General features: G+C 62.8%; 82 protein-coding genes, 5 tRNA genes and 1 pseudogene. 45 read left to right on the forward strand and 43 right to left on the reverse strand.

Features of this window, described 5'->3' with window-relative positions; genetic code table 11:
- The coding region (locus GTA51_RS09110; protein WP_211922512.1) for a hypothetical protein at window positions 1-293 on the forward strand (293 nt) is incomplete at its 5' end.
- A gap of 78 nt (window positions 294-371) precedes the next feature.
- Here GTA51_RS09110 and gpmA read toward each other — a convergent pair.
- Complete coding sequence (gpmA, locus tag GTA51_RS09115) at window positions 372-1,118, reverse strand: 2,3-diphosphoglycerate-dependent phosphoglycerate mutase (RefSeq protein ID WP_160960459.1); 747 nt, start codon at window positions 1,116-1,118, stop codon at window positions 372-374.
- Window positions 1,119-1,138: 20 nt separating this feature from the next.
- Window positions 1,139-2,461: a phosphomethylpyrimidine synthase ThiC gene (gene thiC / locus GTA51_RS09120; protein ID WP_160960461.1), complete on the reverse strand. Its 1,323-nt coding sequence runs from the start codon at window positions 2,459-2,461 to the stop codon at window positions 1,139-1,141.
- A gap of 241 nt (window positions 2,462-2,702) precedes the next feature.
- On the opposite strand from thiC, the gene rpmE reads away from it, so the two are divergent.
- From rpmE to prmC, 4 genes are all read left to right on the forward strand, one after another.
- Window positions 2,703-2,921, forward strand: a complete 219-nt coding sequence (gene rpmE / locus GTA51_RS09125; protein ID WP_160960462.1) for a 50S ribosomal protein L31 — start codon at window positions 2,703-2,705, stop codon at window positions 2,919-2,921.
- Window positions 2,922-2,985: 64 nt separating this feature from the next.
- The gene (locus tag GTA51_RS09130) at window positions 2,986-3,939 is read left to right on the forward strand and encodes a DUF1385 domain-containing protein (RefSeq protein WP_160960464.1); all 954 of its coding nucleotides are present in this window, start codon (window positions 2,986-2,988) and stop codon (window positions 3,937-3,939) included.
- A gap of 78 nt (window positions 3,940-4,017) precedes the next feature.
- Window positions 4,018-5,091, forward strand: a complete 1,074-nt coding sequence (gene prfA / locus GTA51_RS09135) for a peptide chain release factor 1 (protein WP_160960465.1) — start codon at window positions 4,018-4,020, stop codon at window positions 5,089-5,091.
- Between the two features lie 274 nt (window positions 5,092-5,365).
- Entirely contained in the window at window positions 5,366-6,232 is an 867-nt protein-coding gene (gene prmC, locus GTA51_RS09140; protein WP_160960467.1) for a peptide chain release factor N(5)-glutamine methyltransferase, read from the forward strand.
- 76 nt (window positions 6,233-6,308) lie between these two features.
- On the opposite strand, the gene GTA51_RS09145 is transcribed toward prmC, so the two are convergent.
- Together GTA51_RS09145 and ftsH are read right to left on the reverse strand one after the other, a co-directional pair.
- Complete coding sequence (locus GTA51_RS09145; protein WP_160960469.1) at window positions 6,309-7,496, reverse strand: TolB family protein; 1,188 nt, start codon at window positions 7,494-7,496, stop codon at window positions 6,309-6,311.
- The gene (ftsH, locus tag GTA51_RS09150) at window positions 7,493-9,388 is read right to left on the reverse strand and encodes an ATP-dependent zinc metalloprotease FtsH (protein WP_160960470.1); all 1,896 of its coding nucleotides are present in this window, start codon (window positions 9,386-9,388) and stop codon (window positions 7,493-7,495) included. The genes GTA51_RS09145 and ftsH overlap by 4 nt, the downstream gene beginning before the upstream one ends.
- Window positions 9,389-9,651: 263 nt before the next feature.
- On the opposite strand from ftsH, the gene GTA51_RS09155 reads away from it, so the two are divergent.
- From GTA51_RS09155 to GTA51_RS09230, 16 genes are all read left to right on the forward strand, one after another.
- Window positions 9,652-9,727, forward strand: a tRNA-Thr gene (locus GTA51_RS09155).
- A gap of 5 nt (window positions 9,728-9,732) precedes the next feature.
- Window positions 9,733-9,818: transfer RNA gene (locus tag GTA51_RS09160), tRNA-Tyr, on the forward strand.
- A 59-nt stretch (window positions 9,819-9,877) separates the two neighbouring features.
- Window positions 9,878-9,954, forward strand: a tRNA-Gly gene (locus GTA51_RS09165).
- A 32-nt stretch (window positions 9,955-9,986) separates the two neighbouring features.
- A tRNA-Thr gene (locus GTA51_RS09170) sits at window positions 9,987-10,062 on the forward strand.
- Window positions 10,063-10,111: 49 nt separating this feature from the next.
- Complete coding sequence (gene tuf, locus GTA51_RS09175) at window positions 10,112-11,305, forward strand: elongation factor Tu (RefSeq protein ID WP_160957857.1); 1,194 nt, start codon at window positions 10,112-10,114, stop codon at window positions 11,303-11,305.
- Window positions 11,306-11,308: 3 nt separating this feature from the next.
- Entirely contained in the window at window positions 11,309-11,458 is a 150-nt protein-coding gene (rpmG, locus tag GTA51_RS09180; RefSeq protein ID WP_160960472.1) for a 50S ribosomal protein L33, read from the forward strand.
- A 19-nt stretch (window positions 11,459-11,477) separates the two neighbouring features.
- Window positions 11,478-11,553: transfer RNA gene (locus tag GTA51_RS09185), tRNA-Trp, on the forward strand.
- 21 nt (window positions 11,554-11,574) lie between these two features.
- On the forward strand, window positions 11,575-11,874 hold the full coding sequence (gene secE / locus GTA51_RS09190) for a preprotein translocase subunit SecE (RefSeq protein WP_160960473.1): 300 nt from the start codon (window positions 11,575-11,577) through the stop codon (window positions 11,872-11,874).
- Between the two features lie 11 nt (window positions 11,875-11,885).
- Window positions 11,886-12,449: a transcription termination/antitermination protein NusG gene (gene nusG / locus GTA51_RS09195; protein WP_160960475.1), complete on the forward strand. Its 564-nt coding sequence runs from the start codon at window positions 11,886-11,888 to the stop codon at window positions 12,447-12,449.
- Between the two features lie 30 nt (window positions 12,450-12,479).
- Complete coding sequence (gene rplK, locus GTA51_RS09200; RefSeq protein WP_160960476.1) at window positions 12,480-12,902, forward strand: 50S ribosomal protein L11; 423 nt, start codon at window positions 12,480-12,482, stop codon at window positions 12,900-12,902.
- Window positions 12,903-12,931: 29 nt separating this feature from the next.
- Complete coding sequence (rplA, locus tag GTA51_RS09205) at window positions 12,932-13,639, forward strand: 50S ribosomal protein L1 (protein WP_160960478.1); 708 nt, start codon at window positions 12,932-12,934, stop codon at window positions 13,637-13,639.
- A gap of 195 nt (window positions 13,640-13,834) precedes the next feature.
- Window positions 13,835-14,356, forward strand: a complete 522-nt coding sequence (gene rplJ, locus GTA51_RS09210; RefSeq protein WP_160960479.1) for a 50S ribosomal protein L10 — start codon at window positions 13,835-13,837, stop codon at window positions 14,354-14,356.
- A 42-nt stretch (window positions 14,357-14,398) separates the two neighbouring features.
- Window positions 14,399-14,785 carry a 50S ribosomal protein L7/L12 gene (gene rplL / locus GTA51_RS09215; protein WP_075354888.1) on the forward strand — a complete coding sequence of 129 codons (387 nt, stop codon included), beginning with the start codon at window positions 14,399-14,401 and terminating at the stop codon, window positions 14,783-14,785.
- Between the two features lie 225 nt (window positions 14,786-15,010).
- Window positions 15,011-19,117, forward strand: a complete 4,107-nt coding sequence (gene rpoB, locus GTA51_RS09220) for a DNA-directed RNA polymerase subunit beta (protein WP_160960481.1) — start codon at window positions 15,011-15,013, stop codon at window positions 19,115-19,117.
- A 104-nt stretch (window positions 19,118-19,221) separates the two neighbouring features.
- Window positions 19,222-23,385 carry a DNA-directed RNA polymerase subunit beta' gene (gene rpoC / locus GTA51_RS09225; protein WP_160960482.1) on the forward strand — a complete coding sequence of 1,388 codons (4,164 nt, stop codon included), beginning with the start codon at window positions 19,222-19,224 and terminating at the stop codon, window positions 23,383-23,385.
- Between the two features lie 403 nt (window positions 23,386-23,788).
- Window positions 23,789-24,055, forward strand: a complete 267-nt coding sequence (locus GTA51_RS09230; protein WP_160960484.1) for a DksA/TraR family C4-type zinc finger protein — start codon at window positions 23,789-23,791, stop codon at window positions 24,053-24,055.
- Between the two features lie 16 nt (window positions 24,056-24,071).
- Here GTA51_RS09230 and GTA51_RS09235 read toward each other — a convergent pair whose 3' ends face one another.
- Window positions 24,072-27,236: a tetratricopeptide repeat protein gene (locus GTA51_RS09235; protein ID WP_160960485.1), complete on the reverse strand. Its 3,165-nt coding sequence runs from the start codon at window positions 27,234-27,236 to the stop codon at window positions 24,072-24,074.
- 159 nt (window positions 27,237-27,395) lie between these two features.
- Between GTA51_RS09235 and GTA51_RS09240 the strand changes: the two genes are divergently transcribed.
- Window positions 27,396-27,692, forward strand: a complete 297-nt coding sequence (locus GTA51_RS09240) for a hypothetical protein (RefSeq protein WP_160960487.1) — start codon at window positions 27,396-27,398, stop codon at window positions 27,690-27,692.
- 257 nt (window positions 27,693-27,949) lie between these two features.
- Here GTA51_RS09240 and GTA51_RS09245 read toward each other — a convergent pair whose 3' ends face one another.
- The gene (locus tag GTA51_RS09245; RefSeq protein WP_160960488.1) at window positions 27,950-29,653 is read right to left on the reverse strand and encodes a putative bifunctional diguanylate cyclase/phosphodiesterase; all 1,704 of its coding nucleotides are present in this window, start codon (window positions 29,651-29,653) and stop codon (window positions 27,950-27,952) included.
- A 492-nt stretch (window positions 29,654-30,145) separates the two neighbouring features.
- Here GTA51_RS09245 and GTA51_RS09250 point away from each other — a divergent pair, with 492 nt between their 5' ends.
- A complete protein-coding gene (locus GTA51_RS09250) occupies window positions 30,146-30,328 on the forward strand; it encodes a ferredoxin (protein ID WP_160960490.1) in 183 nt (60 codons plus the stop codon).
- A gap of 208 nt (window positions 30,329-30,536) precedes the next feature.
- Window positions 30,537-30,686 carry a hypothetical protein gene (locus GTA51_RS20590; RefSeq protein ID WP_170300329.1) on the forward strand — a complete coding sequence of 50 codons (150 nt, stop codon included), beginning with the start codon at window positions 30,537-30,539 and terminating at the stop codon, window positions 30,684-30,686.
- Between the two features lie 245 nt (window positions 30,687-30,931).
- Here the strand turns inward: GTA51_RS20590 and GTA51_RS09255 are convergent, their stop codons facing one another.
- The gene (locus GTA51_RS09255; protein WP_160960491.1) at window positions 30,932-31,399 is read right to left on the reverse strand and encodes a phosphatidylglycerophosphatase A family protein; all 468 of its coding nucleotides are present in this window, start codon (window positions 31,397-31,399) and stop codon (window positions 30,932-30,934) included.
- A 175-nt stretch (window positions 31,400-31,574) separates the two neighbouring features.
- On the opposite strand from GTA51_RS09255, the gene GTA51_RS09260 reads away from it, so the two are divergent.
- The 3 genes from GTA51_RS09260 to GTA51_RS09270 all read left to right on the forward strand — a co-directional run bounded on the left by GTA51_RS09260 (window position 31,575) and on the right by GTA51_RS09270 (window position 33,265).
- Window positions 31,575-31,916 carry a hypothetical protein gene (locus GTA51_RS09260; RefSeq protein WP_160960493.1) on the forward strand — a complete coding sequence of 114 codons (342 nt, stop codon included), beginning with the start codon at window positions 31,575-31,577 and terminating at the stop codon, window positions 31,914-31,916.
- Between the two features lie 54 nt (window positions 31,917-31,970).
- Complete coding sequence (locus GTA51_RS09265) at window positions 31,971-32,558, forward strand: DJ-1/PfpI family protein (protein WP_160960494.1); 588 nt, start codon at window positions 31,971-31,973, stop codon at window positions 32,556-32,558.
- A gap of 287 nt (window positions 32,559-32,845) precedes the next feature.
- Window positions 32,846-33,265: a hypothetical protein gene (locus GTA51_RS09270; RefSeq protein WP_160960496.1), complete on the forward strand. Its 420-nt coding sequence runs from the start codon at window positions 32,846-32,848 to the stop codon at window positions 33,263-33,265.
- Window positions 33,266-34,097: 832 nt separating this feature from the next.
- Here the strand turns inward: GTA51_RS09270 and hydG are convergent.
- On the reverse strand, window positions 34,098-35,534 hold the full coding sequence (gene hydG / locus GTA51_RS09275; protein WP_160960497.1) for a [FeFe] hydrogenase H-cluster radical SAM maturase HydG: 1,437 nt from the start codon (window positions 35,532-35,534) through the stop codon (window positions 34,098-34,100).
- Window positions 35,527-35,802 carry a TM1266 family iron-only hydrogenase system putative regulator gene (locus GTA51_RS09280; protein WP_160960499.1) on the reverse strand — a complete coding sequence of 92 codons (276 nt, stop codon included), beginning with the start codon at window positions 35,800-35,802 and terminating at the stop codon, window positions 35,527-35,529. The genes hydG and GTA51_RS09280 overlap by 8 nt, the downstream gene beginning before the upstream one ends.
- Before the next feature lie 566 nt (window positions 35,803-36,368).
- Here GTA51_RS09280 and GTA51_RS09285 point away from each other — a divergent pair.
- Entirely contained in the window at window positions 36,369-38,735 is a 2,367-nt protein-coding gene (locus tag GTA51_RS09285) for a hybrid sensor histidine kinase/response regulator (RefSeq protein ID WP_160960500.1), read from the forward strand.
- 74 nt (window positions 38,736-38,809) lie between these two features.
- On the opposite strand, the gene GTA51_RS09290 is transcribed toward GTA51_RS09285, so the two are convergent.
- The 4 genes from GTA51_RS09290 to GTA51_RS09305 form a co-directional block, all read right to left on the reverse strand.
- Window positions 38,810-40,621: a carbon starvation CstA family protein gene (locus GTA51_RS09290; RefSeq protein WP_160960502.1), complete on the reverse strand. Its 1,812-nt coding sequence runs from the start codon at window positions 40,619-40,621 to the stop codon at window positions 38,810-38,812.
- A 133-nt stretch (window positions 40,622-40,754) separates the two neighbouring features.
- On the reverse strand, window positions 40,755-42,629 hold the full coding sequence (locus GTA51_RS09295; protein WP_160960503.1) for a LytS/YhcK type 5TM receptor domain-containing protein: 1,875 nt from the start codon (window positions 42,627-42,629) through the stop codon (window positions 40,755-40,757).
- A gap of 55 nt (window positions 42,630-42,684) precedes the next feature.
- Window positions 42,685-43,452 (reverse strand): LytR/AlgR family response regulator transcription factor, encoded by a 768-nt coding sequence (locus GTA51_RS09300; protein ID WP_160960505.1) that lies wholly within the window; start codon window positions 43,450-43,452, stop codon window positions 42,685-42,687.
- A gap of 278 nt (window positions 43,453-43,730) precedes the next feature.
- Complete coding sequence (locus GTA51_RS09305; protein WP_246198065.1) at window positions 43,731-44,732, reverse strand: cation diffusion facilitator family transporter; 1,002 nt, start codon at window positions 44,730-44,732, stop codon at window positions 43,731-43,733.
- 133 nt (window positions 44,733-44,865) lie between these two features.
- Here GTA51_RS09305 and GTA51_RS09310 point away from each other — a divergent pair, with 133 nt between their 5' ends.
- The 6 genes from GTA51_RS09310 (at window position 44,866) to GTA51_RS09335 (ending at window position 49,787) form a co-directional block, all read left to right on the forward strand.
- A complete protein-coding gene (locus tag GTA51_RS09310; RefSeq protein ID WP_160960506.1) occupies window positions 44,866-45,657 on the forward strand; it encodes a prepilin peptidase in 792 nt (263 codons plus the stop codon).
- A 103-nt stretch (window positions 45,658-45,760) separates the two neighbouring features.
- Complete coding sequence (locus GTA51_RS09315) at window positions 45,761-46,096, forward strand: hypothetical protein (RefSeq protein ID WP_160960508.1); 336 nt, start codon at window positions 45,761-45,763, stop codon at window positions 46,094-46,096.
- A 106-nt stretch (window positions 46,097-46,202) separates the two neighbouring features.
- Window positions 46,203-47,360 (forward strand): ABC transporter permease, encoded by a 1,158-nt coding sequence (locus tag GTA51_RS09320; RefSeq protein ID WP_160960510.1) that lies wholly within the window; start codon window positions 46,203-46,205, stop codon window positions 47,358-47,360.
- 85 nt (window positions 47,361-47,445) lie between these two features.
- A complete protein-coding gene (locus GTA51_RS09325) occupies window positions 47,446-48,159 on the forward strand; it encodes an ABC transporter ATP-binding protein (RefSeq protein WP_246198068.1) in 714 nt (237 codons plus the stop codon).
- 18 nt (window positions 48,160-48,177) lie between these two features.
- Window positions 48,178-49,188, forward strand: a complete 1,011-nt coding sequence (locus tag GTA51_RS09330) for an MlaD family protein (protein ID WP_160960513.1) — start codon at window positions 48,178-48,180, stop codon at window positions 49,186-49,188.
- Entirely contained in the window at window positions 49,185-49,787 is a 603-nt protein-coding gene (locus GTA51_RS09335) for a PqiC family protein (RefSeq protein WP_246198066.1), read from the forward strand. The genes GTA51_RS09330 and GTA51_RS09335 overlap by 4 nt, the downstream gene beginning before the upstream one ends.
- Before the next feature lie 227 nt (window positions 49,788-50,014).
- On the opposite strand, the gene rsgA is transcribed toward GTA51_RS09335, so the two are convergent.
- From rsgA to GTA51_RS20595, 12 genes and pseudogenes are all read right to left on the reverse strand, one after another.
- Entirely contained in the window at window positions 50,015-51,070 is a 1,056-nt protein-coding gene (rsgA, locus tag GTA51_RS09340; RefSeq protein ID WP_160960515.1) for a ribosome small subunit-dependent GTPase A, read from the reverse strand.
- A 604-nt stretch (window positions 51,071-51,674) separates the two neighbouring features.
- A complete protein-coding gene (locus GTA51_RS09345; RefSeq protein WP_160960516.1) occupies window positions 51,675-52,169 on the reverse strand; it encodes a HyaD/HybD family hydrogenase maturation endopeptidase in 495 nt (164 codons plus the stop codon).
- A gap of 69 nt (window positions 52,170-52,238) precedes the next feature.
- Entirely contained in the window at window positions 52,239-53,936 is a 1,698-nt protein-coding gene (locus GTA51_RS09350) for a nickel-dependent hydrogenase large subunit (RefSeq protein WP_160960518.1), read from the reverse strand.
- 74 nt (window positions 53,937-54,010) lie between these two features.
- Window positions 54,011-54,955 (reverse strand): hydrogenase small subunit, encoded by a 945-nt coding sequence (locus GTA51_RS09355; RefSeq protein WP_160960519.1) that lies wholly within the window; start codon window positions 54,953-54,955, stop codon window positions 54,011-54,013.
- Window positions 54,956-55,261: 306 nt separating this feature from the next.
- On the reverse strand, window positions 55,262-56,164 hold the full coding sequence (locus tag GTA51_RS09360; protein ID WP_160960521.1) for a M15 family metallopeptidase: 903 nt from the start codon (window positions 56,162-56,164) through the stop codon (window positions 55,262-55,264).
- Window positions 56,165-56,333: 169 nt separating this feature from the next.
- A complete protein-coding gene (locus GTA51_RS09365; protein ID WP_160960522.1) occupies window positions 56,334-56,891 on the reverse strand; it encodes a C-GCAxxG-C-C family protein in 558 nt (185 codons plus the stop codon).
- Between the two features lie 162 nt (window positions 56,892-57,053).
- Entirely contained in the window at window positions 57,054-57,569 is a 516-nt protein-coding gene (locus tag GTA51_RS21395) for a rhodanese-like domain-containing protein (protein WP_246198069.1), read from the reverse strand.
- 78 nt (window positions 57,570-57,647) lie between these two features.
- Window positions 57,648-58,055 (reverse strand): annotated as a pseudogene (locus GTA51_RS21400) (MauE/DoxX family redox-associated membrane protein); the annotation flags it as partial.
- 112 nt (window positions 58,056-58,167) lie between these two features.
- Window positions 58,168-59,208, reverse strand: coding sequence for a LysM peptidoglycan-binding domain-containing protein (locus GTA51_RS09375; protein WP_160960525.1), 1,041 nt, complete (start codon window positions 59,206-59,208; stop codon window positions 58,168-58,170).
- Between the two features lie 52 nt (window positions 59,209-59,260).
- Window positions 59,261-60,013 carry an OmpA/MotB family protein gene (locus GTA51_RS09380; RefSeq protein ID WP_160960527.1) on the reverse strand — a complete coding sequence of 251 codons (753 nt, stop codon included), beginning with the start codon at window positions 60,011-60,013 and terminating at the stop codon, window positions 59,261-59,263.
- Window positions 60,014-60,119: 106 nt separating this feature from the next.
- Entirely contained in the window at window positions 60,120-60,965 is an 846-nt protein-coding gene (gene motA, locus GTA51_RS09385; protein ID WP_160960528.1) for a flagellar motor stator protein MotA, read from the reverse strand.
- Window positions 60,962-61,708, reverse strand: a complete 747-nt coding sequence (locus tag GTA51_RS20595) for a hypothetical protein (RefSeq protein ID WP_170300328.1) — start codon at window positions 61,706-61,708, stop codon at window positions 60,962-60,964. Before GTA51_RS20595 ends, motA begins: the two co-directional genes overlap by 4 nt.
- A 105-nt stretch (window positions 61,709-61,813) precedes the next feature.
- On the opposite strand from GTA51_RS20595, the gene metX reads away from it, so the two are divergent.
- Both metX and metW read left to right on the forward strand, forming a co-directional pair.
- Window positions 61,814-63,004, forward strand: coding sequence for a homoserine O-acetyltransferase MetX (metX, locus tag GTA51_RS09395; protein WP_160960530.1), 1,191 nt, complete (start codon window positions 61,814-61,816; stop codon window positions 63,002-63,004).
- Window positions 62,994-63,605 (forward strand): methionine biosynthesis protein MetW, encoded by a 612-nt coding sequence (gene metW, locus GTA51_RS09400; protein WP_160960532.1) that lies wholly within the window; start codon window positions 62,994-62,996, stop codon window positions 63,603-63,605. The genes metX and metW overlap by 11 nt, the downstream gene beginning before the upstream one ends.
- 9 nt (window positions 63,606-63,614) lie before the next feature.
- On the opposite strand, the gene GTA51_RS09405 is transcribed toward metW, so the two are convergent.
- Window positions 63,615-65,381: a calcium-binding protein gene (locus GTA51_RS09405; protein WP_160960533.1), complete on the reverse strand. Its 1,767-nt coding sequence runs from the start codon at window positions 65,379-65,381 to the stop codon at window positions 63,615-63,617.
- A gap of 494 nt (window positions 65,382-65,875) precedes the next feature.
- Between GTA51_RS09405 and GTA51_RS09410 the strand changes: the two genes are divergently transcribed.
- Complete coding sequence (locus GTA51_RS09410) at window positions 65,876-66,553, forward strand: nucleotidyl transferase AbiEii/AbiGii toxin family protein (protein ID WP_160960535.1); 678 nt, start codon at window positions 65,876-65,878, stop codon at window positions 66,551-66,553.
- Complete coding sequence (locus GTA51_RS09415; protein WP_160960536.1) at window positions 66,550-66,837, forward strand: hypothetical protein; 288 nt, start codon at window positions 66,550-66,552, stop codon at window positions 66,835-66,837. Before GTA51_RS09410 ends, GTA51_RS09415 begins: the two co-directional genes overlap by 4 nt.
- Here the strand turns inward: GTA51_RS09415 and GTA51_RS09420 are convergent.
- From GTA51_RS09420 to fdnG, 3 genes are all read right to left on the reverse strand, one after another.
- Window positions 66,832-67,749 (reverse strand): formate dehydrogenase accessory protein FdhE, encoded by a 918-nt coding sequence (locus tag GTA51_RS09420; RefSeq protein ID WP_160960538.1) that lies wholly within the window; start codon window positions 67,747-67,749, stop codon window positions 66,832-66,834. The two genes, GTA51_RS09415 and GTA51_RS09420, sit on opposite strands and share 6 nt — an antisense overlap.
- Window positions 67,750-67,868: 119 nt before the next feature.
- Entirely contained in the window at window positions 67,869-68,603 is a 735-nt protein-coding gene (locus GTA51_RS09425; RefSeq protein WP_160960539.1) for a 4Fe-4S dicluster domain-containing protein, read from the reverse strand.
- A 58-nt stretch (window positions 68,604-68,661) separates the two neighbouring features.
- Window positions 68,662-71,700 carry a formate dehydrogenase-N subunit alpha gene (gene fdnG / locus GTA51_RS09430; RefSeq protein WP_160960541.1) on the reverse strand — a complete coding sequence of 1,013 codons (3,039 nt, stop codon included), beginning with the start codon at window positions 71,698-71,700 and terminating at the stop codon, window positions 68,662-68,664.
- Window positions 71,701-72,099: 399 nt separating this feature from the next.
- On the opposite strand from fdnG, the gene GTA51_RS09435 reads away from it, so the two are divergent.
- From GTA51_RS09435 to GTA51_RS09445, 3 genes are all read left to right on the forward strand, one after another.
- Window positions 72,100-72,981 (forward strand): formate dehydrogenase accessory protein FdhE, encoded by an 882-nt coding sequence (locus GTA51_RS09435; RefSeq protein ID WP_211922506.1) that lies wholly within the window; start codon window positions 72,100-72,102, stop codon window positions 72,979-72,981.
- 294 nt (window positions 72,982-73,275) lie between these two features.
- Window positions 73,276-74,562: a citrate synthase gene (locus GTA51_RS09440; protein WP_160960543.1), complete on the forward strand. Its 1,287-nt coding sequence runs from the start codon at window positions 73,276-73,278 to the stop codon at window positions 74,560-74,562.
- Between the two features lie 1,061 nt (window positions 74,563-75,623).
- Window positions 75,624-75,869: a hypothetical protein gene (locus GTA51_RS09445; RefSeq protein ID WP_246198067.1), complete on the forward strand. Its 246-nt coding sequence runs from the start codon at window positions 75,624-75,626 to the stop codon at window positions 75,867-75,869.
- Between the two features lie 153 nt (window positions 75,870-76,022).
- Here GTA51_RS09445 and GTA51_RS09450 read toward each other — a convergent pair whose 3' ends face one another.
- The 5 genes from GTA51_RS09450 to GTA51_RS09470 form a co-directional block, all read right to left on the reverse strand.
- Window positions 76,023-76,532, reverse strand: a complete 510-nt coding sequence (locus GTA51_RS09450) for an RlpA-like double-psi beta-barrel domain-containing protein (protein ID WP_160960545.1) — start codon at window positions 76,530-76,532, stop codon at window positions 76,023-76,025.
- 428 nt (window positions 76,533-76,960) lie between these two features.
- A complete protein-coding gene (gene tatC / locus GTA51_RS09455; RefSeq protein ID WP_160960547.1) occupies window positions 76,961-78,010 on the reverse strand; it encodes a twin-arginine translocase subunit TatC in 1,050 nt (349 codons plus the stop codon).
- Window positions 78,011-78,129: 119 nt separating this feature from the next.
- A complete protein-coding gene (locus GTA51_RS09460) occupies window positions 78,130-80,022 on the reverse strand; it encodes a potassium transporter Kup (RefSeq protein WP_160960548.1) in 1,893 nt (630 codons plus the stop codon).
- 238 nt (window positions 80,023-80,260) lie between these two features.
- Entirely contained in the window at window positions 80,261-80,974 is a 714-nt protein-coding gene (locus GTA51_RS09465; protein ID WP_160960550.1) for an EI24 domain-containing protein, read from the reverse strand.
- A gap of 119 nt (window positions 80,975-81,093) precedes the next feature.
- Window positions 81,094-81,378, reverse strand: a complete 285-nt coding sequence (locus tag GTA51_RS09470) for a hypothetical protein (RefSeq protein WP_160960552.1) — start codon at window positions 81,376-81,378, stop codon at window positions 81,094-81,096.
- A 361-nt stretch (window positions 81,379-81,739) separates the two neighbouring features.
- Between GTA51_RS09470 and GTA51_RS09475 the strand changes: the two genes are divergently transcribed.
- Window positions 81,740-82,243 carry a hypothetical protein gene (locus GTA51_RS09475; RefSeq protein WP_160960554.1) on the forward strand — a complete coding sequence of 168 codons (504 nt, stop codon included), beginning with the start codon at window positions 81,740-81,742 and terminating at the stop codon, window positions 82,241-82,243.
- Window positions 82,244-82,245: 2 nt separating this feature from the next.
- On the forward strand, window positions 82,246-83,628 hold the full coding sequence (locus tag GTA51_RS09480; RefSeq protein ID WP_160960583.1) for a trypsin-like peptidase domain-containing protein: 1,383 nt from the start codon (window positions 82,246-82,248) through the stop codon (window positions 83,626-83,628).
- Between the two features lie 196 nt (window positions 83,629-83,824).
- On the opposite strand, the gene GTA51_RS09485 is transcribed toward GTA51_RS09480, so the two are convergent.
- The 9 genes from GTA51_RS09485 to GTA51_RS09525 form a co-directional block, all read right to left on the reverse strand.
- On the reverse strand, window positions 83,825-85,285 hold the full coding sequence (locus GTA51_RS09485; RefSeq protein ID WP_160960556.1) for an outer membrane homotrimeric porin: 1,461 nt from the start codon (window positions 85,283-85,285) through the stop codon (window positions 83,825-83,827).
- Window positions 85,286-85,850: 565 nt separating this feature from the next.
- Window positions 85,851-87,302 carry an outer membrane homotrimeric porin gene (locus tag GTA51_RS09490; RefSeq protein ID WP_160960558.1) on the reverse strand — a complete coding sequence of 484 codons (1,452 nt, stop codon included), beginning with the start codon at window positions 87,300-87,302 and terminating at the stop codon, window positions 85,851-85,853.
- A 157-nt stretch (window positions 87,303-87,459) separates the two neighbouring features.
- Entirely contained in the window at window positions 87,460-89,172 is a 1,713-nt protein-coding gene (gene recJ, locus GTA51_RS09495) for a single-stranded-DNA-specific exonuclease RecJ (protein ID WP_160960560.1), read from the reverse strand.
- A gap of 96 nt (window positions 89,173-89,268) precedes the next feature.
- A complete protein-coding gene (locus tag GTA51_RS09500; RefSeq protein WP_160960562.1) occupies window positions 89,269-90,168 on the reverse strand; it encodes a tetratricopeptide repeat protein in 900 nt (299 codons plus the stop codon).
- A 90-nt stretch (window positions 90,169-90,258) separates the two neighbouring features.
- A complete protein-coding gene (gmk, locus tag GTA51_RS09505; RefSeq protein ID WP_160960564.1) occupies window positions 90,259-90,891 on the reverse strand; it encodes a guanylate kinase in 633 nt (210 codons plus the stop codon).
- The gene (locus GTA51_RS09510) at window positions 90,881-91,141 is read right to left on the reverse strand and encodes a DUF370 domain-containing protein (protein WP_160960565.1); all 261 of its coding nucleotides are present in this window, start codon (window positions 91,139-91,141) and stop codon (window positions 90,881-90,883) included. The genes gmk and GTA51_RS09510 overlap by 11 nt, the downstream gene beginning before the upstream one ends.
- 102 nt (window positions 91,142-91,243) lie before the next feature.
- Window positions 91,244-92,125 carry a YicC/YloC family endoribonuclease gene (locus GTA51_RS09515; protein ID WP_160960567.1) on the reverse strand — a complete coding sequence of 294 codons (882 nt, stop codon included), beginning with the start codon at window positions 92,123-92,125 and terminating at the stop codon, window positions 91,244-91,246.
- Window positions 92,110-92,691 carry a DUF4416 family protein gene (locus tag GTA51_RS09520; RefSeq protein ID WP_160960569.1) on the reverse strand — a complete coding sequence of 194 codons (582 nt, stop codon included), beginning with the start codon at window positions 92,689-92,691 and terminating at the stop codon, window positions 92,110-92,112. Before GTA51_RS09520 ends, GTA51_RS09515 begins: the two co-directional genes overlap by 16 nt.
- Window positions 92,688-94,031, reverse strand: a complete 1,344-nt coding sequence (locus GTA51_RS09525; RefSeq protein WP_160960571.1) for a MiaB/RimO family radical SAM methylthiotransferase — start codon at window positions 94,029-94,031, stop codon at window positions 92,688-92,690. The genes GTA51_RS09520 and GTA51_RS09525 overlap by 4 nt, the downstream gene beginning before the upstream one ends.
- Window positions 94,032-94,169: 138 nt before the next feature.
- On the opposite strand from GTA51_RS09525, the gene GTA51_RS20600 reads away from it, so the two are divergent.
- Complete coding sequence (locus GTA51_RS20600) at window positions 94,170-94,328, forward strand: hypothetical protein (RefSeq protein WP_170300330.1); 159 nt, start codon at window positions 94,170-94,172, stop codon at window positions 94,326-94,328.
- 148 nt (window positions 94,329-94,476) lie between these two features.
- The gene (locus GTA51_RS09530; RefSeq protein ID WP_160960573.1) at window positions 94,477-95,205 is read left to right on the forward strand and encodes an EAL domain-containing protein; all 729 of its coding nucleotides are present in this window, start codon (window positions 94,477-94,479) and stop codon (window positions 95,203-95,205) included.
- Window positions 95,206-95,743: the final 538 nt, after the last annotated feature.

The raw sequence follows: 95,743 nt of genomic DNA on the forward strand, positions 1-95,743 counted from the left end.
CCGGGCGCATCGGCGTGCCCGGCCCGGCCTACGGCCCGGGAACGGGCTATGGCCCCCGGCCGCCCATCCCGGTGGCCCCCGTGCCCGTGCCCGTGCCGGTTGGCGTGCGCCCCTGGGGTCCGCCGCCGCCCGTGGGTGTCGGTCCCTGGCTTTGGGCCTTGCCCGCCGCCGCCGCTGCCGTGACCGTGGCCGGCATGACCTATTATAACGTCAACAATACCTGCTATATCGAGCAGTACCAGGGCGACAGGGTGGCCTACGTCCCGGTCAAGGGGCCGTGCCCGCCGCGTTAGAACCATCCCTGCGCGCACAAAAAAAGGGCGGTCCGGCTACGGACCGCCCTTTGGCATTTGAAAGAAGGCTGCGGCGTATCAGCCAGCCTTGCCCTGGGCGGCCACAGCGGCCATGCTTTTTGCCACTGCTTCCGGGTCGCCGAGATAATAGTGGCGCACGGGGCGCAAATCGTCGGCCAGTTCATAGACCAGCGGCACGCCGGTGGGAATGTTGACTTCGCTGATGGCCGTGTCGCTGACGGCATCAAAATATTTGACCAGGGCGCGGATCGAATTGCCGTGGGCGGCCACAAGGAGCCGGCTGCCGCCCGAAAGGGCCGGGGCCATGACGTCGTGCCAAAAGGGCAGCACCCGGGCCACGGTGTCTTTGAGCGACTCGCACCGGGGCAGTTCGGCGTCGGCAAGGGCTGCATAGCGCCGGTCGCGGCCGGGAAAGCGCGCGTCGTCAACGGTCAGGGCCGGGGGTGGGGTGTCGTAGCTCCTGCGCCAGACAAACACCTGCTCCTCGCCGTATTGGGCGGCCATCTCGGCTTTGTTTAAGCCCTGCAACGCCCCGTAATGGCGTTCATTCAAGCGCCAGTTCTTGGTCACCGGCAGCCACAGCCGGTCCATTCCCTCCAAGACGAGATCAAGGGTTTTCACGGCCCGGGAGAGCACCGAGGTCAGGCAGGCGTCGAAGTCGTAGCCGCCGTCGGCCAGCAGTTTGGCCGCCGCGCGGGCTTCGGCTTCGCCTTGCGGGGTCAGGCCCACGTCGGTCCAGCCGGTGAAGCGGTTTTCCAGATTCCAAACGCTTTGGCCGTGGCGCACAAGGACCAGGGTGGGCATGGCGTTCTCCCGGGACAGGGTTATTTTTTCGCCTGGCAGCCGTTGCCAGCGGCCGGTTCGGCTTCGAAGTGGTCGCCGGTCATCATGCGCATGGCGCACATGGCCCCGCACATGGCGCATTCCTTTTCCTTGCTGTGGGCTCCCCGGCGGGCGACCACCATCTCCGGGTCCAGGGCCAGATTGGTCATGGCTTCCCAGTCGAGGGCGGCCCGGGCCTTGGACATGTCGAGATCCCGGGCCACGGCCTGGGGGCGGCCAAGGGCTGTCTCGGCGCTCTGGGCGGCAATCAGGCTGGCCTTGATGCCGGCCCGCACATCGGCCACGTCGGGCAGGGTGAGGTGCTCGGCCGGGGTCAGGTAGCACAGGAAATCCGCGCCGAAATAGGCGGCCAGGGCACCGCCGATGGCCCCGGCGATGTGGTCGTAGCCCGGGGCGCAGTCCGTGGTCAGCGGCCCCAGCACATAGAGCGGCGCGCCCTGGGTCAGGCGTTTGATGCCCTGGATCTGGCCCTGGACCAGATGCAGCGGCACATGCCCCGGTCCTTCGATCATGGTCTGCACGCCGTGGGCTTTGGCCCGGGCGGCCAGCCGGCCAAGGTTGATGACTTCATCCCACTGTGCCCCGTCGCCGGCGTCGGCCCCACAGCCGGGCCGCAGGCCGTCGCCCAGGCTGATGGTGACATTGTGGGCCAGACAGAGGTCGAGAATGTCGTCGTAGTGTGTCAAAAAGGGATTTTCCGCATCATGCCGGCGCATCCAGCGCCCCAGGATCGAGCCGCCGCGCGAGACGATGCCGGTGACGCGGCCGCTCTCGGCGGCCAGTTCCACGCCCCGGCGGGTGAGGCCGCAATGCAGGGTCATGAAATCCACCCCGGCCTCGGCCTGGTGGGCGATTTCGGCCAGGATGTCGGACACGGTAAAATCGCTGGGGTCGCCGCCCTTGGCCAGCAGCCGCTGGGCCACGCCGTAAAGCGGCACCGTGCCAAGGGGCAGATCGGTGGCGGCGAGGATGGCGGCCCGGATGGCGGCCAGATCGCCGGCCGTGGACAGGTCCATGAGCGTATGGGCACCGGCCGACTTGCACAGGTGCACCTTTTCCATTTCCATAGCCACGTCGGTGACCAGCATGGAGGTGCCGATGTTGGCGTTGACCTTGACCTTGGCCGGCTGGCCGATAACGGTGGGGGTGACACCGGGGTGGGCCGGGTTGGCCAAAACGACCATGGTGCCGGCGGCAACAGCCGCTTCGATGGTCGCCGGGGTGAGGCCTTCGGCGGCGGCCATTTCGCCGGATTTGGTGCGCAGGATATTGGCAAGGATGGCGTTTTTACTGAGGATGGACATGCTGCTTCCTTTCAATGGTTGCCGGATGGCCGATCCTAGCACGAAGGCAGGCAAAGCTCAAAGGCGGGCGCATCCGGCGGCGACAACTTGCCTGAGGGCATTGCCAGCCCGTCCCCGAGCCTGTATGAGAGGCGTCCGGCTGGGCGGTCAGGAAAAAAACGTCAGCAAAGCCCTTGCCAAGCCCAAAAAAAGGCGTTACTTGATCTCGCTTTCCCGGAAGGGATATCCAAGGAGTCAGGCTATGAAAAAAGATATTCATCCCAAGACGTTTAAAGCCACCATCCGCTGCCACTGCGGCTTCGAGGCCCAGGCCATTTCCACCAAGGGCGAACAGCTCCAGGTCGAAGTGTGCTCCAACTGCCATCCGTTTTACACCGGCAAGCAGCGTTTCCTCGACACCGCCGGACGCATCGACCGCTTCCGGAAAAAGTACGCCAAATTCGACGCGCCCAAGGCCTAGTGCGGCCTCTGTCGATATCCGCCGGGCGGCCAGCCCGCCCGGCGTCAAACTCCGGGATACGACCATGAAACGCTTTCTGCGCTTGCTCCCCCTGCTGGTGGCCTCGCCAACCGTGGGCGGCCAAGCCGTCATGGAAGGCGTTATGATGCGTGATCGGGATCGCTTGGCTATTGCCGTGCGAAAACCCGGTGGCGATATCCTCATTGACGTGCGCCCGTGGTTCTCCTTAACCGCCGCCAAGTGGCTGCAAAAGCCCTTGCTGCGCGGGTTTCCCGTGCTGCTCGAAACCCTGGTCAACGGCGTCAAGGCGCTCAACTTCTCGGCCCAGGTGGCCGTGGAGGAAGAGGACGGGGCCGAGATCGGACCTCTGGCCATGGGCCTGACCCTGGCGGCCTCCCTGGGCTTTGCGCTGCTCCTGTTCGTCGTCACGCCCCACCTGTTTTCCCTGGGCATGCGCGGCATGGGCCTTTCCGGCGGCGTCGAGGACTTGAGCTTTCACGTCTGGGACGGGCTGTTTAAAATGGTCATGTTCCTGGGCTACGTGGTGGCCATCTCCTTTTTGCCGGATATCCGCCGCGTCTTTGAGTACCACGGGGCCGAGCACAAGGTCATCTGGGCCTACGAGCAGGGCGCGCCCATGACCCCGGCCGGGGCACGCGGGTTTTCCCGGTTGCATCCCCGCTGCGGCACAGCCTTTCTGCTCTTTGTCCTGGCCATTTCCATCGTGCTCTACGCTTTTCTCGTGCCCTGGCTGCTGACCTTTTACGCCCCGGAAACGGCCTGGATCAAACAGGCCTATATCGTTGTCATGAAGCTGTTCCTCATGATTCCGGTCAGCGCCCTGGCCTATGAAGTCATCAAACTGGCCGGCAAGTATCATACCAGTCCGGTCTGCCGCCTGATCTCGGCCCCTGGGCTTTTCATGCAGATGCTCACCACCAAGGAACCTGACGACGCCCAGATCGAAGTGGCCCTGGCCGCCCTTGACGGTGCCGTTGCCCGGCAGCCTGCCGCCTGACCAGACCCTGTCCGGTCGATCCGTGCCAACCCTCAAGCCGGGGGACGCTTTTGCCGTGTCCCGCCCCGGAGACTCCCCATGTTCGCCAAGCTCGAAAGCCTCGAACGCAAGTACGAGGAACTGGTGCGCCAACTGTCCGATCCCGACGTCCTTTCCGACCAGGAACGGTACCGCAAACTGGCCAAAACACATTCCGACCTCGGCGACGTGGTGGCTGGCTTTCGCCTGTACAAGCAGGTCGTTCGCGACCTGGAAGACAACCAGGAAATGACCCAGGACTCCGACCCGGACATCCGCGAACTGGCCCAGGCCGAGACCAAGGCGCTCAAGGAAACCCAGGTCGATCTCGAAGCCAAGCTCAAGCTGCTGCTGCTGCCCAAAGATCCCATGGATGAGAAAAACATCCTGCTCGAAATCCGGGCCGGCACCGGCGGCGAAGAAGCCGCCCTTTTTGTCGGCGACCTCTTTCGGATGTACACCCGCTACGCCGAAACCAAGCGCTGGAAAGTCGAGATCATGAGCCAGTCCGAAACCGGCACCGGCGGCTTTAAGGAAGTCATTGCTTCCATCTCCGGCGACAAGGTCTACAGCCGGCTCAAATACGAATCCGGTGCCCACCGCGTCCAACGCGTGCCGGCCACCGAATCCCAGGGGCGCATCCACACCTCTGCCGTCACCGTCGCCATCATGCCCGAGGCCGAGGAAGTGGACGTGGCCCTTGACCCCAATGATCTGCGCATCGACGTGTACCGCTCCAGCGGCCCCGGCGGCCAGAGTGTCAACACCACCGACTCGGCCGTGCGCGTCACCCACATCCCTTCGGGGCTGGTGGTCATCTGCCAGGACGAAAAATCCCAGCACAAAAACAAGGCCAAGGCCATGAAGGTGCTGCGCTCCCGCCTGCTGCAGGCCGAGCAGGAGAAACAGCGCATGGAACAGGAAGCCGTCCGCCGGTCCCAGGTCGGCAGCGGCGACCGCTCCGAACGCATTCGCACCTACAACTTTCCCCAGGGCCGCATCACCGACCACCGCATCAACCTGACGCTGTATCGCCTCGAAGCGGTGCTGGAAGGCGATCTCGACGAAATGTGCGACGCGCTCATCGGCCACTACCAGGCCGAGGCCCTTAAAGCCCAGGCCGACGCGGCGTAACGCCAGAAGAGGCGAAGAGACGAAGAGGCGAAGAAGTGAAGAGGCCTCCGGCGGCCGGGGGGATGATCCCCCCGGACCCCCCAGCCAAAGAAGTTTTTTAAGGGGTTAGGGGCGTTGGCTGGCGCTGGGCGGCTGTGGAACGTGCTGTGCTTGACGCTTGACGGGAGCCAGCGCTGCTTCCGTTGGGCCCTCCTTTGCTGGAGGCGCGATGTTCCCAGTCGTCAAGATCCGGCCGAAAACAACGCGCCATCAAAATAGCAGAGTGGAAACCGAGATGGGAAAAGCGCCGACGGTGCGGGAGATTCTGGCCAAGAGCGACCGCTATCTGGCCGAGCGGGGCATCGACAGCCCGCGTCTGTCCGCGCAGGTGCTGCTGGCCAAGGCCCTGGACCTGGACCGGCTGGGCCTGATCCTGGCCATGGACCGGCCGTTGACCCCGGACGAACTGGATGCCGTGCGCCCGCTCATTGCCCGGCGCGGACGCGGCGAGCCCACCGCCTATATCCTGGGCGAACGCGAATTCTACGGCCTTGATTGCTGCGTCACCCCGGCCACCCTTATTCCCCGCCCCGAGACCGAGCTTATAATCGACCGCGCCCGCAAGCTTTTCCCGGACGGGGGGCTGACCGCTTTTGGCGATCTCGGGACCGGCTCGGGCTGTCTGGCCGTGACCCTGGCCACGTTTTTCCCCCAGGCCCGGGGGCTGGCCCTGGACTTGAGCGCAGCGGCTTTGGAAGTCGCCCGGCAAAACGCCGTCCGCCACGCCGTGGCCGACCGCCTGACCTTTCTGGAAGCCGATTTCGCCGCGCTGCCCCAGTGCCCCGGCGGCTACGGCCTGATCGTCTCCAATCCGCCCTATGTCAGCGCCGCCGAATACCGGGAATGCTCCCGGGAAGTGCGCGATTTCGAGCCGGCCAGCGCCCTGACGCCGGGCGAGACCGGCCTGGAGGCCGTGCCCACGGTGGCCCGGACCGCCGCTGCCGCCCTGGCCCCGGGCGGCTGGCTGCTGGTGGAAATCGGCTGGAAGCAGGGGCCGGCCGCTGCCGCGATCCTGACCGAGGCCGGCTTTGCCGAGGTGGCCGTGCGCCGCGATCTGGCCGGCTGCGACCGGATGGTCGAAGGCCGCCTGCCCCTGCTCTGATCCCGCCCGTCAGCGGCCCTCGGGCCGCGTTGTCTGGATACTATTATCCACTCCTGGATCGACTTGATCCCGCCCGTTAGCGGCCCTCGGGCCGCATCCCGGCGCTTGGCATCCAACCTTTGCCGAGTAGCGTCAGTTCTGTCCCATCCGCGTTCATACGGTAGATCCCCTGCGGCCCATTGGCCGGTGTATCCGGCAAACCCGCAAAATAGATGCGCTTGCCGTCCGGCGTCCAGGCAGGAAAGGCTGCAGTCAGGCTGCGCGGGGTGAGGCGGTAATTTGTGCCGCTTTTGGCGTCATACAAATAAAGCGCCGCTCCGGGGCCGTTGCCCCAGCGCGCGAAGGCTGCAGAGCCGACCACGTCGCGGGCAACCAGCATCAAAGCTTCGTCGGCCGGGCTTGGCAGATACGTATCAGCGCTCGAACCCCAGGGATCGTCGGTAAACGTCCCGATGGGTTCCTGGCGCAGACGCTTCCCGTCAAGGCCGATCCAGGTCACGGTTGTCATATCCTGGACGACCAGCGCCGTCCCGTCCCGGGTGGAGCCTTGCAGCGAGCAGTCAGAGGGCAGGCCGGTGTGGATGACCACGGGCGACGGGTTGGTCGCAGTCAGATCCACGGTTTCGATGCGGCCATCCACCAGCCAGAAGAGCCGTCGGCCGTCTGGGCTAAAGTGCATACTGCGCACGAAGGCGTTTTGGGTGGCAAACTTCCTGGGTTTGGTCTGCCCGGTCCTGTCCACCACAGTCACGCCGCTGCCGGACTCGGGGCTGTAAGCCAGAAACGCCGCATCCCGCGACAGGGCCGGAGCCGAACCTTTGGCCACCCGGGTGGGCTTGGCCCCGGGAGTCAGCAGCATGATCCATGGCCCGTCGGCATAGGCCACCACGTCGCGACTTTCTGTTGCGGCCTCGGCCGGGGCCGGAAGCCAGTCCGGTTTATCGAGATGGGTCTTGCCCGGTGCGGTGGCCAGGGCGGTCTGTGGCAGGCGAAAACGGCGCTCAGTCTGTGCGCTCGCTTCTGGTTCCTCGACAACCACCTCGGCCATGCCGTCACGCTGCGCTTCCAGCCGGACCTTGTCGCCAACAGCCAGAGGCGGCGTCTTTCCCTTTTTGCCGCCAACCGGCACGGCCTGCCCGATAGCAAGGACAGTCAACAGCGGATCACCGCCCTTGGTGAGGATTTGGGCCGGCAGGCGGCCGGGCCAAAGACACAGGCCGACAAGGACCGCACTTGTTGCGAGCGCGAGGGATTGTGCCTTCATGCCGGCTCCGTGGCCACGGTGGCGTCCGGGGCCGCACTGTCATGAAGGACAGCCTGGAAGGCAGCCTCGTCCAAAACTTCCTTTTCCAGAAGCACCCCGGCCACCCGTTCCAAGGCCGCGCGCCGGTCCGTCAGTAGCGCAGCCACCCGTTCATAGGCCGCTTCCAGGATGCCCTTGACCTCGACGTCGATGCGGGCGGCCGTGGCCTCGGAATATTCCCGCCGGGCCAGACCGCTCTGGTCGGGCGACAGGAACACCGGCCGGTTCTGGCGCGGGTAGGTGGCCTGCCCGAGCGTCGCCCCCATGCCGTATTCGGTGACCATGGCCATGGCGATGTCGGTGGCCCGTTGCAGATCGTTGTGCGCCCCGGTGGAGACGTCGCCGAAAATGAGGCGTTCGGCCGCCCGGCCGCCCAGCAGCACATCGATTTTGCCGAGCAGTTCCGTCTGGGACATGAGATAGCGGTCTTCGGTGGGGAGTTGCTGGGTCCAGCCAAGTGCCCCGATGCCGCGCGGCACAATGGAGATTTTATGCACGGCGTCGGCCCCGTCCGTAAAGGTGGCCACGATGGCGTGGCCGGCCTCATGGTAGGCTACCACCCGTTTTTCCTTGGGATTGATCACCCGGTTTTTCTTTTCCAGCCCGCCCATGATCCGGTCAACGGCCTCTTCGAGGTCGTCCATGTCCACGGCGTCCTTGTTTTTGCGGGCCGCGAGCAGGGCGGATTCATTGATGGCGTTGGCCAGATCGGCCCCGGAAAAGCCCGGGGTCTTGCGGGCGATGACGGTGAGGTCCACGCCCGGGGCCAGGACGATCTTTTTGGCGTGCACCGTAAGAATCTGCTCCCGCCCGATGACGTCCGGGCGGTCCACCAGCACCTGGCGGTCGAAGCGCCCGGCCCGCAGCAGGGCCGGGTCAAGGGTTTCCGGGCGGTTGGTGGCGGCCATGATGATGACCCCGACCCGGGGGTCGAAGCCGTCCATTTCGACCAGCAATTGGTTGAGCGTCTGTTCCCGCTCGTCGTGCCCGCCGACAATGGCCCCGGAGCGGGATTTGCCGATGGCGTCAAGTTCATCGATAAAGATGATGCACGGGGCTTTTTCCTTGGCCTGGACAAAGAGTTCGCGCACCCTGGCCGCACCCACGCCCACAAACATTTCCACAAATTCCGAGCCGGAAATGGAGAAGAAGGGGACCTGGGCCTCGCCGGCAACCGCCCGGGCGAGCAGGGTCTTGCCCGTGCCCGGCGGGCCGACCAGCAGCACGCCCTTGGGCATCTGCCCGCCCAGGCGCTGAAAGCGTTCCGGGGTTTTTAAAAATTCGACAACCTCTTCGAGCTCGGCCTTGGCCTCGTCGCAGCCGGCCACATCGGTAAACCGCGTGTCCAGTTCCTTTTCGGCATAGACCCGGGCCTTGTTTTTGCCAAAAGCCATAACCCCCTGGCCCGGATTCATGCGCTGCATGAGCACGTACCAGATGCCGAAGAAAATAAGGATGGGAACGATCCAGGACAGCATGTCGCGCAGGAAGGTGGATTGGGGCTGGGCCTTAAAGATGACGTTGTACTTGGTCAGTTCGTCGGACAGGTTGGGGTCCACCCGCCGTGTGGTAAAGGGCAGGGTGGGTTCGGCTTCTTCCGGTTTATCCTTTGAAAATCCGGGGATACTTGGTTTGGTGGCCGGTGCATCGCCTTCCGTGCTCTTCATCAGCCCGGTAATGACGTCGCCGGTGACAGACACTTCGGTGATATCGCCGGCCCGCAGACGGGTGAGGAATTCGGAGTAGGCGAGGTTTTTGGGGCCGTAGTTGGAAACGATGAGGTTATTGAGCAGCAAAACGCCCCATATGGCGATAAGGACATACCAGAGCGAGAAACGTTGATGCTTTTCCATGTTCTTCACGGTGTACTCGAAGGTGGAGGTTGCGGGCTAAACCGGTCTATTTTGTGACTATAGGCGTGTTTAAGGGTGTTGACAACGCGCCCGTGGGGCGGGGGAGACAAGAAATTTGGGCGGATAGCGAAATAATGGTTGCCAGGGGTGTGGGATGGGGGTAAAGACTCCACTTCGCGTCTGGGTGAAACCGACGCGACGTGCTGGTGAAAAAAAGACTTGACCCGCTCTGTATGTTTCGCTAACTTGCTGCCTCTTGGCTTGCTGGCGTAGCTCAACTGGCAGAGCAGCTGATTTGTAATCAGCAGGTTGCGGGTTCGAGTCCCATCGCCAGCTCCAGGTTCGGAGGGGTTCCCGAGTGGCCAAAGGGAACAGACTGTAAATCTGTCGGCGTACGCCTTCGGAGGTTCAAATCCTCCCCCCTCCACCATAGTGCGCGAATGCTGTAGGAGACAGGAAGTCCTGTCGCATGAACTACATGTGACATACGCGGGAATAGCTCAATTGGCTAGAGCATCAGCCTTCCAAGCTGAGGGTTGCGAGTTCGAGTCTCGTTTCCCGCTCCAAAAGGCCGCCCCGTGTCCTACCGCTAGAAAGGGCCCACGTAGCTCAGTCGGCAGAGCACTTCCTTGGTAAGGAAGAGGTCGCCGGTTCGAATCCGGCCGTGGGCTCCATATCTTCACCTTAAAAAATCCTGAGAAGCAGCAGCTGCAGGGGGATGACATGGGCAAGGCGAAATTTGAACGCACCAAGCCGCACGTCAATATCGGCACCATCGGTCACATTGACCACGGCAAGACCACGCTGACCGCCGCCATCACGCGTCTGGCCAGCATGAAGGGTTTTGGCGACTACATTCCCTTCGACCAGATCGACAAGGCGCCGGAAGAGAAGGAACGCGGCATCACCATCGCCACGGCCCACGTCGAATACCAGACCGACAAGCGTCACTACGCCCACGTCGACTGCCCTGGTCACGCCGACTACATCAAGAACATGATAACCGGCGCGGCCCAGATGGACGGCGGTATCATCGTCGTCGCCGCCACCGACGGCCCCATGCCCCAGACCCGTGAGCACATCCTGCTCGCCCGTCAGGTCGGCGTGCCCCAGCTGGTGGTCTTTATGAACAAGGTTGACCTTGTCGACGACCCGGAACTGCTGGAACTGGTCGAACTGGAAGTGCGCGAGCTGCTCTCCAAGTACGGCTTTGCCGGCGACGATATCCCGGTCATCCAGGGTTCGGCTCTTAAGGCTTTGGAAGCTGCTGACATCAACAGCCCCGACGCCGCCCCGATTTTCGCGCTGCTCGATGCCTGCGACAGCTTCATCCCTGAGCCCAAGCGCGACATCGACAAGCCGTTTTTGATGCCCATTGAAGACGTGTTCTCCATCTCCGGTCGCGGCACAGTCGTGACCGGTCGTATCGAGCGCGGCATCGTCACCATCGGTGACGAAGTGGCCATCATCGGCATCAAGGACACGGTCAAGACGACCTGCACCGGTGTTGAGATGTTCCGCAAAATTCTCGATCAGGGTCAGGCTGGCGACAACGTCGGCGTGCTCCTGCGCGGCGTCAAGCGCGACGACGTCGAGCGCGGCCAGGTTCTGGCCAAGCCCGGCTCCATCACGCCGCACCGCAAGTTCAAGGGCGAAGTTTACGTCCTGAACAAGGAAGAAGGCGGACGGCATACCCCGTTCTTCACTGGTTATCGTCCCCAGTTCTACTTCCGCACCACGGACATCACCGGTGTGGTTACCCTCAATGAGGGCGTGGAAATGGTTATGCCGGGCGACAACGCCACCTTTAACGTGGAATTGATTCACCCCATCGCCATGGAAAAGGGTCTGCGCTTCGCTATTCGCGAAGGCGGCCGTACCGTTGGCGCGGGTGTCGTTTCCGAAATCGTGGAGTAAGTGATGCGGATTAACGTCCAGCTGCAGTGCACCAAGTGCAAGCGCAAGAACTACGCCACGGAAAAGAACAAGAAGAACACGACCGGCCGTCTGGAACTCAAAAAGTTCTGCCCCTTCGACCGTGAGCACACGGTTCATCGGGAAACGAAGTAAGTTCCGGTAGTCATAACGCAGGGCAGTAGCTCTAACGGTAGAGCATCGGACTCCAAATCCGAGGGCTGGGGGTTCGAATCCCTCCTGCCCTGCCATTTTCAAGCAAGGCGTAGGTCATGGCCAAAGACAAGACCCAGGCGGCTTCGGTCGCGGAAACACCCTCCAAGCCCAAGGCTTCCCGTGGCAAGTCCAAGGAAGAGGCCGGCAAGGACGGAATTTCCCTGACAGGCCGCATCGATCAGGCCAAGGAATTCTTCGACCAGGCGAAAGGTGAGCTCAAAAAGGTCACCTGGCCGACGCGCGAAGAAACGGTGAAGACCGGGATCGCCGTCCTGGTCTTTAGCGTCGTAATGGCCATCTACCTGGGCGTCGTCGACATGGCCCTTTCCAGGCTCGTCGCGCTCATCCTCTCGTAATGGAACCCACCATGGTTGAACAAGACGAAGTCGGCGAAGATCAAAACCCGGCACGCTGGTACATCGTCCATACGTATTCTGGTTTTGAGAACCGGGTGGAACTGACTCTGCGCGAAATGATGCGCACCGGTCAGGATGGCGGAAGCATCAAAGAAGTGGTGGTTCCGACGGAAAAGATCATCGAATTGGTCAAGGGCGAGAAAAAGACCTCCACGCGGAAGTTTTATCCCGGCTACGTCATGGTCAAGATGGCCATGAACGACAATTCCTGGCATCTGGTGCAGTCCATTCCCCGCGTTACGGGCTTTATCGGCGGCAAAAACCAGCCGACGCCCATGCGCGACAGCGAGGCGCAAAAGATCCTCAGCCTGATGGTCAGCCGGCAGGAACAGCCCCGTCCCAAGTATCACTTCGAGCGTGGCGATGAAGTCCGCGTCATCGACGGCCCCTTCGGCGGCTTCAACGGCGTGGTCGAGGATGTCAACTACGACAAGGGCAAGCTTCGCGTTTCAGTCTCCATCTTTGGCCGTCAGACGCCGGTGGAACTCGACTTCGTGCAGGTAAGCAAAAATTAGGGCTTAGCCCTTTTTGTAAGGATAATCGCAATGGCCAAGAAGATCACCGCCAAGGTCAAGCTGCAGCTCCCCGCCGGTTCGGCCAACCCGTCTCCCCCGGTCGGTCCGGCCCTGGGTCAGCACGGTGTGAACATTATGGAGTTCTGCAAGGCGTTCAACGCCCGGACCATGGAGCAGAAAGGCACCATCATCCCGGCGCTCATTACCATCTACGCCGACCGCTCCTTCACGTTTATCACCAAGACCCCTCCGGCGTCCGTGCTTCTGGTCAAGGCCGCCAGCATCGCCAAGGGTTCGGGCGAACCGAACAAGAACAAGGTCGGCAAGGTCACTGCCGCGCAGATCGAGGAAATCGCCAAACTCAAGATGGTGGACATGTCGGCCAAAGATCTGGAAGCCGCCTGCCGCACCATCTCCGGCACCGCCCGCAGCATGGGCATTGAGATCGTCTAACCGGCACGACCGCAAGAGGAATTTCCGCCATGGCCAAGCACGGGAAAAATTATCGCGAGGCGATCAAGGACATCGACCTCACGGTCAAATATGATGTCAATCAAGCCATGACCCTGACCGTTGAGACGGGCAAGGCCAAGTTTGACGAGACCGTTGACGTCGCCCTGAACCTGGGCGTCAACCCCAAATATTCCGACCAGATGGTGCGCGGCGCAGTGTCGCTGCCCCATGGTCTGGGCAAGACCGTGCGCGTGCTCGCGTTTTGCAAAGGCGACAAGGAAGCCGAGGCCCGTGAGGCCGGAGCGGACTTCGTCGGCGGCGATGAGCTGATCGAACAGGTCAAAAACGGCTTTCTCGCCTTTGACAACGCCGTGGCCACCCCGGACATGATGGCTTCTGTCGGCAAGATCGGCAAGATCCTCGGCCCCCGGGGACTCATGCCCAACGCCAAGACCGGCACGGTTTCCTTTGACATCGGCAAGGCCGTGGCCGAACTCAAGGCCGGTAAGGTCGAGTTCAAGGTTGACAAGGCCGGCGTGCTCCATGTGCCGCTGGGCAAGCGCTCCTTTGGCGCTGAAAAGCTCCTCGACAACTTCCGGGCCGTCATTGATGCTGTCATGCGCCTGAAGCCCTCGGCCGCCAAGGGCACCTATTTGCAGGGCATGGCTCTGGCCACCACCATGGGGCCTGGCATCAAGGTGGATACCCAGTCTGTGCGTAAGCTCATTGAAGGCTAAGACCCTTCGTTCCTAAAGCACAATCCGTCCCAGGCCAGAGGTGCGTCCTTTGGCCGGGGACGATTTTTCGATATACAATCTGGGCATGGAAGGCGAGTCAAAGACAGCGGGTGGGGATGTACCCCTTAATTTCCCGCCGAGACCCCGCTTTGGCTCTCTGAAAGGCCCGCCAACCCGCATGTGGAGGTAGGTACCGTGCAACGTGCGCAAAAAAACGAGATTATCGAAAAACTGCGCGCAAGGGCGGACCGGGCCGGCATCGTGGTGGTCACCGACTTTCGTGGCATGACGGTGGAGGAACTGACTGATCTTCGCGGCAAGCTTCGCGCCGTTGGAGTTGAGTATCAGGTCGTCAAAAACACCCTGGCCCGATTGGCAGTGAAAGACGGCGTCCATGACGCCCTCAAGGATCATCTCATTGAGAACAACGGCATCGCGTTCGGGTATGAAGACCCGGTCGTGGTGGCCAAGGTCCTTGTGGATTATGCCAAGACCAGCAAAAAGTTTTCGGTCAAGCTCGCTTGCCTGTCCGGAAAGATCATCGACGCCGCCGGCGTGGCCGATCTCTCCAAGCTCCCGAGTAAGCCCGAACTTCTTGCCATGACCCTTGGCACCATGAATGCTGTGCCCACGAGCTTCGTCAGCCTGTTCGCGAACGTGATTCGCGGCGCGCTGTACGCCCTTAAGGCCATCCAGGAAAAAAAGGAAGCGGCCTAAGGCCGGCTTCCGCCAAAGCGAACGTTTCAGGAGGAACAATCCATGTCCGAGATCACCAAAGAGCAAGTCGTCGATTTCATCGCCAATATGACCGTCCTTGAGCTTTCCCAGTTCATCAAAGAGCTGGAAGAGAAGTTCGGCGTTTCCGCCGCCGCCCCGGCCATGGGTATGATGATGGCCGCCCCGGCTGCCGATGCCGCCCCGGCCGAGGAAGAGAAGACCGAGTTCGACGTCATCCTGACCAGCTCCGGTGGCAACAAGATCGCCGTCATCAAGGTCGTTCGCGCCCTGACCGGTCTGGGCCTCAAGGAAGCCAAGGCCAAGGTTGACGAGCTGCCCTCTTCCATCAAGGAAGCCGTGTCCAAGGCCGAAGCCGAGGATGCCAAGAAGCAGCTGGAAGAATCCGGAGCCGCTTGCGAAATCAAGTAGTTTGCCGCACGCCTTCGTCTTTGACACCAAAGAGCGCCCCCTCCGCGAGGGGCGGGGCGCTCTTTTTCCCTTTTTGTTGATTTTTGCTTTCCGCATCCCTGTCGGTAGTATACAACCGACGGTCAGGGACAAACCAGGCGCGACGCGCGCTCCGCAAGGCCGATAGAGGGCGTACGGTACGCCCGACACCCTTCCCAACGTCGTAGCCCTGCAACAGAGGACACAATGGCCCAGCTGACCAAAAATTTCGGCAAGATCGTCAAAACGCTGACCATTCCCCATTTGCTCAACCTGCAGATCGACTCCTACGAGTTGTTTCTGCAAAAGGACATCCCTCCCACCAGCCGGGAGGACGCGGGACTCGAAGGCGTATTCCGTTCGGTCTTTCCCATCGAGGATTTTAACAAAACAGCCTCGTTGGAATACGTCAGCTACGAAATCGGCGAGCCGAAATACGACGTGCCCGAGTGCATCGCCAAAGGCCTCACTTTCGAGGCCCCGCTTCGCATCAAGGTCCGCTTGGTCGTCTACGACGTGGATGAGGAGACGGAAAACCGCACCATTCGCGACATCAAGGAACAGATCATCTACTTCGGCACCGTGCCGCTGATGACCGAGAAAGGCACGTTTATCATAAACGGCACCGAGCGCGTCATCGTCAACCAGCTTCAGCGCTCGCCGGGTATCATCTTCGAGCACGACTCCGGCAAAAGCCACACCAGCCGCAAGGTGCTCTATTCCTGCCGCATCATCCCCATGCGCGGTTCCTGGCTCGATTTCGACTACGACCACAAGGACATCCTCTACGTGCGCATCGATAGGCGCCGCAAGATGCCCGCTACCATACTTTTCAAGGCCATGGGCATGTCGCGCGGCGACATCCTGCGTTACTTCTACGAAGTCGAGCATTTCACCCTGGACGGCCTGCGTGTCATGCGCCAGGTGCATGCCGATTTCTACCGCAAGGACAAGGCCTATTCCGAAATCCGCGACGCCGAGGGCAAGACCATCGTCGCCGTGGACAAGCCCATCACCAAACGGGCCTGGCGGCTCATGCTTGAAGCCGGCATTGAGACCGTCGAGGTTGACCCGGCCGCGCTTTTGGGCGCGTTTTTGTCCGAGGATCTCAACGACGCGACCACCGGTGAAGTGCTGGCCGAGGCCGGCGACGAACTGACCGCCGACCTTATCGAGAAGCTCAAAGACGCCGGCGTCATTGACTTCCCGCTGCTGCACACCCGGGGCGTGGACACCTCCTCGTCGATCCGCGACACCTTGGCGCTGGATAAGACCATCGACACGATTACGGCCCAGGTGGAGATTTACCGCCGCCTGCGTCCGTCGTCGCCGCCGACCCCCGAGATTGCCGCCAACTTCTTCGAAAACCTTTTCCGCAACGCCGATTACTACGATCTTTCGCCCGTTGGCCGTTACAAGCTCAACGCGCGCCTCAAGATCGATCAGCCGTTGGATTTCCGCACCCTGGCCAACGACGATATCCTGAAAGCCGTCAAGCATTTGACCTTTTTAAAGGATTCCCACGGCCCGGCCGACGACATCGATCATCTGGGCAACCGCCGGGTGCGCCCGGTCGGCGAGCTGGTGGAAAACCAGTATCGCATCGGTCTGGTGCGCATGGAGCGGGCCATCAAAGAGCGCATGAGCCTGCAGGAAGTGGCCACGCTCATGCCCCATGATCTGATCAATCCCAAGCCGGTGGCGGCGGTGCTCAAGGAATTCTTCGGCACCTCCCAGCTGTCGCAGTTTATGGATCAGACCAATCCGCTCTCCGAAGTCACCCACAAGCGCCGCCTGTCGGCCCTTGGACCTGGAGGACTTACCCGCGAGCGGGCCGGTTTTGAGGTGCGCGACGTGCACACCTCCCACTACGGCCGCATCTGCCCCATTGAGACGCCGGAAGGTCCGAACATCGGTCTGATCGTGTCGCTGACCACCCACTCCAAGGTCAACGACTTCGGCTTTATCGAGACGCCGTACAAAGTCGTTAAGGACTGCCAGCTGACCGGCGACACCATCTATCTTGATGCCACCCGGGAGATCGACGAAGTCATCGCCGGTGCCAATGCCCCGCTGACGGCGGATAAGTCTTTTGCCAATTCCGTGGTCGGGGCGCGTATGCGCGGCGATCAGGTCATGGTGCCGCGCGAGCAGGTCACCTTGATGGACATCTCGCCGAGCCAGATCGTGTCCGTCTCGGCCGCCCTTATTCCCTTCCTGGAACACGACGACGCCAACCGCGCGCTCATGGGTTCCAACATGCAGCGTCAGGCTGTGCCGCTTTTGCGGTGCGAGCAGCCGCTGGTCGGCACGGGCATGGAAGGGGCCGTGGCCAAGGATTCCGGTTCCTGCATTCTGGCCGAGGCACCGGGTGTGGTCCACTACGCCGATGCCGAACGCATTATCGTCTGTTATGACGATTCAGGAGTTGGGGGCGAAACCGGCGGCGCCAAGACCTATGAGTTACTCAAGCACCACAAATCCAACCAGAACACCTGCTTCGGTCAGGTGCCGCGCGTGCGGGTCGGGCAGCGGGTGGACAAGCGCGACGTCCTGGCCGACGGCCCGGGCATCCGCGACGGCGAACTGGCCCTGGGCAAAAACCTGCTCGTCGCCTTCATGCCGTGGTGCGGTTACAACTACGAAGACTCCATCCTCATTTCCGAGAATGCGGTCAAAGACGACACCTTCACCTCGGTGCACATCGAGGAATTCGAGGTCGTTGCCCGCGACACCAAGCTCGGACCCGAGGAGATTACCCGGGATATCCCCAACGTCGGCGAAGAGATGCTCAAAGATCTCGACGATTGCGGCATCATCCGCATCGGCGCGCGGGTGGCCCCGGACGATATCCTGGTCGGCAAGATCACGCCCAAGGGCGAGACCCAGCTGACCCCGGAAGAAAAGCTTCTGCGGGCGATCTTTGGCGACAAGGCCCGGGATGTCAAAAACACCTCGCTCAAGGTGCCGCCGGGAATCGAAGGCACGGTCATCGACGTGCGCGTCTTTAACCGCCGCTCAGGCGAAAAAGACGACCGTACCCGGCAGATCGAAGACTTCGAACTGGCCCGCCTGGACACCAAGGAAGGCCAGCACGTCGATGCCATCGCCGCCAACATGCGCCGTCGTCTCTGGCCGCTGGTGATGGGCAAGTCCGTGTCCCAGACCATCAAGGGTGCCAAGAAAAACGACGTCCTGCTGGAAGCCAACCATCCCATGACCCTTGAGGTTTTGGAAGCGTTGCCGCTGAAAAAGCTCTCCGGGATATTTGCGGCCAAGGATGCCAACGAGGCTGTGGCCGAAATTATCGACGAATACGACCGCCATCTGCACTTCGTCAAAGGCCTTTACGACCAGAAGCGCGAGAAGGTGACCGAGGGCGACGATCTGCCCCCGGGCGTGATCAAGATGGTCAAGGTCTATGTGGCCGTCAAACGCAAGCTCAACGTGGGCGATAAAATGGCCGGCCGCCACGGGAACAAGGGCGTTGTGTCCTGCATCCTGCCTATTGAGGACATGCCCTTTTTCGCCGACGGCGGACAGGTCGACATCGTGCTCAATCCGCTGGGCGTGCCGTCGCGTATGAACATCGGCCAGATCCTGGAAACCCACCTGGGCTGGGCCGGCATGGAACTGGGCAAGCAGCTTGCTGCGTTGGCCGATTCCGGCAAGGCCATGGAAGGCATCCGCGACCGGGCCAAGGCCGTCTTTGACACCGAAGAGACCGGGGAACTCATCGACGGCATGTCCGACGACGACTTGCGTGATGCGCTGCGCGCCCTGAAAAAGGGCATCGTGGCCAAGACGCCGGTCTTTGACGGGGCCACGGAAGACGAGTTGTGGAGCTGGCTCAAGCTCGCCGGACTGCCCGAAGACGGCAAGGTCACGCTCTATGACGGCCGCACCGGCGAGGCTTTCCACCGGCCGGTCACCGTGGGCTGCATGTACATCTTAAAGCTGCACCACTTGGTCGATGAAAAGATCCACGCCCGTTCCACCGGCCCCTACTCCCTGGTCACCCAGCAGCCGCTGGGCGGTAAGGCCCAGTTCGGCGGCCAGCGTTTGGGAGAAATGGAAGTGTGGGCCCTTGAAGCCTACGGCGCATCGTATCTGTTGCAGGAATTCCTGACGGTCAAGTCCGACGATGTCGGCGGCCGCGTCAAGATGTACGAGAAGATCGTCAAGGGCGACAACTTCTTGGAAGCCGGCCTGCCCGAGTCGTTCAACGTTTTGGTCAAGGAACTCATGTCCCTGGGCCTCGACGTGGACCTCATCCAGGACGAGAAAAAGATCGCCAAGGCCCCCCGGCGGTAATCGCACCCCAGGCGGCCATAGCATAGATTCGAGACGATAACGCCCCGTCGGCACGGCCGGCGGGGCACGAAGCGGGACGGGTCATCCCGCCTACGAGGTATCGTATGTCTCTGGACGAATTGTTCAGCATGCGCGGCATCGGCCAGACCGGAGTCTCCAGCCGGTCGCTCAAATCCATCCGCATTTCCATCGCCTCGCCGGAAAAGATCCGGGAGTGGTCTTTCGGGGAAGTGAAAAAACCCGAAACCATCAACTACCGGACGTTCAAGCCCGAGCGTGACGGCCTTTTCTGCGCCAAGATCTTCGGCCCGGTCAAGGACTATGAGTGCAACTGCGGCAAGTACAAGCGCATGAAGCACCGTGGCATCGTGTGTGAAAAGTGCGGCGTCGAGGTCATTGCCTCCAAGGTCCGCCGTGAGCGCATGGGCCATATCGAACTGGCCGCCCCGGTGGCCCATATCTGGTTTTTAAAGACCCTGCCGTCCAAGATCGGCACCTTGCTCGACATGACCATGGTCGATTTGGAAAAAGTCCTGTATTTCGACTCCTATCTGGTGCTCGATCCCAAGGACACCAATCTGACCAAGTTTCAGGTCATCTCGGAAGAGCAGTTTATCCAGGTCATCGACCACTACGGCGGCGAAGACGCCCTGGTTGTCGGCATGGGCGCGGAAGCCGTGCGCAGTCTGCTGGAGGAGATTGATCTGCTGACCCTTCGCGCCGAACTGCGCGACGAGTCCATGACCACCAAGTCCCAGACCAAGAAGAAAAAAATCATCAAGCGCCTCAAGATCGTTGAGGCCTTTATCGAGTCGGGCAACAAACCCGAGTGGATGATCATGGAAGTCATTCCGGTCATCCCGCCCGAGCTGCGCCCGCTGGTTCCCCTGGACGGCGGCCGGTTTGCCACCTCGGATTTAAACGACCTTTACCGTCGGGTTATCAACCGTAACAACCGCCTCAAACGCCTGATCGAATTGGGCGCGCCCGACATCATCATCCGCAACGAAAAGCGCATGCTCCAGGAAGCTGTGGATGCCCTTTTCGACAACGGCCGTCGCGGCCGGGCCATCACCGGCACCAACGGTCGGCCGCTCAAATCCCTGTCGGATATGATCAAGGGCAAGCAGGGCCGGTTCCGCCAGAACCTGCTCGGCAAGCGCGTTGACTATTCCGGCCGTTCGGTCATCGTCGTCGGCCCGCGCCTCAAGCTCCACCAGTGCGGCCTGCCCAAGAAAATGGCCCTGGAACTCTTTAAGCCCTTTATCTATTCCAAGCTGGAAGAGAAGGGGCTGGCCACGACCATCAAGACGGCCAAGAAGATGGTCGAGCGCGAAGAGCTGGTGGTCTGGGACATCTTAGAAGACGTGGTGCGCGAGTATCCGATCCTGTTAAACCGTGCGCCGACACTCCACCGCCTGGGTATCCAGGCCTTTGAGCCGACGCTGGTGGAAGGCAAGGCCATTCAGCTGCACCCGCTGGTCTGCTCGGCCTATAACGCCGACTTTGACGGCGACCAGATGGCTGTCCACGTCCCCCTGTCCGTTGAAGCGCAGATCGAATGCCGCGTGCTCATGATGTCCACCAACAACATCCTGTCGCCGGCCAACGGAACGCCCATCATCGTGCCGTCCCAGGATATCGTCCTTGGCCTGTACTATCTCACCATCGAACGCAGCTTCGCCAAGGGCGAGGGCAAGATCTTTGCCGACACTGGCGAGGTCATCTGCGCCGTGGACGCCGAAGTGGTGAGTCTGCATGCCCGCATCACCTGCCGCATCAATGGCGAGCGGGTCAAGACCACGCCGGGCCGCATCATTGTCGGCGAACTCATGCCTGAGGGCGTGCCCTTTGAGTTGGTCAATACGGTGCTGAATAAGCGCAGCATCGGCAAGCTCGTGGGCGACACCTACCGCATGGCCGGCACCAAGGCCACGGTCATCCTGTGCGACCGCTTAAAAGACCTGGGCTACGAATACGCGACAAGGGCCGGCGTCTCCATCGGTGTCAAGGATCTGGCCATCCCGTCCACCAAGGCCAAGCTCCTGGCCGCCGCCCAGAACGAGGTGGACGACATCGAAATCCAGTACGGCGAAGGTATCATCACCCGTACCGAGAAATACAACAAGGTCGTCGACGTCTGGACCAAAGCCACCAACGACGTGGCCACGGAAATGATGAAGGAGATCTCCTGGGATACCCTGACCGACGAAGCTTCCGGGCGGGTGGAGAAGAATACCTCCAGCAACCCGATCTTCATGATGATCCATTCCGGATCGCGCGGTAACCAGGACCAGATGCGCCAGCTCGCCGGCATGCGCGGCCTTATGGCCAAGCCTTCCGGTGAAATCATCGAGACGCCCATCACCTCGAACTTCCGCGAGGGGCTCTCGGTCGCCCAGTACTTCAACTCCACCCACGGCGCACGAAAGGGTCTGGCCGATACGGCCCTTAAGACCGCCAACTCCGGGTACCTCACCCGTCGTCTGGTCGATGTCGTCCAGGACGTCATCATCACCGAGATCGACTGCGGCACCGTGGACGGTCTGGAGATCACCCACTACGTCAAGGCCGGCGACATCAAGCAGCGCGTGCACGAACGCGCTCTGGGCCGGGCCTGCATGTTCGACGTGCTCGATCCGGTCACCGATGAGGTGCTGATCCCGACCAACGCGCTTATTGACGAGCAGTATGCCCAGTTGATCGAAGACAAGGGCTTCAGCTCGCTGATGATCCGTTCGACGCTGACATGCCAGTCCAAGCACGGCGTGTGCGCCATGTGCTACGGCCGCGATCTGGCCCGGGGCCATCTGGTCAACGTTGGCGAGACCGTCGGCATCATCGCCGCCCAGTCCATCGGCGAGCCGGGAACCCAGCTCACCATGCGTACCTTCCACATCGGTGGTACGGCGGCGCGCGAAATCGCCCAGTCGTCGGTGACAGCCCAGCACAACGGCCGCATCGTGCTCTCGCGCGTCAAATCCATCGTCAACCAGCAGGGCCACACCATCATGATGGGCAAGTCCGGGCAGGTGTCGGTGGTGGACGATCAGGGCCGCGAACGCGAACGTTACAGCCTGCCGTCCGGTGCCAAACTGTTCGCCGTGGCCGGGCAGGAAGTGAAAAAAGACCAGTTGCTGGCCGAATGGGACCCGTTTAACGAACCGTTCGTCACCGACGTCGCCGGTGTGATCCGTTTCACCGACATCGTCGAAGGCAAGACCTACCAGGAAAAGGTGGATGACGCGACCAAGCGCGCGACGCAAACCATCATCGAATACCGGACCACCTCCTATCGGCCTTCGATCTCCATCGTAGACGAGCGCGGCAACCCCAAAAGCCGTCCCGGCACCAACACCCCGGCCATCTTCTCCATGCCGGTGGGCGCGATCCTCATGTTGCGCGACGGCCAGGATGTCTTTGAAGGCGATATCATCGCGCGTAAGCCCCGCGAATCGTCCAAGACCAAGGACATCGTCGGCGGTCTTCCCCGCGTCGCCGAGCTGTTTGAAGTTCGCAAGCCCAAGGAAATGGCCGTTGTCTCCGAGATCGACGGTCTGGTGTCCTTTGGCGCGGAAACCAAGGGCAAGCGCAAGATCGTCGTCACCCCCGAGGCCGGCGACTTCAAGGAATACCTCATTCCGCGTGGTAAGCACGTCACGGTCCAGGAAGGCGACTTCGTGGAAGCCGGCGAACTGCTGACCGAAGGTTACCCGGAACTGCACGACATCTTAAAGATCAAGGGCGAGAAGTTCCTGGCCAAGTACCTCGTGGACGAAATCCAGGACGTGTACCGGTTCCAGGGCGTCGGCATCAACGACAAGCATATCGAGATCATCGTCCGCCAGATGCTGAAAAAGGTGTCCATCCTCGATTCCGGCGAGACCACCTTCCTCATTGGCGAGCAGGTGGACAAGATCCGGTTCATGGAAGAGAACCTGCGCTGCGTCGAGGAGGGCTTAAAGCCCGCCATGGCCGAACCGCTGGTGCTGGGTATCACCCAGGCCTCGTTGTCCACGGATTCGTTCATCTCGGCGGCCTCCTTCCAGGAGACCACCAAGGTGCTCACCGAAGCCTCCCTCATGGGCAAGGACGACTCCCTGCGCGGCCTTAAGGAAAACGTCATCGTGGGCCGTCTCATCCCGGCCGGCACCGGCTATCGCCGCTACATGGAGAGCGAGATCGAAGTGCCGCGCCAGCCCGAGCGCCCGGACCGCTTCCTGGAAGAACTGGAAGAAAGTCCGATCATTGGATTGGATGTCGAATAGCTGGTTGCACCCAATTGGCAAAAAAGGGGACTCCGCAGGGAGTCCCCTTTTTTTTGCGTCCTGGCCACGGACCCGGCCGGCGGGGTTGGGTGGCAGGTAACACCCTGATATGCCTTTGCGCTTGTTTTCGGGGACGCAAGCGTCGCCAGACCCCTGGTGCCAGGTTACCCGGGCATGGCCCTGACCATCGACGATGGCAGGACGCAGGCGTCACCAGACCGCTTGGCACCAAGAGCGGCTTAGACAAATGTTGCAAGGCGTGTATACTGTCATCCTGGGCTTCGCTGCCGGCTGCTGCCGGCGGTCGATGCCGAATGGCGGCGCAATGCCTGTTACCGGCCGGAGGAGCCGCCCGGCCTTGCACGCAGGCTCAGGCCGCGTTGCCGCGAACAAGGAGAATGCTATGGCTGGTGGTTGGACAGCCGATGGAGCCGTGCAAGAGCAAATCACGCACTCCATCGAAGATGAAATTTCACGGGTCCGCAGTTTGTTGCCGACTGGCGAAAGTTTGCTTGAATGCGAAGAATGCGGCGAGGCCATACCGCTGGCCCGGCGCGAGGCCTTGCCGGGCGTACGTCTGTGCATCAGCTGCCAGGAGGAGCACGACAAGGAGCAGGCGGCCGAATCCGCCTACAACCGGAGCGCCAACAAGGACAGCCAGTTGAAATAGGGCGAGCGTCCGGTCCTTATGGATGTACTTGCGCCGTGCGCAGACGCTTGACCGTCAATTCGTAATTTTCCTTAAACAGCGTGTCCCGGGGATTGCACCGCAAGGCCTGCTCGAAAAAGGGCAGGGCTTCCGGGGTGCGGCCCTGCTTGTGCAGGGTAAGCCCCAGGTTGTTGTAGGCGGCGCAGAAATCCGGGCAGCGGGTCACCACCGCCTTGTAGCCTTCCACGGCACCGGCCAGATCGCCGCCGCCGCGCCGGGATTCGGCCGTCTCAAAGGCGGCGGTGCACGTGGTGGTTGCGTCCCCGGCCGCAGTGGCGGGGGTGGCCAGGCGTTTTCGGGTCAGGGTGGCGTTTTCGCGGAAAAGCGCTTCGGATGGGGAACATTTGACCGCCTCGTCAAACCAGGGCAACGATTCGGCGGCGTAGCCCAGGGAATACAACGACGTGCCGACGTTGTTGTAGGCCTGGCAGGTGTCCGGGCACAGGGTGAGCAGGGCCTGATAGTCGCGGATGGCCCCGGCATGGTCGCCGCTTGTGCGTTTGGCTGTGGCTTGTTTGCCCAGGCTGTCGCACTGTCCGGCCCGGTCGGCATCGACGGTGGCGGCGGCGGATTTGTTGCGGTTGTCCTGTTCGCGTTTGGCGGCCTCGTGCTGCAACCGGCCGGCATCGATGCGGCGTTCGAGATCCTTGGCCTTGCCGGCCAGGGACTGGGGCAGGGGACCGGTCTCCCGGGCGGCATCCAGCACGCGACGGGCGGCTGCGAAATTTTTCTGGTCCGCAAGCTGTCCGGCCTGGGCCAGGGAGCCGGCCAGTTCCGTCTCGGCCCGGGTTTTCTCGGACTGCACATTTTGCCGCAACTGCGCCAGTTGCGGCAGTTTGGCATTGATTTTTTCAGCCTCGGCCAAAGCGGCCAAGGCCAGATCGTAGCGGCGCGCGGCCAGGAAATCCCGGCTGCGGGCCAGGGCGTCGGCCACGGCCTCTTTGGCCCGGGCGAGTTTGGTCCGCTCGGCGGCAAGGGCAGCATCGCCCGGGACCAGGGCCAGCATGTCGTTGACGGCCAACAGCGCCCCGTCGAGATCGCCGGCAGCGTTGCGCTTGGCCGACTCGGCAGCCAGGGCGGCCAGACGCTGGTCCCGGCCGGCCCGGTGGGTGGCGGCGTCCTGCAATTGGGCAATGCGCGGGTGGCGGGGGTTTAATTTGGCGGCATCGGCCAGGGCGGCCCGGGCTTCGTCGAGCTTGCCCCGGGCCAGGGCGGCTTCGGCCCGGTCTTCGGCCCGGGCCAGATTGTCCCGGGCCTGGGCCAGATTTTTGCGCGCCTGCACCGCGCCCGGATGTTCGGGATCAAGGGCGGCGGCCTCACTCACCGTGGCCAGGGCGGCGTCGGCATCGCCGGCGTTCCACTGGTCCCTGGCCCGGGCCAGACGTTCGTCCAGGCTCCAGGCCCGCTGCTTGCGGGCGGCGATGGCGGCCTCCATTTCGGCCACGGCCCCGAATCGGGGACTGACAGCCTTGGCCTCGGCCACGGCCTTGGCCGCGCTGTCAAAGCGTTTGGCGGCAAGCATGGCGGCGGATTGCTTGAGCGCAGCAATAAGCCGGTCCCGGGCAGCCACCAGCCGTTCCCGTTCGGCCTTGGCCCCGGCATGGGCCGGATCGCTTTCCAGGGCTTTGCCCGTCAGACCCAGGGCCTCCTCCACAGCCCCGGCTTCCCATTTGTCCCGGGCCTGGGCCAGCAGTCTGGCAATGCGGGCGAGCGTGTCCTTGCGCACGGCAACGGCCTGGCGCGCGGTCGTAATGGCTGCGGCCTTGGCGTTTATTTTGGCGGCAGCGTCGAGCATGGCCGCTGCTTCGTCGAAATCATCGGCCGCAAGGGCTGCGTTTGCCCGGGCCAGATGGTCGTCCAAACGGCCCTTGTCGCGCAGGATGCGCTCCAGATTGGCCACGGCGGCCGGATCTTTGGGACTGAGGCGCACGGCCTGCCCGGCAGCCTGGGCCGAGCGGCCGGGATCGCCGTCGGTCCAGGCCTGGCCGGCTTCGCCAACGAGTCGGGCCACTTCCCGGGCGCGTTCGGCGGCCCGGTCGAGTTCGGCCTGGGACACGGCCACTTCAAAGGCACCCTGGCCGCGGCCAAGGAGCAAACCCCGGGCGTCGCGAACTTCCACCGACACCGGACAAGGGCCGGTTTCCTGCCGCGAGGCCGCGATTTCGCGGGTGTCGTCGCCGCCGGCCGCCCGGGCTCCGGGGCACAGGCCCCAGGCATAGGACAGGGGCAGATGGGGGGAGGCCGGCGTAATGGAGGCCCGAAGCCCCACCCGCTGGCCCACGGCCGCACCATCGGCTGCAACCGGCCCTTCTCCGTCGCGCCACACCGTGGCCGGGGCTTCAGCCAGCCCCCGATTGTCCACGGTGACGGCATAGGTGCGCACCGGCACATCGGCCTTGGCCAGACCGAGTGGGGCGCTGGATTTGCCGCTGTCGGCGGCCACGGCCGTCACCTTGACCGGCGTCGTTTTGGCCTGCGTCGGATAAAAGGTCAGGCTGCGTTCGCCCACCCGCACCAGTTTGGCGTGGCCGGGCAGGGGGTCCCAGCGAAATTCCACCCCGTCGTGGACCGGAAAATCCCGGATGGCCACGGTGACTTCTTCGCCGACCAGGGGCGAGGCCGGCGAGGCGGACAGGCCAAAGCTCGGTTGGGCAATGTCCAAGGTCACAGCCTCGGAGATGGCGGCCAGACCGGCCGACGGCCCGGATTTGGGCACCACTTCCACCCAGACCCGCTGGCGGCCCGGACGCGTGAAGACGGCTGTGTTGGTGAAGGGGCCGGCTGCCTCCAAAAATTTGGCACCGTCGTCGGCCTGCCAGCGGCACTCGTAGGCGTCCTGGGGCAGTTCCGTCTCGCCGCGATACAGGCGGGCCTCGAAGGAGGCTGCGCCGCCGACGCGCGGGGTGCCTTCGGTGGGAGCGCTTTTTTTCAGCGCCACCCGCAGCTCTTGGCCGTCCTGCCCGCCGTGCCCGCTCTGCCCGCTCTGCCCGCTCTGGTTGACCAGAGGCTTTGCCGGGGCCACTGGCGGTTCGACGACCGGGCCAGGGCGACGGATGGCGGCCTGGGCTGGATCGGCGGCCAGGCCCAGGCTGGGTGATAGAGCAGTCAGGAGCAGTGTGGCGGCCAAACACAGCAGGTGCAAGGCCCTGACTCTGACTCTTCCGGTATGTTTTTCGCTCTGCTTCACGGGTATCGCTTCCCTGCGTTTTCCGGTCAAGATGCAGCAATCGTTCCAGGAAAAAATGACCGCCCCCTAACGCCCTGGCCAAAGCTGCCGAAAAGACCGGGCAAGGAGGCTGTCATGAAATCCCCAAACACCGCCGCTGCCACGAGTTCCCTGCCCATTCTCGACATCCACTGCCCCGAACACGTGGCCCAGATTGGCGAAGCCTATGCCCGGGAGCGGCATACCGTCCTGACGGCCCTGCACCGGCTGGAATCCATGGGCTATGCCGACAGCCGCCAGCGGGAACGCACGGTCCTGGCCACCATGGAGCCGCTGCCCGGCCATGCACTGATGGAGCGCGCCCCGCGCGAAGTGCTCAAATTGCGGGCGGCCCTGTTTCTGGTGTCCTGCCACGAGCACCGCCGCAATTAGCCGGGCTGCCTGGATCTTTACACAGGCCTTGGGATGCTTATTTCTAAGGTGCAAGGGGAGTGATTCCCTTAACGATATGTCAGCAACCGAAGCGGAGGGGTGGGCGAAATAAACAGCAGCAACCATACTTGGCGCATTGAGGCGCCGCTGGCAGAGATTCGCCAGGCGTAAGAAAAAGAGTTCGCGAAGCTTGGCTTCGCAACCGGCTGTATAAGCAGCTCCCGCGCCGACGGCGAATCTCTTTTTGTTGTGCGGCGTTACGAGTCAGAGGCAGGGGCAGACTTCCAGTGCTGGCGCATGAGCGTGTCGAGTTCCTCGCCCGGCACAGGCTTGGAAAAATAAAATCCCTGGGCGCTTTCACAGCGCAGTTCGGACAGGGCGGTTCGGTGTTCGGCCAGCTCCACTCCTTCGGCCACCACTTCCAGTCCCAGTTTGTGGGCCATGGCAATAATGGCCCGTACGATCTCCATATTCTGCTCGGCTTCGTTCATGTTGCCCACAAACGACCGATCCACTTTGAGGCTGTCAAAGGGGAAACGCTGGATGTAGGACAGGGACGAATAGCCTGTGCCGAAATCATCAATGACCACCTTGACCCCAAGCGCCTTGAGCCGTTTGATGGTGCGAACGGCCTCGTCGGCGTCGTCCATGAGCACGGATTCGGTCAGTTCGAGCTTGACCATTACCGGATCGATGCCGGTCTCGGCCAAAATGGTGGCAACTTCTTCCACGAAATCCGGTCGCTTGAACTGTCGCCCGGAGATGTTGACCGAAAGGGTGAGGGCTGCGGCGTCGGGATTGTTCCGGGTCAGCTCCACCAGCCGGCGGCAGGACAGGCGCAGGATCAACGCCCCGAGTTCGTTTATAAGGCCCGTCTCCTCGGCGATGGGGATAAATTCCGTTGGCGCAATAAGTCCCTGGCGCGGATGCTGCCAGCGGGCCAGGGCTTCAAAGCCGGTGACGTCGCCGGTCGTCAGCGACACGATGGGCTGGTAGTGGACGGTGATTTCGCCGTGTTCCATGGCCTGGCGCAGGGCCAGTTCCATTTCCATGCGGCGCTGGGTGAGCACGCGCATGCCGGCGTCAAAGACAGTGTAGTGGTCGCCGCCATGCTCCTTGGAACTGTACATGGCGTTGTCAGCATCGCGCAGCACCTGGTCGGGGTGTTCGTAGGCCGACGAGCCAAGCACCACTCCGATGCTGCAGGTGACAAAAATTTCCTGCTTTTTAAGGCGAAACGACTGGGCCAACTGGCGCAGGACGTTTTCAGCCATGGAGCTTGCTTCCTCCAGGCTGGCGATATCCTCGATGAGGATGGCGAATTCGTCGCCGCCGAACCGGGCCAGGGTGTCGAGCTCGCGCAAAAGCTTTTGCAGGCGGTTGGCGATGACCATGAGCAGCCGGTCGCCGGTGACGTGGCCGAAGGTCTTATTGACCAGCTTGAAGCGATCCATGTCGAGGTAGAGGACCGCATAGAGGGAGTTGGGGCTGCGCTTGAGGCGTTTGATGGCCAGATCGAGGCGGTTTATAAAAAGCGCCCGGTTGAAAAGGCCGGTCAGGGTGTCGTGGAAAGCGTCGTGGAGGATGTGTTCTTCGAGTTGTTTTTGCCGGGAGATCTCGGCCAGGGTGACCAGGGCACCGGGCAGGGGGCCGGCCAGTCGCGTCACGCACAGGGCGCGCCAGATTTGGACTGACGGCTCGCCGCAGGGCAGATCCATTTCATAGCGGGGCAATTCCCCGGCCAGCACGGCGGCAAATCCTTGCGAAACGGCGGTGGATACGGGAGCTGCCAAAAACTTGGCGCAGACAGCGACAAAGGGAGTGCCAGGGCCGACGTTGGGATCGAATTCGCGCAGCAGCGAAAAGCAGGAGGCATTGGCGGCAATGACCAAACCGGCCGCATCCAGGATGGCGGCATGGGAGGGCATCGATTCGAGGAGGTCAGTCAGATTTGGTAACATGGCCCTCAGAGTCGTTTCCAAATATCGCCGTCACACAATGCACACAGCCTCTGACCAAAGGTGTAAAAGTTTTAGCCAATGGCGTCAAAGGCCAAATCGTCAGTCGCGGGGCAGCTCTGGGATCACCCCGGGACGAATTGTCAGGGTTTCAAGAATGCGCCCGGGTTGTCAACTCTTTCCGTCAATACGGGCGGGCCGCCCGTTCTTGACTTTTCGTTTGCGCCCCGTCATAGACGAACTTCCCGGGCACGGTACCCGTCCTGGGTGAGAATTTAGGCGCAAATCGTATCGTTTGACGATGTTGCGTCTGGAATCACGCTGCGTATCGCAAGGGCATTTTCCGGGATGCGTGGGCACCCCTGGAGCGGCTGAGGTTTTTTGGCGCCAGTGAGACAACAGAGCGTGTAAACGGAAGTCGGACGTCGTTGCCGGGGTTTTCCTGGTGAAAATCCAGGCCAGACGACGTCGGGCAAAACTCAAGGAGGACCGGACATGGCTATTGTTATCGATGACGATGCTTGCATGGGCTGCGAAGCTTGCGTTGAGACCTGCCCCGATGCGTTCGAAATGAACGGCGACGGCGACAAAGCCATCGTGAAAGAGACCGATGCCGAGGCCGATTGCGTGGATGAAGCCATCGACGCCTGCCCGGCTGAAGCCATCACCAAGTCCTGAAGCATCTTGTCCCCCTGTGGGACAGCCCGCGCCGGCTTGCCGGCGCGGGCTTTTTTTTCAGAATCAGGCGGCGGCCGTAAGCCTTGGCGGGAAACAGCCGATAAGAAGTCTGAAGCATCCGGCTGCTTGCGGCCGGCAGGATCGGGCAGGAACGTTTCTTGCTATGCTTTAGCGAGGAGCCGGATCAACTCCCAAGCGAGGCGACGCCATGAACTCCATCCGTAACTACCTGCAACATCGGCTCAATCCCGTTCACATGTATTGTCGGTTGATGGATTTCGGGCTGGCCAGGAAAAACGCCCGGCGGCTGTGCTCTGTGTACGAACGCTTCATCTACCGGGGTTTTTTGTTTCATTAGTCGCCAGTTGCGTTTGACGCCAGCCGTCCGGTCCAGGAAAATGGTGCCTGACGGCAGCGCTCGGCCGCTACCCCACCACCCATCGCCACGTTCTCCTGCCCCAAACGCATTGCCCTGCGAGAGCCGCCGAGTACGATTTTGTTCTACGCCCGGCGGCTGTGTGCAAAAAACGTAACCTCCGACGCGTCAAAACACCCGCTTTCCAGCGGACTGCCGCCGCCCCGTTGCGGCCGCAGCCAGCTCCCTCAGGCCCGCAACCAGATCAGCACGAGCAGACACACGGCAGCGTAGACTCCGGCCAGCACGTCGTCGATCATGACGCCGTAGCCGCCGGGCAGCCAGTTTTCCGAGGCGCGCACCGGGGGCGGCTTTAAAATGTCAAAGGCCCGAAACAGGAAAAACCCGGCCACGAGTTCAAATGTTGTTGGTGCGGCCAGGGGCAGAAACGTCAGCCATTGCCCGACCAGTTCGTCGATGACCACATGGCCGGGGTCTTTGCAGCCCAGGACGATTTCGGTGCGGCTGGCCGCCTTGGCTCCGATGTAAAATATGATGGCCAGCACCACGAAACGCAAAGCGATGGGCAGGGGCAGGAAACACAGCGGCGCGACCAGGACGGCGGCAGCCGAGCCCCAGGTGCCCCGGGCACCGGGCATGCGGCCGATGGGGCCAAGACCTGAGACGAGCAGCGCAAGGCGGTCGCTTGTAAACATGCGGTCCTCCAAAATGTTCGCTCAAGGCCGGGAAGCTACAACGGGGGCGGCTTTGGCGCAAGAGGCGGCCCGGACAGGCCCGACTGTCGTCCTTGCCTGCTTGTCACTGCTGGCGCTTGGGGGTAATGCTGCTACCCAATCCCTGCGCCCTCTGGCGGTGCAGAAAGGAGCAGCCATGGGCCGCTATATTTTTCTTTTTTGCCTCCTCGGCTGTTTCGGCCTCATGGGGTGCGCCACGATCCAACCCATCATGACGCCCCAGGAGTTCGAGGCCGATTGTCGCGCCAACACAGTCGGTGCCGACGCCGCCTGCGCCGGCAAAGTCTGCGAGGTCTATCAGGCTGTGGTGACCGATTATTATGACACCATGGAAGGTTGCTACGCCGCCTGCAAGGATCGGGCTGCCTCCCTGGAAACCGGTGCGACCGGCCAGTGTCTGGCCAAAATCCGCAAGGCCCGGGATACCTGCCGCGATTTCTGCAACCGCAAGTTCTATCGTTGCAACTGCGCCAAGTAACCGTTTTCCGTCCCGATTCCGGGGCGGTGAAACGCCAGAGACAAGGAGTGCCACATGGCGGTTAAAAAGATCCTCATGCTCGTCGGTGACTATGTCGAAGACTACGAAGTCATGGTGCCGTTTCAGATGCTGCTGATGGTCGGCCACGACGTGTCGGCCGTCTGTCCGGGCAAGAAGGCCGGCGATACCGTGCGCACGGCCATCCACGATTTTGAAGGGGACCAGACCTACAGCGAAAAACCCGGCCATAACTTTGCGCTTAACGCCGACTTCGACGCCGTCGATCCGGCCGCCTTCGATGCCCTGGTCATCCCCGGCGGACGCGCCCCGGAGTATATTCGCTTAAACCCCCGCGTCATCGAAATCGTCAAACACTTCGGCGCGGCCAAAAAGCCCATCGCCGCCGTCTGCCACGGCCAGCAGGTGCTTGTTGCCGCCGATGTCATCGCCGGCTGCCAGTGCATGGCCTATCCCGCCGTGCAGCCTGAAATCGAACGTGCCGGTGCCACCTACGTCGGCCCCAACGCCACGTTCACCAACGCCGTCACCTGCGGCAATATCGTTACCGCCCCGGCCTGGCCCGCCCACCCGCAATGGATGCGCCAGTTCCTGGACGTGCTCGGCACCAAGATCGAAGCCTAGGGAGCGTGGCGCCCAAAAGCCGTTCCGTTTGTTGCGGATAAAATAATAAATTCCAGATGGTAACGCTTGGCAACCGTTGGCCGCACAAAGCGGGCGCAACACGCGGCAAGCGGCCCGAAATGACGGTTCCAAGGCGTTTCCCCATGGACCCAAAGCAGGGGGTGAACCCGGATTTGCCGGATCACCCCCAAAGCTCCCCCTTTTTTCCACGGCCTAACGATGGTATAGCCCTGGGCGATGACCCGCCCGGCGGCGGCCCGACCCACCCGCCGGCGCAATGAGGCGCTATGATTGATACGACCAAGATAGAACGTGTGCGGCAAGTGATCGGCGATTTCGCTGTCAATAAAGGAAAAGTGCTCCTGCTCGTTTCCTTTTTGCTCTTTATCGTTGCCGCCTATTACGTCATGGACTTTATCACCGAAGACAGCTTGGCGGTAAAATACAAAAAAACCACCGCCATGGTCGAAGAAGTCCAGGAAACGAAAAATGTTCTCACCATCGTCACCAGCCAGGGGTTTTTCGTCGTCGATCCCAGCCTGCGTTCAGATAAATTCAAGAATATCGCCGATTTTTTCCGCAAAGTGAAAGAAGACGGCTCACCCGTGCGTATCGACTACAAGGACGTCGGCAACGACAAAGTCATCGAAAACGTCTTCTACCGGGCCGAGTCCAATAAATTCGGCAAAATCGGGTCGTTGAAGTAGCCGGCGAGCGGCAGAAAGCGGAAGGCGAAGCGAAGAGGCCTCCGGCGGCCGGGGCTTTGCCCCGGACCCCACCGGGGGGATGATCCCCCCGGACCCCCCGATTGGGGGGCGGGAGATGCGTAAGCGGGTTGGAGGTTTTGGCGTCGGCGGGAGCGTCGGCGTGAGAGAATGGGGGTCGGAATTTGGCCGCTGTTCCCGACGCGGAAGCCGCGCCAGGAACAGCGGCCAAATTCCGACCCCCAACTCGCCAGCGGCCCTGGGGCTTTTGCGCAATCAAAGCCTTGCGCAAAAGCCCCAGGGCCGCATTTTTTGAGGTGGCGGCTGAGCCTTCATATGATTGTTTTTTCTGGGCGAACCGGGCAAAGCCACCGTTCTTACAGTCTTTTGACCTGCTTACCGAGCAACCCAGCATGCCGACTGGGGAGTGGCAGCGCCCAAAGTCTTCCCGTCCTCTGACTTGTTTGCAGAATCAACGCCGTCGACGTGGTTGTCTCCTGCCTTCCCGGGCGAACCGGGTGGCTGCAATTTGGGCCGCCGTGCTCGCCGCGCTTCGCGGGGAGTGTCGGCGGCCCAAATTGCAGCCACCCATGCGGCGCAGCCGCCAAGCGCTCCCGCGCTCCCGCGCCAACAGTCTTCCCACACTCCCGCGTCCGCCGTAGCCCCTTACCCCGTCCATCCCTTGCGCCCCTATCCGGGGGTCCGGGGGGCCGTCGCCCCCCGGCGGGTGCAGGGCAGAGCCCTGCCGGAGAGGTCCAGGAGAGGCAGCGCCTCTCTTGGCAGGGTCTGGGACAGCGTCCCAGCGGGGTTTGGGGCAGCGCCCCAATTCTCTCTCTTAAAAGAACATGTCGCGGCGGCCGGCTTCGATATCGCCCAGGCGTTCGATGGTCAGGTCGCGGATGCCATCTTTGGGGATGGTGGCCAGGGCTTCCTGGATGCGCCTCTCACCCAGGACTTTGGTTTCGGGGTCGGCGTAGTCGATCAGATATTCTTTGAAGGTGAGCAGGGCGTTGGGCAGGCAGACGTTTTGGATGGTGCCGTCTTTGGCCAGACTCATGAAGCGGTCGCCGGTGCGGCCCTGGCGGTAGCAGGCGGTGCAGTAGCTGGGGATAAAGCCGCGCTGGCAGAGCATTCGGATGATTTCGTTGGGTGAGCGCTGGTCGCTGGGTTCGAACTGTTGGCCGTTGTTGGTGTTGCTGGTTCCCTCGTGTTCCTCGTGGACTTTCTGGTAGCCACCAACGCCCGTGCAGGAGCCGGCGCTGATCTGGGAGATGCCGCAGTCGATGAGTTCGTCGCGAAACTCCGAGTCTTCGCGGGTGGAGAGGATCATGCCGGTATAGGGCACGGCCAGTCGGATGATGGCGATGATCTTTTTAAAGGCCTCGTCCGGGACGAGGTAGGGGAAGGTGTCGAGGTTGACGGCACCGGCCGGGCGCATGCGCGGGACGGAGATGGTATGGGGGCCGACGCCGAAGGTTTTTTCCAGATGTTCGGCGTGCAGGAACATGGCCACGGTTTCGTATTTCCAGTCGTAGAGGCCGTAGAGCACGCCGATGCCGACGTCGTCGATGCCGGCTTTCATGGCCCGGTCCATGGCGGTGGTGTGCCAGTTGTAGTCGTGCTTGGGGCCGGAGGGATGCAGCTTAGCGTATTGGGGGCGGTTGTAGGTTTCCTGAAAGAGGATGTAGGTGCCGATTTCGGCGTCCTTGAGTTTCTTATAATCTTCGATGGTGGTGGCGGCGATGTTGATATTGACGCGGCGGATGGAGCCGTTGCCGTCTTTGATGCTGTAGATGGCCTTTATGGCGTCGGTGACGTATTCGATGGGGCAGTTGAGCGGATCTTCGCCGGCTTCCACGGCCAGGCGTTTGTGGCCGAGGGATTCGAGAATTTCCACCTCGTGTTTGATTTCCTCGGTGGTCAGGCGTTTGCGCAGTTGGTCCTTGTTGCTGCGTTTAAAACCGCAGTAGACGCAGTTGTTGATGCAGTGGCTGGAGATATAGAGCGGCGCAAAAAGGACGATGCGTTTGCCGTAGATGGCCTCTTTGACCTGTTTGGCGGCGGTGAACATGGTTTCAAGGAGTGGCGCGTCGTTGACTTCGAGCAGCACGGCCACTTCTTCGGCGGACAGGCCCTTGTAGTCCAGGGCCTTATCGATGATGGCGCGCACGGTTTCGGGGTTGGCGGCGGCGCTTTTGGCGGCGGTAAGCGCCGCGTGGATGCGGTTTTCGTCGATAAACGCGTCGGATGTGCGCTGGGTTTCGTCAATCATGGTCGGCCTCCTTGCGAAGGGTCTTGCTGGTCAGGGCGGACTTGACCGTCACGCCTGGGATATTCCCGAGTCTGCCGGTAAGCGAACCGATCTCATCGGTTGTGCCTTCGATAATCAGCGACACCACGCCGGCCTGATATTCGGGGCGCGGGATGCCCATGCGGCCGAGCACGATGTGGCCGTGGTCGCTGATGACGGCGTTGACCTTGTCGGAGATGTGTTTGGGATCGTCGATGACGATGCCGACCACGCCGATACGTCTGTTCATGGCTGTTTCCTCGTTTGGGCAATAAAAAACGCCTTCGTTTTCCCAAGGGAAACAAAGGCGTGGTGTTCTGGCTTGTGCATGGCGTCATCCTCGGCGCAGGGTCACCCCCTTGCCAGCAGATTGCGGTATGGTTTTTTTCGCCTTCACGTCAGGACCGGTCCCACCGTGGCAGCAAGGCCACTATGCGAGGGTTTTGGACGGTTGGCAAGTGCTACGAAAAATTATTTTGTGCGAAGTTGCTTTCTTGCTGGAATTATTGCGAAAGGCAAGTCCTGTCCTGACCGGGCCGGGGCGGGCCGTGCGAGGCAGGATTGTCCGGCTTGGGAGGGGGCGCATGAATGGCAAGTTGCCTGACTGACACAGCGCAAGCGGCATTGAAGTGTTTTCGGGCATATTGTGTTCATTGCCGGGAAATGATAACTATCGCTGTTCATTTTTTCTCATATTGAGTCAGCAACACAGGCACATATGAACGATATTTTGAGTATTGATGTCAGGAATGAGATGGCTGTCGATATCGCACTCGGCTGGAAGGGGCATTGGTCTCTATCGAGGCGTTTGAGACCATGATTGCCAACATGCAGGCGACGGAACACTCCATATCCCTGACGCAGGATGGCCTTGCCTTTTTACGTGACCATATTAACGATGCTCTTTTTTTCATTGATGTTACCACCGGCCGAATCTGCGACGTCAGCCGGGCGGGGTGCAGTCTGCTGGGGCTTGCCCGTGAAAAGCTTGTCGGACGGCTCCAGACCGAGTTGCATCCCATCGAGGATCGGGTCTTTTGCGCGGCCCAGTTTCGTGAATGCGTGCGTATGGCCGAGGCCGGGCAAGCCAGCCAGTCTCTTCCGGTGATCGTGGTGCGGGTGGACGGCAGCCGCATTACGGGGAGGATGGCCGTTATCATGATCTCTTGCGCCGGTGAGCGGCTGGCCTGCTGTGTCTTTAACAGTCCGGCCCTGCATGGACTGCTCGGCAGCGGGCTGCAGGAGAGCGAAGCTTATTTTGCCCAGTCCCTGCCGGGCGTCGGGGACGGGGCCTGGAGCTGGAATCCGCAGACCGGGGTCGTCTATCTGTCCCGGCAGTGGGAGGCCCTGCTGGGCTACGCGCCGGGTGAAGTCAAAGGCACAATCGAGGGTTCCCAGGTGTTGGTGCATCCTGATGACCGCGACAGGGTTCTTCAGGCCGTTGGTGACTGCGCCCGGGGGGTGAGCCCGTCGTTTTCCCTGGAGTATCGGTTGCGCGCCCGGGACGGCTCTTACGTTTGGGTGCACGGCCGGGGCGGTCCGGTTCGCGACGCATCGGGCCGGGTGACGTTGCTGGCCGGGGCCACCACCGACATCACGGCGCGCAAAGAGGCCGAATCGGCCCTTCGGGAAAGCGAGGAGCGGTTCCGGTTTCTGGCCCAGCATTCGCCTGACGGCGTCATCATCCACGACGCCACGGGTTGCATTCTCGACGTCAATGAGCGCGCCTGCCAGGATCTCGGCTATGAGGCGGATGCGCTGCGGCGCATGAACATCAGCGACATCGCGACCACGCGCCCCCGTCCATGGCTGATTGACTTTTGGGATAACCATCCGCTCGGGGAATTTTCTCTCCAGACTACGGCGCGACGCAAGGATGGCACGTTCTACCCGGTGGAGATCAAGGGCGTGGTCTTTGAGGAGCGCGGCCGACGCCTGTTTCTGGCCACCGGGCGCGATCGGACCGAACGGCTGCGCCAGGAACAGACCCTGGCCGCAGCCCGGGATGCCGCCGAGGACGCCAATCGCGCCAAGACCGAATTCCTGGCCAGCATGAGCCATGAGATACGCACGCCCATGAACATCATTCTGGGCATGGCCGAACTCCTTGGCGAGCAGGCCGCAACCCCGGCCCAGGAGCAGTTTGTCGCGGCTATTGAGAACTCGGGCCAGATGTTGTTGCGGCTCTTAAACGACCTGCTTGATCTGTCCCGCATCGAGGCGGACCGCGTTGAGTTGCGACAGGAGCCGTTCTGCCCGGCCGAACTGGTGGGCGACGTCTGCCGGACCATGGCCGTGGCTGCGGCCCAGAATAGTCAGGAGCTGATCACGATTTGGGGAGACGATCTGCCGGCCGTGGTGGAAAACGACGCCGACCGGGTGAGGCAGGTGCTGGTCAATTTGATCTGGAACGCCGTCAAATTCACCGGAGCGGGCCGCATTGAAGTCCGGTTGGCGCATCAGATCGAAAGCGACAGCCGGTCCTGGCTCCATTTCGCTGTGGCCGACACCGGTCCCGGCATCCCGCCGGAACTGTTGTCCCGGATTTTCGATCCCTTCGCCCGGGGCGATGGTTCAGCCTCAGGCCAACATTGCGGCACCGGCCTTGGTCTGGCCATCAGCAAGCGGTTGGTCGAACTGATGGGCGGCGCCATTGCCATTGATTCGCAACCCGGGCGTGGGGCCACATTTTCCTTTAGCCTGCCAGTGGGGACGACGCCGGCCGCAGCGTCGGTCGCAGACAGTCACGGCCCCTCTGTATCTCCTGTCCGACGAGCTGGAGCCGCCGTCGACCGGCGTCGGCAAATACTTGTGGCCGAAGATTCCGAAGCCAATCAGGAACTGCTGCGGCTGTTTCTTGAAGAGCAGCCGTACGACGTCGTGATGGCGGCGTCGGGCCAGGAGGCGGTCGCTCTCTTTGCCCGCGAGCGCTTCGACGTGGTGCTCATGGACGTGGAGATGCCGGGCATGTCCGGCCTGGAGGCCAGTCTGGCCATCCGTCGTCTGGAAGCAACGACCGGCGCCCCGCGAACGCCACTGGCCCTGCTCACCGCCCATGCCTTCAGCGAATACGAAACCCGGGGGCGTCAGGCCGGTTGCGACGGTTTCCTGACCAAGCCCATCCGCAAGGCCCATCTGCTCGAATCCCTGGCCAAGCTCGTTACCGTGGGTCGCTTGGATTGAGCCGCGCTTTTCCAAAACAAAACGGCCGGAGCGGTGAACCGCCCCGGCCGTTTTGTTTTGGAAAACGCGGCCGGTTATTCCGGCACCACCTCCAGCACCGGTTCGCCGTAGGTGTCGGGAACCGTGCCCTTGATGCGCAAAAGGCTCATCCAGCGGCGCAGGGTGCCGACGATGACGATGGCGATGAGGATGAGGACGATGACCGCCAGGGTGGCCAGCAGATAGAGGCCCTTGGGCAGGTAGGTATTGACGATCTGCAGATACCCGGCCCAGACGGTGATGCAGACCATGGCCAATCCCGGCACGGCCGTCATCCAGGCGTAGCGGGCCTTGCCCATGCGGATGATCATGGTGGTGCCGATGAGTAAGCCCATGGCGGCCAGCAACTGGTTGGACATGCCGAAAAGCGGCCAGATGGTGGAGATATCGCCGGTGTAGACCAGATAGCCCCACATGAAGGTGAAAATCGCCGAGGTGGAGAGGATGCCCGGCATCCAGTGCTTTTCCTGGAACTTGGGGATCACCTGGCCGATCATTTCCTGGAGGAAGAACCGGCCCACCCGGGTGCCCGTGTCCACGGCCGTCAAGATAAAGACGGCCTCGAACATGATGGCGAAGTGGTACCAGTAGTCCATCAGATGGCTCATGATGGGCACGGACGAGAAGATATGGGCCATGCCCACGGCCAGGGACACGGCCCCGCCCGGCCGGCCGGTGATGTTTTCGCCGACGGCTTGGGAGAGTTGGGCCAGATCGACGGTGGCCATGCCAAGGGTGGCAAAGACTTCGGGCTTGGTGTTGATGGCGAAATAGTCGGCGGGCATGAGCACGCAGGCGGCAATGAGCGCCATGATGGCCACGAAGCCCTCCATGAGCATGGCTCCGAAGCCGACGAAGAGCAGGTTGCGCTCATTGTCGAGCATCTTGGGCGTGGTGCCCGTGCCGATGATGGCGTGGAAGCCCGAGAGCGCGCCGCAGGCGATGGTGATAAACAGGAACGGGAAGACCGCGCCGGGGATGATGGGGCCGCCGCCGCCGGCAAACTTGGTGAGTGCCGGCATCTGCAGATCCGGGCGTACCCAGAAGATGCCGATGGCCAGCATGGCGATGGTGCCGATCTTTAAATACGTGGAGAGGTAGTCGCGCGGGCATAAGAGCAGCCACACCGGCAACACCGAGGCCACGAAGCCGTAGATGGGGATGGTGATGGCAATGGCCGGGCGCGGCATGTTGAACAGCGGTCCCCAGGTGGGGCTGGCGGCCACGTAGGGGCCGATCAGGATGGCCACGGCGAGCAGGCCCACGCCGAGGATCGACGCGCCAAGGACGTCGCCGTCGCGCCACTTGTGGAGATACACGCCCATAATGAGTGCGATGGGGATGGTGGCAAAGACGGTAAAGGTGCCCCAGGCGCTGTCATGCATGGCGTTGACCACGGCAATGGACAGGCCGGCCAGGGTCAAGACGAGGATGAACAGCACGGCAAACCCGGCCACGTTGCCGGTGTTCTTGTCGATCTCCTGGGTGGCGATGTAGGCCAGCGAGCGGCCCTTGTGGCGCACCGAGGCGAAAAGGACCACCGTGTCGTGGACACAGCCGGCCATGACGCAGCCGACGAGAATCCACAACGCGCCCGGCATGTAGCCGAACTGGGCGGCCAGCACCGGTCCGAGCAGGGGGCCGGCGGCGGCGATGGCCGCGAAGTGGTGGCCGAAAAGGACATACTTGTCGGTCTTTACGTAGTCGTGCCCGTCCGCCATCTTCACCGCCGGAGTCAGGCGCGTTTCGCTCACGCCCAGCACCTTTTTGGTGAAAAAGAGCCCGTAAAAACGGTAACCGATGGCGAAGATGCACAGGGCGGCAAAGACCAGGGTCAGGGCATTCATGCCAGCCTCCCGTGTTTGGGAGCCGGTCTGGCCGGACTCCCGTTCTCGTGGTTGGCCCCGGTCTGCCACGGCCGGCAGACAACAACAAGACGCATTGCGTCAAAGGGATAATCGCGGGGGTGAAACGGCGTTTTTACGAAGTGGCCGACGCCGTGGCCGGGACTTCCCCGGCGGCCTGGGTGGGCTTGGTGGCCTGGGGCGTTTGGTCTGGCAGGGCAACGTCAACCGTTGGGGGCGTGGGCGTCGGTCCGGGCCGGGCTGGGTCGGCGGCCGGATCGGACCGGGGCACGGCGGCCGGCGGCACGCGAAAGACGATGCGCGTCCCCGTTCCCGGGGCGCTGGCGATATGCATGGCGTAGTCCTGGCCGAAAAGCTGCACCAGCCGCTGGTTGGAATTGCGCGCCCCAACGCCTTCATTAAGCGATTCCGGGGCGGTGGGCGACAGGACCAGCGCGATGGTTTCCCGGGCCATGCCCAGGCCGTCGTCCTCCACCGTCACCTGCAAGTGGCCGTCCTGGCGGCAGACCTTAAGGCGCACCCGGCCGCCCTCGGGGCGGGCCTGCAAGCCATGGCGCACGCTGTTTTCCACCAGGGGCTGGATTAAAAGCGGCGGGATCAGCCAGTCCTCGCAGCCCGGCTCCACCTCGATGCGACTGGCGATGCGCTCGCCAAACCGGGCCTGTTCGATGGCCAGATAGGAGCGCACCTGCTCGATTTCCTCCGACAGGCGCACCAGTCCCCGGGAACTGTCCAGGTTGCGGCGCATGTAGCGGGCCAGATCGAGCAGCAGCTCCCGGGCCTGCCCTGGGGCGGTGCGGCAAAAGGAGGCTATGGTATTGAGCGAATTAAACAGGAAATGCGGGTTGATCTGGGCTTGCAGACGCCGGATCTCGGCATGGGCCAGCAGTTGGTTTTTAATGCCGATGTCTTCCAGTTCGAGCTGGGTGGAAAACAGATCGGCCAGCCCCTTGGCCAGTTCAAACAGCGGCTGATCCAGGGGCCGGTCCTTGGTGCCGTAAATTTTGAGGCAACCGCAAATGGTCGGGCCTTTGCGCAGGGGCACGATAATGGCTTCGCGCAACGGACAGTCGGCCTTGGCGCAGCCGATGCTCTCGCGGTCGCGCAGAAAAAGGGCCGTGCCGCTTTCAAAGGAAAGCCGCGTGGCCCGGGTGCGCCAGGGCGCACCGGCCAGATGATGCTCCTGCCCGGCCCCGACATGGGCCAAAATGGTGCGGTCGCCGGTTATGGCCACGGCGGCAACGGCCGTCTCGGCCAGGATGATGGCGGCCGTGGCCTGGGCGGATTGCCGGGTTAGGCCGCTGCGCAGATGGGGCACGGTCTGGCTGGCGATGGACAGGATGCGCCGGGCCTCGTTGGAATCCTGGTGTTCGCGCAGGCTGCGTTGCAAGCGCAGCGCACGCACAAAGATGGCCGCGCCCATGGCGTTTATAACGATCATGGGCGCGCCGATGACCTGGACCAGGGCCACGGCCTCGTCAAAGGGTCGCGACAGGGCCAGGACCAGCCCCATGTGAACGGTCTCGCCCACAAGCCCCAAGGCCATGGCCACGCCCCAATCAAGTGACTGGCCGGGAAATCGTCGGGCAATAAGCCCGGCCACCGTCCCTTCGAGAAAGGTGGCCAGGGCGCAGGGCAGGGCGCTAAACCCGGCGATGTCAATTAAATACCGGTGGCCGCCGGCGATAAGCCCGGCCCCCAGGCCCACCCAGGGGCCGCCAAAAAGCCCGGCGGTAATCACGCCCATGGCCCGCAGATTGGCATACGAGTGAAAGACCGAGTTGCCGGTGTAGGTGCCCAGAATCCCGAAAATGCCAAAGAGCAGGGTGACGGCCAGCGTCGTCCAAAACGGGCGTTTTTGCCCCAGCCCCATGCGCTCGAACGGGGCCATGGTCATAATGGCGAAGCCACCGGCCAGGAGCAGCCCAAAGCGCTGGGACAGGTTGATAAACAGCCCCGGCACCTCGGGAACGAGAATGTCCAGATCCACGCGGCCTCCACACGGTTCGCGGTTCGCGCCGGGCGGCCTGTCCTGCCGGCCGTGGCTACAGGCCCAGCCGCTCCTTGAAATCGCGCACCCGGTTGCGGCTGACCGTCACTTCGGTGCGGGCCGGATCGTTCATAACGAGCAGATACTTGCCGCCGACCCAGGGGGAGAGCTCGGCAATGCGCTCCAGATTGACCAGCACGGCGCGATTGGCCCGGAAAAAGGGCTGGCCGCCCAGGCGCTCCTCGGCCCGGGTCAGCGTCGGCAGGCCGTGGCAAGGGTAGCGGCCGTGGTCGGTGAGCGCCCCCACATCGCGGTCGTCGGCTTCGATCAAGACCACTTCGGCGGCCGGGAGCAGGGCGATGCGGCCCAGACGTTCCACCGCGATGCGGGAGACGGTGCTCCCCCGGCCAAGACCGGCCAAAAGCGACCCCAGGGCGGTAGTCAGACCGGCCGGCCCGTCAGCCAGCCGCTGGCGGATGCGGTCGAGACTGACGGCCAAACGCTCGGCCGCCACGGGCTTGAGCAGATAATCCACGGCGTTTTGCTCAAAAGCGGCAATGGCATACTGGTCAAAAGCAGTGACGAAAATAAAGAGCGGCACATGGGGCAACCCGGCCGCCTCGCGCAGCACGTCAAAGCCGTCTCGGCCCGGCATGCGGATATCCAGCAGCACCAGATCAGGCCGGGACACGGCAATGGCGGCCAGGGCCGCGTCAGCCCCGTCAGCCTCGCTCGCTTCAATGTCGGGATGCTGGCCAAGCAGATAGGCCAGCTCGTCGCGAGCCGGTTTTTCGTCGTCAACAATGAGAGCCCGGATAAGCATGCCCCAAAGCCTAGCGCCGGCCCGCCCCCCTGTCCAGGGGGCAGAGCGTGGAGAAGAGAAAGAGTGCCTCCGGCGGCCGGGAGGGGGTAGCCCCCTCCCGGACCCTCCCTTCCTGGGGCGCGTGTTTTTCTTCAGGCAAGGCCTGAAGAAAAACGCGCGCCCCAAAAAGAGAGGCTTCGCGAAAGGATGCAGCGGACAGCGCGCCCCCTTAACCCCTGGCCTTCCAGGTGGGATTCCAAAGGGCTCAGCCCTTTGGCCGCCGGAGGCATCTTCTGTCTTTAATCACCGCGTAGCGGGGTGCAGGCGGTGTCGGGGGACCATTGGGGCGAGGCTTCGGACGGTTGGCTGCGCAGATCGCAGGGGTCGGCGTCGCAGGCCGGGCAGCAGTCTTCGGCGCAGGGATCGGCGTGGATCATGACGTCGGCCTCGGGGCCGAGGTGGTTGCGCAGCAGTTGTTCCAGGGCTTCGACTTGTTCGTGGGCCAGGGCCAGGGTCATGCCCCGGGGCAGGATGAGGTGCAGATCGATGTGGACGGAGCGGCCGGATTTAAAGGCCCGCAGCCGATGGACGTTGATCCAGGCGGGATGGCGGTTGTCCCGCAGCAGATCGCAGATACCTTGCAGCAGGGCCGGATCGGATTCGTTCATGAAACCGGCCACGGACTGGCGAATAAGCCCGACGCCGGTCCAGGCGATGTTGGCTCCGACCAGACAGGCGATGGCTCCGTCCAGCCACAGCCAGCCGGTCAGCATGACCAGCGCCAGGGCGAGGAGCACCCCGCCCGAACTCCAGACGTCGGTGAGCACATGCCGGCCGTCGGCGGTAAGGGTCAGGGAGCCGGATTTTTTGCCCTGGCGCAGGAGCAGCAGTCCCAGCCAGAGATTGACGCCACTGGCCGCGACCAGCAGCAGGATGCCTGCGCCGAGGTTGGGAAGCGCTTGGGGATTAAGGATCTTGTCCCAGGATTCCCAGATGATGGCGGCCGAGGCGAGCAGGATCAGCAGCCCTTCGATGCCGGCGGCGTAGTATTCGACGTTGCCGTGGCCGTAGGGGTGGCGCTTGTCCGGCGGTGCTGCGGCCACGGTCACGCTGAAAACCGCAAACGCGGCGGCCACGACGTTTATAATGGATTCCAGGGCGTCGGACAGGATGGCGGCCGAGCCGGTGAGCAGCCAGGCCAGCATTTTGATGCCGAGCAAGGCCATGGCCACGAAAAAGGAGAGCCGGGCGGCCCGGATTTCGGGCGTTGCGGCGGTGCGGGAAAAAAGTTGCATACCCATGCTAGTAGCGCCGTGGCCTGCCCCTGTCCACTGGCCGCAGTGCGTTTGGTCGTGTCCAACCCCGCGTCCAACCCCGCGTCCGGCCCCGCGTCTGGCCCTTGACGCCAACCGTGGCTATGGCCACAACAGGCGGATGCCAACAGTCATCGATCCCGCCCTTTTCCCGTATGTGTTCCCGGCCGCTGCCGCTGTGCTCGGGCTTTTTCTCGGCAGTTTCTATTCGGTGTGCGTTTCGCGCGGCATCGAGGAAACCTCCATTATCTCGCCGCCGTCCCATTGTCCGGCCTGCGGCCATCGGCTGCGGCCGTGGGAGTTGATCCCGCTGGTCAGTTGGCTGGCCCTGCGGGGGCGGTGCGCCGGCTGCCGGGAGCGGATTTCCGTCCTTTATCCGCTTATTGAACTGGCCTCGGCGGTCTTTGCCGCCCTGGCCGCCGCCCGCTTTGGTCCGAGCTGGTGGTTTGTGGGGCATCTAGCCCTGGGCGGTCTTTTTATCGTGGCCTCGGGCATCGATTTCCAGGTCTATCTGCTGCCCAATTATCTGACCTATCCGGCGGCGGTGCTGGGCTTAACGCTCGGGGCGCTCGATCCGGCCATCGGTCCGCTGGCGGCGGTGGCGGGGGCGCTGATCGGCTTTGGCGTCTTTTGGCTTTTGGCCGCCGGCTACCGCCGGGCCAAGGGCGTGGACGGCCTGGGCGGCGGCGACGTCAAGCTCATGCTCTCCATCGGCGGGGCCGTGGGGGGGCTTGGGCTGCCCTATGCCGTCTTGATCGGCAGTGTGGCCGCCTTGGCCGCCAGCCCCTTTTACGTGTTGGGGCGGGGCAAGGACCGCCAGATGCCCATTCCCTTCGGGCCGTTTCTGTGTTTCGGGGGGCTGGTGCAGATTCTGTACGGCCAGGCGATCTTCGGTTTTCTGGCCGGACGCTGACCGGAGTACCAGGGGGCGCTGGCGTTTTGCTGCTGCTTTGTGCTAGACTGTCTTACTGCCCTTGTCCCGGAAAACGCCTATCCCGTATTCCCTGGAGGTCGCCATGCCGCGTCACGCTTTGTTTGCCGCAGCCGTTTTGCTCCTTGGCGTAACGGCCGCCTGCGTCCCGCAAAAGCCCTATTCGGAGTCCATGTTTTACGGCAACTGCATCATGCCTTTCGGCCGTGATCCGTGCGATTCGGATATGGAGATCTGCCAGATATACCAGGGGGTTTTTACGGAGACGTATGCCGACGCCAGGGCTTGCAGCGCCGCCTGCGACCGGATTTCCCTGGACCCTGGCAATGTCTACACCGGACGCAACTGCGGCTATATGCTCGTCCACGGCGGCAACCTTTGCTCCCAACAGTGTGAACGCCTGTATCCCCAACAAAAATGACGCTTGGCAATCGTGTCAAGGGGAGGCATTGTGGCGGTGCCCCGGGCCGTTGCCGGGAGCGTCGTAAGGAAATCGGATATCCCATGCGCCAAGGCTTTTTTCTCTCATGACCCGCGCCGCCGCCAGCCGGCCCCGGGCCGATGCCCCGACGCGCTCTCTGGTCGTGGCGGATGGCGTCCTGACCCTGACCATCGCCGGTTCCTGGCGTATGGATCAGGCTTTGCCCGCCCTTGATCCGGTGCGCCAGGCCCTTGAGGCAACGCCGCCGCCCAAGACGCTGGCCTTTGCCTGCGCCGGGGTCACGGGCTGGGACAGCCTGTTTCTCACCCAGTGCCGGGCCATCCTGGCCCTGGCCCGGCAGCGCGGCGTCACGGCCGATCTGGCCGGGTTGCCCGACGGCGTGGCCAGCCTGCTGGCCCTGGCCGAAAAGGTGCCCGAGCGCCAGGGCGCGGCCCGCACCACGGCCCATGCCCCTTTTCTCGACCGCATGGCCGATCTGGGGATCGGCTCGGTCCAGGCCGTCCATAATCTGCTGGAATTTCTCGGCGAAGTCACCCTGGCCGCCGTTGCCCTGGTGCGCGGCAAGGCCGTTTTCCAGCGTTCCCAGCTCACCACGCTGATCTATCAGGCCAGCATCGATGCCCTGGCCATCGTCTCGCTGATAAGCTTCCTGGTGGGCCTTATTTTGGCCTTTGTCGGGGCCATTCAGTTAAGCCAATTCGGTGCCCAGATCTACGTCTCCACCATCGTCGGCATCGCCATGATCCGGGTCATGGGGGCGATTATGACCGGCATCATCATGGCCGGGCGAACCGGTGCGGCCTATGCCGCCGAGTTGGGCACCATGCAGGTCAATGAAGAGATCGATGCGCTGAAGACCTTCGGCTTTTCCCCAACCCAATTTCTTGTCCTGCCGCGCATGATCGCCTTGGTGCTCATGATGCCGCTGCTGTGCATTTACGCCGACCTCATGGGTGTTATGGGCGGCTTTGTGGTCGGGGTGTTTATGCTTAAAATCAACCCCATCCAGTACCTGACCCATACCTGGCAATCCGTGCCCCTGGCCAACTTCTGGATCGGGCTGGTGCACAGCACGATCTTTGGCGTGCTGGTGGCCATGGCCGGCTGCTACCGGGGCATGCACTGCGGCCGCAGCGCCCTGGGCGTCGGGCAGGCCACCACTTCGGCCGTGGTCACGAGCATCCTGGCCATCGTCATCGCCACGGCCATTCTCACCGTGGCCTGCAACATCATCGGCGTGTGAGGCGACCGTGACAGCAGTTCCTGACAACGCCACCCCGCCGGCCCCGGACGCCGCCGCTGCGGCCATTCGCGTCGAAGGCCTGACCATGGCCTACGGCGACTTCGTCATCATGCGTGATCTCAATTTCACCGTGCGACTCGGCGATATCTTTATTATCATGGGTGGCAGCGGCTGCGGCAAATCCACCTTGCTGCGGATGCTGGTGGGGCTCAAAGCCCCGGCCGCCGGCAAGGTGTTCTACCGGGAAGGCAGCCTTTGGGACGCCCCGCCGGATGCGCGCCACGCCATCCTGCGCCGCACCGGCATCCTCTACCAGTCCGGGGCGCTTTTCAGCTCCATGACCCTGGCCGAGAACATCTCCCTGCCCCTGTCGCAGTATACTGCCCTGACGCGCGGCGAGATTCGCGACATTGTATCGCTCAAACTGGCCCTGGTCGGTCTGGCCGGGTTTGAGGATTTCTATCCCTCGGAAATCAGCGGCGGCATGTGCAAGCGGGCCGGTCTGGCCCGGGCCATGGCCCTTGACCCGGACATCCTCTTTTTCGACGAGCCTTCGGCCGGACTGGACCCGGTCAGCGCCCACAACCTGGACGAACTTATCCTGGAACTGCGCGAAAGCCTCAAAGCCACCTTCGTGGTGGTCACCCACGAACTGGCCAGCATTTTTGCCATCGGCAACAACTCCGTCTATCTCGACGTGGAAACGCGGACCATGACCGCCTCAGGCGATCCCAAAGAGATGCTCGCCAATGCCACCGACCCTAAACTGCGCCGGTTTCTTACCCGGGGCCAGGAATAGCGCAAAGGATTTTTCATCATGAGCGGTGCCGCCAACAAAACCATGATCGGACTTTTCGTGCTGGGATCGCTGGCCCTGGCCCTGGGTGCCATTGTCGCCCTGGGTTCGGGTGTCTTTTTCACCCAGAAGTTTCCCTGCATCATGTATTTCCCCAACTCCGTTTCCGGGCTCGAAATCGGCGCACCCGTGCTGTTTCGGGGCGTGCCCATCGGCTCGGTCAAGGAGATCAGCATCGAAGCCGACGCCTCCCGCCTGCATTTCTACATTCCGGTTGTGGTGGAAATCCTTGGCAGCAAGATCAAGCTGGCCCCCAGCGAGAAACACAAGGCCGCGGAAAATTTGGCCCAGGCCCGCAAGGAAACGGCCGGCGATCTGCTCTCCCAACTCATCGACAAGGGACTGCGCGCCCAGCTTGTCACCCAAAGCTTCGTCACCGGCCAGTTGGCCGTCTCCCTCGACCTCATGCCCGACACCCCGGTGCGCCTGGTTGGCGGCGCGCCGCTGCCGGAAATCCCCACCGTCCCGTCAACGTTTGAGAAGCTGACCGAAACCATCAAGCAACTGCCGCTTCAGGAGCTGGTCAACCGGCTTATCGGCGCGGTCACCGGCATCGAAAAGCTCGTCAATTCGCCTGAATTGACCAAAATGCCCACCAAGATCGACACCGTGCTCAGCAACGGCAACGAGCTGATGCTCGAACTGCGCAGCAAGGTCGGGCCGCTGACCAGCAATCTCGACGAAGCCGTCACCAGCTTCACCGAGCTGGCCAAGCATCTCGACCACCGCACCGACGGGCTGAGCGCTTCGGCCAAGACCGCCATGGACTCCTTTGACGCCACGCTCAAGGAAAGCCGGGCCGCCATCGGCAAATTCCAGAAAATCGTGAGCAGCGATTCGCCCACAGTCACCGACCTCAACCGGGCACTGGCGGAAATCGCCACGGCCGCCCGGTCCATCCGCGCACTGGCCGATTATCTTGAACGCCACCCCGAGGCGCTCATCCAGGGCAAGGGAGGCCCGCACAAATGATGATCCCATCCCGCGCATCCTGCGTCGCCCTGTTGGCCGGCGCGGCCTGCTGCCTGCCACTCCTGGCCGGCTGCGGCAAATCAGCGCCCACCCATTTCTATTCCCTCAATACCGCCGCGCCCAAAACCGACACAGTCCCGGCCGGCCCGTGCCTGTCCGTGGGCATCGGTCCCGTGGATCTGCCGGCCTACCTCGACCGGTCCCAGATCGTCACCCGCCTTGGCGACAACCAGATGCATCTGGCCGATTTCGACCAGTGGATCGAATCACCCCATGACAACTTCCAGCGCGCCCTGACCGACAACCTGTCGCGGCTTATCTGCGCCAAACCGCTTTTCACCTACCCCTGGCCCGTGGGCGGACACCCGGATCGTCAGGTTGTTATCCAGGTGGCCCGCTTTGACGGGGCGCTTGGCCAGGAAGCGGTCCTTCGGGTGAGTTGGTCTGTCCTTGACGCCGACAACAAAACCCTCGACTGGCGCTCCACCGACTACCGCGAGGCCGTCCAAGGGCCGGACTACGCCGCCCTGGCCGCTGCCCAGAGCCGGCTGGTGGAAAAGTTCGCCAAAGACGTGGCCGCGAGCCTGGGCGCGAAATAAACCGGAACCGGGGTGCTGCCCCGGTTCCGGTCTGCTGTGCCCGGCTCGGCCGGCGCATCATGCTTGGAGACATCTGCGTTGCCCGGCCCCGGGCGGCGTGTTGGCTTCTGCGCCCCCGCCTGGAACCTGCCCCGGCGAAGGCTCAAGCCCTGGCCCTGCCCGGGGCGCGCCATCAGACAGCGCGCGCCCCGGGCAGGAGTCGTCCGGCCGCACGGACCGCTGCGGTCTCAGCGGTCTTTTCGTTTTTTCACGGCTTTGACGAGACGGCCAAAGGCCTTGTCCTTTTTACGTTTGTCCAGGGACGACAGGGCGTAATAGGCGGACTCCTTCTTAAGCTTGCAGTAGTTGGCGTAGCGCTGCGCCGCCAGTTCCCCGTTTTGAAGGGCAGCAGCCACGGCGCAACCTGGCTCGCCCCCGTGGCTGCAATCGGCATAGCGGCAACGGGCGGCCAGGGCGGCGATGTCTTCAAACCCCGCCTCGATGCCCTCGCCGGCGTCGGCAAGGCCCAGTTCCCGCATCCCCGGCGTGTCGATGACCAAGGCTCCCTGGCTGCAAACGACAAGCTGGCGGCGCGTGGTGGTGTGGGTGCCTTCCCCGGTACCGCTGACCGCCCTGGTCTCAAAGGCTTTCCGGCCCACAAGACGGTTAATGAGCGTCGTTTTCCCCACCCCTGACGAGCCGAGCAGGCAGGCGGTCTGGCCGGCAACGAGGTGAGGCCCCAGCGCCTCCCAGCCGGTGCCGGTGACGGTACTGAGCGCGATCACCTCGGCTGTGGTCATGGCCGCAACGAGCGCAATTTTTTGTTCCAGGTCTTCCCGGTCGATCAGGTCGGTCTTGGTCAGGACAACAACAGGGGTGACGCCGCCATCGGCCGCCATGGCCAGATAGCGGTCCAGGCGGTTGGGGTTAAAATCGAAGTGGCAGGACTGCACCAGAAAGGCGGTATCGATGTTGGCGGCGATCATCTGGATGGCCCGGGAGTCGCCGGGGGAGCGGCGGCGCAAAAACGATTTTCGCGGCAACACCTGCTGGATGAGGGCGGCGGCGTCGTCGTTATAATACGAGACGATCACCCAATCGCCCGCGCAGGGCAGCTCGTCCGGGCTTTTCAGGGTGTAGGCCAGCCGGCCGGCCAGTTCGGCCGGGATTTCCCCTGACCCGTTCCGTACGCGGTAGATGCCGCGATCAACGGCGCAGACGCGGGCAACGCCGCAGCCCTTTTGAAGAGACGTGGGGAGCTGGCGCTCAAACCAATGGTCGAAACCGAGATTGTGTAATTCCATGGACAGGGCACTCCTTGTGCGTGGCGGCAAAGCCAAGCCTGAGGATGGACGGCGCAAAGGCACGTCCCAGGCGAGGCATGGGCGCAATAAGCTTGGATAACGCCAAGGGAGTGGTTGCCGGAGAAGCACAACGAAAGACCGACCCGAAGAAATCGGGCAGGTGCGGTACGGACGGAACTATTCGCCCCGAAGCGGCTGCGGCCTCCTTCAGGGAAGGAGGTTTACGTCTTTTGGGCGCTTACCGGCCGCGGCTTTCGCCGGCAACCAGTACGACAAGATCCAATGATGTGGTGCGCAAAAAAGCTCCTTTGGAAAAGCGACTCGATTTTTTCTTCATAGGCAAGGGGTGCCCTGGCGTCAAGGTGGCCGGTTCTCCCCCTGCGACTCTTTGGGGGTTCGGGGGCTTGAGGCCCCCGCCGCCGGAGCAACGGTGGTTCCTGTCAAGCACAAACGCTGGCTGTCCTGACCGGTGAGCGGCCAATGTGCCCGCCAACGCCCAAAACCCCTTGAAAATCGTTTCCCGTCGGGGGGTCCGGGGGGATCATCCCCCCGGCCGCCGGAGGCATCTTCTGTCTTCTCTTCTCTTCTCTTCTCTTGCGCCCACTCAGGCCTTGGGCGTGGCAACGCCGCCGGCGGCGGCCAGTTCTTTGAGGGCGATTTCGAGCATGGCGGGCACGCGTTCGGCCACGGTGGCGGACAGGTCGATGCTCATATTTTTGAAATCCTGCGGTTCCATGCCGATGACCACGGTGTCGGGGCGTTTGCCGACGAGTTCGCAGTAGATCAGCGTATCCACGAGATCGGACTGGTGCATGGAGTCTTTAAAGGCCAGGGATTTGCGCAGATCGTCGCCGGTAAAGCGGTAAATGGTGCCTGGAACGTCGCCGCCAAGGACGGCATCGAGGACGATACAGTAATCGGCATCCATGAGCGGCTGCATGAGGCGCATGCCGAGGTTGCCGCCGTCCATGAGGGTGACGTTGTCGGAAAAATCATACGTTTCGAGCAGGCGTTCCACGGCGCGCACGCCGACGCCTTCGTCGGTGTACAGGATATTGCCGACGCCGAGGATGAGGATTTTCTGGGGTTCGCCGGTCATGGGCACTCCTTAAAAAAAGGGAGAACCCGGCCGGGGCCGGGTTCTCCAGAGGTAGCAATCGGGAGCGGGTTAGACAACCCGGAACTTGAGCACTTCGTTGGTCTCGGGCTCGATGATGTGCACGCCGCAGGCGATGCAGGGATCGAAGGCGTGGACCGTGCGCAGGATTTCGACCGGACGCTTGGGATCGGCGATGGGGGTGCCGATCAGCGCCTCTTCGACCGGGCTCTTGTCGCCCTTGGCCCCGCGGGGTCCGAGGTTCCAGGTGGAGGGAACGACCAGCTGGAAGTTGTCGATCTTTTTGTTTTTGATGCGAATCCAGTGGGACAGCGCGCCGCGCGGGGCGTCGCAAAGGCCAACGCCCTTGGCCTCGTCGCCGGGCATTTCCCACTTGGCGCACAGGGTGTTGTCTTTGGCCGAGCTGTCGGCGAATTCCTTGATCCAGCCGTCGATCTTGGCGGCGACGATGGCGGTCTCGATGCCGCGGGCAGCGGTGCGGCCCAAGGTCGAGTGCAGGGCGGTGGCCGGAACGGACAGCTTGCCGAGCACCATGTCAACGACCTTTTTGAATTCCGGCTGACCCTTGGCGTAGGCGATGAAGGTACGGGCCAGGGGGCCGACTTCCATGGCGTTGCCTTTGTAGCGGGGGGCCTTCATCCAGGAGTAGTGGTCCTTGTCGTCGAGCTTGGTGTAGTTGGGATCGGTTACGCCGTCGTAGGGATGCAGGCCGTCGGCACCGGGCTTGTACCAGGAGTACTTGACGTCTTCGTAGATGGCGCCGAGATCGACCTTGTCCACCTTGCCCAGATCGCGGTTCATGATGACACCGGCCGGGAAGTAGGAGGAGTCCATGTGCTTTTCGGGCGAGCTTTCGTCGGTGGCGAATTCGCCGAAGGCCATGTAGTTGGTGCAGCCGCCGATGCCGCCCCAGTCCTTGTAAAAGCCAGCCACAGCCAGCAGGTCCGGGATATAGACATCATTGACGAACTTGCAGACTTCCTGGGTGAGCGTCAGGTAGTTGGCAAGGGGTTCTTTGCCCATGGCGTTGTAGTTGGAGCAGCCGCCCACCACGGTGAACTGGGTGTGGGGGTTTTTGCCGCCGAGAATAGCCATGGCGCTGGCCGCTTTGACTTGCAGGTGCAGGGCTTCCAGGTAGTGGGCGGTGGCGATGAGATCGACTTCGGGCGGCAGATAGTAGGCCTTGTGTCCGCCGAGGAAGTAGGCGTTGGTGAAGATGCCGAGCTGGCCGGTCTCCACGAAGGCTTTGAGTTTGTCCTGCACGGCCTTTAAGGTCGCGGCGGAGTTGCCGGGCCGGGCCGGGGCGATGGTTTCGGCCAGTTTGGCGGCCTTGACCGGATCGGCTTTGAGGGCATTGGTCACATCCACCCAGTCCAGGGCGTGGAGGTGATAGAAGTGGACAATGTGGTCATGCAGATACTGGGAAGCCATGACCAGGTTGCGCATCATCCGGGCGTTGCCGGGGATGTTGACCTTGACGGCGTCGTCAACGCACCGGGTGGAGGCCAGGGCGTGGACGTAGGTGCAGACGCCGCAGGCGCGCTGGGTGAAGTGCTGGGCGTCGCGGGGGTCGCGGCCCTTGAGGATGATTTCCAGACCGCGGAAGAGCTGCGAGGAGCTCCAGGCGTCTTTGACTTTTCCGTTTTCAACTTCGACCATGATCCGCAGGTGGCCTTCGATGCGGGTGATGGGATCGACCACAATGGGGCCGGTGAAGGTCGATTGCGGCGTGGGTTTGCTCTCAGCCATATGCTTCCTCCGTCACGGAACGTTCGCTGCTGGGTGTGATGTCCAGGGTCTTGCCTTGCCGAAGCGGGGCGGTGTTAGCCCTGCTCGTAGAAGGGGGTCATGGTGTCCCAGAAGTCCGGCTCGCTGCAACCGATGCAGGGGTGTCCGGCCTTGACGGGCCAGTTGACCTGATTGAACAGCACTTTGGGACAGTTGTTGTAGGTGACCGGACCCTTGCAGCCGAGTTCGTAGAGGCAGTAGCCTTTCTTGGCCTCTTCGGAGTCGAAGGAGGGAGCGAATTCGGAGGCCTCAAAATGCTTCAGGCGCTCACAGTTGTCGTGGACAAGTTCGCCGAAGAAGATTTTCGGACGGCCGTTGGAGTCGAGTTCGGGGATGCCCTTTTCCAGGACATGGACCACGGCGCCGATGAAGTTGATGGGATTGGGCGGGCAACCGGCGATGTTGATGGTGGTCAACCCGGTGGCTTCGCTGACACTGATGGACTGGCTGGGGTTGGGCTTGGCTTTCTGGATGCCGCCGTAGGACGAGCAGGTGCCGATGCAGATGACACCCTTGGCCTTGGGAGCCAGTTTTTTGGTGGTTTCCAGCATGGGATGCCCGGAAACCATGCCCCAGTTGCCGCCGTCGATGGTGGGCAGCCCGCCTTCAACGACCAGATAATATCCGTCAGGCGAAGAGACGGCTTGGTGCAAAGCATCCTCGGCGGCATCGCCGGCGGCGGCCATGATGGTCTCCTGGTAGTCCAGGGAGATCGTGTCGAGGATCAACGAATCGATAAACGGCTTGATCGTGCGCAGGGCTGCTTCGGTGCAGCCGGTGCACTCGGCGTTATGCAGCCAGACCACCGACGGACGGCGTTTGGCTGTGAGCGCCTGGGCCACTTTGGGCGCGAAAGCCGGGCCCATGCCCATGGCCGCGGCCACAGTGGCGCAGAATTTCATGAAGTCGCGGCGGGAGACGCCGTGCTGTTCAAGCCGTTTTTCCGCATCATCCCTGCCAAGACCCACGGAAAAGTTCATAAACGTCCTCCTTGGTTTTACGAAGGGCCACGACCCTGACATCCCTGGAAGGCGTCCTGGCCGTGTTGCATCCATCCCTCGCATCGGTACCCGCCGGGCAGTGCGTCCGAACGCTCCACCCGGCCTGGCGGCATATGCCTATACCGCTGCCCGAGTTAATGTTCCCTTTGGCAGTTCATCACGAAAAGCAGGGGACGTCAATGGGGAATGCGAGATTTTTCACGTGATTCAAGGGTGTTACTGTGCGCTTGCCTCGGAAGAAGTTCTGAATACGAAATAGAAAATCGTATGCACTAGCCCCGAAGTTCACTGCCCGGCCGCGCCGGGACGCACGGCTCCAACGGGATGTACCAGCCTGCCGATATCGGCCAACGCGAGCGTCTCGCCGCGGGCCAGCCGGGCCAAGAGCACCAGTTCCGGCCGGTATTCGAAATGCATGACGTCAAATTCCGACCACTTGCCGCCCCAGATAAATCCCTCGGCCTCAAAGACCGCCACCACGGCCGGCGGGAAGCCTTGCCGCGTGGCCAGGATGTTGGTCCCGGGGGGAAAGTTGCGCCAATAGGGGTTGCCCTTGGGGCTGACATCCACGGCGGCGGCAAAGGAGTGGACGGACAGGCGCCGGGTGCCGGCAATCACCCGCCAGACCACGCCGCCCGAAGCCGGCAGCAGGAAACGGCGCAGGGACGGATCGGCAGCCAGCAGGCGGCGCAGTTGCGCTTCCACCCGGGCAAAGGCGTCGGCCGCGCCGTAGCGGGTGTTAAAGGCCATGGTCTGGCCGAGAAAGGGCACCGGGCGGCAGTTGGCTGTGACGGCGGCCTTGTCGTGGCCGTAGAGGGCCAGGAAAAGCGGCTGGACCCGGATACGGCCCGGGGAAAAATGGAGCGCCGGTTCGGCCACCACCGGCCCCAGCGGATAGGGCTGGGCCAGCATGTCCTTGATGTCGGGCTTGTCGAGCAGTTCTTCCGGGGATTTTGCCCGGCCGTCGTCGTAGGGCAGTCGCGTGCCGTCGGTCAAAACCACCGTGGCCCGGCCGGCCGGGTCCACTTCGATGGCGGCCATGACGCCGGGATAGGCCGTGGCCAGGACGGCCAGATCGCGTTTGGCCTGGGGGGCCAGGGTCTGGCCCAGGCTCTGGGCCGGGGCTGTCAGGGCAAGGGCGAGGAGCAAGGCGCACAGACAGGAAAGGCGAAGGATGCGAAGCGGCATGGGCGGCTCCTTAAGCGTTTTGTTTTGTCGGCATACGGCCGCTTGGGGGCAAAGGGAAGGGGGGCTGGCGGGGCGCGGTGGCAACCGGCCGGCGGGGGCCGGCGGACAGGGGCCGGCTCAGGGTCGAATTGTCTTTAAATTTGTTATGTTGACTGTTTTTTGTCGGACGCTAACGGCAAAAAAGCGACAGCAACCAGCGCACCCGGCTGCACAGGCGCTTTTCCCCGGCCGGGGCGGTGTCCGGGCAGGTCAGGAGTTCCGGGCGCAGGCGCAGGATGGAGCGCACGGCCAGTTCGGCTCCGTAGCCGGTAAGGCCGGCGCACTGGGCCATGTGGGCGTCCGGGTCGTTTTTGACGTGCTTGGTCAGCACCCGGCAACACGACGATTTGTGCCGGGCGGTGAAGGCTTCGTGGATGGCGGCGGATTCCCGGCGAACGGCAGCCCGGGTGGCGGCGTGGTCGCCCCGGGAGCAGACGATGCCAAGGCCGGCGCAGGCTCCGGCCACGGCCCCGCACAGGCAGCCCCGGTCGCCCAGGCCGGCGGTGAGGCCTGCCGCCATGCCAACGGCCTGATCTTCGGTCACGGGCTGGCCAAAGGTTTCGTTTATGGCCACCAGGATGGCCTCGGCGCACAGGAGTTTGCGGTGGGAAAAAAGGCTGGCAGCCTTTTCGCCAACGGCCAGGGCCAGGGTGTCGGCGCGGGCGTTGTCGGAATACGGAGCGTTCATGCCGGCTCTCCTACGCCTGCCCGGGGTGTGACGGCAAGCTCCCGGGAGGTAGCCTAAGCAGGGTGGCCCCCTTGCAAGCCTTCCCTTCCAGGGGGTCCGGGGGGGATGATCCCCCCCGGCGGGGCTTGGGGCAGCGCCCCAATCTTCTTCGTCTTCTTCGTCTTATTTTACAGCTTCCACGGGCTGGGCAGCGCCCTTCCAGGCAAAGATGCCGCCGGGGTAGCGCACCACGTTTTTATAGCCAAGCTTTTTGGCCCAGACCGCGCCGTTGTGGCTGCGGGTGCATTTGACGAAGCCGCAGTAGACCACAATGGTCTTGTCTTTGTCCGGGCCAAGCAGCGCCGCATAGTCGGCTTCGGACTTGCCGCCGGTTTCCTTGGCGTCCCAGGTGTCCATGTCCGGGATGGGGAAGACAAAGCTCACGGCACCGGGCACATGCTCTTTTTTAAAGCTGTCCTCAAAGGGCATGGTGTCGACGAGGACGAGGGGTTTTTTTTCGGCGATCCATTTCTGCAGTTCTTCGGTGGAGACCAGCCCGTAGCCGCCTTTCTGGGTGTCGCGCGTCAGTTTGACGGCTTCTTTTTCCTTGGCGGTCTCGTCCTCGAATTTGTCGGCCAGGGCCGGGTGGGCCAGGGCGAGGACGGTGACCAGGGCCAGCAGCATTTTAAGCGCGCGCATGAACACTCCTTGGGGGTTGGGGGTTGCAGACGAGGGGGGGCGGCGTGGGTGGGAAAACCGCCACAAGACGCAGAAGGCGACACCGGCCAGCATCACGAGATCGCGCCACAGCGTGGGCCACAGGCCATGGTAGACCTGTCCTTCGATATCGCCCGGGCCGTAGCAGCCGCAGTCGATGTCCAGGCCCTGGCGCAGGGCATTGGCAATGACGGCAATGAAAAGGAACAGCAGGCCGCCGACGATGGCCAGCCCGCCGGGGATGTCAAAAAGGAGCAGCAGGCCGCCGATGATTTCCAACACCGGCATGGCCACGGCCACGGGTTTGACGCTATCGGTCGGCAGGACGCCAAAGGCTTTGATGGTCAGGACGAAGGAATGGACGTCGGCGAGCTTGAGCGTCCCGGCCACGAGAAATGACACGGCCAGGGCGGCGCGGACGGCCCGGTAGGACCAGGGCGAGGCGAGGAGGGCGGCAATGGTGCGCATGGTTGTTGGGCCGCTTGGGAAAAAAGCGACCCAACAACCTTAGCACGGCTTAAAACTTGTGACAAATCAAGAAGTTAAATAGATTTGTCCCAGAGCTATCGACAAACCCGATTCATTGCCCGGCCGGCATCTGGGCTGCGGGGGCCGCAGCGTCCTGGCCTTTGGGCGCAGCCTCGGGAGTGGCCGGGGACTTGGACGCGTTCTCGGGAGGTGTGGCGGCCGCAGAGGCCGGGTCGGAACCGGCCGGGGCCTGTCCTGGCGCGTCCTTTTTGACCGGAATGCGCAGCACCGTGCCCGGGCGGACGTTGTCCGGGTTGATGTCGGGGTTGGCGGCAATGACATCGCGGATGCGCGCGCCGTTGGCATTGGCCACCTTGGACAGGATTTCGCCCTCTTTGACCGTGTATTCGAAATACTCGCCCGGTTTGAGCGGCGGGGCGGGTTTGCGGGCCGGCTTGGCGGCCTGTCCGGGCAGATTGATGGTCGCCCCGGCCTTGAGGTTTTTGTCGGTCAGGCCCGGATTGGCGGCCAGCAGCTCGGCTTTGGCCACGCCGTGGGTCTTGGCGATGCGTTCCAGGCTGTCGCCTTTCTTGACCAGATAGCCGCCCGGGGCCGCTGTCCCGGCCGCCTGGGCCGGGGCCAGCCCCTGGGATTTGGCCGAGGCTTCGGTCAGGGGGGCGTAAAAATAAAAGATGCGGCCGCTGGGTGCGCCTTTGTCGTGGCGGTGGCCGATGAAAAGCGCCCCGGGCCAGTTCCAGGTGGCGACTTCGTAGGCCTGGCCGGCGGCGTCGGTCTTGTGGCGCACGGCGTCGGGCGGGCCGTACTTGGCTTCGAGTGCGCTTTGCAGGGCGTCAAACGCCCCCGGGGCCTCGTAGCCGATTTCGGCGTGGTAGAACTGGTTTTTAAAAAACGAGTAGGTGACGTTTTTAAGGGGTATGCCGGCCAGTTCTTTTTTTTCGCCAGTGCGCTCGTAGTGGATGATGTCGCCTTCGCGGTCCACGGTCTTCAGATCAGCCAGGGACGTCGCCGGCGCGCCCCAGTGCACGCCCCGGAAGTCGGCGGGTTGTTTTTGCGGATCGGCGGCCAGGGCCGGGGAGAGCGCGGCGCAAAGGGCCAGCGGGGCCAGGAGGATGGCAAACAGACGCATAGACATAAACGGTCGGGCCTCCATGTGAAGTGCGGGCAGTTTACGCCAGAGCGCGGCGTCAGTACAGCACTTGCGAATTGGTCACATCGGGGCGATGGAAGTAGAACTCCACCCGGCGGTTGGCGGCCACGGCTTCCGGGGAAAAGTCGGGCATAAGCGGGCGTGAATCGCCATAGGCCACGGCCCGGATACGATTGGCCTGGATGCCGCCCATGGCGATGATGGCCCGGGCGGCGGCAGCGGAGCGGGCACCGGACAGTTCCCAATTGGACGGGTACAGGCCCTTGGTCGCCTCGCCGGCGTCGGCAAAACCCCGGATGACCAGGGCGACGTTGTAGGTTTTAAGCACGTCCACCACATCGGCCAGCAGGCGCTTGGCCGCTTCGGTCAGTTCGGCGGAACCCGGGGTGAAGAGCATGCCGCTTTGCAGGCGCAAGAGCACGCCCACGTCGTCGGAACTGATGCCGCTGCTGTTTTTAAGAAACGGGTCTTCGGTGATGATCTTTTTTAAGCGCACGGCAATGGCGTAGCGCATGGCCTCGTCGCGATTGAGCGCTGCCGTGTGTTGGCGTTCGTTGGCGTCGGGCGAAAAAAGCGCCCCCTGGGCCGGCTTGGGGTCGCCCTGGAAGTACTGCTCAAGCTGCTTTAGGGTGGCCGGCGGGGTCATATTGATGATCCACATGAGCAGGAAAAAGGCCATCATGGCGGTGACGAAGTCGGCGTAGGCCACCTTCCAGCTTGAGCCGTGGGCCTGGGGAAAGCCGGGAAGCTTGGGGGGCTTACTTGGGGCGGATTTTTTGCCGGTCAGCATGGTGGTCTCGTGTCGCGGCCTTGCAGTTCGTATAGGCGTGAAAGTGTGCCCACAAACTGCAATGCAGCGTTATTTATTAAAAATACGCGCGTATTTTTTAGGGATGCTATCCCCGCAGCAGGGCTTCGAGGTCGGCAAAGTCCGGGCGAAGCGCCTCAGGTATGGCCCGGCGGCCGTATTCTACCGCTATAAGCGGCGTGGCCCCCCGGGCCGCCCCGGCGATGACCGCCCGGATGACGGAAAAATAGGTCTGGCGTTCCATGGCCTGGTTTTCCAGGTTCGAGGCCAGGGGGCCGACGAAGCCATAGCACAGAAGCACGCCCAGAAAGGTGCCGACCAGGGCCGCGCCGATGCTGTGCCCCAGGACTTCCGGCGGCTGGCTGATCTTGCCCATGGTCAAGACCACGCCCAAAACAGCGGCCACGATACCAAGGCCGGGCAGCGACTCGGCCACCTTGCCCAGGTTGTGGCCGGGGCTGGCCGCCTGCTGGTGGATGGCGGCCATGTCCAGGTCCATGAGTTGCTCGATCTCCTGGGCGTCGCCGGTGACGAGATAGACGCGCATGGTGTCGCAGATAAAGGCCAGGGCTGTCTTATCGCGCACCAGCCGTTTGGCCTGGGAAAAGACCGGGCTGGCTTCGGGCCGTTCGATGTCGTTTTCGATGCTCATGAGGCCTTCGCGCCGGGCCTTGCCGAAAAGGCGCGACAGGCAGATCAGCGTTTCCAGATAGTCTTCCCGGCCAAGGTGGGCCGGGGCCAGGGCCCGGGGCAGTCCCCGGGCAATAAGGCCCAGGGAATTGCGGGTGGAGCTTATGAGCATGGCCCCCAGGGCCGCGCCGAAAATGATGACCCATTCGGCCGGTTGCAAAAGGACGCTGAAAACGCCGCCCTCCATGAAATACCCCAGACAGACCGAGGCAACAACGACAAGGAAGCCGACGAGTACGATCATGAAACGTCATCCTGGCTGCGTGTTGGCGACGAGGCCGACACGCCGGGCTCGTCGAGGAGCCGGTCAAGGTTTACGCCCGGGTCGGGGTCGTGGCCGGGGCGGTGTTCGTCCCGGACCACGGCGTCGATCCAGGCAGCCAGCCCGGGCGCGCCGAAGCGGCTGACGTCGAGAAATTCCAGGGCCTTGTCAAAGGGCGAGCCGCGTCCCTGGCGCATAAAGCGCAGGCCGGCAAACAGATGCCCGGGGGTGGTGGTAATCCGGGCGGCGGTTGCGTGGAAAAACAGCGACAAGAGTTCGCCAGCCGTCTGGGGGCGGTAGTCGCGAAGGCGCAAATAGAGGAATAAGGCCGGGACGCCGGCCAACAGGTCAATGATCAGGGCCGGGTCCGAAGCCGGGCCCGAAGCCAGGGCCGAAGCTGGGGCAGGGGCAGGAGCCGAAGCTGGGACAGGGGCAGGGGCAGGAGCCGAAGCTGGGGCCGGGATCGGCGCACCCCCTGCACCAGCCCGGCCAAGGCATCCGGCCGGGGCCGGGGGCGGGGCGGAAAGTTCGATGCCGATGCCGATGGCCGAGATGTCGGCCACGAGCAGCCGGTACCCGGTGCGTCGGGAAACAGCCGGCGGGCCAAGCTCAGCCAGGGCCAGTCGGGCCGGGGCCGCAGCTCCGGCCGGCCACAGGGCGAATTCAAGCACTGCGTCCCCTGGCGGGCGCACCCGTTTTTCAGCCCGACGATCATGCGCGTCCATAGCCCTCCCAGACCGGGCAAGTGTGCCGCGCCGGGGCGGGAAAGTCAAAGCGTGCGCCCTTTGACTTTCCCGCCCGGGCTGGTAGGAGAAGTTTGCGAGGACGTCATGAGCGAATATGTGGAACATTCTCCGTCCGGGACCAGTGTCGGGCGGGTGGAAAAGCAGTTTTTCACCTTTGCCGCCGACGAGCCGCTGCTCGTGGAATCGGGCCGCAGCCTGGGGCCCGTGACCCTGGCCTACGAGACCTACGGCCGCTTAAACGCGTCGGCCACAAACGCGGTGTTGGTGCTCCATGCCTTGACCGGCGATTCCCATGCCGCCGGCTATTACGAGACCAGCGATTCCAAGCCCGGCTGGTGGGATTTGATGATCGGTCCGGGCAAGCCCCTGGACACCGACCGGTATTTTATCATTTGCTCCAATGTCGTTGGCGGCTGCATGGGCACAACCGGCCCGGCCTCGGTTGATCCGGCCACGGGCAGGCCCTATGGCCTCTCCTTCCCGGTCATCACCGTGGGCGACATGGTCCAGGCCCAAAAGTGTTTGATTGATCACCTGGGCGTGGGGCGGCTTCTCAGCGTGGTCGGCGGCTCCATGGGCGGCATGCAGGTGCTGGAATGGTCGGTGCGCTACCCGGATATGGTGCGCTCGGCCGTGCCGCTGGCCACCACCACCAAGCATTCGGCCCTGGCCATCGCCTTTAACGAAGTGGCCCGTCAGGCCATCATGGCCGACCCGGCCTGGAACGGCGGGGACTATTACGACGGGGAGCAACCGGCTCACGGTCTGGCCGTGGCCCGCATGATCGGGCACATCACCTATCTGTCCGACGAGGCCATGCGCCAGAAGTTCGACCGCCGGCTCCAGGACCGCTGCGAAATCTCGTTTGCCTTTGAGGAGGCCGATTTCCAGGTGGAGTCGTATCTGCGCTACCAGGGCCAGAAGTTCGTGGACCGGTTCGACGCCAATTCCTTTCTCTACGTCACCAAGGCGGCGGATTATTTCAATCTGGAGTCCAGCCACGGCTGCGGCTCGGCCGTGGCCGCCTTTGCCAAGGCCCAATGCCGCTTTCTGGTGGCGTCTTTTTCCTCGGACTGGCTCTATCCCACCTACCAGTCCCGGGCCATGGTCCAGGCCATGAAGAAAAACGGCCTGGACGTGAGCTTTGTGGAGCTGGAGGCCAAGTGGGGGCATGACGCCTTTTTGCTGCCAAACGCCCGCCTTTCCGGCATGATCGCCCGCTTTTTGGACCGGGCCGCCGCCGACGCCGCCAAGGAGGACGCCCGTGCGTTATGATCTGTCGCTTATCGCCTCGTGGATCGATCCTGGGGCCACGGTCCTGGATCTGGGCTGCGGGGCCGGGGATCTGCTGCATATCCTTACGGTTGATAAAAACGTGCGCGGCACGGGCATCGAGCGCGAGGAGGAAAAAGTCACCCGGGGCATCGAAAAGGGCCTCTCGATCCTGCACGGCGACATCATCGAAGAGGTGGCCGACTACCCGGACGGGCATTTCGACTATGTGATCCTGTCCCAGACTTTGCAGCAGGTGTTTGAACCGGCGGTGCTCATCCGCGAGATGCTGCGGGTGGGCAGATGCGGCATCGTGAGCTTTCCCAATTTCGCCTACTACCGCATCCGGGGGCAACTGCTCTTTCGCGGCCGCGCCCCGGTGTCGCGGGAACTGCCCTATGAGTGGTACGACACGCCCAACATCCGGGTGATCACCATCCGGGATTTCCGCCGCTTTTGCCGCAAGGAAGGGTTCGTCATCGCTCGTGAGACGGCGGTCAGCACGCCGCACCACCACGAACAGGGCAAGATGGTGACCTTTCTGCCCAACCTGCGGGCTTCTTACGGTATGTTCCTGTTGCAGCGCAAAGGGGCGCAGGGCTAGGCTGCACTGCTAGGAACTCCGGGTCCGCAGTCTGGAGTGCATCTGGGCGGCGAACCCCGTTGCTGCGTTGTCCGATTGGCTTTGGGTCCGGTAGGTGTTGCTGCCCCGGCGGGCCATGGCGGGGCTTCCGCCTGCCATGTTGGTCATGCCCGAGGTGGTGGCCAGGAGCGCGTCGCCCTCATGGCTGGACTTCGGCGTCTCCTTGGCGCGCGGGGTTTGACGAACCAGGTCGCGCATCGCTTCCCTCTTTGCCTGGGTTACGAGGCGCAGGCCCTCAATGCCGGCATTGATGTAGTCGTGGCCGCTGCCCATATTGATGCTGACCTGCGTGCTGCCGCCTCCCCCTACGCCGATCCAGCTTGAACCGACACTGTCGTTGCCGGCTCCCGTATCAATGTTGACCTGGGCCTCGCCGCCGTAGATGCTTGTGCCGATCCAGCTTGATTGGACGCTGTCGTTGCCGTCTCCTGTGGTGATGTTGACCTGGGATCTGCCACCGTTGAGGCCTGTGCCGATCCAGCTTGACTGGACGCTGTCGTTGCCGTCTCCGGTGTCGATGTTGACCTGGGATCTGCCGCCGTTGATGCCTGTGCCAATCCAGCTTGCGCTTACGCTGTCGTTGCCGCCGCCGCTTGCAATGTTGACGTGGCTGTCCCCGCCGCCGATCGCCAGGCCGATCCAGCTTGCCTGGACGCTGTCGTTGCCGTCGCCGATGTCGATGTTGACCTGGCCGCTGCCCAGGCTGATGTAGCTGGCGTCGATCCTGTCGTTGCCGCTGCCGGTGTCGATGTTGACCTGCCCATCGGCCAGGCCGATGATGGCGGCATCGATCCTGTCGTTGCCGCTGCCGGTGGTGAGATTGACTTGGCCGCCGCCGATGGTCCTGGTGGTGATGCTGTCGTTGCCCTCGCCGGTGTCCACGTTTAGGCTGGTGTAGCCGCTCAGGGCAGTGGCCTGAAGCGTGTCGTTGCCGTCCCCCATGGTGATGGTGCCGCCATAGACGGAGCCCGCCTGAAGTGCATCGTTGCCATCACCCATGGAGATGGTGCCGCCAAAGACGGTGCCGGTTTGCAGGGTGTCGTTGCCATCACCCATGGAGATGGTGCCGCCCATGACATTGCCGGCGATCATGACGGTATCATTGCCGTCCCCCGCGTCGATAGTCCCCCCGCCTTGGTCACCCGACACAATGATGGTGTCGTCGCCCGCACCGCCGTTTAAGGGGGCGGCGAGTAGGCCGATAATGATGTCGTTTCCGTCGGTCTCCTGGCCGGGGGTGTAGGCAGAGACCCGGAGCGCGCCATTTTCGTCCTCGTTAATAATGGTGTTGCCATTGAGCATGTAGCGCTGCTGTTCCTGCTGGTCCGTAGCTGCGATGGTGACCATGTAGCTGGGGCGCGGCTGGGGGGAGGCTCCGTTGCCAGCCTTAGTTGCGGAATTGTATTGTTCTATGGTGACCTTTCGGCCGGACTGGGTCGTGGCCGTGCCAACGAGGACGGCCTCCCCCAGCTGTTGGGCGCTGGTGGCGTCAAGCGGGGACAAGTCTGTTTTCGGCTCTGTCAGGACCGTGGACGGCATCGCCGCAGCCAGTTGCCTGCCTTCAGCGGACAGGGAAACCGTATAGTCCGTTGGCGTATTCGTCTGCGCTGCGCCGCTTCCGGCTTTTGGCGAGGCATTGGAGAGGATAGAATTCGATGACTGCAAGTCTGCGATCAGGCCGTATTGAAAGGTATTTTGAGAGGAAGCGAATGCTGCTGTAGTGGAGATGTCAGACATTATTTCCTCCGGATAGTCATTACAGCCAGTGTCATTGTGAAATAAAGACAGGCTTCGTGGTCTGTAGCGCCGTCATGGGCTTATTGTTGCCGGGCAAAGTCGTTGGCTCTTTAACGAATTTTCATTCCTGGCGACCGTGTCCGGCTTGCTTCGCGCGCCAGAAGTGGTTCCCATAACACCTATCGGCACAGGTGCACATCGTGTTTAGATTTTGACGAGAAAAAATGTGTTTCCCGTTGAAGCCGGCCAAATGCGCTGGCGAGACCGCACCGAGGCGTACGGAAAACCGTTTTTCGAGACGAGGGGCGCATTGGCGTTTGGCGGCAGACAGGGGCTCTTCGTCCCCAAACGGATTGCAGGATGTGGCGCACAGGGGCGCAGAGCCGCGTTTTTGCGCGGCGGCGGCAAGAGAGGCCCGAGCGGCGGGAGCGAATCCCAGGGAGCGGCTGCAAAAAATCCTGTTTGGCCGTTTGCAATCCGTGTAGCATCGCTCCATGGACGATTTTACCCCAAGGCTCGACAGCCTTCCCACGGCCCAACGACGGTTGTGGCCGGAGTTGGACGCGACGCCGGAGCATTTCACGCTTTATGGCGGAACGGCACTGGCCTTGCGGCTGGGCCACCGGGTTTCGGTGGATTTTGATTTTTTTTCCGACCAGCCGTTCGATCCCGACGAATTGGCCCAATCCGTGCGGTATCTCAAAGGGGCCGAGCGCGTGCAGGTTGCCCCCAACACCCTGACCTGTCGGGTGGAACGCGGGGAGCCTATCCTTCTTTCTTTTTTCGGGGGGCTTGGCCTGGGGCTGGTCGCCCCACCGCAGCGACCACGCGGGAGCAGTTTTGCCGTGGCGTCTTTGCTCGATATTGCCGGAACCAAGGTCGCAGTGATTCAGAAACGGGCCGAGGCCAAGGATTATCTCGATATCGATGCGCTGTTGCAACACGGCCTGACGCTGCCAACCGCCCTGGCGGCGGGGCGTGTCGTTTACGGGCGCAGCTTCAATCCGCTGATCAGCCTCAAGGCGCTCAGCTACTTCGCTGACGTGCCGCATCTGCCAGCGGCTGTGGGCCAGCGGCTTCTCGCCGCCGTCAATGCCGTCGATCCGGCCGACCTTCCGACCCTTGCGCCCTATCTTCCCCGGGCCGGGGAAGACACGGGGGCAGCGTCATGAAACCGCTGCCCCAAACACCGCAACTGCTGACCGTGGCCCGGCGTGTGGTCTGGTTTAAGCCGCCCGAGGAAGCGCTGGCCGAGCCGGCGCATTTTCTCGCCCATGTCATGACCTACGGGACCGTAGAGGACTTGAAGCTGCTTGCGGGCGTGGTCGGTCTGGCGGAGTTTCGGGAGGCGTTGGCCCAGGCACCTCCCGGTATTTTTGATCCCCGCTCCTGGGCCTATTGGAACGCGCGGTGCGGCCGCCAGCCGACACCGCCCCTGCCGACCCGCGCCTTATAACGTTTCATCCTCCCCAAACTGATTCCAGGCCGTGGCGCAGATGGGCGTATAGCCGCGCTCTTGGGCGGCGGCGTCGAGATGGGCCAGGGCGGCCGGGGCGGCGTCGGCGTCAAAGGCGGCGTCTGTGTCCACCCGGTTGGTCACCACCAGATAGTGCCGGCAGGTGGAGCAGGCGTGGATACGCTCGCGCTCCCGACCCTCGGGCACGAACAGATCGAGCTTGTCGTGCTCGCCCTCGCCGCACGACGGGCATACCAGCCGGGGAAAGCGCCACAGATGGCCGCACAGCGAACAGTGGAGCAACAGCCGGCCGGCCTTGGCCACCAGAAATTCCGAGGGTTCGGCCTGCTCCTTTAAAAGCCCCAGATCCGGGGCCGAGCCGCACACCGGGCAATGGTCCTTGCGCCACAAGGCGTCGTCGGCCAGGGCCGCCAATCGCGGGGCTTCGGCCCGCAACACCGTCCCGACCAGCTCCCGGGTCAGAAACAGCAGCGTGGCCGGGCGCAGGCCGATCTCGGCGGCCAGGGGGGTGAGGTCATCGGTGGCCTCGTCGAAAAAACCGGCCAGCAGCGCCCCGGCCAGGCGCGGTCCCTGGGCCAGCGCCTGGGAAAGGATGGTCGTTTCCCGGGCCAGGGCCGGGAAGATGTCGGCGATGCCCGGCAGCAGGGCCTGGGCGGCGGCCAGAAAGCCGGGGACCAGGGCCGGCAGATCGGCCGTGTCCAGCAGGGTCTGGCCGGCAGCAAAGCGGTCGGGGTCGTAGGCCACCTCGAAAAGGCCCTGGGGCAGATCGGCGGCAATGGCGCGCCGCAGGGTGGCCAGGGCGGCAAAGGGGGCGGCGATGGCGGCGGCCTCGGCGGGCGGGGCCACGTCCGGCAGATCCGGCTGGGGGGCGTGGGGAAAACGCATGCGCATGGCGGTGTCCTTGGGAAAAAGGAAAATGGGGCACGGAAAAGGTCGTTATAAAGGGGACCGACCCGGTCGCCGCTGGCAGACGGCGCTCGGGTCGGTCCGTGGGAACGTGGGCGTCCGGCCTAGCCGCGCATGCTGGTTACGGGCCGGGTCAGCATGGCCAGGAAGGCCTGACGCGTCATGGGGCCGGGGGCCGGGCGTACCGGGCGCTCGGCATACTCGTAATAGAGGTTGCGGGGTTCGGTGATGAGATAGATGACCCCGAGGTAGTCCTCGTCGAGGAGCTGGGCCTGGGGATGCTTCTCTTTGACCTTGGCCAGGGTTTTATGGGCCAGGGCCAGCATGTCGGCCCGTTCGCCGATGTTCATGGAGCCGGTGCAGCAGGTCTTCACACACGCCGGCTTCATGCCGGCGCGCTGACGGTCGATGCACCAGTCGCATTTGCTCAGCGCCCCCGTCGTCTCGTCGCGCACCGGGATGGCGTAGGGGCACACATCGCGCACTTCCTGGGCCTGATCGATGGTGAGCTGCTTGGTTTTATCGGTGTAGAGCACGGCACCGGTGGCCTCGTCCTGGACGATGGCACCGGGCACGTAGGCATCGGCCGCGTCCTTGCAGGGCGGCGAGGTGCAATGCCGGCACTGGTCCGGGAAAAACAGCCACTTGATCTTGCCGTCGATCTTGTGCTCGTTAAAGCGCACAATTTTGTAGTTAAACGGCGTAAAATCGGGCGGATTCTGGTGTGTGCCGCGTTGCAGCGTGGGCACGGCCCGATGCTCGTGCCATTCCTTGCAGGCCACCTGACAGCCGCGGCAGGCCGTACATCGCGAGGTATCAATGAAAAACGCCTTGGGCATGGCGGACTCCCCTTCATAGTGTGCGGCCGCAAGCGTTCACTTGCGGCCGCACAGCGCGTTAGCGTTGCAGTTCCGTCACCTTGTCGGCCTTACGCAGATTGCACAGGCAGGCCTTGTATTCGGGAATGCGCGTGTTGGGGTCGGCCACCGAAACCGTCAGACGGTTGGTGGCGTCGCCACAGCCCGGCGTGGTCCAGCCGAAGCAAAACGGCATCCCTATCAGGTGAAGGGTCTTTCCCTGGACCTGAAGCGGCGTCATGCGCACCGTGACCATGGCCACGGCCTCGACCTTGCCGCGAAGGGTCTCGATGATGACCACGTCACCATTCTTGACGCCTTTTTCCTTGGCCAGCTCCTGGCTGATCTCCACATAGAGCTGGGGTTCGGCTTCAAGCAGGGCCGGGGTGTTGCGGGTGTCGCCGCCGCCGCACCAGTGTTCAGTCATGCTGTAGGTGGTGAGCACGATGGGGAAGCGTGGATCACCATTTTTGGCCAGGGCGTCGATGTCGCTTTCCGCCACCTTCATGCAGGGATTGCTCATCTGCTTGGAGAAGGGGTTGACGGTAATGGGCGTTTCCGCCGGTTCGTAGTGTTCCGGGAAGGGACCGTCCATGCGGCCGGGGCCAAAGAGCTGGCCATGACCCTCGGTGTGCATGATAAACGGATACACACCCTTGGGATCGGCCATGGGGGGAGCCGGACCGTCGGGCACGTCGCCGACCCATTTGCCCTCTTCCCAGGCAATAACGGCCTTGGCCGGGTAGTACGGCTTGCCGTTTACATCCACCGACGCGCGGTTGTAGATGATGCGCCGGTTGACGGGCCAAGCCCAGGAGTAGTTGGGGAACAGGCCGATTTTGGCCTGCATGGGCGTCTGGGTATGATCGCGGCGTTTGGTCAGGTTGCCGGCTGCGCCATAACTGCCGGCGTAGACCCAGCACAGGCTGCTGGTGGCACCATCGGCGGTGAGCATGGGGAAGGCTGGAACCTGATCGCCCTTTTTGTACTGCTTGTCGCCCACGGTCACGTCGCGGGTGAACTGGCCGTTGATCTTTTTGGCCATGAGGTCCGCGTCGTACTGCTCATACCACTCAACGTTCTGGATCGGGGCCGGAAACGCCCCGCCTTCCTTGGCATACAGCGCTTTGACGCGCTTCATGATCTCGACCACCATCCAGCCCATGGGCTTGGACACGCCCATCGGCTCGTAGCCCTTGTAGTGCCACATGTGCCAACGGCCGGAGTTGGAGGTGGTGCCGTCTTTTTCGCCGCGTTGGCAGGACGGCAGCAGGAACACCTCGGTCTTGACGTTTTTGGGATCAAAACCCGGCTGCCGCCAGAAAGCGGCCGTTTCCGTCTCGTGGGCTTCGCCGATGACGAACCAGTCGAGGTTGGTCAGGGCCTTTCGGATCTTATGGGTGTTGGGCATGGACATGCACGGGTTGTGGCCGTAGATGAACCCGCCCTTGATCTTGCCCTTATACATTTTGTCGAACATAAACAGGCTGGCGTATTCGACATTGGGCTCGATTTTCGGCAACCACTCGTAGCCGTACTCGTTTTCCGCCGTGGCCGCATCGCCGAACCAGCCCTTGAGCAGGCTGGTCACGTACTTGGGCCGGTTTTGCCACCAGTTGACGCTCTTGGGGTCTTTGGTCACCGGCGTGTTGGCTTTCAAGTACTCGGCCAAGGTCGGCCAAGCAGTAGTCGGCACCGGATGGTAGCCGGGCAGGGCGTCGTAGAGCAGGGCGTGGTCGGTGGAGCCCTGGACGTTGGGCTCGCCGCGCATGGCGTTGATGCCGCCGCCGGCCATGCCGATGTTGCCCAACAGCAACTGGATCATGGCGGCCAGACGGATGTTTTGCACGCCGACGGTGTGCTGGGTCCAGCCCAGGGCGTACATCATGGTGGCGACTTTGGTCGGCTTGCCCGTGGCGGCCACCGTGTCCCAGACTTTGAGCAGATTGTCTTTGGAGACGCCGGTGATGGACGACACGGTGTCGATGTCGTAGCGCGAATAGTGCTTTTTGAGCAACTGATAGACACTGCGCGGATGCTGCAAGGTCTTGTCGCGCACGACCAGACCGTTGGCGTCCTTGTCAAACGTCCAGGTCTTACGGTCGTAGGTCTTGGTGGCCGGATCAAAACCCGAGAACAGGCCGTCCTTAAAGGTGAAGCCTTCGGAGACGATAAAGGAGGCGTTGGTGTATTCGGTGACGTACTCTTTGAAATACAGATCCTTTTCCAGGATGTATTTGAGCATGCCACCCAGGAAGGCGATGTCCGTGCCGGAACGAAGGGGCACATGGAAATCGCTGCGGGCCGAGGTGCGCGAGAATTTCGGGTCCACGTGAATGACCGTGGCCCCGGCGTCTTTGGCCGCAAGCACCCATTTAAACGAGATAGGGTGGTGTTCTGCCGCGTTACTGCCCATGATGAGCACCACGTCGGCGTTCTTGATATCAATCCAATGCTGGGTCATCGCGCCGCGTCCGAACGACTCTGCCAGAGCCGGTACAGTGGGCGAGTGTCAGATCCGGGCCTGGTGGTCGAGATGGACGACCCCCAGGCTTCGCAGCATTTGGTGGGTGACGGCGCACTCCTCGTTATCCATCTGGGAGGTGCCGAGGTGGAAGATCGACTCCACCCGGTTAACGGTCTGGCCTTTCTCGTTTTTCTCGATAAAGTCGCGGTCCCGGGTTTCCTTGACGCGTCTGGCGATGCGGTCAAGGACGAAGTCCCAGTCTTTTTCTTCCCACTTGTCGCTGCCCGGAGCCCGGTACTTGGGCTTTAAAATCCGGTGATGGCTGACGTGCATGGAGTGGAAGGCCGCGCCCTTGGGGCACAGTGCACCTTCGCTGACCGGATAGTCAGGATCGCCTTCGGAGCTTAAAAATTTGCCGTCTTTGACGAACATCAGGATGCTGCACCCGCACGAACAAAACGGGCAGGTGGACTGGAATTCCTTGGCCCCCTCAATGCGCAGCGTGGTGGCGTACGCCGCTGCCGGACGAGGGTCGAGGCCCAGGTCTTTGAGCCCCAGACAGGCCAACCCGGCCCCGGTCAGTTTCATAAAACCGCGTCGCGATATGCCCATACGGCCTCCTTGGATGGTTTCCCGGCAACGGGCGACGATCCGCCCGATAATCACGCGTTGTGTCAAAACAGACACATGATTGTAGTAAAAAAGCGGACGCCGGCTGGTCAAACCAATCGCAATTGCGCACGATCTGGCACTAAAATCGCGATTTTATCAGGAAAGCTGCTAGAGTATGACGTAACATGCTTGAAAAATTGATTTAAGTTAATTCTAATACATCGAAAATAGTTTTGCGATTTGCCCTGGCCTGCAAAGACAGGGCAGGCCTGTTGTCCTGGCAACCATCCCTTGACGCCCGCCCCGCTTGTTGGCATCGCCACGACTGACGTGTCCGACGCCGCACGAGAGCGCTGGCCGCAGCAGCGTCGGCAGTCTGGACGTATCGGGAGGCAGCGTATGGCCGGTCTGGTGGACAGTGATGTGGCGCTGGCGGACGATATAGAGCGGCTTCGCCGGGAGCGGCCCCATGTCCGGGCTTTTCTCGATCCTTTCATGGGCCTGCTCCTGGCCCGCCGGCCGCTGGTCGACGCCCTGGTTCTGGCCGGGCCGCCGCTGCCGCTGCCCCAGGCCGACCCCGCACGCCTGGGCCAGGGGGCCTGCCTGGAGCCACGGGACGAATTTCCCCTGGACCGGGTGGCCCTGCGCCGCTCCTTTGAAACCCTGCATCTGGTTGTGGCTGCCGCGTTTCGCAACAACCGCGCGGATCTGCTCAATTTAAGCCAGGTGGCCGACCAGGAACCGGAATTTCTGTCCGAGGCCGTCGGGCATCTGCTGGCGGACCGGCGAAGCGCCCTGGTGGGCCTGGGCCATTCCTGCGGCGTGGACCCCCGCGTGCTGGGCTTTTGGTGTGTGCAGCTTATAACCCCCCTGGCCATGGCCAGGGGCCGGCAGATCGGGGGGCTTGTGGCCGGGCTGGCCTGGAATCGAGGCTATTGTCCGGTCTGCGGCTCCTGGCCGGGCTATGCCGTTCGGGACGGCGACGGGCTGGAGATGACATGCTCATTTTGCGCCGCGTCCTGGCGCTTTACCCGTCACGAATGCCCGTACTGCGAAGCGCCCGGCCCCTCGGGGCAGGTGTATGTCGTGCCGGGCCAGGAGGCCGAGCGGGTGCGGGTGTGCCGGCGCTGCAATCATTTTCTTGGCGAATTCGCCGCCGAATCCCTGCCCGGCCTGACCTCGGAAGTGGCCGCCCTGGCCCTGGCCCCGCTGGAATTGCTGGCTCGCCAGCACGGCCACGCCCCGGCCACCATGGACTGGCGGCAGATGGTCTGGACCTAGAACCGCGTTCATGAAATGTAAATATTCTATCGATAAAACAGTGCGTTAAGCGTACTGCACCTTGGCCGGCCAGAGCGAAAAGTGCCGCACGCAACACCCGGACCGCCCAAAGCCCGGTCACAGCGCCGGCAGGGGCGGGACCATTCCGGGGCTATGCCGGGGCCATGTCGGGGCCATGTCGGGGGAAGACAAGACCGAATTTTTTTTCTATTATGCCGCCTTTACGGACCGCCGCGTTAGGCCCTGCGCCGTTTCCGGCCGTTCTCCCGCACCCTCTGCCTCCCGAGGAGCCGCATGCGCGAACGCAAAACCGCCACCCTGTCTTACGGCGATACCACCGTCGAACTCCCTGTCCTTGTCGGGTCCGAAGGCGAGGTGGGCATCGACATCACCTCCCTGGAAAAGGACACCGGGCTGCTGGCCTTCGACCCCGGCTACGGCAATACCGGCTCCTGCCAGTCGGCCATCACCTTCGTCGACGGCGAAAAAGGCATCCTGCGCCACCGCGGCATCCCCATCGAACAACTCGCCGAAAACAGCTCGTTTATCGAAGCGGCCATGCTCCTTATTTTCGGCAAACTGCCCACGGCCGAAGATCGTACGGCCTTTCGCCATCTGCTGTCGGAACACGAGCTGCTCCATGAAGGATTGTTGCACCATTTCGATGGCTTCCCGCCCGGCGGGCAGCCGATGGCCATTCTCTCGGCCGTCATCAACTCCCTGGGCAACTACCACCCCGAGCTGCTGGAAATCCAAAACGCCGTGGAGTTCCGCCTCGCCGTGGCCAAGCTCATCAGCAAGGTGCGCACCATTGCGGCCTTTAGTTATCGCAAATCCCTCGGGCTGCCGTTTATGTATCCCGACCCCAATTTGAGCTATTGCCGCAACTTCCTGCACATGATGTTTTCCGTGCCCAACCGCGACTACGAACCCACCGATCAAGCCGTGGCCGCCTTGTCGCTGTTCCTGGTGGTCCATGCCGACCACGAACAGAACTGCTCCTGTTCCACCGTGCGCATGGTCGGTTCCACCAGGGCCAACCTCTTTGCCAGCGTGTCGTCGGGCATCTGCGCCCTGTGGGGGCGGCTGCACGGCGGTGCCAACGCCGCCGTTATTCAGATGCTCACCCAGATGCTGGAGGGGCGCTACAAGGTCAAAACCTTTTTGGAGATGGTCAAGCGCAAGGAAACCCGGCTCATGGGCTTTGGGCACCGGGTCTATAAGAACTTCGACCCCCGGGCGCGGGTGCTCAAAAAAGCCGCCGACAACCTGCTGCTCCAGTCCGGCCTGTCCGATCCGCTTATGGAGATCGCCCAGGAACTCGAAGAAACGGCCTTGCACGACGACTACTTCCAGAGCCGCAGCCTCTATCCCAACGTGGATTTTTATTCCGGCATCATCCTGCGGGCCTTGGGTATTCCGGTCAACATGTTCCCGGTCATGTTCGCCATCGGCCGCATGCCCGGCTGGATCGCCCACTGGCAGGAGGAAAACCTGGACATCACCACCCGCATCCACCGCCCGCGCCAGATCTACACCGGCCCGCCCTACCGGCCGTACGTGCCGCTGGATAAGCGGTAGGGGAAGGAAGATAAAGGCAAAGAGGAAGAGGAAGATGCCTCCGGCGGCCGGGAGGGGGTAACCCCCTCCCGGACCCTCCCTGACAGAGGCCAGGGGGGAGGGCGTTGCCGCGACGGTGGATGGGAGCGGGAAATACGCTTGCGCCAGGCGGGCACTACCGCGAGGCAGGCCAGACGGGAACCACCGTTTAGCAGGTGGCCACGGGGGGATAATTCCCCCGGCCCTCTTCGGCGGGAAAAGTGGAGCGGGGTGAAGTGTTGCCTGGACCCATGCGTGTACACTTGCTGGCGGCGGGGCGTTTCAGGGGCTTTGCTTTCTGGAGTTCATGTCTCACTCGCGTATGCTCTGGGTAAGAGATGATTTCCAGAAAAACAGTCTTTGTCTTAAATGCCGTCGCCGTCCATCTTCCCCCTGCTCTTTTTTATTGTCTGCCCAAGTATTCTGTCTTGGATGACGGGATTGCTTATTTGTTGTCAATATTGGTGTGGTTGTTGCTTGTCTTGGGCTTGTTTCGTACAGCACCGCAACAGAAATGGGCGGGCCTATGGAGTTTTACCTCCTTTTTCTTGGTTTTGTTGCTGCTAAACCCTGGGGCGGTCACATTTATTTCCTGGACAATCAATGGCTTTGCTCCGTAACCGGCAGTTTGCCGAGCACCCGTTAATTTCCCCACCCACGTTTTTTCTGTCCAAGTCCTCTGGCCGTTACTGTCATTAACATGAAGAATGAGCCTGGCACGACGACTCCTTCCAGAACCGCAGCCTCTCTCCCGACGTGTATTATTATTCCGGCATCGCGGTATTTGTTTCGGCCTTCGCGCGGCATAGCCAAGGCGCGCGGTATACCTGCGATTCCTGTTGTAGAGAAGCGGCGCACGTCTTTGCGCCTGCGGTCGTCAGGCTGCGTCTTTGCATGGTTTCGCAGGCGAAAGCGTTGGCGGGAGAGTGTCAGAGGAAGCCGGCCTGACAAACAGCGTATCGTGGCGTCGATCCTTGCGATGGACAAACGCGGCCAATGGGCTACAAGGGCTAAACGCTTCGGGGCGCTGAAACGGAGGGAAAATGATGGCTGATGTGTCGCTTGTGAAGGTGGCTCTGGCCCTGGCTCTGGGCATCCTGCTGGCCGGGGGGCTGGCCGTCGTGCTGGCCCGCATGGCTGCAGGCCGGGGCGGGAAAGGACTGTTCAAGGCCGCGTTTTTAACGATCCTGTGCGTCTACGCCCTGGGCTTTGCCGCCCGCTATGTCTTGATCGAAGTGCTGCCGGCAGCGGGAGTCCTCGAAAGTCTGCCGCTCCTCTCTGGAAAATAAGCCCGCGCACGCAGGCCGTTGCGCGGCGGGAACGCTCCCGGGCCAGCGCCAACGCCCAAGCCTGACGCACCACCACTTTCCCCGTCAAACGGCCGGTTCCTGGCCGTTACATCCCGTATCGCCAGCCGCAGGCGTTTTGCTGCGCCGGCCGCATCACTGCCAGGTGATGTTGAGGGTGCGCTTGCCCCATTGGGTGGCCCCGCAGGCGTCGTTGCCGTAAAAGATGTCGATGGTCTTGTCGTGGCGGCTGTGCATGACATCGAGCACCTTGTACTTGCCGGGCAGACCCTCGATGCTGATGACATCACCCCGATCAAGGCCCATTTCCAGCAGATCCGGCGAGACGGCCACGGCCTTGACGTCTGCGGTCAGGGCGTCGCCCCAGGCCCCGCGCGTGGTGCGCTTGGATTTGATCGAACAGCCGGTGTAGGCCAGCGCTTTGACGCGAACGGATTTCTTCGGAGCAAGGGGGCGGCTGCCAAAGAGGAAGGACGGATCATCGAGACGACCGATGACGGCGTCTTCAGGCCGTTTCTTGGCCGAGGGGGCCGTGGCCGAGGCGTCGGCCAGCTGCGGCTGGTTCCGAGAGCCGGCGCAGGCAGGCAAAGTCAATGTCGTGACCAATAAGGTCAGCGCGGTGAACATGATTCGGACATGTCGCATCGTCGCTCCATGGCTTCGGGACGATTGGCCTTTTGCGCCGGCATCGGGGGATGCCTGGGGAGGCGGCAGGGCCTATGGGCCGGGGAAAACGTATCCGGCCGTCACATCGTCCGCGTTGGTGGAGAGGCTCGCGTGGCGCGAGGCAGTGCCCCGGTCGCCGACATCCGGCAGGCGGGGCGACGCGCCTGTGGCGTCGTCGTGGATGCAGGCAGGGCAGCACACGATGGCGGCTACCGCTACCTATAGCTTCTTTATGGCTTTTCGGGAGGCGGCTGTCAAGCCGGGGCCGGTTGTGCGGCCGGCCCCGGAAAGTGTCGCGGCGAGAGGGGGTTGGCTGGCCCGGGTGCGGCCCGCCTTCCTGTCCGGACTGATAACGTCCTGGGGACGCGGGCTTTTTTGCCGCCTGGGCGCAGCCATTTTTTTTGCGTCTAACTCGCCTTGGTATCGTCGCCGTCAGGCTGCGCTGCGGCTGCCTGGGCCGCTGGCGCGGCTTCGGGGGCCTCGGGTTCTCCCGGCGTGTCCGGCGATTTGGGCGGCTCGGCCCCAGCCTGGGCCGCAGCGGCTGCGGCCTTTCGCCGGGCCTTTTCTTCCTTGCGCGGCTTGTCCACAAACCAGGACACCCAGATGCCCACTTCGTACAAAACGATCATGGGGCCGGCCATGAGCAGTTGGTTGATGGCGTCCGGGGTGGGCGTGAGGATGGCGGAGACGACGAAGCTGAGCAAAATGGCCCAGCGACGGAATTTGCGCAGCGCCTTGGTGGTGACCATGCCCAGGCTAGTCAGGAAAAAAATGAAGACCGGCAGTTCAAAGATCACGCCGAAAGCGAACAACAGCGTCACAGCCAACGAAAAGTAAGAGCTGATGCTGGGCATGACTGTAATGTAGTCCGAAGCGTAGTCCACAAAGAACTTGAAGCCAAAGGGAAAGACGACAAAATAGCCGAACAGCGCCCCGGCCACAAAGCAAAAGGCCGTGGCCACGGCCACCGGAATGATGATCTTGCGCTCTTCCTTGTACAGCCCCGGGGCCACGAACTGCCACAACTGGAAAAAGATGTACGGGCTGGCCACAAAGGCCCCGGCCACCAGGGCCAGTTTCATGACCGTGAAAAAGGTTTCGGGCAGGCCGGTGGCAATGAGCTTGCTGCCGACCGGCATGACGTCGATCAGCGGCTTGAGCAGGATGCCAAGCAGCCGCTCCGCAAAGGAATAGCTGGCGGCAAAGCCAATGCCGATAGCGATAAGACAGCGTACCAGCCGGGTGCGCAGTTCGAGCAGGTGCTCCAGCAGCGGTGCTTCCTTTAAATCCGAGGGACGCAGTGCTGCCGGGGAAGCGGGGGGGGCCACTGCCGGCGGGATTTCCCCGGAGCCGGCATCGGCATCGGCATCGGGTGTCGCAACTGCCGGCGTGACCGCAGCGTCGTCGCCAGGACGGGGGGCCTGGGGGGTATCGGTAGGTTCGGGCGTATCGGTCATGCGCTCCTCTTTTCCAGCGGCACGGGAAATGGGTCAGCCAGCCTCGCCGCGCCATGGCGGTTACGGCAGGATGGGACTCGGGTCAAGGGGCAGCGGCGAAACGGTTTGGCGGCAGGGGCTTAAAGCTCCACTTGCACGCCCAGTTCCACCACACGTCCCGGAGGCAGCCCGAAATAGGCCGTGGCCGGCCGTGCGTTTCGGGACATAAGGGCAAAAAGGCCTTTGCGGAAACCGGCCATCTTGGCCTTGCCCGTGGTGAGCAGGCTTTCGCGGCCCAGAAAAAAAGTGGTGTCGGCCGGCGGATCAATGGGGATGCCCTGGGCTCTGGCCTGGGCCATGATATCCGGGACGTTGGGCGTTTCCATGAAACCGTAGCGGGCCACGATGCGGAAAAAGCCCTGGCCCAGATCCTGGATGTCCAGGCGGCCTTCCTGGCTGACGGTGGGCACGTCCGAGGCGGTGATGCTTAAAATCACCACGTTTTGGTGAAAGATCTTATTGTGTTTGTAATGGTGCAACAGGGTGACCGGTGTTCCCTGGGGGGAAAGGGACATAAAGACCGCCGTGCCGGGCACGCGGATGGGGTTTTTGGTGGCCACGTCGGCTAAAAACAGGCGCAGCGGCACGGCTGTGGCCACGGCCAACTGGCGCAACGCCTTGCGTCCGTCTTCCCAGGTGGCCATGGCCATGACAATAAGCGCGGCAATGAGCAGGGTAAACCAGCCGCCGTCGGCCACCTTGAGCAGATTCGAACTGAAATAGGCCAGATCGAAGGCCAGGAAGATGAGCACCGGGGGAAGCACCCGGGCCAGCGGCTGTTTCCAGGTCCAGCGGGCCACGAAGAAGTACAGGATGGACGTGATGCCCATGGTGGCGGTCACGGCGATGCCGTAGGCGGCGGCCAGCCGGCTGGATTCGCCAAAGGCAATGGTCAGGCCGATGCAGGCCCACATGAGGGCGAAATTGACTTCGGGAATATAGATCTGGCCCTCCATGGCACTGGAGGTGTGCACGATGCGCAACCGCGGGCACACGCCAAGCTGGATGGCCTGGCGGGTGAGGGAAAAAACACCGGAGATAAGTGCCTGGGAGGCGATGACCGTGGCGGCTGTGGACAGGGCGGCCATGGGATAGAGCATGGTGTCGGGCACCATGCTGTAAAAGGGGTTGGCGGCTGTGCCCGGATCCAGAAGCAGGCCCGCTCCCTGGCCGAAGTAGTTGAGCAGCAGGCTGGGGAAGACGACGAGCAGCCAGGAATACTGGATGGGGCGACGGCCGAAATGCCCCAGATCGGCATACAGGGCCTCGCCGCCGGTGATGCAAAGGACCACCGAACCCAGGACCACGACCCCATGCAAGTGGTTTACCAGGAAAAAATCAACGGCGTAGGCTGGATTGACGGCCAGCAAAACGCCTGGTGCGGCCAGAATCTGTTTGAGGCCCAAAACCGCCAGCACGGAAAACCAGACCAGCATAATCGGGCCGAACACCCGGCCGATGCCGGCTGTTCCCCGGCGCTGGACGGAAAAAAGCCCAAAAAGGATCAAGCAGGTGATGGGGACCACCAGGGGGGCGGCCGCATCCGTGGCCACGGTGAGGCCTTCCACGGCCGAAAGCACGGAAATGGCCGGGGTGATGATGCCGTCGCCGTAGAGCAGGGCCGCGCCGCACAGTCCCAGAAAGGCCAAGGCGATGCGCACATGCTGGTGGCCGACGTCCTTGGGCAAAAGCTCAATCAGGGCGAAGATGCCGCCCTCGCCCCGGTTGTCGGCGGCGGTGATAAAGAGGATGTATTTAACGGTGATGACCATGGTCAGGGACCAAAAAATGAGCGACAGCACGCCCAGGACGTTGGCCTGGTTCACGGCAATGGCGTGCATGCCGTGGAAGCATTCCTTGATGGCGTATAACGGACTCGTGCCGATGTCGCCGTAAACGACGCCAAGGGCACCCAGCGACAGGGCGGCGGTATGCCCGAAACCGGATTTGGCCTGGCCGGTGCTGTGACTCATGCGCGGGGGCTCCGCCTCTGGTGCGGCAGGCGTGGGGAATGCAGGCAGGGCATGGGGGGTAAAAACCTCGTCAGACGGATTGTGGGGTGCGTAAACCAGGGCGACAGAATCGCGTGTTCATAACTGTCGCCGTGCCCCTGGGCAAGGGCCGGCGGTCACGGTCTCTGCTTCAAAAAGGCAAAAAGTCCGTATACTTTGGTTTTACTCGCCATAGAATATCAAAATTGTCATTTAAAAGCTATTGTGGGGCGCGCCCGGTCATGTCCAGATACAGCAGGGTGCTGCCGAGAATGGCAAAGGGAAACAAGGCGATATTGACAAACGGGAGCAGCAGCGGCAGCCCGAAACCGAGCAGCAACAGGGGGCGGCGGGCCAGGGTTTTAAGGCGCAGGCCAAACTGCCCTTCTTCCCGGCAAAACGGATAATCCAGGAAATCGAAAGCCAGCAGCATGGCTGCCGCCACCGGGGCCAGCAGTTGGCCCAGCACGGGAATGACCATCAAGACCAGGGGCAGGGCCATGACGAACACGGCCTTTTTGGCTTCTTCCGCCATCAACCGCCAGATGGAGAGTTCCGGCCCGACCCTTTGCACGCCGGCCTGGGCCAGCAACTTGCCGGCGATGTGGTCGTACAGCGGTGCGGCCAGGATGTTGGCTGTGACCATAAAAAGAAAATACATGAGGATAAAGGCCAGGGCGTACAGCACGTATTTCACAATGTGCAAATACACCCAGGACAGAACCCCGGCCATGCCCCCGGCGGTCGCATCCGGGGACCACAGGGCGGCCAAAAGCGTGTCGCTTTGGGTGGCGAACAGCCAGAACCCCAGGCCGTACAGCAGCAGGGTCAGGGCAAAGGGGATGGCGCACAAGCCGAGATAGCCCTTATGCGTCAGGGCAAAGCGGATGCCGCGGACATGGGCGGCCAGACCTTTGGGAAAGGCGGTCAGCATAACGGAAGCCTCCGAAAGCCGGCTGCAGGCGTTGGGCAGGACTGGGATATGTCTCTTGGCAGACAGGACATGGCGCCACCGCTTCAACGCTATGATTTTTTGGTTTTAGCAACGGGAATCTAGCTTGGTTCTTCCTCGGCGGCGGCCGCAGCGGGCTGCTGTCTGGGGGCCAGCGAGCCGTGGTAGCCTTCGGGGTCATCGGCACTCGTGGCCGTGATGCGGGTCACCTGGAAGGGGACGCCCAGGGCGTCGAGGTCGATCAAGGCCTTGGCTTCCTTGACGGCGTGGGCTTCATTATGGGCCGAGACGACGACGTATTCGGTTTCCGAGATGCTTTTTTGCCGACGAAACCACCCGGTGGTGATGAGAACCTTGGTGGCGAAATAGACACGAAACTTTTGCATGTTGCGTACAGCTCCAGAAAGGGACAGCAGGCGGGCGGTGCGGTTGCATGGCCGTACGTCCTGCGCCAAGACGTTAAGGGAGATAGCACTACGCCAAGCCCGGCCGGGCGGCAAGCCCCGTGCGCACGGGAAAGCCGGGAAGGTGCGGCGAACCGGGTTGCACCCAACCCGGCAGTGTGTTTTACCGAAAAACAGGTATGTATTATAGCAAGAACACGTATGCATCTGACGTATGCGTCCCTGGCCGGCCATAATGGATCGTGCTGACTCCTCTCCGCGGCCCTGTCGGCGGCCCGGCTTGACCGAGGCGGCAACCGCTTTCTACAGTCGCAGACGTGTTTGCGCCACGACAGGAGGATGTATGCAACGACTGCTTGCCGTAACCGGACTGGCCCTGGCCCTGACCGCCGGTCTGGCCCGGGCCGAAGAGCCGAGCCAGGCGCTGTTTGCCGCCGCGAGGCTGGCCTGCGCCTACAGCCAGGGCATGAATGCCGTGTTCACGCCCCAGGGCCGGGTCAGCCTCAAGCCGCCCCTGGACCCCAACACGCCGGGTCTGACCATTGCCATCGTGGATCGGGCCAAAAACCGGGCCGTGCTTGAGGAAGACGACCTGGAGACGCCGGGGGTGTTGATGGCGACGCCGTCGAGCCTGTCGGTCATGGCCCGTTATCCTGACGGCGGGGTGACGGTGGTAACGGTCTATCCGGTGCATTCCGGGGCCTCGGACAATTTTCTCATGGTGTCCTCGCGCCACGGGGTGGGCAACGAACCGCAGATGTCCCAGCGCTACGGCTTTTGCCGGCCGGGTGTTGAGACACCGCCGCCGCCACCGCCGCCGCCGCCTGCGCCAAAAGGGCATTCGTGATTATGGGTGTCGCCGGCTTCCCCTTTCGCCTCGGCAAAATGGCCGGGTGTGCAGCCCTGGCGCTGCTGCTGGCGCTTTGGCCGGGGACCGTCCGGGCGGATTTTGACGATGCGCTCAAAGCCTATGAGCGCGGCGATGACGCCGCGGTTTTGCGGGAACTGCGGCCTCTGCTGGCGGCAGGCAGCCCGTCGGCAGCCTGGCTCATGGGCCGGATGTGCGCCGCCGGACGCAGCGGCGGTCCGGCAGACGCTGCTGCGGCGGCGCGCTGGTACCGCAAAGCGGCTGCCGGCGGCAATGTGGCGGCCATGCTGTCGCTGGGTGAACTGTACTGGCGCGGCCAGGGCGTCCCCCAAAACGACGGGCAGGCTGGTGACTGGTTCAAAAAAGCCGCTGCCAAGGGGGCGGCCCAGGGGTGGTATCTGCTGGGGCTCATGCGCCTTGACGGACGGCTGGGGCCTGTTTCCGACGCTCCGGGGCTGTTGCGCCGGGCCGTGGCCGCAGGCTCGCCCGAGGCAGCCGTGACCCTGGGGGAACTGTTCCTGGAAGGGCGCATCCTGCCGCGCGATCCGGGCGAGGCCTACCGGCTGGCCCTGGCCGGGGCGGCGATGCCGGCGGCCCAAGGGACGGTGCAACACCGTCTGGCCGCCCTGGCCTTGGCCGCCGAAAAGGAACTTCCTGCTGCCACGGCCCAGGCGATACGCGCCAAAAAACAACCCCAGGAGCCGTCAAAGGCCGTCAAGACACCGGCCGGCCAGTTGCGCACCGGCACGGGCTTTGTGGTCAGCCGGCTGGGCCATATGCTGACCAACGCCCATGTGGCAAACGGGTGTGCCCGCATCGACGCCATCATCGACGGCCGCCCGGTTGCCGCCACGCCGGTCCGCTTCGACCCTGGCAATGATCTGGCACTGCTCAAGCTCGCGGTGGCTCCGCCCCGGGCGCTGACTTTTCGCGAAGGTTCCATCGTGGCCCCGGGGACAGCGGTCTTTGCGGCCGGCTATCCCGGGGAGCGGGCGCGCACGGGGCAGTTGCGCATCACTTCGGGCCGCACCCGGGAACTGGCGGCGGGAGCTGGCGACGGGAAGGGCGTGGCTGTGAGCGCCGAGGTGTTGCCGGGCAATAGCGGCGGACCGCTCCTGGACGGCAGCGGCCGGGTGGCCGGCGTTGTTCGGGCCAGACGCGACAGCGATGCCGTTCGCGAGCGGATGGGGGGCGGTGTTGCCGACATGGGATTTGTTGTGCCCCTGGCCGAGGTCAAGGCCTTCCTGTCCCGGGGGCAGACCCCCATCGCCACTGCGCCCTCGGGCCGTACCCTGGACGAGGCGGCTTTGGCCCGGGAGCTTTCGGGGATGGTCGTACCGCTTTTTTGCCAGCCGGCGCGCTAAGGCGTTGTGATCGATTGGCTCTCGGGAGCGCTTCGCCGGGTCTGCTTGTGTCGCGTTTCTTGGATGCGGGCAGCCGGCTCTGGGACACCCGTCTTGCGTTTTCCCCGCCTGCTGCCGCGCCGAACATGGCGTCGACAATGAAAAAGGCCGGGGCCCTAAGGCCCCGGCCCCGCGCCGGATCAGTCGAAGAGACGAACTAGAACTTGTAAGTCAGACCGAAAGCCACCTTCCAGGCATCGCCGGAACGGGACTTTTCAGCCAAACGGTGACCCCAGACGCTGGACTTGAAGTCACCATGCGCCCAGCCGGTTTCCATAACGGCGGCCAGGTTCTCGTAGATCATGTACTTGTTGTCGAAGTTGACCGACATCACCTGCTCGCCAATGGCCAGGTCGCGGCCCATGGTGAAGTAGGGGTTCGAGCCAACAAGGGTGTTGAGGTAGCGCAGAGCGGCCGGGTCGTTGTTACCGCGCACGAGGGTGAAGGTCAGGCGGTGGGTCAGCTTTTCGATGAACGAGATGTTGTTCAGCGAAGCGCCAAGGCCCCAGTTGCCAACAGGGGACACGCCCATGTTGCCTTCCTTGGCCAACTCCTGGCCGGTATCGAACAGGAAGCTGTTGCCAGCGCCCCAGTTCGGGCGGACCATCGGCATACGCTCGGAACCGTTACGGGTGGAGCTGTCTTCACCGGTGGACCACCAGCCGAAGACCTGCGGGGTCAGCACGTCCCAACCGGTGTACTCGACACCGGCGTCCATGAACCAGCCCTGGCGCTTGTTCTTCTTGCGTTCATCCATGGCGCCAGCGCCGTAGATCACGTCGGCATAGAACTTCACGGGGTCAAGGGCAGTCACTTCGAAGGCGCTGCCGGCCCACCAGTAAGCGTTCTGGCCGTTCTTCCACAGGGTCGGCGCGGCAAAGGTGCCAGCAGACACGAGGTTCTGGCCAAAGCCGGTGGACCAGTAGTTGGCGCTGTCGCCGGCGACGCCGATGGCGCCCCAGGGGGTGGCCTTGAAGCCATCCAGGGTGATGGGCAGAGCCAGGAAGTACAGGTCGAACTCGTCGGCTTTCTGGGTGGTGGTGGTGTCGTAGGTCCGGTTGGTGTCAATCAGACGACCGAAACCAGCCAACAGGCCCAGGGTTTTGTCGATCAGCTCAGTCTTGACAGTCAGAGCGGCCATGCGGTCGCCGCCGAAGACCGGCGAGGAGTAGAACATGGCGGACTGGGGCAGGTCGATGTCCTGGAGACCAGCAGTCACTTCCGTGTTGCAGTCCGGCAGCTTGAACTGCAGATAGGCCTGGTAGACGGCGATAGCCACTTCGGGGTTGGCGGCGGTCAGGGTGCCATGGCCCCAGGTGTCTTCAACCTTGATGCCCAGACGGAACTTCACGGCCTCGTTGGCCACGAAGTCGGAGCGCAGACGAAAACGTTCCCAAATCTGGAAACGGTCTTCAGTCTGGGTGCCGGCACGTCTCCAGGCGGTGGGGCTGGAGCCGGTCCAGTTCGAGCTGTTCCAGCCGGTGAAGTTGTGCTGGGCGAAGAAGACGCCGTAGATACGGGCGTCACCAGTCATCTTGACTTCAGTGGCCGCGTTGGCAGAGGCAAAAGCCCCCAGCGCAAACACGGCAATGAGAGCCAGTGTGGCAATACGTTTCATAAAATCCTTCCTCCTTTCGTCAGTTCAAACAGAGCCGGCGCGTATTCGGGGGGGGCTAACCCCCAAACGTGAGATAATTCTTAAGCCAACGCGAAACGCTTGGCAAGGGGTTGGTAAAAAATTTTTTACCGAAGGCGAGAATTGACACACAACCGCCATGTTGCAGCAGTGGTGACCCACCGGCTGGCTGTTGGCAACGGCGGTCGCCACAGGGGGCATCACCGCACGCGGCTGGCCCGCACACGGCTGGCCGGCTCCATGGTGGGCTGGCGCAGGCGCTCACGATCCCGCCCGGCTGCGTCTGGACTGCGCTGCCGCCCGAGTCTGTTGGCGGCTGATGGACGGGCAAGCCGCCGGCCCGCAAAAAAAGCCGGCGTTCTCAAGGGTGCCGGCCCGCCAATGTTGGACTGTGCAGCAGTGTCCAGCAGAGAACGGCCGGACTTTTGGAACCGTCAAAATACGGCCACGTTTTTCGCCTGCAACGGCATCCGGCTAAAAAAAAGGCCGGGCTCCCGAAGGAGCCCGGCCGTGGCATCGGATGGACAGAAACGCCGTAAGTGCAACTCTAGAACTTGTAGGTCAGGCCGAAAGCGACCTTCCAGGCGTCGGCGGAGCGGGCCTGTTCGGCCAGGCGGTGACCCCAGGTGCTGGTCTGGAAGTTGCCGTGGGCCCAACCGGTCTCCATGACAGCGGCCAAGTTCTCGTAGATCATGTACTTGGTGTCGAAGTTGACCGAGAGGAGGCTCTCATTGGTGGTCAGGTCACGACCCATGGTGTAGTACGGGTTGCTGCCCAGCAGGGCGTTCATCTTGCGGATGGCGCCGGGCTGGTTGTTGCCGTGCATGTAGGTGAAGGTCAGGATGTGGGACAGCTTTTCGATGAACGAGATGTTGTTCAGCGAAGCGCCGAGGCCCCAAGCGCCAACCGGGTTGGCACCCATGTTGGATTCCTTGCCCAGCTCCTGCGAATCGTCGAACAGGAAGCTGTTGCCCGGACCCCAGTTGGAGAGGATCTGGGGCATACGCTCGGAACCGTTGCGGACCGAGCCGTCTTCACCGGTGGACCACCAGCCGAAGACCTGCGGGGTCAGCACGTCCCAACCGGTGTACTCGGCACCGAAGTCCATGAACCAGCCCTGGCGCTTGGCGGACTTGCGGTCGGCAGTGGCACCGGCGCCGTAGATCACGTCGGCATAGAACTTCACGGGATCAAGAGCGGTCACCTCAAAGGTGGAACCGGCCCACCAGTAAGCATTCTGGTGGTTGCTCAGGCCGTTGATGATGGCACCGGAGGACAGCAGATACTCGGCAAAGCCGGCGTTGAAGTAGCCGGCGTCCTTACCGGCCACGGCCACGGCACCCCAAGGGGTGGCCTTGAAGCCATCAAGGGTGATGGGCAGGGCCAGGAAGTACAGGTCCAGTTCGTCAGAGACCTGGGTGGTGGTGGTGTCGTAGGTCCGGTTGGTGTCGATCATGCGGGCAAAGCCGGCAGTCACGGCCAGGGTGTCCTTGATCAGCGGAGTGGTCACGACCAGGGCGGCAGCGCGGTCGCCGCCGAACACCACGGAGTCAGTGAAGAACGCATTGGCCGGCAGGGACAGGTCCTGCAAACCGGCGGTGATTTCGGTGTCGCAATCCGGCAGCTTGAACTGCAGATAGGCCTGGTAGACGGAGATGGAGACGGTGGGGTTGGCGGCAGTCAGGGTGCCATGGCCCCAGGTGTCTTCCACCTTGATGCCCAGACGGAACTTCACGGCCTCGTTGGCCACGAAGTCAGAACGCAGACGGAAACGTTCCCAGATCTGGAAACGGTCTTCGGTCTGGGTGCCGGCAGGGGAGAAGGCTCCGCGGTTGTTGTCCCAGCCGGCGGTGTTCCAGCCGGTGAAGTTGTGATTGGCAAAAAAGACGCCGTAGACGCGAGCGTCACCGGTCATCTTGACTTCCGTGGCGGCCTGGGCGAACCCGGCCATGCCAAGGATCAGGGCGGCCAGCATGGCCAAAACAGTAAAGCGCTTCATAAACCTTCCTCCTCAAATAATCGGGCGGCGTTTCAGGTGTCCGATGCCGCCGGCAGGTGGCGTCCCGCCGACTTGGATTACCAATACTGTCATTCCTTTCACAATGGCAATACGAAATGGGGCGTTTTTTTACGCTGGTCAAAATTTTTTTACGCCGTCAGCCGCAATCGAGGGTGCCGCTCAGGTCGCGCAGACGCAATTCGATCTCAGGCACGCCGGAAAAGTAACTGATCTTGGGTGAATAGGCCACGCGCACCGTTGCTCCCGCCGTCTCCTGGCCGATGGCGGCGGCCATGCGCCAGGCCTTGGCCTTCAGTGTCACCCCGGCGGCGGCGTCGCGAAGAACCAGCGCCACATGGTTTTCTCCAAAGGTCCTGCGGGATTGGACCGCAACAGGCGGCGAGGCAAAAACCGGTTCGGGATTGCCGCAGCCGTACGGTTCGAGCAACCCGAGTTCCCGAATAAGGGTGGCCGTCACCGCGCCAAAGGACAATTCCCCGTCCAGGCGCAGGGACGGCTGGGGCACGCTTGCGCCCAGGGCCCGGGAAGCCGCCGCATCGAAACGCTCGGTCACCCGGGCCAGATTGGCAGGATCAAGGGACAGCCCGGCCGCCATTTTGTGCCCGCCAAAGGAGTGCAGATCGTTGGCGATTTCTTCGAGCAGCGCGTGCAGATCGCACTCCGCAATGGAGCGGCCGGAACCCTTGAGCCGGCCCTTGGCCGGATCGTCGGTGAGGATGAGCGTTGGCCGGTAGCGGGCTTCGGCCACCCGCGAGGCCACGATGCCGATGACGCCCTGGTGCCAGTGGGGGGCGAAAAGGGTCAGGCCAAAGCGCCCTGGTGCCGCCTCGGCCTGGGTCATCGCCTCGGCCAAAATAGCGTCTTCTTCAGCCCGGCGGCGGGTGTTTTCCGCATCGAGATCGGCGGCCAGGGGCCGGGCAACGTCCAGGTCCGTGGCCAGGAGCAGGGCCAAGGCGGCATCGGGTCGGCCCATGCGGCCGGCGGCGTTGATGCGCGGGGCCAGGCCAAAGGTCACCTGGGACGCGCCAAGGGCGGCCTTGGGATTATGCCCGCTGACTTCTTTGAGGGCATGGATGCCGGGCCGGCGGGCCTCGCCCAGAAGCAGCAGGCCGTTTTTGGCCAGGATGCGGTTGGGGCCGCGCAGGGGCACCACGTCGGCCAGGGTGCCCAGCGCCACCAGATCAAGCAGCCGCCGCACGTCGCTTGGTTCCCCCGGTAGCAGGCGATTAAGCGCCGCAGCCAGGAAAAAAGCCACCCCGACACCGGCCAGATCGGTCCCCGGGCCATCGGCAAGCTTGGGATTGACCAGCGCATCGGCCGCAGGCAGCGCCGGACCGGGCAGATGGTGGTCGGTGACGATGACCGTCAGGCCCAGTTCCTTGGCCCGGGCCACCTCGGCCACGGCCGTAATGCCGCAGTCCACGGTAACCAGCACCTCGGCCCCGGCTGCGGCCAGTTCCTCGATGCCGCCGGTATTGAGCCCATAGCCTTCGGCGGCCCGCACCGGCAGCCGCCACAGCGGGACGATGCCGTGTTCGCCCAAAAAATCCACGAGCAAGGCCGTGCCGGTGATGCCGTCCACGTCGTAATCGCCCCAGATGGCCACGGTGCGCCCCTCGGCCAGGGCCTTTGCCAGCAGGCCGGCCGCTGCGGTCAGGCCCGGGATTTCGTCCGGGCGCATGAGATGGCGCAGGCCCGGGGACAGGTAGCGATCCATGTCCTGGGCCGTGGTCAGCCCGCGGCGGGCCAGCAGCCCGGCGATGGTGGGGGAGATGCCCAAGGCGTCGGCCAGGGCGTCGGCGAGCCGGTCAGCCGGGCCGTTGTCGGGGAAAATCCATTTCTTAGGCACGCAAGTCTCCAGGCAGGCCGCGGGAGGTCCGGCCAGCCGGCTGGTCAAAACGGTGGGGATGGGAAGTTTGGGCAGGATGCGTCAGGCGACGCCGGCTCAAAGCGCTTCGTCATCAAGGGTGACGGAGCCCGGCGTGGCGGCTTCATCCGTCGGCGAGACGTCGGGCGATTGGGACGAGCCCGGCAGATCGCCCTTGGCCAGTCCCTTGGACACGAGAAATTCGGCAAAGCGCCGGGCTTCGGCCTGGTCGGGATTGAGTTCCAGTGCTTTTTGCAGATAATCCATGGCCTGGGGGTATTCTTTTTTGTCGAAGTGGACCCGGGCGATGTTGAACAGGAGATTGTCATCACGAACCGACAGTTCTTCGGCCCGGTGGTAATAGTCCAACGCCTGATCGGTCATCTTGTTTTTGCGCAGATTGATGCCGAATTCGTTGAACAGGTGCTTGTGTTCTTTTTCAAACGCGGCATCCAGACGCACCAGCCGCTGGAAAATGTCGTCGGCCTTATTGCCCTCGCCCCGGTCCAGATAGGTCAGGCCCAGACCGAAGTTGGCCCGGATATTTTCCGCGTCAACGGCAAGCGCCTGGCCGAACTCCAGTTCGGCGCTAAACGTCTCGCCTTTTTCCCGATGGCGCTCGCCTTTCTGGATGACCATGTTGAGTTCGCGCAAACGGGGATAGACGGTGGAGACGTAAAATTCCGGTTCCGGGGAAAACTTTTCCAGCAACTCGTCCAGGGAGATACTGCGCTTGGGGCCGGAGGGGACGTAGTTTTTATTGAGCGGCTGGATTTCGAGCTGGTGCTTATCGTCTTCTTCCACAAACCAGTACATCTTCTGGATGGTGCGCCGCGTGGTGGTCCCGGTGCCGACCTTTTGGATGGCCTGGGTGGAGAAGATGCCCTTGATGCGCTCCCGGGCCTTGCCGTCGGGCGAGACAGCGTCCTTGCGGGGGCCCTCGGCGGCGGAAGAGGTTTCCTGGGTGTTTTTGCTCATGGCATCCAGACTCGTGCTGTTCTTATTTGTCCCACGATACCAGGGAAGGGGGAAGGCGGTCAACGACCCGGTACACTGTCGCTTCGCCGCTTAAACCGCGGCCTCCCATTGGGCCAGCAGTTCGCGCAGGAAGTCGGGATGGCAGCGTGGCCGGCGGCGTTCGGCCATATAAACGGCCCGCAGATCGTCGTACGCGGTGTCCAGCTCGGCGTTTTCCACCCAATAATCGAAAAGCGGCGCTTGGACGAGTTCCGCCTGGGCCGCCGCCAACCGCTTGGCCACCACTTCCGGGGAGTCCGTGCCTCGACCGGACAGGCGGCGGTAGAGTTCGGCCCGTGAGGGCGGCAGGATATACACGTAGGCCCCTTCCTGCCCCAGGCTCTGGCGCAAAAGGGCTGCGCCCTGCACATCCACGTCAAAGAGGATATCGCGCCCGTCGGCCAGGGCCTGGCGCACCGGCGTTAGCGGCGTGCCGTAGAAATTGCCGTGGACCTCGGCCCATTCGGCCAGCTTGCCGGCCTCGCGCCAGGCGAGAAATTCTTCGCGGGACAGGAAATGGTAGTCGATACCGGGCCGCTCGCCCGGCCGCGGGGAGCGGGTGGTGGCCGAGACGGAAAAGGAAATAGCCGGAAATTCGGCGCACAGTTTTTTGATGAGGGTGGATTTACCGGCCCCGGACGGGGCGCAGATGACCAAAAACATTCCCAAACGTCTAACCGGCATGGTCTTCCTCCTGGGCCTCGAACCGGGTGCCCAGGGTTTCCGCCTGGATGCCGGACAAGATAACGTGGTTGGAATCGGTGATGATGATGGCCCGGGTCTTGCGGCCCTGGGTGGCGTCGATAAGGCGTTTGTCGGCGCGGGCTTCCTCGCGCAGGCGGCGCATGGGCGAGGAGGCCGGGTTGACGATGGCCGTCACCCGGGCTGTGGCGACGAAGTTGCCGAAACCGATGTTAAGGAGGCCGGAAGACATGGCGTCACCTTGGGCTTTGCAAAAAAGGGACTGGCTGCGGCGTCCGTCAGGCGCGCCGCAGCCAGCATACCAGAAACCGCGCCGATGAAAAGGGCGGTCGGGCTATTCGAGGTTTTGCACCTGTTCGCGGCACTTCTCCAGTTCAGCCTTGAAATCCACCACCAGCCGGCTGATGTCCAGGTTCTGGGCCTTGTTGCCGCAGGTGTTGATCTCGCGGAAAGCCTCCTGGATGAGGAAATCGAGCTTTTTGCCGATTTCGCCGCCTTCGCGCAAAAGGCCTTCCAACCGGGCCAGGTGGCCGGTCAACCGGGTCATTTCCTCGGAAACATCGAGCTTGTCGGCCAGGATGGCGGTCTCCTGGAGCAGGCGTTCCTGGGTGGGTTCGACCCCGACCTTTTCCAGCAGGGCCGTTATGCGGGCCACGAGCTGTTCGGTGCGCTCGGCAACAATGGCCGGCGCACCGGCCTTGATGGCGGCCTGCCAGGTGCTAAGGCGGCCAAGCCGGGTCAGCAGATCGTCGGCCAGATTGCGGCCTTCCCGGGAGCGGGCGTCGTTAAAATCAATGAGCGCCTGGCGCAGGCCCTCGGTCAGGGTGGCGAACAGGTCGGGATCGGGGTCCACGGCGTCTTCCTGCCACAGATGGGAAATGCCCAGCATGCGGCCCAGATCCGGGGTGAAGGCGACGTTGCGGCTGGCGGCAAAGGCGGTCAGCTCATCAAGCATGGCCCCGGCCAGACCGGTATTGAGAGTGGCCTTCCACATGTCCACCCGTTTGGGCGAAAATTCCAGGTGGATTTCCAGGCGGCCCCGGGCCACCGCTTCGCGCACCACCCGTTCAAGGGCTGTTTCGCTGGGGCGCAGAAACAGCGGCAGGCGCCATTTGAGGTCGAGGAAGCGGCTGTTGACGGCGCGCACTTCCCAGACCTGGGTGAAGGCTTCGGATTCGAGGCGGCTTTTTCCATATCCGGTCATGCTTTTGGGCATGTGGGCTCCTTTTCGGGGGGATTGATCCGGGGGACGGCTTCGCGCAGATCCCGGCGGTAGCGGCAACGGACGTCGGTCAGGCGCGCCAGCATATCCGGCGCGGCGTAGTCGGGAAACGTCCAGGGCAGGGTTTGCCAGGAGCCGGCCTGAAACACAAGGGTCAAGTCGCCAAAGATACCCTGGCCGAGGTAAATCCGGTGGGTATAGTTTTTTCCCGTGGCCAGGACAAAGCGTTCACAGGTGACAAGGCCGGGGTCAAGATTGACTAAACGGCTGCCGTCCGGGCGGGCCAGCCGCTCTTCCACGGCGTTGGTGAAACACTTGGCCGGTCCCAGGGCGTCCTGGGGCAGCAACGGGGTGAAGGCCAGAAGGCGTCGCACCAGGGGCGTGCCGAGTTCATCATTATAATAGGCCGTGTGGGCAAAGGGTCTGGCTGCATAGGCGATTTCGACCGGGCCGAAATGCGCTTGCAAGGCTGCAAGGACCGGTTGCCACACGGTCGGGAAATCAGCCGAAAGGACCGAAACCACGAGTTTGCCGGCCACCGGCTCATGCGGATGGCTCATGGGGCCTCCGGGGGCAGCGCCACGACGCACAGGCCCTCGCCGTCAACGCCCACGGGCCGGGCCGCGACCAGGGAGCCGATGGGCCGGGCGGGGTCGGCCACAAAGCGGCAGTCCACATAGTGCTCGCAGGTGCCGGCGGTGGGACCTGTGCGCTCCACAGCCACGACCAGGGTCTGCTCCCGGCCAAGGCGGGCCAGGAAGCGGGCTGCTTGGGCTTCGGCGATCTGGCGCAGGGCCTTGGCCCGGGCCGTCTTGACCGGTCCGGCCAGTTGTCCGGGCAGTGCTGCCGCCGGGGTGCCCGGGCGGCGGGAATAGGGAAAAACATGGGCATAGCTGATGGGCAGCTTTTCAATGCATTGGGCCGTGGCTGCAAAAGCCGCTTCGGATTCGCCGGGGAATCCGGTCAGGATGTCCAGGCCCAGGCCCATGACCGGCCATTGCCTACGTATCTTGTCCACAAAAAAGGACGTCACGGCTGCGTCGCCCGGGCGACGGTTCATGGCGGCCAGAATTGCCGGGTCGCCGCTTTGCAGGGAAATGTGCAGGTGGCGGCAGACATGGCGGCTGCGCGCCAGGACGTCGAGCCCTTCGGTCGTCAGCATGGCTGGATCAAGCGAACCCAGGCGTAGTCGAAAGACCGGGCCGTGGCTGGCCAGGAGCGCGTCTTCCAGGGCGGCCACCAGCGGCCAGAAGGTCATGGCCGGGGAGGAGCCGAGCCCGAAATGGCCCAGGTTTATGCCGGTCAGGCCCAGTTCCTGGTGGCCGGCGTCGAGGAGATGCCGGGCTTCGGCCAGGATGGCCGCAAAGGGGCGGGACACCGACGGTCCCCGGGCTGTGGGCACGATGCAATAGGTGCAGCCATGGGAACAGCCGTCCTGGATTTTTAATAAGGCCCTGGCCCGGTTGGAACCGGTCAGGGTGAGGTCGGGAAAACAGGCGTCGGGCCTTGGGCGTGGCGAGGCAGCGGTGCGCGGCGCGCGGGCCAGGGCGGCCTTGTCAGGCACGGGCACGGCTCCCAGGGCGGCGAAGGCGTCGGGACTGACGACTGCGGCGCAGCCCGTGACCACCACCCGGGCCTGGCCTTTGGCCTGGCGCACCAGATTTCGGGCCAGACGGCGGCCTTCGGCCTCGGCCCGGGCGGTGACGGCGCAGGTCATGAGTACGATCAGATCGGCCTCGGCAGCGGCGCTGGCCGGGGCCAGTCCCTGGGCGGTGAAGGCTTCGGTCAGGGCGCGGGCTTCGTATTGATTGACCTTGCAGCCAAGGGTCTGCAGCCAAAATGAGGCGGTCTCGGAGTTGGGCATGGGGGCGGCATAGCAAAGGGCGGGCGGCAGGTCCATGCCCCAGGGCTTCGGAACGATGGTTGCTGGGGAACGGGATCGCCTTGGTCCTTGACCGGACGGGTCCATGCCCAAGTGCTTCGGAACGATGGTTGCTAAGCTGGAAGGCAGGGGAAAAAATTGCCCCGGGAGGCCACCATGCGCAAGCGGCTCATCGTATTTTTCGACATCGTGGCACTGGCAGGTTTCGGGGCCTACATGGCGATGACCATCTGGCGTCTGCCTGAGCCCTTGCGGGATCGGCTGTTGACGACCTCGCTGTCCTTGCTGACCCGGTTGACCATCGGTGCAGGCTGAGTTTGTCCTGAATTAAGGACACTTTGGGCCTGCATTTTTTGTGTTGTCTTGAAAAAAGGAGAGCTCTGTTTCTTTAATCTACTGAATTTGCAGTATATTTTGTTGGATCGGATCTTGAAAGGGTGTGCAAAACAATTGGATGGAGTCCATGGCGCATACCTTTTCTTCCGTGCTTGCGGGCCAACGGGCCCTTTTCCCGACTGCCGACGTTTCGCGTGCCGGACAGCCCTCGGTCTATTTCAGGGCCCTGGTGGACCTGGGCAACGGCGACGTCGCCGGTATCGAGGCCTCCCGGGCGGGGACAGCCTCCCCTGTCGACGGCCCCTCCTTTCGGCTGTCCGACCGGACAGCGCTCCAAAATGCTTCGGCCCAGGATCCCCTGGGGGCCTGGGGCAACGCCATCCGCCAACCCGCCGCCTATCTGGTGCGCGGCGATCTGGACAGCTCTCCTGCCAGCCTGGCCGCAACGGTGCAGGCTCCTTTTGACCGCATTATCATCATGTATGACATGGCTGCCTTGCTGGTTGCCCCCGGGCGGGCCATCGACGTGCTGTTGGCCGCCAAACGCCTGGGTGCCCGCGTGCTGCTCGACAATTTTGATTTAGCCGATCCGCCGGCCCGGTTCATGGAATTGCTGCCGGCCGATATCCTGCGTGTGGACCCCCGGCGTATGCCCTGGCATTGGGAAGAACCACGCGGCCAGGAAACCATGGCCTCCCTGGTGCGTTTTGCCGACAATCTGCTGATGGATGTTGCATCGGAAGATGTGCAAAGTATCGGGCGCAAACAGGAACTCAAAGACCTTGGCGTACGGTATGGCCAGGGCGGGTGGCGCTTGGATACGGCCGGTGTTTTGCCCGATCCCGGCATTCTGTAGCCTTAAAACCATATTTTCTCATTCGTATCTATCGGATGGGAAACAGCCTGGTGGAAAGATCTCGCTGCCCTCGGGTCTTTTCATCAGGTTGATTATTGTATTGAAGCGTTGCCACACGCTGTTTTATGACTACCGTATGGCACAGTGCGGTAGCGTGGCTTTTTTTTGTTGCATATTTTTTTGCATATTCATTTTATGAGGAAAGCATGAGCGGTCGTGCGTGTTCATTGCCAACCATGACCAAGGGAGACAGTGACAAAGATTTTTCTTGCCCGATAATTTGAAACGCTGTAGTTCAAAAAAAAGTTGCACATCCTGTGATGTCGCTGTGCGAACAAGTGAGGAGTACCCATGGAAGATTTTCTGAAAGAAGCGTTGGAAATCGTTAAAGCGCAAGCAAGCGTTCGCAATCATTTCTGTCCGGCTAATTTAGAAGAGATAGCCTGCTAGAATTGTTTGGTTTTAAGCGTTGCCGTCGCGGGTCAATGAGGTCGAGAATTTCACATTGCTGAAACAGATTTCGTTGCACCAGCCGGGC

It is taken from the genome of Solidesulfovibrio aerotolerans (assembly GCF_009856865.1).
GTDB classification, from domain to species: Bacteria; Desulfobacterota; Desulfovibrionia; order Desulfovibrionales; family Desulfovibrionaceae; genus Solidesulfovibrio; species Solidesulfovibrio aerotolerans.

Coding starts and splice junctions, on each gene's coding strand:
- GTA51_RS09425 (WP_160960539.1), bottom strand. CDS start 68,603: ATGCCCAAGGCGTTTTTCATTGATACCTCGCGATGTACGGCCTGCCGC.
- rplL (WP_075354888.1), top strand. CDS start 14,399: ATGTCCGAGATCACCAAAGAGCAAGTCGTCGATTTCATCGCCAATATG.
- GTA51_RS20595 (WP_170300328.1), bottom strand. CDS start 61,708: ATGGACGCGCATGATCGTCGGGCTGAAAAACGGGTGCGCCCGCCAGGG.
- rpoB (WP_160960481.1), top strand. CDS start 15,011: ATGGCCCAGCTGACCAAAAATTTCGGCAAGATCGTCAAAACGCTGACC.
- GTA51_RS09350 (WP_160960518.1), bottom strand. CDS start 53,936: ATGGCTGAGAGCAAACCCACGCCGCAATCGACCTTCACCGGCCCCATT.
- tatC (WP_160960547.1), bottom strand. CDS start 78,010: ATGACCGATACGCCCGAACCTACCGATACCCCCCAGGCCCCCCGTCCT.
- GTA51_RS09450 (WP_160960545.1), bottom strand. CDS start 76,532: ATGCGACATGTCCGAATCATGTTCACCGCGCTGACCTTATTGGTCACG.
- GTA51_RS09325 (WP_246198068.1), top strand. CDS start 47,446: ATGGCCTACGGCGACTTCGTCATCATGCGTGATCTCAATTTCACCGTG.
- hydG (WP_160960497.1), bottom strand. CDS start 35,534: ATGATTGACGAAACCCAGCGCACATCCGACGCGTTTATCGACGAAAAC.
- GTA51_RS09285 (WP_160960500.1), top strand. CDS start 36,369: ATGATTGCCAACATGCAGGCGACGGAACACTCCATATCCCTGACGCAG.
- rpmE (WP_160960462.1), top strand. CDS start 2,703: ATGAAAAAAGATATTCATCCCAAGACGTTTAAAGCCACCATCCGCTGC.
- GTA51_RS09290 (WP_160960502.1), bottom strand. CDS start 40,621: ATGAATGCCCTGACCCTGGTCTTTGCCGCCCTGTGCATCTTCGCCATC.
- GTA51_RS09500 (WP_160960562.1), bottom strand. CDS start 90,168: ATGAGCAAAAACACCCAGGAAACCTCTTCCGCCGCCGAGGGCCCCCGC.
- GTA51_RS09330 (WP_160960513.1), top strand. CDS start 48,178: ATGAGCGGTGCCGCCAACAAAACCATGATCGGACTTTTCGTGCTGGGA.
- GTA51_RS09255 (WP_160960491.1), bottom strand. CDS start 31,399: ATGTTTACAAGCGACCGCCTTGCGCTGCTCGTCTCAGGTCTTGGCCCC.
- GTA51_RS09465 (WP_160960550.1), bottom strand. CDS start 80,974: ATGCTGACCGCCTTTCCCAAAGGTCTGGCCGCCCATGTCCGCGGCATC.
- GTA51_RS09405 (WP_160960533.1), bottom strand. CDS start 65,381: ATGTCTGACATCTCCACTACAGCAGCATTCGCTTCCTCTCAAAATACC.
- GTA51_RS09130 (WP_160960464.1), top strand. CDS start 2,986: ATGAAACGCTTTCTGCGCTTGCTCCCCCTGCTGGTGGCCTCGCCAACC.
- GTA51_RS09360 (WP_160960521.1), bottom strand. CDS start 56,164: ATGCCGCTTCGCATCCTTCGCCTTTCCTGTCTGTGCGCCTTGCTCCTC.
- GTA51_RS09480 (WP_160960583.1), top strand. CDS start 82,246: ATGGGTGTCGCCGGCTTCCCCTTTCGCCTCGGCAAAATGGCCGGGTGT.
- GTA51_RS20600 (WP_170300330.1), top strand. CDS start 94,170: ATGCGCAAGCGGCTCATCGTATTTTTCGACATCGTGGCACTGGCAGGT.
- tuf (WP_160957857.1), top strand. CDS start 10,112: ATGGGCAAGGCGAAATTTGAACGCACCAAGCCGCACGTCAATATCGGC.
- rpmG (WP_160960472.1), top strand. CDS start 11,309: ATGCGGATTAACGTCCAGCTGCAGTGCACCAAGTGCAAGCGCAAGAAC.
- GTA51_RS09440 (WP_160960543.1), top strand. CDS start 73,276: ATGCGCGAACGCAAAACCGCCACCCTGTCTTACGGCGATACCACCGTC.
- GTA51_RS09230 (WP_160960484.1), top strand. CDS start 23,789: ATGGCTGGTGGTTGGACAGCCGATGGAGCCGTGCAAGAGCAAATCACG.
- GTA51_RS09460 (WP_160960548.1), bottom strand. CDS start 80,022: ATGAGTCACAGCACCGGCCAGGCCAAATCCGGTTTCGGGCATACCGCC.
- GTA51_RS09470 (WP_160960552.1), bottom strand. CDS start 81,378: ATGCAAAAGTTTCGTGTCTATTTCGCCACCAAGGTTCTCATCACCACC.
- GTA51_RS09515 (WP_160960567.1), bottom strand. CDS start 92,125: ATGCCCAAAAGCATGACCGGATATGGAAAAAGCCGCCTCGAATCCGAA.
- gpmA (WP_160960459.1), bottom strand. CDS start 1,118: ATGCCCACCCTGGTCCTTGTGCGCCACGGCCAAAGCGTTTGGAATCTG.
- GTA51_RS09525 (WP_160960571.1), bottom strand. CDS start 94,031: ATGGACCTGCCGCCCGCCCTTTGCTATGCCGCCCCCATGCCCAACTCC.
- GTA51_RS09520 (WP_160960569.1), bottom strand. CDS start 92,691: ATGAGCCATCCGCATGAGCCGGTGGCCGGCAAACTCGTGGTTTCGGTC.
- GTA51_RS09270 (WP_160960496.1), top strand. CDS start 32,846: ATGATTGATACGACCAAGATAGAACGTGTGCGGCAAGTGATCGGCGAT.
- GTA51_RS09475 (WP_160960554.1), top strand. CDS start 81,740: ATGCAACGACTGCTTGCCGTAACCGGACTGGCCCTGGCCCTGACCGCC.
- GTA51_RS09435 (WP_211922506.1), top strand. CDS start 72,100: ATGGCCGGTCTGGTGGACAGTGATGTGGCGCTGGCGGACGATATAGAG.
- GTA51_RS09250 (WP_160960490.1), top strand. CDS start 30,146: ATGGCTATTGTTATCGATGACGATGCTTGCATGGGCTGCGAAGCTTGC.
- GTA51_RS09260 (WP_160960493.1), top strand. CDS start 31,575: ATGGGCCGCTATATTTTTCTTTTTTGCCTCCTCGGCTGTTTCGGCCTC.
- GTA51_RS09300 (WP_160960505.1), bottom strand. CDS start 43,452: ATGCTTATCCGGGCTCTCATTGTTGACGACGAAAAACCGGCTCGCGAC.
- GTA51_RS09380 (WP_160960527.1), bottom strand. CDS start 60,013: ATGCTGACCGGCAAAAAATCCGCCCCAAGTAAGCCCCCCAAGCTTCCC.
- GTA51_RS09530 (WP_160960573.1), top strand. CDS start 94,477: ATGGCGCATACCTTTTCTTCCGTGCTTGCGGGCCAACGGGCCCTTTTC.
- prfA (WP_160960465.1), top strand. CDS start 4,018: ATGTTCGCCAAGCTCGAAAGCCTCGAACGCAAGTACGAGGAACTGGTG.
- GTA51_RS09355 (WP_160960519.1), bottom strand. CDS start 54,955: ATGAACTTTTCCGTGGGTCTTGGCAGGGATGATGCGGAAAAACGGCTT.
- GTA51_RS09485 (WP_160960556.1), bottom strand. CDS start 85,285: ATGAAACGTATTGCCACACTGGCTCTCATTGCCGTGTTTGCGCTGGGG.
- GTA51_RS09510 (WP_160960565.1), bottom strand. CDS start 91,141: ATGTCTTCCGGCCTCCTTAACATCGGTTTCGGCAACTTCGTCGCCACA.
- GTA51_RS09315 (WP_160960508.1), top strand. CDS start 45,761: ATGCCGCGTCACGCTTTGTTTGCCGCAGCCGTTTTGCTCCTTGGCGTA.
- motA (WP_160960528.1), bottom strand. CDS start 60,965: ATGATCGTACTCGTCGGCTTCCTTGTCGTTGTTGCCTCGGTCTGTCTG.
- GTA51_RS09490 (WP_160960558.1), bottom strand. CDS start 87,302: ATGAAGCGCTTTACTGTTTTGGCCATGCTGGCCGCCCTGATCCTTGGC.
- GTA51_RS09375 (WP_160960525.1), bottom strand. CDS start 59,208: ATGTCTATGCGTCTGTTTGCCATCCTCCTGGCCCCGCTGGCCCTTTGC.
- GTA51_RS09240 (WP_160960487.1), top strand. CDS start 27,396: ATGAAATCCCCAAACACCGCCGCTGCCACGAGTTCCCTGCCCATTCTC.
- rsgA (WP_160960515.1), bottom strand. CDS start 51,070: ATGGAATTACACAATCTCGGTTTCGACCATTGGTTTGAGCGCCAGCTC.
- rplK (WP_160960476.1), top strand. CDS start 12,480: ATGGCCAAGAAGATCACCGCCAAGGTCAAGCTGCAGCTCCCCGCCGGT.
- GTA51_RS09445 (WP_246198067.1), top strand. CDS start 75,624: ATGATGGCTGATGTGTCGCTTGTGAAGGTGGCTCTGGCCCTGGCTCTG.
- GTA51_RS09420 (WP_160960538.1), bottom strand. CDS start 67,749: ATGCGCATGCGTTTTCCCCACGCCCCCCAGCCGGATCTGCCGGACGTG.
- ftsH (WP_160960470.1), bottom strand. CDS start 9,388: ATGGAAAAGCATCAACGTTTCTCGCTCTGGTATGTCCTTATCGCCATA.
- thiC (WP_160960461.1), bottom strand. CDS start 2,461: ATGTCCATCCTCAGTAAAAACGCCATCCTTGCCAATATCCTGCGCACC.
- GTA51_RS09410 (WP_160960535.1), top strand. CDS start 65,876: ATGGACGATTTTACCCCAAGGCTCGACAGCCTTCCCACGGCCCAACGA.
- prmC (WP_160960467.1), top strand. CDS start 5,366: ATGGGAAAAGCGCCGACGGTGCGGGAGATTCTGGCCAAGAGCGACCGC.
- GTA51_RS09265 (WP_160960494.1), top strand. CDS start 31,971: ATGGCGGTTAAAAAGATCCTCATGCTCGTCGGTGACTATGTCGAAGAC.
- GTA51_RS09245 (WP_160960488.1), bottom strand. CDS start 29,653: ATGTTACCAAATCTGACTGACCTCCTCGAATCGATGCCCTCCCATGCC.
- GTA51_RS09305 (WP_246198065.1), bottom strand. CDS start 44,732: ATGGGTATGCAACTTTTTTCCCGCACCGCCGCAACGCCCGAAATCCGG.
- nusG (WP_160960475.1), top strand. CDS start 11,886: ATGGTTGAACAAGACGAAGTCGGCGAAGATCAAAACCCGGCACGCTGG.
- metX (WP_160960530.1), top strand. CDS start 61,814: ATGAGCGAATATGTGGAACATTCTCCGTCCGGGACCAGTGTCGGGCGG.
- GTA51_RS09280 (WP_160960499.1), bottom strand. CDS start 35,802: ATGAACAGACGTATCGGCGTGGTCGGCATCGTCATCGACGATCCCAAA.
- GTA51_RS09145 (WP_160960469.1), bottom strand. CDS start 7,496: ATGAAGGCACAATCCCTCGCGCTCGCAACAAGTGCGGTCCTTGTCGGC.
- GTA51_RS20590 (WP_170300329.1), top strand. CDS start 30,537: ATGAACTCCATCCGTAACTACCTGCAACATCGGCTCAATCCCGTTCAC.
- GTA51_RS09335 (WP_246198066.1), top strand. CDS start 49,185: ATGATGATCCCATCCCGCGCATCCTGCGTCGCCCTGTTGGCCGGCGCG.
- GTA51_RS09320 (WP_160960510.1), top strand. CDS start 46,203: ATGACCCGCGCCGCCGCCAGCCGGCCCCGGGCCGATGCCCCGACGCGC.
- rpoC (WP_160960482.1), top strand. CDS start 19,222: ATGTCTCTGGACGAATTGTTCAGCATGCGCGGCATCGGCCAGACCGGA.
- gmk (WP_160960564.1), bottom strand. CDS start 90,891: ATGCCGGTTAGACGTTTGGGAATGTTTTTGGTCATCTGCGCCCCGTCC.
- rplA (WP_160960478.1), top strand. CDS start 12,932: ATGGCCAAGCACGGGAAAAATTATCGCGAGGCGATCAAGGACATCGAC.
- secE (WP_160960473.1), top strand. CDS start 11,575: ATGGCCAAAGACAAGACCCAGGCGGCTTCGGTCGCGGAAACACCCTCC.
- GTA51_RS09415 (WP_160960536.1), top strand. CDS start 66,550: ATGAAACCGCTGCCCCAAACACCGCAACTGCTGACCGTGGCCCGGCGT.
- GTA51_RS09345 (WP_160960516.1), bottom strand. CDS start 52,169: ATGACCGGCGAACCCCAGAAAATCCTCATCCTCGGCGTCGGCAATATC.
- GTA51_RS09365 (WP_160960522.1), bottom strand. CDS start 56,891: ATGAACGCTCCGTATTCCGACAACGCCCGCGCCGACACCCTGGCCCTG.
- GTA51_RS09310 (WP_160960506.1), top strand. CDS start 44,866: ATGCCAACAGTCATCGATCCCGCCCTTTTCCCGTATGTGTTCCCGGCC.
- GTA51_RS21395 (WP_246198069.1), bottom strand. CDS start 57,569: ATGCGCGCGCTTAAAATGCTGCTGGCCCTGGTCACCGTCCTCGCCCTG.